This is a genomic window from Microseira sp. BLCC-F43 (assembly GCF_041929235.1).
GTDB lineage: Bacteria > Cyanobacteriota > Cyanobacteriia > Cyanobacteriales > Aerosakkonemataceae > Microseira.
Map to the genome: position 1 here is coordinate 1 of NZ_JBHFNP010000306.1, position 113,354 is coordinate 113,354.

The window sequence follows — 113,354 nt, forward strand, 5'->3', positions numbered from 1 at the left end:
TTTGCGTCCCCGCGTCCCCGCGTCTTTGCGTCCCCGCGTCCCCGCGTCTTTGCGTCCCCGCGTCCCCGCGTCTTTGCGTCCCCGCGTCCCCGCGTCTTTGCGTCCCCGCGTCCCCGCGTCTTTGCGTCCCCGCGTCTTTGCGTCCCCGCGTCCCCGCGTCTTTGCGTCCCCGCGTCCCCGCGTCTTTGCGTCCCCGCGTCCGGTGCCTATGGCGCGTCTCGCTTAATTTGCCTGAATGGGAATCTCAATCCAGAATTGGGTTCCCTGTCCCGGTTGGGAAGTGCATTTGAAGACACCGCGATGTTTATCTACCACAATTTGGTAACTAATTGATAGACCCAATCCAGTGCCTTTTCCTACAGGTTTAGTGGTGAAAAACGGGTCAAAAATTCTAGCTTTGACTGCTTCTGGCATACCGGAACCGTTGTCGGAAATACAAATAACTGCGCTTTGTTTAAAAACAAAAGTTTGTATCCGAATTGTTGGTGTGTCAGTTATTTTTTGATTGACGGCTGATTGTTCTAACGCATCAATCGCATTACTTAAAACATTCATAAATACCTGATTCAATTGTCCGGCATAGCACTCTACTTGGGGAAGTTCGCCATATTCTTTAACGATCTCAATGTTGGGACTATCCGGTTTGGCTTTTAGCCGAGGTTGCAAAATTAACAAGGTACTTTCTAAACCCTCGTGAATATTCACCGGTTTCATGTCGGATTCATCCAACCGCGAGAAATTTCTTAAAGACAGAACTAGCTGACGGATGCGATCCGTACCAATTTTCATGGAAGACACTAACTTGGGCAAATCTTCAGCGATAAATTTTACGTCGATCGAATCGGCTAAATCTTGGATTTCTTCGACGGGATTGGGGTAGTGCTGCTGATAAAGTTCTAACAGATTCAGTAAGCTTTCTGCGTATTCTCTGACATAAGCGATGTTGCCATAAATAAAGTTAACTGGGTTATTAATTTCGTGAGCAATACCGGCTACCAGTTGACCTAAACTGGACATTTTCTCGGTTTGAATCAGCTGGGTTTGAGTATCTTGTAAATCCCGTAGCGTCTGGGATATTTGTTCTGCTTGCTGTTGGGAGAGGGCGAGTAATTCCGCTTGCTGGAGTGCGACGCCGAGTTGGGCGGCGACTTGCTTGACAAATTGAATTTCTTCGGTTTCCCAGTTGCGGGGAAAAGCGCATTGATGGATGCACAATAAGCCCCAAAGTTCGCCACCTTTCATCAAGGGTACGACTAAATTAGCTCTAATCTGAAATTGAGCTAAAACATCACGGTGACAATCTTGCAATCCCGCTGTGTAGGTGTCAGATACTGCTTGAACGCGCCCTTGGTGGTAGTGGACGGTATATTGTTCGCCGAAGCAGTGGTCGTAAACGGGGGCTTCTAAGGCGGAGGGAAACCCAGGTAAGACATCTTCTGAAACAAATACACCGCGATCGTAATTAGAATTTGGGTCAAACTGAAACATAGCAACTCGATCGGCATTGAGAGATCGCCGCACTTCTTTTGCTGTGGCTTTAAAAATGGCATCGAGATCGAGGGTTTCGCGAATTTTAGCTACGACTTCAAATAAAACGCGCTGTCGTTCGGCGGCGCGGCGGAGATCGGTGGTTTGCTGGCGCGTTTGGGCGAGTAATTCCGATTGCTTAATCGCGACTCCCAATTGAGAACCCATTTGAGTGATAAATTTAATTTGTTCGGGTTCCCAGTGACGGGGGGCCCAGTTTTGATATGCTGCCAATAAACCCCACAATTTCTCCCCAACTTTGATCGGCGCGATCGCATAAGCCTTGGCTTGAAATTGCTCTAATATGGCGATGTGACACTCAGAAAGATGCGCCTGATAAATATCATCCACCCAGTGGGTTTCGTTGTGGCGATACCGCCCGCCAGCGGTTTGCTGCAAATAAGTATCTTCTACAATTGTTTTAATATTTTCTCCTACCAACTTGACCCAACCTGGGGCGACATACTCGGCGATAAATTCTCCGCCCCAGTTAGAATGGAAGCGATAAACTGCTACGCGGTCTGCTTGTAGGGATTTGCAGACTTCTTGGGTACTAATCTCAAAAACCGTCTCTAAATCGAGGCTTTCCCGAATTTTAGCCACGACTTCCAACAACACCCATTGCTGTTCTGCGACTTGTTGCAACGCGAGCGCGTGCTGCTGCCAAACTTCAGCTTGCCCGACGGCGACGCCCAACGCTAGCGCTATTTGAGCGGCAAATTGGACTTCATTTGGTTGCCATTCGCGGGTGGAACCACACTGGTGAATGCACAGCAAGCCCCACAGTTCATAGCCGATCAACGGTACGATTATTTGGGCGGCAATTTGGTATTTTGCCGGGTACTCGCTTACCCCCTTGTTTACCTGAATTTGTCCTGTTTGATAGCCAATCGCTTGTTCGCCTAAGAAGCGATCGTGTATTCTTTCCCCCAAAATACCAGGCCATGTGGGTAAGACGCTTTCGGCAATAAACTCACCCCGACTAAAATTTGCACCCCTGTCAAACCGAAATATCCCCACTCTGTCAGCATTTAAACAGCAGCGGAGTTCTCGCACCGTTGTGGTAAAAATTGTATCCAGGTCGAGGGATTCGCGAATTTTAGCGACGACTCCATAGAATATCTGCTGCTGTTCTACCGCCAGTTGCAGTTTTGCCGCACTTGCCTGGACTTTTTCCTCCAGATTGGCATTTAACGCCTTTAACTGCTGGTGTTCTATATACTGTTGGATCGCTTTTGTCAAGCACCTAGCCAGAGAAACTGCGAGTTCAATTTCTGCTTCTGTCCACTCGCGCGCCTGTCCTTTTTGAGATTCTCGCCATACTTCAAACGATAGGCGGGGTTGCACTTGCCGTCCATCGGGGTCGAATTGCCCTGCCCACAGGGTTTCTGTCTCTATTTCGTCCCGAAAAACGCTGAGGTAACCCAGCAACTGCTGGCTATGCCAAAGCGGTACGATTAAAATCCCCCGAATTTGGGTCGCCCGGAATGCGGGTTGTAGGGTTCGCATCGCAGGAACGCGGTATAAATCTGAAATAGCCCAAGCTTGCTCTCCACCGGGTTTGAAATGTTCTTGCCAGACGCTATATTGTTCCATCAGGTTAAATTTTGCCTGTTCTGGCATTACCGGCTGCGGGCCGCAGGTATAAATTTCAACATCTTGTCGATTGGTAATGGGTAATTGGGAATTGGTAATTGGGAATTCTCCTGTGTTCCCTAAACTGTTGATGTATAACCTGCCGCCAGAGCCTGCCAAAGATGGGACAATTTCTTCTAAGGCTGCCTGGAGAGCGAGGCCCGATAGGGAATCGATGCGCGCGGCGACGCGGTTAATGGTAATTTCCCGTTGAGCTTGTTCCCGTGCAGAGGCAAGTAAGGTTGATTGAGCGATCGCTACTGATAGCTGATCCACTACCATCTGAACAACTTGGAGTTCTGGTTCTAAAAAAGACCTCGGTTCTGCGTGGTGAGATACCAACAGCCCCCAAAGTTGGTCGCAATCAAAAATCGGCAAAGCTAAAGAAGACTTAACTCCCATTGCGGTTAAGTATTCCACGTGACAGGGGTCTACCGGGCGGTAACGGATATCGTCGCCCACCAGCTTTCCGGTTTCCGGATCTCGCAATAAACTCTGACCCAACTGACGGGTATTTACATCGACAATTGAACGCACCCGCGCCTCGATAAACAATTGACGGGAAGAGGGCGGAATATCATCTGCGGGGAAATTTAATCCTAGTAGGGATGGTAAAGTGCGATCGCGAATTGATTCAGCAATGACCTGACCGCTTCCGTCCGGATGAAATTTATAAATCTTAACGCGATCTGTTGCCAGAAACCGACGAACTTCTGCTACCGTGGCGCTAAGAATTTCTGCTAGTTCTACCGAGGGACGGATAATATTGGCGATACGGCGCAGCAAATTTTTTGGTTCAAGACTTAGCTGTGGGTCTTGTAGGCTGCTCAGGTTCATTGCTTATCCTTAACTTAGATTAAAAAATTTTACTAGCTGACAATATTGTGTATTTTTATTTATCTGTTTGCCCAGAGTGGAAAGACCGGCAAATCCAATCTAGCCGACGGTTTGCCGGAGCTGGTAGCCCTTGCAGCACCCTACAAATAGCTCAAGAGAGCCTCTTTTGGCACCCGCGCGGCTAGGGAGCAATAACTGTCAAGATTTGGTTTTGACAGTTACAGGCCAATTATTTTTAGTTATCAGTCATTTTAAATTGTTTATGGCTGAGATTCCCAACTCGGTTTAAAAGAGATATCCCTTCATAAATTCTCAGTTAATTAGCCGGACGCTAAAAGCGAGGAATAATACTCGCTAGTCCATCCTTTCCGCCATTTTATCAGTATAAATTTGTAGAATTAGAGTATTTTTTTTTACCTGTAATCTCTGTCTGCCCAGCTGGGAAGCCCGTAATCGTGCACCAAACTGGGACATGAGGGGTTTTTTGTCTGCCCGCGTCGCGGCGATGGGGCAATGCCTTGACGCTCACCAACTCGGCGGTCGGATTTATCTACCCCAGGGGGCAGATGAGAAATAAGTAAAGAAATGTAAAAAAATATTATGATTCAATTATCCTTTTATTAATAAAGCGATCTGATAAAGTTCGCGGTTCAGATTGTGGTAAAACAGGCAATGGATTATTATCAAACGCTCAAACGATTTCTGGTATCGGTTTTTGCGATCGCGATCGGTGTGTGGATGTGGGCGATCGCGCCCGCCGCAATAGCATACGATAATCCCGACTTACTGCCCAAGGAGCCGACTCCAATTATCGACTTGGCAAAATCCCTCAGCGAATTTCAGGAAGAGGCACTGGCGAAGGATATCGAGCAATTTGAGACAGAAACAGGCTTCAAACTGCGAGTTTTGACCCAATACGACCGCACGCCCGGTCGCGCTGTGAAAGGCTTTTGGGGATTAGATGACAAAAGCGTCCTGGTGGTTGCGGATTCGCGGGGTGGGAATATCCTCAACTTCAGCGTGGGGGATGATGTCTACAAGCTGCTACCGAGAACGTTTTGGATCGAGCTACAAACTCGCTACGGTAATATGTACTTCGTGCGGGACAACGGGGAAGACCAATCGATCCTGCAATCGTTGGCATCGATTAAAACCTGCCTGCGCCAAGGCGGTTGCAACGTAGTACCGGGACTGCCCCGCGAGCAATGGATATTCACCTTAATTACATCGATTGTCGGCGGCGTAGTGTTTGGACTAGCTGCCGTACCCCGCAAACCGGGACAAGTCATCGCATGGCAATGGGCGTTGATTTTATCGCCGTTGTGGGGGATATTATTTATTTCTTTCGGTATTGGGCCAGTGGTGACCCGCACGTCAGAGTGGTTGCCCTTAGTGCGGAACGTGGCAGGGTTTATGATTGGCGCTTTGGTGGCGTACTTATCGCCAGCGATCGCATCGGCGTCTGAAAGCTCTAGTCGCTAATTCTGCCAAAGTAAAGCGATCGCTAACCTGACTGCCGATCCAACGCTGGAAAAGCGAGCAGCTTCTGGGGCAGTTTTTTCCCAGCGCAACAGCTGCTCGGTAAAGGTCGGATCTCGCTTGGCGCGTTTGGCGATCGCCGTACTAATTACCTTTTGTTGGATTTCTTCGGTAGAAAAGCCCTGGCGATGCAGGTAAATCAACAGCCGCTGCACCGACTCGACAAACCTTTCCGGCGCTTGGGACATCAAAATAACTTCGATTTGATAAACCACCTCTTTATAAATCTGCTGGCGTTGATTTTCTTGTTGCTGCTGCTTTTGCTTCTGGTCAGAGTTCTGTTTTGCTGGCTGTTTTTGGGCTTGGCGCTGTGGAATATCAAGCAGTTTAAAGATTTCACCCCGTTTCGCCTGACAGCGCTGGAGCATTTCTGGGTAAAGGCTTAACAAGCGATCGCGCAATTTTTGCACGTTGACCAACTGACTCGACATTAGTTGCAGGCGATAGCACTCTGGGAAGGAATCAAAAGACTTGATGCTCAAACTCAGGTGGGTTTCTTCCTGCTCGATCTGGGTAAGCGTATAGGTCAAAGCCTCCCAGTTAGGAGCCTCTTTCCAGTCAATTGCGATCGTCGAGCTGTCATCCTCATGCCTTCCTGCTAGCTCTCCTGGCTTTAAATCGCCATTGGCAGGATAGCGCTCGGTTGGGCTTTTGGTGGCGTAATCAAACCCCGTAAAGGCGTAACGACATTCAACTCTGGACAAATCCACATCTTCAACGTGCCAGCGCTCGATGCAACAGCCAGTCATTTGCGCCCGATCCAAATTCGTGCGGATTAAATGGCTTTCCAATAAATAAGCGCCGCCCAGATCGGCTTCGCTCAATATTGTTTCGCTCAGGTAAGCGCCGCTGAGATCGGCTCGCTGCAAGTCTGCCCCGCGTAAATTTGCCTCGCTCAAGTCAGCCCGCAGTAACAATACATCTTGGAGATTAGTTCGCAATAAATAAGCTTTCCGCAAGCTGGCTTTGAGTAAATAGGCACCGGCGAGGTTAGCGCGGCTCATGTCCGCACCGTTGAGAATAGCTTCGCTGAGGTCAGCGCCGGTTAAAATAATGCGATGCAAGTCTGCCTCGCTCAAATTTGCCGAACGCAGGCACACTCCACTCAGGTTGGCTTCGGTGAGATTGGTACGGATTAAAATAGCGCCGCGCAAATTCGCCGAATCTAAATTTGCTTCCCGCAGACTGGCGGCGGTGAGGTTGGCACTAATCAGGCTAGCCCGTTGCAGATTTGCCTCCATCAATTCGGCTCCCATCAGCTGGGAGTTATTTAGCTTAGCCCGTTCCAAATTGCTTTGATCTAGCTTAGCGCCCTGGAGGTTGGCAGTGCTGAGATCGGCTTCCTGCAGCACGGCCCAGTTCAAGTCTGCCTCTTGTAGGTCGGCGAGGCGCAGATCTGCTTTGGTGAGATTGGCACCGCTTAAAATCGCCTGATTCAGGTTTGCACTTGCCAACGTCACGTGACGCAGGTCGGCTTGACGCAGCACGGCACCGCTAAGCTGAGCGCGATTTAAAAAAGACCAACTGAGATTTGCACCCGTGAGATTAGCGCCTGTCAGGTCGATATCTTGCAAATTGACCCCTGTGAGACTGGCTCCACTCAGGTCAACGTGGGCAAAATACCGTTCTCCTTGTCTGTATCTGGCTAGAAGATCTTGGATTTGCATTCAAGCCCTTGGGGCAGGATGATTACCGCATTGCTTTTGTTTTAGCAGATTGCTTCCCCGTAGCGGCGACCTATAAGAATCGTACTGTGAGCTGCTGGAGCTGCTTGAGCGGGGGCTAGCAGCCCATTTTTATGGCAGCCAGTCCGGATGAAAGCCCGAGAGGGGCAACTGTTCAGGTTCTACCGAGACGGATGTGGATTCCCCCGATCCAGTGGGCAGGGGTACCAGCCAAAGGCGACTTGTGACGATCGCTTCCCCCGAATCCGTGCGGGGGGCATCGGACTGGGCGGCTGCTGGTTGGACGATCGTGACGGGTTGGTCAAACAGCAAGGCTATCCCGTCGGGTGACAAGCTGATTTCTGCTTGCCGCTGATTTTTTAACACCACCAGCGTCCGCAGTTCGGATGTTTCCAGGTTGATGGCGGCGATGTAGGGTTCTTCGATAAACTGATCTCCCGGTATCAATTGAGTCAGCAAACAATAAAGCGTTTTTCCTCCCGGAGCGAATTGAGCATCGATAATTGAGCCGGTGGTGCGGAAAAGTTCTTTTTCCACTCCGACGTTGTTTACCAGATACAGGGAGCGCGTCCTATCGGTGTTAAATTTTACCATCGCGGCGGCAGATCCATCGTCGGAAAAGCCGACAATGGTGCCAAATTTGGGCAGAAAATCGAGGGGTTTATCTCCAGGGTTGTCTAAAGGTACGATCGCTAATCCCTCACCTTGGGCGATCGCGATCGCTTTACTATCTGGGGCGATCTTAAAATCTCCCCCCGGTTGTCCTTTTAGGGGTTTAGCCTTACCATCCGGCTTAATTATCCACAGGCCAAAATCTGCGGAGTTACGCCGGGAAACCCTCTGGACGACAATTGTTTGACCATCGGCGGATAAATCGAATTTCAGGTTTTGGTAATATTTATGATCCAAAACCAACTTGATTTTGCCTGGGGGTTCAAGACGACCTGAAGACGAGTCGTCAGATTGGGGAGCAATGCCGGTGGTGACAGCGTACAGCTGTTGTTCTAGAATGCTTTGGCGCTGGAACGAACGCGGATTCGCCGAGAACAAAATGCGATCGCCTAACGGATATGGCTCAAAGTCTGTCACGACCAAATCTGGTGGCGTGAGGGCGATTGGTTTTGGCTGTTTGGCGCTCAAGTTTACCAACATTAACCGTCCCGCGTTGTTGCCTTCAATTCCCAGGTAAGCAAACGCGCGATCGCGGGTTTTAAACTTAGCAGTAAAAGGTTGTATTTGCCTTTTCGGTTGGTTATCCTTGGCGAATTTATCCTGAGCGCGGAGCAATTTTAATTGATATTCGCTGCCGTAGGGTGCGGGGGAAATCAACGTATAAGCCATCCGCCGTCCTGCCCAACTGAATTTTCCCGGCAGGGGTGGATCGATCCGCAAATTTTGTTCGACGCTGGTATGGTTCATCGGGCGACTAAAAGTGAGGATAAATCCCCGATCTTCCGCCCCTATTTGTTTATCTTGCCAGCTAAAATCTCGCACCCGCGAACTCGAGCGATCGCCACTCCACAACAAAAGCCCGATCGTGACGCTCAGTATTAGTATTAATGCGATTGCCGCGCGGTCAAGCGGTTGGAGAAATGATTTTTTCATTGCTAATTGCTAATTGCTAATTGCTAATTGCTAATTGCTAATTGCTAATTGCCAGCTTGACGATAAAAGCTGTTTACTATTAGCCATTAGCCATTAGCCCTTTTAATAATCGTATGGGTTTTTAGGTTCGGGAATAGGTTTGAGCGAACTTGCTTGAATTGTTAGTTGGCGCTTTCCTGCCAAAGTTTCGGTAATCATTTCTCCTTCTATTTCTAGCCAGGTATCCGGCGCATAGGCGGTACGGTTCCCGGTTAATTTTACTGGCAATCCGACTGGATAGGCATCGGCGGCGCAGCAGGTAATTACGAAGCGAGCCAGCATTAAGTATTGATCCGGCATGTTTTTCGGATGGATAACAAAGCCCTGCACCTTGACTTTTTGCCCGGTATATGTATCGGGTTCGGGATAAACATTTAAAGTGCGTATCCAGTCGATCAGGGATCGCTCTTGGGGCGGTTTGGCGCTGCGGAAGGCGACGGGATGACTGCGGGTCATCGATAAGGTATCGGCAACTCCCCGTTCAATTGCGGTAGAACTGGTAAATACGCGGGGGGTAATAATAAAACCGAGCATCGCGGTTACTAACAGCAAAGTGCTGCTCCAACCGGGGGGAAATAAAGTGATGTGTTGAACTGTCTGGGGCAAAATTATCCGGGACGATCTAGAGCGCAGCAGCGTTGGTAGGAGACTTTGCGCCCTCAAACTACCAAGCACCAGCAAACCGAATCCTCCCGCGATGACTAACCAAAAGTAATCGGGGTGAATCAACAATCTTAACTTACCAGTCAGCCAATATTTCAGCATCAAAATGCCCCAGGCGAGAATCGCCACTACATCTAGCCAGGGCATTAATATATTTTGAATTTGGGATTTGGGATTTGGGATTGTCATTGGTAATTGGTAATTGCTAATTGCTAATTGCTAATTGCCAGCTTGATGCTCAACGCTGTTTACTATTAGCCATTAGCCATTAGCCAAAAGATATCTGATAAATCAAAGTGAATAGAAAAGTCAATTGTGCTGCTAAAGCCAATAAATAGAATACAGCGCGGGATTTGAAGATAGATAGCATTAAACCAATCGCTTTGAGGTCGATCATCGGACCAAATACCAGGAAAGCGAGCAAAGAAGCGCTGGTAAATGCAGAAGCAAACGAGAGGGCGAAAAATGAATCTACCGTCGAACAAATCGACACTACCGCCGCCAACACCATCATGGCGACAATTGAAGTAATTGGGTCTTGACCGAGACTGAGGATAATTTCGCGGGGAACTGCGACTTGTAGGGTAGCAGCGATCGCGCTTCCCAGCACCAACACCGCTCCTAATTCCCGCAACTCTTGTACTGTATTTTCTAGGAACAAACGCAGGCGGTCTTTTAGGGGTTTACTGGTAATCGACCCAGCGGCGGCGATAAATTCTGGCGTATCCATGCGAATCGACGTACCCTTACCGCCCAACATAAAAGTCCCCGACTGCAATAAACTTGGCGTTGAATCCTTTTTTCCCAACTTGGGTGCGGGTATCGAGCAAGCGACGAGTGGGTGTAGCATGGGTCGCAGGTCAGCTTGAGCGCTGAAAACCCAACCAATAATGGTAGCGATCGCTAAAGAACACAATACCCGCAACAATACTATTTCCGGCTGATCGCGAAACGCGGTCCATGTCGCCCAAATCACAATCGGATTGATTGTCGGCGCCGCCAATAAAAATCCGATCGCTACAGGGGCGGGTACTCCCTGCATCAGCAGTCGCCGCGCTACCGGCACGTTACCGCACTCGCACACGGGAAACAAAAATCCAATCAAACTCCCGGTAAACGCGCCCAGCAAGGGATTTTTAGGCATCGCTGCAATTAATTTACCTTCGTCTATAAACAACAGCAGCAATCCTGAAAACAAAACCCCCAGCAACAAGAAAGGTATCGCCTCTACTAGCAAGCTCAGGAATAGGGTAAAGCCAGTGTTGAATTGAGTCATCGGGTGAGGGGCAATTTCGCTAAAATTCCACAGCTTAATGCGGATCGGTTCAACCGTCGCGGGTAATAGGTAGTAGGAAACAGTTTACCCACTACTGTACGGGCGATCGCATTGACGCAGAAAAATTTTGACCGACAGGTTATCTCCGCGAATGCTTTACCCCCTTATGTGGCGTTTTGTCAAGTCATTGTGATTAATCGTTACATTTCTTTGATGATTCGGGGTTTCCGATCGCGCGGCTCACCCACAAGGGTGAAGCAATCTTAAGGAAGGAACAGCCATGTTGTTAACAGGGGATCTGGATCGCTAAAAAGTTCGATCCCGATCACATGAAATTTATAACTTCCTGTGTGTATCTATCAATAGGTTCGTCAGCGAGCAAGTCGTCTATGTTACAAACAGCCCCAAGGATAGCAACCTGTGTAAAAACGATCCGGCTTAATTTTCAGGCTCTGACTGCTTTTGAGCCCGTGACCGAGCAGTATTGTCACTTGGGGGTTCGGTTTAGCGATGCGATCGCGCTGGAACCTTCTAACCCAGCCTTTTTGCCCAAAACCGGCTGTTTCGTCCTCATGCCTTTAGGGCAGGAAATGATTCTGACTGCCAGTTTTGACTCGCCCACGTCCTGGGTGGGTGGTGAAGTCTGCGGTGCTGGATCTGTTATTTTAACGGCTTTTGACCAAACGGGAAAAATCCTTGCCCAGGTTACCACGGCAGCTACCCCTGGCGTTGCACCGAGCCAAGGAAAAGGCAGTTGCTTCTGGCAACAGCTAGAATTGAATAGCTGCGGTATTGCTAAGGTGATGTTCCACTCTAGCGAGCCGTTTATTATCAAGGATTTTTATTTCAAGGGGGCTATAACCGCTAACGCTCCGAGCTATTGACATCTCCCTCTCAAGATAGTCGTTTATGCTTTTATCAGCTCGAAAATAGGTTATATAAAGAGCGTTTAATTGCCCGTTAGAAAAACTCCACCGCCTCGCCCCGGTTGGGGGATATGCTGTATTTGTAATCACAATGGGGATTTAACCAAACACGATATTATGGGTTCGTTGGGTTTTAAGGCGATCGAGTCACAACCGAGTTTATTGGATGCACATGTGTCTGACATTATTCACCCACATCTCGGTTTACATAGCACGCTCGAAGAACTATTCCTTTACGATTTTCACCTGGAATTATCTCAACCGGGGCGGAAAGTAACGCAGGCATTTGAAGCAAATCCGATGCTGCCTGGGGTAATTTTAACCAAACGAGGAAAGTTTGCGGGCATGATTTCCCGGCGTCGATTTTTGGAGTATATGAGCCGCCCTTTCGGGTTAGAAGTATTTTCTAAGCGCCCAGTGGAGGATTTGTATCAGTTTGCCAAAACCGATCTTTTGATTCTCCCCGGCAATACTTCAATTTTGGCAGCCGCGCAGCGGTTATTACAGCGCAGCTACGCGATGGAAGCTGTTGTTGTAATGGGCGAGCGCTCAAGGGCGCCACAAGGGATGGATTACAACCTTGAGGCAAGAGGGAAAGTGACAACCCCCGATTTACTTTACGAGCCAATTGTGGTAGAAATTTCGCCTCAAGTTTACCGCTTGCTGGATGTGCATCAATTATTGGTGGCTCAGTCGCGCATTCACCAAATGGCGCTTGAGCTGATCGAGCAACTCAATCAAAAACTGGCAACAGCTAACCAGGAATTGCAATTACTCGCGGCAGTTGATAGCTTGACTAAAGTGGCAAATCGGCGTAAATTTGATGAATATTTGCATATAAAGTGGCGCGAGATGGCAAGGGAAAAAGCGCCCCTGTCTTTAATTTTGTGCGATATTGATTTTTTCAAACGATACAACGATACCTACGGTCATCAAGCCGGAGATGTCTGCTTGCAGCAAGTTGCTAGTGCGCTGAGCCGTGCAGCAAAGCGACCTGAAGATTTGGTTGCTCGATATGGGGGCGAAGAGTTTGCCGCCATCTTACCCCATACTGATAGCGCTGGCGCCATCCACGTGGCAGAAAAAATGCGAGTCGGGGTTCTAGCGCTAGAGATTCCCCACGCTGATTCTGCTGTTAACCAATATGTTACTATTAGTGTGGGCGTGGCTAGCGCGATTCCCCACTTAGAATCTTCCCCAGAAGAGTTGATTGCGGCAGCAGACCAAGCACTGTATCATGCTAAAGAAAGCGGACGCGATCGCTATACTTTTTATCCAACCGAAATTGCCTAACCTTACCTTGACTGAGTTCAAGTTTTCAGGTTAATTCAAAGTTAACTGAAGTTTGAGAATAGGTTAAAATTGATTTAAAACAGAATATTAATGATTTTTTTTTATTTAAGCAGAGGATTAGTGGGTGTTGAGCTAGCCAAAAAATAGGGTGATATAGTTTAAATGACGCCGAAAGACGGACTATAATATCGAGCGAGAATTACTGCTATGATTGCTTTGCCAAAAGTCTATAACCAAATGTCAGTTTTACCGGCATGGGAAACGCTAAATTTGGAGTCTAAGCTCCAAGACCTGTCGCTTTACGAGTTTCAAATTGAAGCCGAACGGACGGGGATAGAAGTGGGGAGGGCTTTTGATAGCAATCCTCTACTGCCAGGAGCAATTTTAACAGAGAAAGAAAAGTTGCTGGGGATGATTTCGCGGCGGCGGTTTTTAGAATACATGAGCCGCCCTTATGGACTAGAACTGTTTTTGAAGCGACCGATCAAATGTTTGTACTTATTAGCGCGGGCAGAAACTTTAGTGTTGCCGAGAAATACATTAATTGTGAAAGCAGCTAAGCAGTCTTTGCAGCGACCGGCTCATTTGCTATACGAACCATTGGTAGTAGAAATTGAACCGCAAGTTTATAAATTATTAGATGTGCATCAGTTAATGGTGGCTCAATCCCACATCCACGAGCTAGCCACCCATCTGTTAAACGAGCAAACTCAGGCTCACCTAATCCAAACAGAAAAGATGGCTAGCTTAGGCCAAATGATGGCGGGGATAGCCCACGAAATTTTAAATCCAGTTAACTTTATTTCGGGAAATATAGATTACCTGTCAAAGTATAGCGACGATCTGATTAATTTAATAACGGCTTACGAAGAGGGGGTTACCGAACCGCCACCCAGAGTGGTTGAAATTAAAGAAGAAATTGAACTTGATTATTTACAAGAAGATCTGCTGGTAATTGTTAATAGCATAAAGCAGGGAACAGAACGATTAATCAAGATTATCAACAGTATGCGTAACTTCTCCCATATGGGGGAAGGGAGTCGCCAGCCAGCAGACATACACGAGTGCATCGATAGTACGCTGTTGATTTTACATAACCGCATTAAATATACCATTGAATTAGTGAAAAACTATGGGGAACTGCCGCTAGTGCCGTGCTATTCTGGGCAGTTGAGTCAGGTGTTTACGAATATTATCAGCAATGGCATTGATGCGCTGATGGAGAAAGCAGCAGCGCTCAAAGAAGCGGCTAAATCTGCCCCTAAATGGCAGGCGAGAATAGAAATTAGCACCTGTGTTGTAGAAGCTGAAAATAGCCGTTGGGCTGCGATTCGTATTACCGATAATGGCCCCGGTATTCCAGAGGAAATTCAACAGCGAATTTTTGAAACATTTTTTACCACGAAGCCAGTGGGTAAAGGAACGGGACTGGGGTTAGCAATTAGCCGTCAAATTGTGACAGAAAAGCACAAAGGGAGATTAAACTTGCGAAGTCAGGCTGAAGTCGGCACGGAATTTGAGATCCTGCTGCCTTTGGAGTGAAGAAGTTCAGATCTTGCAGCAATGGAGTAGGCGGGCGAGACGCCCACCCCACAAGAGTTTTTTTCTTGTGGCAGAGGCATCCTGCCTGTCGCCCACGCGACAAGAGTTGTGTTCTGGTGGGATAGGCATCCTGCCTGTAGCCCACCCCACAAGAGTTGTGTTCTGGTGGCAGAGGCATCCTGCCTGTCGGATAGGCCAGGGATGGGGAAGATGATACGCTAGGTAAATAATAAATCCAGATCTATAACGGGATAGATACAAGTTGGGTGCATGGTGCCAAAACGAGTTCTGTCAGTGCCACACTTGTCTGAGGGGAGCAATCAAGACCTTTGTTTAGAGTCAACCCTAGATGAACTACCGCTATACGATTTTAGCGTTGAGAGTAGCAGTCTGGGCGTAGAAGTCGCGCGCACGTTTGAGAAGTATCCCCGGCTACCAGGAGCGATTTTACTGGATAGGGGCGAATTTGTCGGCATGATTTCGCGACAGCGGCTATTGGAGTACTTGCTGCGTCCCCACGGGATGGAGATATTTTTGCACGAACCGCTGGATGTTCTTTACAGTTATGCTCGCACAGAGGTTTTAGTGCTGCCTGGTAGCAAGCCAATTTTAACAGGGGCGCAGCTGGCACTGAGGCGATCGGGCGAACTTTTAGCCGAACCCGTCGTCGTCGAAACGGCAACGAAAACTTATAAATTATTAGATATCCACGAATTGAATATCGCCTACTGGCAAATTCGAGGCATAGAAACCCAAGTGCGTTACGAACGCGCTCAAGCGCAAATGATTCAAAGCGAAAAAATGGCTAACTTGGGGCGTTTGGTGGATGGATTGGCGCACGAAATTTTAGACCCGGTTAACTTTATTTGGGGCAATTTAACCCACCTGACCAATTACAGCGAGGGTTTGCTACAGTTAATGGCGGCTTATGAAGCCAAGCTAACCGATGGGTCAGAGGAAATCAGCGCCCTCAAGCAAGAGATGGAATTTGATTTTTTACAACAAGACATGTCCCAAGCGATTGGGAGTATTAAAACGGGCGCAGAACGGTTAAAAAAACTGGCGACGAGTCTGCAAAATTTTTGCCATATAGATGAAATTTATCCCAAACCGGCTGACTTGAATGCCTGCTTAGATAGTATCGTGCTGTTGCTGAAAAGCCGTTTAAGCAGCGAGATTGAAATTGTGAAAAACTACGGGTTATTGCCGCCCGTGACTTGCTATATCGGACAATTAAACCAAGTGTTTATGAATATCCTCACCAATGCTGTTGATGCATTGCTCAATGAGGCAGTTCACCAAAAGTTGGTAAGGTCGTTTAACGAGGAAGGGCAACAAAGTTCAACGGGCAAACCTCGAATTGAGATTACAACTAAAGTTTGTTCTCTCGATTCGGATGCTCGCTGGGTTTCGATTAGTATTGCAGATAATGGCCCCGGTTTATCCCCCAAGGCGCAAAAGCAGATTTTGGAATCTTTTTCCATCGCAAAAAGGTCTGAAAAAGAGACGAGTTTGGCGTTGAGTTATCGGATTGTGACCGCTAAGCATGGGGGTAAATTTTTGATGCGTTCTTGTAGCGGCGAACTGGGAGAATCGCTCCTCGGTAGCGGTACTGAATTTGAAATTTTGTTACCTTTAGTTTAAATTTAAGCAATTTTTTGGCTGCCAGTAGCACCTACTTACGCGCGACTGTTCCAGGGATAGTTGGTAGCCTTTGGCGCGGGAAGGTTTCGCGTTTTCCGTGTAATTACCGAAAAATCAGGCGAATTTTTGCGAATTTATGCAGGATATTACCGAATTTTTGGCTCGCTTGGATGCTAACTGAAAGTAGGTTTTGAGGATTTAGACGATCGCGCTATAGCTGGATGCGATCGCAATCATCGTATTATGGCGATTTCCACTTAGTTGACACTCCCCGGCGTACAGCCTTGGGGATTCTTGGTTCAACGAGTCCACTTACCACAATCTAGTTGCCCAAATTATGCCAGAGATGGTTCTCTCCGCAAGCTTTCACTCCATTACAGAAGTCTGTTTCGGTATGCCCTACCGTACAGTTCAAAACTTAAATTCTAGTTTTTCTGGTACTTGTTGCATGAACATTTTACCTGTTGGTGCTTTTCCCAACAGAACGCCATATGTTCAGTTTTCAAGGTGCGCTACTCCTTCGAGTACTGGGTGTTTAATGTGGTTGATTACCCTGACCACAAAGAAATTTTAGCACAAAATAAAGCCGTCCTAGAAGGACGGGGCTAACAACCCAATTTTTTGGTAAACCGGCTACCAAGCGAGTAAAATCTATACATCTCAAAAAATAAATGTTATAATATCAAACTTTTAAAGGTATAGGATGACGGGTGCGACGGGGTTAGAGCTGCTGGGTGTAACAATAATTAACGCTTGTTGCTAGTTATCTTTTTAGGGCTGCTAATAGCTAATGGCTAATAGCTAATGGCTAATGCTATAACCGAAAAATATTATTATGAGCAATTAGCAATTAGCGATTAGCAATGGGAGCAAACCATAATAGTTATAACTAGCAACTTGGGTTAATTAGATAAATACAGAGTATAGCTTGGATTCGGCTCGGGTTTAGACTAGGGTGTCCCTTGACTGTTGGTAACTACATAACAATTGCAAATAAAACTATGATTTTTGAAACTAGCGTCACCGATTGCCAACAGATAGAGTCAGGATGGAGGGAGAGCGAACAGAGGTTTAAAAATCTGAATCCTTACATCCCAGGGGTAATTTATAGCTGCGCCTGGGACGCCGATCGGAGGATAGAATTGATTGGAGATGCGATCGCAGAAATTACCGGCTACCCTGCATCCGATTTTATGCAAAATAAAGTCAGGACATTTGCCAGTATAATCCATCCGGCAGACTCCGAGCGGGTCAAGACAATAGTTGGTGAAAGTGTAAGCGCACGCCGCCCTTACGTTCTCGAATATCGGCTGCTCCATGCAGATGGTAGCATCAGGTGGGTGTATGAAAAAGGACAAGGAATTTTCTCCAAGTCAGGTAAGGTATTGTTCCTAGAGGGAATTATATTTGACATTAGCGAAGAAACCGAGCGCTGGAATAGGGAAGGCAAACAAACCGAGTTAGCGCTGCAAGAAAGTGAGTATCGGTATTACACCTTAACCACAATATCTCCAGTTGGTATATTCCGCACCGATATCGAGGGAAACTGTTTATACGCTAACCCAAAATGGTGCGAAATATCGGGACTCAAACTTGAGAAAATTATCGGAAAAACTTGGTACGAAACCATACACCCCCAGGAGCGAGAGCGAATTACCAAAGAATGGAAGCAATGGGTAACTGTAGAGACGTTGAGTCCAAAGTCTTTACAGGTCTTTAAAACCGAGTATCGGTTTGAGCATCCAGATGGAAAAAATACTTGGGTACTGGGTCAAATAGTGGCGGAAAAAGATAGTCGGAAAAAAGTTATTGGCTATGTAGGAACGCTGACTGAAATTACCGATTACAAGCAGATAGAAGCACAGTTGCGGCAAAGCGAAGCCAAAAATAGACCAGTTATAGAATCGATTCCAGAATTGCTCGTTGTTTTTAATCGAGATGGCGCTATTTTAGAATGCAACGCCTCAGGAAAATTATGGCAAAAAGGCATGTTTGATTTAGAAAAGGCGCTGATCTCCGGCGAAGTTCAAAACTGGGAGTATCGCTTACCGATTAATGAAAATTTGCGTCACCGGGAAGCGAGAATTGTGGTTTGCCGTTCCCATGGGAATGACGAGGTTTTGGGTATTATCCGCGATCTAAGGGATGCCGTAGGTGCAGAACAGGTAAAAACAAGGGTTATTGCCTCTTTCAAGCAGCAAGCTCAAATTCTCGACCAGATACACGATGCAGTCATTTCTACAGATATGCGTGGATACGTGACAAGTTGGAATCAGGGTGCAGAAAGATTGTATGGATATTTGGCATCCGAGGTTTTAGGCAAACATATCTCATTAATTTACCCAAACGATCGCCACGAGTTTATGCAACAGCAAGTCATTGAACCTCTGCTAGAAAAAGGAACTCACGAAATCGAGCATCCGATGCTAAACAAGGCAGGGGAAGAAGTATACATTCACCTTAAGCTTTCGCTGCTAAAAGACAGCCAAGGTCGCACAACTGGGATGATTGGCTACGGGATGGACATCACTGATCGCAAGCGAAACGAAGAAAAATTACGCCTAAGCGAAGCGAGAAATCGCGCTTTCCTGGAGGCGTTACCAGATATGATCTTTCGCATCAGCCAAGATGGAATTTTTCTCGATTTTCACGCAGATAAGACAAGCAAAATGTTGATGCCTGATAGTTCATTTATTGGTAAAATAATTTGGGATATCCTGCCGCCAGAACTATCACAGCCAACTAGGCGCTGTGTCGATCAAGCATTAAAAACTGGTCAAATTCAATTGTTTGAATATTGGTTGCCCAAAAATGGCAAAAGGCATGATTACGAGGCGAGAATTGTTAAAAGTGGAGCAGATGAAGTTTTAGCGATCGTGCGCGATATCACCGAGCGCAAGCAAGCTGAAGCAGCGCTTAAACAAAGCGAGGCAAGTTACAAGGAACTGGCGGAAAGCATCAGCGATGTTTTTTTCGCAATGGATAAAGATTTTAGATATACCTATTGGAACAAAGCTTCTGAAATTTTAACTGGAATTGCAGCCAAAGATGCTATTGGGAAATCGCTGTACGATCTGTTTCCGGATGTGAGAGGAACAAAAGCAGAACAGGTATATATCGAAGCTTTAAGAACGCAGTCATCCCAAAGTTGTATTGTCGAGTATCAACTGGGAGATAGCAACTACTTTTTTGAAATTAGCGCTTATCCTTCAAGTAGAGGAGGACTCTCTGTTTTTGTTAAAGATATTACGGAACGCAAGCAAGCCGAAGAAGCACTGAGGAAATCGGAACAAAAACTTTCGCTCCACGTGCAGCAAACTCCCTTGGCGGTAATAGAAGTGAACAACAAGTGCGAAATTGTGGAATGGAATGCGGCAGCTCGTGCAATTTTCGGCTATAGCAAAAGTGAAATTATCGGACAAAGTGCCTTTGTGCTGGTACCAGAATATGTGAAAGAGCAAGTGAGCCAAATTTGGCAAGATTTGATGGCGCAAAAGGGAGGGACTCGCAGCACGGCAGAAAATATTACCAAAGATGGTAGAATTATTATTTGCGAGTGGTACAATACGCCTTTAGTTGATGGAGATGGCAATTTTATCGGTGTTGCCAGCTTGGCACAAGATGTGACCGAGCGGGTGCGAACGGAACAAGCTTTACGGCATCAGGCTGAACAAGAACGCCTAGTGGCAACGATTACGCAACGAATTCGCCAGTCTTTGAAGTTGGAGGAGATTCTCAACACCGCCGCGCGCGAAGTGCAGCAATTGCTGGGATGCGATCGCGTGTTAGTGTATCGGGTATGGCCCGAAGGAACTGGCAGCGTAATTACAGAAGCAGTCTTGCCTGGTGGGCAGGCTATTTTAGGACAAGCTTTCTCAGAAGAAGTGTTTCCACAAGACTGCTACGAACAGTACAAAAGCGGACGAATTCGCGCCGTTTCCGATGTGAAAAAAGAAGCATCGCCTTGTTTAGCCCAAATGTTGCAACAATTTGCCGTAAAATCGAAACTGATCGCACCGCTGATTCAGGGAGACGTACTTTGGGGATTGCTGATTGCTCATCAATGCAGTGCAGTACGACAGTGGCAACAGTTTGAAATTAATTTGTTGCAACCTTTGGTAGAGCAACTAGCGATCGCAATTCAACAAGCTTCCCTATTTGAACAGCTGGAAGTTGCCAACACTGAGCTAAAACGTTTAGCTTGTTTAGATGGATTAACTGGTGTGGCAAATCGCCGCTACTTTAACGAATATTTCAACCGCGAGTGGCAGCGCTTGGCAAGGGAGCAAGCACCCCTAGCTTTAATTTTGTGCGATATCGATTATTTCAAACAATATAACGACACTTACGGTCATGTGGCAGGGGATTTGTGTTTGAAGCAAATTGCCGGTGCAATCCAGGAGGCGGCGAAGCGTCCGGCGGATTTAGTGGCTCGTTACGGCGGTGAGGAATTTGCGATTATTTTGCCGAATACAAAAGCTGAAGGCGCTTTGGCTGTGGCGGAAGAAATTCAAAGCTATGTAAAAGCGTTGCAAATTCCCCATGCTAAATCCCAAGTTAGCGAGTACGTTACGTTGAGTTTAGGGATTTCGGTTACGGTTCCGACGCCGAAATCTGCTTTTGAACAACTAATTTCTACCGCTGACCAAGCACTTTACGAGGCGAAATTTCAGGGACGCGATCGCGCAGTTTTGAAAACCTTCCGCTAACCCATTAGCAATTACCCATTACCAATTACCCATTACCAATTACCCATTACCAATTACCCATTACCAAAATCAAATATATTCCCCGCATTCATCTGCCAAATAACATAAAGCACGAAAGCGCAATCCTACAAATTGCTCGTAGAAAGGATTCAGCTTACATAGAGGCGGAATGTGAAATAGCCTATGCCCAAACACCTGAATATCTCGCTCAAAAGGACAACTTGCTGGTATAATTTTGCAAAGCAACCGCGCCACTTTGGGATTGTGAAATTCTACTGCATCAACCACCTGGCGCAGCGGTTGAAAACAATTAGATATCGCTTGGAAACAAGTAGTTAGAAATAAATTAAAGCGACAAGAGATGCTCATGAAAATAACCTTTGCAGATAATCTATCTCCTTAATTACAAAGTATTTAATTTGAAAATTTTAATTAGTATATTTTGATACATAAGTTTGAGTATGATGCTAATTAAGGATGATAGCCATCCGATATTGGCATAAAATCGCTGCATTCCTGTAGAATCAAAGTTTTGGCACCGATCGCTTGCACTAACTGACCTTTCGTGAGATCTTTGAGAGCGGTAACAAGGGGGTGAGAACAGTTGACTATAGCTTCCTGGGTCGAAAATAGGAGCAAATGCCTAAAGCGGGCTATGGAAACCCACGCAAGTCAACAAGCGACCTCAACAGTAATATAATATTAAGATTTGAAAACCCAAGGTTTTATATATGCCCAAAGGTAGAAAAACAGCAAATCCCGATGAAGTGTTCGGAGACGATACAAGTGAAGCCAACGAAATTGTTTTAGAGCTGGAAGAGGCATTTCTGGTCATTTTACTGTTAGCAAATGACGCCGATGGCGAAGTGGCTCCAGAAGAAAGGCAAGCACTCGCGGTGACGCTGGAACGGATGAATTTATTTAAATATTTGACACCAGAAGAAATAGAAGAAATGTTCGATCGAAGCAGCAATATTTTTGAGCAATATAGCGTAGATACTATTTTTGATGCCGCTAAAAAGGCGCTGCCAATGGAACTGCGGGAAACGGCTTTTGCTGCGGCTACTTATCTAGTTTTTGCCGATGGAATTGTGACAGAAGAAGAAGGGAATTTTTTAGGTCAGCTTTGGGGAGATTTGGAAATTTCAGATGAAACGGCTCAAAAAATTATAGAGGTGATGGAAATTATGAATCGGGCGTAAAAGAGGATGGGATCGCTCAGTTCGTAGTAGGCGCTTCAGCGCTAAGCAAAGAAACCGGGTTGCTCGGAAAAATCGTGGATATAAATGAGATATCGCAGCAAGAAACCCGGTTTCTAGCAAAGTCCTGATATACTGGACTCAGAGGCACAAAATAACAATAGAAACTTTATACCTACCTATAAATTATATGGCTACTTATAACGAAGTACTGATTCAAGTTCAAAGCCTCACCCCTGATGAACAACTGCGACTGTTAGAAGAATTAGCAGGGTTAATTCGTCAGCGGGTAATTAGCCAGGATCGGGATGCAAATTTGAGCAACTCGCTGCGTCGGCAAAAAATAGTTGAGATCTTGGAAAAAATTGCAGCGAGTAATGTCTTTGCAAACGTGAGCGATCCAGTTGAATGGCAGCGAGAGTTACGTCAAGATCCTAAATTGCTATAATGACAACAATCGTAAAAATATCGCTAAAGAGTTTATGTATACTTACAACCAGGTATTGAGTGGGGCTAAAACTCTAAAGCCAGATGAGCAACTGCGGCTGTTAGAAGAATTAGCAGGGTTAATTCGTCAGCAGGTAAGTAGCCAGAATCAGAGTACAAGCAAAGAAATGCCAAAGCGAAATTTAAACAAATGGTACGGATTTTTACCCAAGCGCGTGGATGCTTTAGAGTTTCAGTTAAAGCTGAGACAAGAATGGGATGACTAAATATCTGCTGGATACTAACATCTAGATTTACTATTTCAATGCGTAAGCATCTGTTCAGTCTATTTTTGATGAAATTAATCGGGGAGATTAGGAAGGAGATTCAAATATGGAGAAATTAGACCGCATCACTATAAATCCCAACGTTTGCCTGGGACAACCGACAATTAGGAATATGCGAATTACCGTTAGCTTCGTTATCAAAATGCTGGCAAGCACTCGGTCAATCCAAGCAGTCCTAGAAGCTTACCCAGAACTAGAAGCAGAAGATATACAACAAGCACTCGAATATGCAGCCTGGGCAGTGGCGGATCGCGTTTACCCCATTCCAACAGCTTAAGGAGAAATTGTGACGGCGATCAAACTGATTGGAGACATGAATATTTCTCCACAAACTGTTACGGCGTTACAACAGCAAGGGTGGGATATCATTAGAGTTCTAGATGTTTTACCTGCCAGCGCATCTGATGTAGAAATCCTTAATTTTGCCCGGCAGGAAAATCGAGTAATTGTTACTCACGATTTAGATTTTTCCATGCTAGTAGCTTTAAGCGGCTACAATCAGCCAAGTTTAATAACTCTGCGATTATCCTCTACCGACCTCAACACGGTAAACCAAAAATTGTTAGAAATACTGCCACAGATAGAGCAACAACTTCAAGCAGGAAGTGCTATTACTATAGAAGATACAGCAGTGAGGATTCGTCAGTTACCAATTTGATGAAAAAGCGATATGCCTCCCTGCGCTACGCGATCGCACGCTGGGGAATGGGGATGCGATACGCGCGTAGCTTGTGCTACGCGATCGCTACTAGCTTAATCCGGAATCGCTCTATACTAGACTTTAGTACAAAAATATTAGTAATAAGTGTATGTCCACTTATAACCAGATACTAGACGAGGTTAAAAGCCTCAGCTTGACTGACCAACGACGGCTATTAGAAGAATTGAAAAAGATAGTCGATCGAGGCGTAGAAGTCGAAAGTAAAGATGAGGTGATTCCGGCAGAAGAAATTGCCCAAAGCGATCGCGGCATATCCTCAAAAGAACTCAAATCAAAACTATACGCGCTCGAAATTCAAGGAGAAACGATCGTATTACGTCCAGCAACTTTGCAAATTGTATCGGAGAAACAGCAAACGCCAGAAATCGCAGTCGATCCATTAATAGGTTTATTTGCTGTATCTCCCGCTCTCGCTACAAAATCGGAAGAGATTTTGCAACAGGAAATTACTGAAAAATCAGGTTGGACATGGAAACCAACCAATGATTATAATCAATAAAGATTAGAGGATAAATTGCATGGCAAAACCGATCTATTTTTCCACCCATGCCAGAGAGCAGATGCTACTGCGGGGTGCTGAAGAGGATGAGGTGATTGCGGCAATTCGTTCGGGAAACTGGCAAGCAGCTAAAAACGGTAAATTTCACGCCCGCACTGAATTTGAGTACAACAAAGAATCTCCTGTTAATCAACAGTTTTACAGTTATAAAGCCGTTGACCCTATTTTTGACGATCGGCCTGAAAAAATTGTAGTGATAACAGTTAAAGTGTATTATTTCAACTAGAAGGAACGAACCTATGAAGATCCATTATGATGCTGAAGTTGACGCGCTTTATATAGAGTTGCTGTCATTAGCGCCTGGGACAGCCGAAAATCGAGAACTGACTGAAGACATTATTGCTAATTACAGTCCTGATGGCAAACTAGCTGGATTAGAAATCCTCGATGCTTCGTTAGTTCTGGGAGAACAACTACAAGAAATAATTGTCGAGGATTCTTCAATGGGTGTAGTTCATCGATTTGCTCTTTTATGATTAGTCTATTCGATTAGTTTAACGGTTGCGGCTTGGGGAGCGAAGCGAAGATAGCGCCGCTTCGCTAACGCATGGTGGGAAATGGGGATGCGAAGCGAAGATAGCGCCGCTTCGCTAATGCACGGTGGGGAATGGAGATGCGAAGCGCTAGCGCGCCGCTTCGCTAACGCGCGCTGGGGAATGGAGATGCGATACGCGCTACGCGCACGCTACGCGATCGCTACTCCCTTAATCCCAAATCGCTCTATACTAGACTTTAGTACAAAAATATTAGTAATAAGTGTATGTCCACTTATAACCAGATACTAGACGAGGTTAAAAGCCTCACCTTGACTGACCAACAACGGCTATTAGAAGAATTGAAAAAGATAGTCGATCGAGGTGTAGAAGTTGAAGGTGACGATGAGGTGATTCCGGCAGAAGAAATAGCCCAAAGCGAAGCAGCTTGGGAAGATTATTTGGCTCTACGCGATCGCGGCATCTCCTCAAAAGAACTCAAATCAAAACTATACGCGATTGAAATTCAAGGAGAAGCGATCGTTTTGCGTCCAGTAACTTCGGTTCCCCTGTGGCAAAAAACAACTCCAGCAGAGCGAGTAAATCAATGGCAAACTTGGGCAACAAAGCATCAGGTAAACCCAAAAGCATTACCCGATGAAGCGCTGCACCGGGACAGTATTTACGACTAAATGACACGCTATCTTTTAGATACTAATATTCTTTTGCGTGCTAGCGATCCAGCTTCTTCCAGCTACACTGTGGCGCTGCAAGCAGTATCCCAGTTGCTTTCTCAAAATAACGAATGTGTGATCGCAGCACAGGTATTAATTGAATTTTGGGTTGTGGCAACTCGTCCGGTTGATGTTAATGGTTTAGGTTGGAGTCCAGAGCAAGCAAACAACGAAATAGATCAACTTTTGGCTCAGTTTCCCTTGTTAGAAGAGACTCCACAAGTTTTCAGGAATTGGTTGCAGCTGGTAACGACTTATGGAATTAGGGGAAAGCGGACTCACGATATGAGGTTGATTGCAGTTATGCAGGCACATCAAGTCACTCATCTGCTAACGTTTAACCCAGATGATTTTATTAAAATCGCAGATATCGTTATTGTCCATCCCCAAGAATTGTTGTCATCTTAGTGCGAATGCCGTAGGCAGGCTTTGCTAACGCATGGTAGGGAATGGGGAGGCGATCGCACGCTGGGGAATGGGGGATGCGATCGCTCAGTATATACTAGACTTAGATTTAAAAATTACTAGACTAAGGTCTATGGCTACTTATAGCGAGGTATTGGTTCAAGTTGAAAGCCTTACCCCTGACGAACAACTGCGACTGTTGGAATATTTGGCAGCACTGATTCGTCAGCAGATTGTATCCGAAAAGCAAGGCTTGCTAGAAGTTGGTTTTGATCCATTAATAGGTTTATTTGCCGGATCTCCCGATCTCGCTACTAAATCAGAAGAGATTTTACAACAGGAAATTACTGAAAAATCTGGTTGGACATGGAAAGAACCCCAGCCGTAGCGGATACGGGTTTTATTGTGGCTTTAGTCAACAGTGCAGACACAATGCACCCAGTTGTTGCAAGGGTATATTCGCAACAAAAGCGGATTTTATTACCCCAAACAGTTTGAACAGAAGTCGCTTATTTAGTGGGACGTGAGGCGGGTGTAGCGACGGTAATAGCTTTTTTAAGAGGACTGTCTGCAAGTAAGTTTGATTTAGTAGCTTTGACAGAGCAAGATTTATTACGGACGGCAGAAATCTTAGACGAGTATAAGGATAGTAGAGTTGACTTTGTAGATGGAACTGTTATGGCTGTAGCTCAACGTTATGGTAGTAAGAAAATATTGACTTTAGACCAGCGCGATTTTAGATTGTTTCGACCGCGACATTGCGATAGTTTTGAGATTTTGCCGTGAACAAAGGGGCGCGCCGCTTCGCTAACGCAAGCTGGGGAATGGGGATGCGATCGCATTTTTGGATGGGCGATCGCATGGTGGGGAATGGGGATGCGCGAAGCGCCCGTTTGATCTAAGTTGGCACTTGTACCAGTTGAGCGATATCCTCTCCCAATCGACTAAAATCATTAGGGTTGAGAGTCAAAAGTAAAGCAACCTGTGCTTTGATTGCAGCTTGAGCAATTAGCGCATCGTAGATACCGCCTCCTGGTAAATTTAGGCTCACCATTCTGCTCAAAACTGCTTGATAATCCTCAAAATTCAGGACAACTTTGGTAAATGGAGTCAAGTTTCCTGCGATTAATTGTTGTGCCGTAATAGGACTAATTCGAGGATTGCGAGGCAGACGAGTCAGAACTGAATATAGTTCAGCAATTGTATGGGTTGAAATAAAGCCTTCGACTTCATTATTATGAACGCGCTGTAGCCACTGTAAAGCCTGAGTGTAGTTGGGATGTTCTGGCAAAGCGGCTGCTACAAGTATGGAAGTATCGAATCATGCCTTTACCATGACATCAATTGGCTGATTCTGGCTTCCCTGGCATCTTGCAAAGCAGTATTTAGTATTTGTTGATTTATAGGTTCTATTGCCGCTTTAAGAACTAAAATGCCCCCAACTGACTCAAGTTGAGAATCTACAATATCTTCTTTTGCAGGTTGAGAGTCAATTTGTGTTGTGGCTTCTATCTGAACGCGATCAACTATGCGCCATGCGAGGTAGTCTACAAAACTTAGAACTGTCTGAAGTTCACTTTCTGGTAGCAGTTCTAGTTTGGCGGCGATTTTTGTTTTAAGCGACTCCGTAGTCATGGGTCTAACACATGCAATATTAGTTTATTATATTAGTTTAGCGGTTGTTGCAAAGGATGCGATCGCAATAGGCGCTACGCGATCGCATTCTGAAGAAAATAGGGATGCGATCGCATGGTGGGGAATGGGGACGCGATCGCCAATATCAAACACCTAATCAATTCGTTATTTGGTTTTGTTTATTTTGTTTGTTTTGTGACGAGAAACCCTTGAATTTTTCACTAACCTTCTCCCTGTAGAGTCCAGGGAATGTCGGCGAAAAAATTTCTCAGTACCTCCAGTCTTTTAATAATTTCCTCAATACGCTCTCTTGACTGAGTTTCAGGAGAAACGAGTTCACGCAGATGTTTAAGATTGTCTTTCCAGGCAGCTTCTACTGCTTCAGCACCTTTATCAAAAGCTGTAGCTGTATCTTGCCAATACTGTTTGTTTCCTCTTAGTAACTTTCCACAAATATCCTGTTCTTCAAAGTATTTAACAATTTGTTTTGCTAAACGACTCTGCCAAGCTTCGCCAAATAAGCCAAATATTAAGGAAGCCAGTCCAGCAGCTAAAGCGATTCCTAGAACGATCGGGCCGCCGATGGCAGCAATAAAGGAAATTACTGCTGCTGTCCCGCCACCGATACTAATGCCAAGTGCTGACAAAAGACTGACCAATTTTGCTACCAAGATATAGCCACCAAGATTGCCAAGACTTGCTGCCCAAGTAGCTAAAGCACCATAAGCACCTAATCCTGCTATCCCACCTAGAAAAGCTCCTTTTGTATCGAAGGGAATAGACACATCTATTCCATCTTTTTTGGGAAGTTTAAGCTGAGGGTATCCTTCTAAAAAAGTGTCGATTTCAGCCCTGAATTTTTCAGAATTGGTACCGATCAAACTTTCCAATTTACTTTGTAGGAGATCCACCAGATAACCGGCAACATATTCTTGAGCTTCCTTCTTGTTGTTATATCTCTTGCGGATAGTTTGCTCTATAGAATCCACATTGATTACTGATTCTGCATACCTCTGAAATGTTTTTTCGGTATCTTGTCCTAACTCCTTGATGCGTTTCCTAACATAATTGCGCCTTTGCTGCATCTCTTGTTGACGGGCAGGTTCATTAGCCTCGGCTTCTTTAAGGAGGTTTCGAGACTCTTCTATATTGGCAAGTGTTTGCTGATATTGCTCAATTTGTTCAGCGCATAGGTTTTTATTATCATTTTTGATTGCATTAATTTCTCGATCGACACGACACTGGATTGATTCAGGAAAATACTCAGCAAGTGTTTTGGTTAACTCATCAAATAAGCGTTGACAGCGATCGGGTCTTTCTGTCCAAAACGTAAAAAATTGCTTTCGCACATCATCCAGGGTAATATCCCGATTTGTTGCCTCCCTACGCTTCTCTATTGCAGTTTCATTGAGTTCTTTATAAAGTCTGGCTGATGCCTTATTCAGGATATTGGGAAGCTCAAGATCAGGAATGCTTGGATCGGCGTGTGTCGCTACAATAAATAGATTACCTAGAGTCGGAAAGTTTTGAGATTCATTTTCTGGAGTAGGTAATAAACGCAGCAAATTGGTAAGTCGGGTCATATCTTGACCATTGATGTGACCTTTCACAGGTGAGGTGTAGAGCAGCACATCTGCGATCTGAGTCGCGCTATTAGCTTTCTCAACATCCTTTGAGATTTCATCACGTTGATCTGAGTAGCCTGGGAGATCGATCAGGTTGCAAGCTCTTAGCAATGGGGAGTCTAGATAAACTATTGCAGTATGCCCTCCTATCTCGGTTTTACTATTGTCATATTTGTGTACACCATATTCTTGGAGAATATCATAGGATCCAGAATACAAACGATGCTTTTCGCAATGTTTTCGATTGTCTAAAAGTTTTAAGTCAATTGTATGCTTATTATGTTCATCTAGCCAAAAGTCCTCATCAATAATCCAAACATCATCAGTAAACCAATGGGGACGATTACCAAGATGACGAATAATTGTAATAAGCTTTGTAGCAGGCTGATAGCTTTCAGGTAAAATTTTGCTTCCTAAAATACTATTTGATAGATGGGATTTTCCTGTGTCAAATCCTCCTGTTATAACAACATTAGGTTTTTGGTAATAGTCCCGAATTTGTGTTTGGACATCGTTAGGTAGAGGTGGCTTCGTTGGAAAATCAAATTCATCCAAAGGCGGAGTTTCATTGATGTACTGATTCAGTAAATTTAGCCTCCGATAAAGTTCAGCGTAAGGAAAACCAGGTTCAATTCCTTGAAGTGGAGGCGTTTCTTCTGACATCGCAGTTGTGATATCAACCCCTAAGACTTGTAACCATTTTATTGCCAGCCCCATTGGAACTTTCGCAGGAAAATCCTCGCCATGCCTAACCTGATCCACAGAAATTTTGAGCCGACTAGCAACTTCTTGTTGGCTCATACCCTGTTGTTCGCGATATCGACGGAAATTAATGTTCATAGTATTCTTCTCAAGGACATTGATCTATTCCAAAGCATCTGCAATTCGCCTAAGCTAAAGCAAACCTTGACAACCTATTTCATTCCGTATAATAAGTTTTAATTCACGAGAAATCGGCAGATTTTTTATTTCATTACACAGCTTTCCTAATGATTCACCGTTGCTTCTTCGCTGCTGGTAAATTCCTATTAGCAATGCTTGTAATCCATATTTTGACAGCATATCGGCTGCTAATCCCACTATGCCTAATAGAATAACACCACCAACCATGCCCCCCGGCCCTAACATGGCAAGTGCTGCTGTAATTGCTGCTGCTCCAGCTAAACCTGTTGATGCCATAGTAATGAGCAGGATGATAGCGGGTAATCCAATAGCAGCAGCTTTTCTGAAAAATTCATCCATGATTTTTGTTTCTGTAGCAGAAAGAAATCTTCAATAAATATGCTCGACGAAAATCTAAGGCTCTGTCAGCCGGAAATGTCGGGTATTTTACGACTCCAGCTTTGTCGGAAATGTCGGAAAGATCGGATAGAATACGGGAAGCTGTGGCATATCGCCGATCTATGGACATTGCAGAAATCATGAAGTTCGCAGACGAGCTAGTTTTTGCTCATACGGGAAAACACTTAGATTATCTGCAAGACGCCATACTGCGCGGTACTTTACAAGGTGAGAAATACGGAAAAATTGCAGAAGAAGCTCATGTAAGTGAAGGTCATGTTAGAGATATTGCTTATGAATTATGGAAAATACTTTCAGAGGTTTTGGGAGAAGATATAACCAAAGCAAATTTTAGAGCCATATTGAAGCGAGGTAATTTTTATTATGTTTCATCAGCTAGCGGCAAAAGTTTTGTAGGAATTAATAACGTCAATATCTGTCCAGAAACTTCCCAATCTACACAAGTCAAGCAACAACCCCAAGAAACTTCAAATCAATCACGGATAGACTTAGGCGACGCACCCGAAATCTTTAGTTTCTACGGGCGCAAGGACGAACTAGCCAATCTGGAAAACTGGATATTACAAGATCGCTGTCGCATCATCGCACTTCTAGGAATTAACGGAATTGGCAAAACTACCCTTTCATTGCGACTGATAGAACAAATCAAAACCCATTTTGATTACGTCATTTATCCCAGTCTCCGCTTTTCTCCAAGTTTGAATGGAACTCTAACCAACTTGCTGCAAATCTTCTCCCCAGAAGCAGATATTCCCGACAGCATTGAAACGCAACTTTCCCAACTGATGGATTACCTACGCAAGTATCGCTGTCTAATTGTCCTCGATGACGTACAGATGCTTTTTAGTGAGGGACAACTGGCAGGTCAATATAAATCTGGTTATGAAGATTACCGTCTCTTTTTCAAACGCATTTCAGAAGCTTGTCATCAGAGTTGCTTGGTATTGAATTGTTGGGAAAAACCTAGAGAAGTTGCCGAAATAGAAACAAAAAATAATTGCGTGCGTTCTTTTGTATTGGGAAGTTTAGGTATTGCAGCTAAAGAAATTTTGAGATATCAAAAGTTATCCGATGAAGATTGTTGGGAAACTTTGAGCGATACCTATCAAGGAAATCCTCTGTGGTTAGAGTTGACTGCAATCTTGATTCAAGAGTTATTTGGGGGTAGGGTTGAGGAGTTTTTGCAATGCGATGCGCTGATTTTAGACGATTCTTTGAAAGCACAATTAGACCAACAATTTCAGCGGTTAACGCAGCCAGAACAGGCGGTGATGACTCAGCTGGCGAATGAAAGCGAACCCGTTGCTTTACCTCAGCTTTTCCAGACTGTTCAGTTATCGGCTTCTGATTTATTAAATGCCATGCGATCTTTGGGAAGGCGGTTATTATTGGAAACGAAAGAACAGGGGAAGACAACCTTTTTTAGTCTGAATCCTGTTTTGAAACCGTATGTGAAAAACATTGGAATAGCCTTGAAATAAATTTCAAGCTGAAAGCTAAAACCCGTTAAAACGGGTTGAAATTCTTTTAGTCCGTTTCAACGGACTTAAGCTATGAGCCACGTAATTTATTTCAGGGCGGGTTGACAACGTAGCGATTACTCCCGATCGGCTCTATTTCAGGGCGGGTTGACAACGTGGCGATTAATCCCGATCGTATAGGTTGGCGCGATCGCGGCGAAAAAATGTAGGTTGGGTTGAGCGATAGCGAAACCCAACACTCATAGCTTGTTGGGTTTCGTCACCTCAACCCAACCTACTCTATTAATGCGATCGCGTTTTCTATTCTGACCTAATTGATTCAAGATCTAGAACAAATCCAGGTAAAACATCTTCTCCCGATAAAGTAGCAGGAGATTCAAGCAATTCAATATCTCGATGAGGTCGATAAATTTCTACTTGCCAAGTTTCTAAGTTAATTAACCAGCCTAATCTTGCACCGTTATCGCGGTACTCTCGCATTTTATTTTGTAGTCTTTTCAAACAGTCCGTTTCAGATCGCAATTCGGCTACGAGATCGGGACATACTGGAGGAAATGCTTCTTTTTGCTCCTCAGTCAGCGCATCCCATCTGTCACGTTTTAGCCAAGATGCGTCAGGCGATCGCATGGCACCATTTGGTAAAATAAAGCCAGTACAAGAACCGAAAGCAACTCCTAGATTATCATCGCGATTCCAGGTTGCAAGTTGATAGGTTAAATTAGCATTGCGGTGACTGGTTAAACCTCCCACAAGCGGCATTAACACCAATGTGCCATCAGCATTCCGCTCAAATCTGACAAGTTCATTGATTTGACATAGCTCAAAAAATTGCTCTTCTGTCAGTTCAATGATGGGTTTGAGGTTGAGGGTTATAGCATCCATAATCGACAACAATAGTGCATCAAAGTTTATCAGGCTCCTCTCCTAATTCTTCACAAAAAGCTAGATAATCATCAATAGACTTGTGGAATTCTTGGCAAGCTTCTTCAACAGTCTTGGCCTTGAATGTGACCACATCTTTGATATCAATCACCCGACCAAAAAGAATTTCTGCTTCTGCATCTACTTGAATATCCGCTGTGTATCCCTTGTAAGTAATCATATTTACGACACTTTATTTTGCAAACATATTATATTTATTTTGATAGCGAATAGGTGTAATTTTAAAAGCCATTTTTCCTCAACCAATGGCAACCAATTCTGATGATATAGGTTGGCGGGGTAGCCAGTTGCCATCTTTTTGTATAAAGCCTGCTTCTTGTAAAACTTCTGAGAGAGTTCCTATTACCTCGCATTCCTCGAAAAATGCTTCTAAAGCTTCTTGTACAGATTGTTTAGCGTTTTCTGGAGTTTCCCCGAAACTGGAAACATCCAGATCTGGGCAAAGTCCTACGTACAACTCTCCCTCTTGGAAGATTTCAATTCGCACTTCGATGCGCTGTGCCACAACTTTTCAAACCTCCTGGGACTAGATATTTCTAGCCTTTTGTCAACTACGGTAGCACAGAAACCAAGCGAACTGTGGTGAATATAAACCCGATTTCTCCAACAATACTTTTGCCAAAATACGACACCCTGAAGGGTGTCGCTATACAAACTTTGGCTGCCAAAGCAGCCTGTAAGAATTCAGCCCGCGAAGGCGGGCTTTGTTTGTGTAGCCCCACCCTTCAGGGTGCGGGCGCTACACATTATTCTATCCCTTCAATCCGATCCTCAACCTCTTGATACAATTCGCGCAACATTTGCAAGTTGCTTTCGCTGGTTTCCCAATAACCGCGACCATTGACTTCAAGTAAGGTTGCAACCACTTTGCGGAATGAATGAGGATTCAAATTCATCAACCGCTGCCGCATGTTTTCATCCTGAATAAACGTCGTATTAGTATCTTCGTAAATCCAGTTATCGACAGCGCCAGCAGTTGCACTCCAACCCATTGTATTCACCAACCGCTTGGAAAGTTCGCGCACTCCTTCGTAACCGTGACTTAACATGCCTTCGTACCACTTGGGATTTAATAGTTTGGTACGCGCATCTAAACGCACGGTTTCTGATAAGGTGCGAATTTGAGCGTTAGCAGTTGTAGTGTCGGCAATGTACGAGGCGGGGGTTTTGCCATCACCGCGCAAACTGGCGACTAGCTTAGTGGGATCTGAGTCGAAATAGTGGGATACGTCTGTTAAGGAAATTTCCGAAGAATCCAAGTTTTGGAATGTCACATCGGCGGTTTTGAGTGTGGTTTCAAAAATCTGCCGCGATTCTTCCATCATGCCGGGATTATCGGAAGAGAAGGCAAAAGATTTGCGCTTCAAATACATTTCCTGCAACTCGGATTCGTTTTCCCAGGTGCTATTTTCCACCGCCAGGTTGATGTTAGAAGAATAGGAACCGGAGGCGTTAGAAAATACCCGCGTTGCTGCTTGGCGCAGGTTGATTCCCATTTCTTCTGCTTGTTGCAAAGCGTGTTTGCGGACGTAGTTCATTTCCAATGGTTCATCTGCTTCTGCTGCCATTTTTACGGCTTTATCTAACAGACTCATTTGGTTGATGAACAAGTCGCGGAATACGCCAGAACAATTAATTACAACATCAATCCGAGGACGACCTAATTCTTCTAACGGAATTAGTTCTAATTTATTGACTCGTCCTAATGCATCGGGGACGGGTTTTACACCCACCATCCACATAATTTGGGCGAGAGATTCGCCGTAGGTTTTGATGTTGTCGGTTCCCCACAAAACGCTGGCAATGGTTTCTGGATAATTGCCTGTATCGGCTTTCTGACGCGCTAGAAGGCGGTCTACAACAATTTTTGCCGATTTTACCGCTGCGGCGGTGGGAATCGATTGCGGGTCGAGGGCGTGGATGTTTTTACCTGTGGGTAATACATCGGGGTTGCGGATGGGGTCGCCGCCGGGGCCGGGAAGGATGTATTCTCCTTCTAAGGCGCGCAATAATGCACCGAGTTCGTTATCTGCACAGACTTGTTTGAGGCAGAATTCTAAGTATTCAAACAGCGGTTTTATTGCGTCTGGGTCTACTTTTTGATAACCCAGAGAATGCAATGCTTCGATCCAAGGTTCTTTTTTGCCCATGTTAAAGAAGTTGAGCTTAGAAACCAAGGAAACGCGCCCATCGGCGTCGGTTTGTTCTTTGACTAATGCAGTAACAGCAGCGCGGGTGGCGAGGGTGATTTCTTGCAGCAATTGCACATCTTCTAAGATGCCGCGATCGCTATTCGCATAAACCTCGTCAATATCCCGCCCAATGCTGTTAGCAATTATCCGAGGCAGACTGAGGATTTCTTCTTCGGTACGATCGAGACTGGCAATATTTACCAGCGTTGCGATCGCTTCTTCTGCACTCGGCGGTTTCCCAATCACGTGCAGTCCGCAAGGTAACAACCGCGATTCGATTTCCATCAACTTGCGATAAACCGACCCGACCAAAGTATCCCGTTCTTCGGCAGTTAAATCTTTCGCATCTTTTTCTGGCAAATTGATATCTTTGTCAAGATTCACCATCCGGCATTTATCCATGATGGTGTTGACAATTGGAATGCCCCGTCCGGTGTCTTTTAAGGTTTGGTAAGAACCAATTAATTCGCTCAGTTCTTGCAACCCTTTGTACAATCCCGCATTTTCCGCCGGAGGCGTTAAGTAAGAAATCGTTTCGGCATAGCTGCGACGCTTGGCAATTGTCGCTTCGCTGGGATTATTTGCCGCGTAGTAATACAAATTGGGAATCGTCCCAATCAAACTATCTGGATAGCATTCCCCAGACATTCCGATCTGCTTTCCAGGCATGAATTCTAAAGAACCATGCGTGCCAAAGTGCAAAACTGCATCGGCTTTCCAGATTTTTTCCAGATAAGTATAGTACGCCGCAAAGCCGTGGTGGGGACTCGCAGAACGAGAGAATAACAACCGCATCGGATCGCCTTCGTAGCCAAACGTAGGCTGAACCCCGATAAATACATTGCCGAATTGTTTGCCGTAAATCAGCAAGTTCTGACCATCGCTGTTGAGATTTCCTGGAGGTGTTCCCCAGTTTTCTTCTAAACGTTCGGAATATGGAGTCAGTTCTTCATATTCCGGCACGGACATGCGATAGGCAATGTTCAATTCGGGAGTAGCATACTGGGCAGTTGCGTCGTGAATTACTTCTTGCATTAACGCTTCAGCTGAATCTGGCAATTCTGGCAAATCGTAGCCGTTATTTTTGAGGGCTTTCATCACCTCATAAATCGAGCCAAATACGTCCAAATATGCCGCAGTTCCCACGTTGCCTTTATCAGGTGGGAAGCTGAAAACAGTGATGGCAACTTTCTTTTCTAATTTGGGACGACGGCGCAGATTTGCCCATTTTAAGGCGCGTTGGGCGACGGCTTCGATCCGATCTTGGAGAGCGATCGCGCGTCCCGTCGTTCCATCCCGCCCGGATAATATAATCGGTTCAATTGCCCCATCTAATTCGGGAATTGCTATCTGCAATGCTACCTGAATCGGGTGCAATCCTAATTCGCTATCTTGCCATTCTTCCGTCGTCTGGAATACCAAAGGCAGCGCTACCATGTAGGGACGATTCAGCCGTTTTAACGAATCAATCGCTTTAGGATGGTCTTGCCGTGCGGGACCTCCAACTAATGCAAATCCCGTCAAAGATACAACAGTATCAACTATTGGTGTTTTCGTCACCGGATCGTAGAAATAAACATCCACGGGTTTAGAAAAGTCTAAACCACCCGCAAATACCGGCACAATCCGCGCGCCCATCGCTTCTATTTCCTGTACCATTGCCACATAATGGGCGTCATCCCCCGTGACTAAGTGAGTGCGTTGTAATACCAAACCAACGCAAGGTGCTAAGGGATCTTTTAAATCGGAGGAAATATCCTTGCGGCTGTTGTACCAATTGAAATACTCTTTAACATCCTCAAACATTTGTGGGGCTAAAGGATGCCAAATCCCCATATCCGGGTAAGTACGGGGTTCTAGGTATTCTGCTTTACCTAGCTTGCCTTTGTAGACGTATTTATCTGCCAGCATCAGCAGAAAGTTTTCCAGGTTTTCGCTCGAACCGCCCAGCCAATACTGGAAGCTGAGCATAAAGTTGCGGGCGTCCTGAGCTTTGTCCATTGGCAGGTATTTCAGGACTTTGGGTAAAGTTTGTAACAACTTTAACATCCCATCTTGGAACGAACCGCCGCCGGATTTTTCCTTGCGCTTCCGCATGAATTGGGCGATCGCTCCCTTAGATTGTCCCAGTTGCGCCATCGAGAAGCTGCCCATTTTATTCAGGCGCATCACTTGGGGCATGGATGGGAATACGACGGCAACATCGAGGGTGTCGCGGTGGGGTTCCACTGCGGCGACGACCTTTTCCGCCAAATCTTCGATAAAAATCAGCGAGGCAATGAACACATTCGCTTCGCTGACATCGCGCTTGAATTCGGCATAATTTTCCGGATCGCGCAGTTCTTCGATTAAATAACCGCTAATTTCAATCGCTAAGTTCGGGTTATTGTCGTTAATCGAACGCACCGCCGCCGAAAGTGCGCTTTGATACTGAGGCTCTAACACGACATAGACCACCTTCAGTAACGATCTGCCCTGGAGGCTGGCGGGCGCAATATGTCTAATGGTGGACTTGACGTGAGTGAACATGCTTGTTTGGCTCCTTGTTGACGCGCGTTCAAGGTATTGGCTGAGAGCGATCGCTCTCAGGTTGGAATATGAGGCACCTATGTGGTTTTACCAGAAAATGCCCGCTCTGTGCGAGTTTTGACCACCAACTGACACAATTTGATATAAAAAATGAGATATTTTTTTACATTACTTGACAAAAATCGCGAGTAATGATTTAATATCTGTAGAAAATTATTGTTAATTATTAACAGTTTGGGGCAGTTAAGACTGTCTCGCGAGTTGGGTTTGAGCAAATCATGCCTATATCGTTAAACTAGAATTTACTGGGAAAGCTAAATAGAATAAAAGATTTGATCTGGAAAATTGAGTAGAAGATTAATATAAATAATTTTGATATAAAATATACTAAATTTTTATCTTATTTCGCGTCTTTAGGTGAATTTGATCGCAATCGAGGGTGAGGGTGCGATCGCGCGCGCCAGCGTGCGGTCGGCATATCGCTTTAACGGTTGCATTGAGCGGCTGCTATTGAGCTTGGTACCTTACTCATAATGCGTCCACATCCGCAAAATTTTCACCGTATTTTCAGATTCAATCACCTCGTATACCAGACGATGTTGAATGTTGATTCGCCTCGAATATGCACCCTCCAAATCTCCCACCAATTTCTCGTAAGGTGGGGGATTCTGAAATGGATTAACTGTAAGGATGTCTAATAAGGTTTGGGCTTTATCTCGTAAATTACTAGCAGCCAGCTTCTTAGCATCTTTCTGTGCTTGTTTGGTGTAAACCAGATCCCAGCTCACCATTCCAACTCCCGCTCGCACTCATCGATCGGCGTTGCTAGTCCTTCCCGAATCGATTCTCGCATCCCTGGAATTGAGAGAAGATAGAGTGTTTCCTGTATCGATGTCCAATCAGCTTCAGACAATAGCACTGCATTGTTACCTTGTCCTGTAATCACAATGGGTTGATGTGACTGGCTTACCGAATCGATCAAATCCTGCAACTTTTGTTGAGCTTCACTGACTGGGATCATAATAACTGTGTTTTGCTAGATCTTGTCTGCTGATTATAGCCACTCCCTCATTATGAACGATTGTCTCAATTTCGGCTGCCAAATTCGGGAATAATCGCTCGAATAAGTAAATTATGCCTATATCGTTGACTAAAGCGTAATGTCATCGAGTAGCATTAGCCCTTCATCCACATCAGAAAAGTTTTCTGTAATTTCTTCTAATGTGGCAAGTAGTGAAAGCAGAGAACCGGGGCGAATGGGTTCGAGGATTAATCGATGTCCTTCTTTGCGTAACAAAACTTCTGTTGTCTGCTCTTCTGCTTCTAACCGGATTACGCCTACTAAACTCCCAGTCCAGGGATCGAGATCGCTCAAAGATTCTCTAGTTGGATTTGCAGGAATAGAAGACAGCGTTTCTTGTTGAATTGATGCCAGTAGAGACTGAACTAGATGAGTGCGATCGCTAATCGGTAATTGCAGTACTTGCTTTTCCAATTCTTGCCACGTCATAATTTTTCTGCTGACCAAACCAAGACCATCCTAACAAAACATCGCTGTTTCAGCTTTCCTTGATGATGGCGATTAAGGATTAGAGAGAGTGGGGGTGCGATCGCCCGCTTGAGCGCGATCGCCCGCTTGAGTGCGATCGCTTTAACGGCTCAAATCAGCGGCGGCTAGTAACCTTGAACTCAGCACCAGCGGCTTTCGACCCTCCGCTGACCAATTTAAAGAGCTACCTCTTGACTACAAGAGTACCAGCCATGATGTCATGCAATGCTTGATTTTTATCAGTAAAAGCTGCCATTAGATAGCCGATAAACAAGGTTATGGTTGAGAGATATTTACCAAAATATCTTCCCGTCGCTTTGCCAAAGGATATGCGCTTTCCATTTAAATCTGTTACTACTATTCCTAATGCTTGCTTACCCAATGTTGCTTGTTTCGGAGAGCTTTCCGAAAGCGCATAGTATAACCAGCTAACTACTATATCAACAAGAAAACCCAATGCTTCAACTCCTGTTGTTGAGCCAGTACTTGCACCAAAAAGAAAGCCTACTACAGCACCTGCTATAAAACTAAGAATATACAGTATTATCCCGTCAAGTAGTGAAGCTTAAAATCTTGACCAGAAACTTGCATAATTCATCGATTGTCTCCTGACTCTAAATGACTATGGAATCTAAACTATTTCTGATACCAAATCCAGTTTTATAACCCCTTTTAAGCCAAAACTACTGAAAGTCATGGCTATACGCACAAATGCCGCCTACACGGTGTAACTGATAAAGGGAGTATTAGACCCCTATTTGGTATTAAGTCAATTTGTTCAGATATTGCTTTCTACACATCTTAAACAAGGATTCCGGATCTGACTGTGCTTATGTCAAAATTTGATTGCATAACTTTCTTCAATCTTAAAGCCTGCCAAGCAAAGACGGCTTCACCCTGATTACCACAACCCAAAACAGGAAGTGCCATTTCTTAAACCTCAAGTCCATCATGGTTACTTGGCGATCGCACGCTGCATAAAACTTCCACTTGCTTTTGCCACAAGGGTTTTGCAGATTAATTGTTCGCTTTGTAGTAGATACGAGGTTTTTTTATAACCAACCGGAAGAATTACCCTAAAACTTTTCTCTGGGCGATTGCACCCCACCATCAACTTGCCGGTTGCGCCTCCACAAATAGCTTAGCGGTGTAACCGTTTAGCTAACCCGCCAAGGCTAGACCATCGGCTGATTCCATGAATTTGGGTTGATATCTGTTAATTTCATTATATTGAAAATAAAAATTTTGTCCAGGAAGACTTGGAATGGAGGCTGAACAGACAAATTTCAATGATCCAACCGCCTTTTGAGCGATCGCTCCCAAGAGCGCGATCGCGCACCCATGTAGATAGGACTAGACGCGCGATCGCGCACCCACCATCCCATGTAGATAGCGCCCAGCACCGATCGCCATGCTAGTATTGATCCCATCAGGATTAAAGGCGGTTTGAGGTCATGAGTTTCACCGATCTAGTCGAAGCAATCAAAAGTCTTTCCTTTGACGAAAAACAAGAGATTCAACTGCTATTAAGTCAATATTTGAGAGAAGAACGTCGGGAGGAGATATATAACAATTTCAAGCTGAGTCAAGCCGAAGAGCAAAACGGTGAACTGAATTTTTCCTCTGATATTAACAAACTCAAACAACTGGTAGAAGAGTGATGGTAGAGGTCAGTTTTAGCTCTTCATTCCGACGTGCTTTCAAAAAACGAATCCAGGGAAATGAAGATTTAGAAGCCAAGTTTTGGCAAAAAGTAGAGCTATTTGTCAATGACCCTTTTGAAAGGTGTGCGTGCGATCGCTCTGACGCACCCTACTAACTCACCAAGCTACCGTTCGTAAATCCTCAATCTCCTGGAAGTGCGCGTCGCGTGTCACCAACGTCAAATCATATTGCAATGCAAGTGCTGCTATCCAAATATCATTTTCAGGTAAGCGACGACCTTTAAGCCTTAGCTTGTTCTTCACCTCACCATATCGACGAGCAGTTTCAGCATCACATTCAAGCACTGTACTATTGACAATTAACTGATTAATTCTTTCTAAATTCTCTTGAGGTCGTCCCGATTTTCTCGCACCATAACACAACTCCCCAATCGCAATACTGGGAATAAAAACTTCATCGGCTTGGGCAAGACTATTTTTGATTGCTTCTTCATCAGCAAACAGAGCAATAATGATGTTGGTGTCTAGCAAGTATCTACCACTCATTAAAATCGACCTGCTCGCACCCAGTTTCAATTGCTTCCCGCATCAATTGCAGGTCATCTGGTGGAATCGAACCTGCAAAACGTAGTAATTCTCGCCCCGGAGTGCCTCTAATTTGGGAACTCACCAAGGTTCTGGTAAATTCCAGCACCCGCTGTTGCAAGTGCTGCGGCATAGCTCTTAGTTGCTCAATTACCTCGTCGATGATAGATATGTTCATTTTTCCCTCCTACCCATCATCCTACAATCGCTCCAAGAATCGCAACTACCGCACATTCAGTTTGCGGAAAATGTTGCGAAACCCATTCCTGGCTAATGTTTCTAGTTCCTGGCGTTCTCTGGCAGAGAATTCACTTTGGATCTGGGAACCGCCATCGAAATATACTTCTGTAAGTTTGCCTTGGTTAAAAAAGATCGTGCTGCCATCATGGAATCTCTGAATTGCCACTACCTTACCATTCTCAAACCAATAGCCCATACCATCACCTAATTCCGTCAGAGATTCGGAAGCTTTTACAGGTCTGCCGTTGAGTCTGCAAACAGTGTAGGTCATATTTCCTTCAACTCTGCGAGTTTCTCTGCAACCTTGGGTACTTTGTTCAAGTTGATACACCCGATGAGCGTAAAAACACTCCCCAGAAGAATTATCGCAAGTGGGCGCATCGTTCAATTCATTGGCTTGAAGCTGGGTAGCCCCAGTAAACAGAAGACCGAGAGAGAACGCAACAGCAGCGAATCGTTTGATCACAGATTGGTTTATTTGAAAAACACCTATCTCAAATATACCAACGCTTAAACAGCCGTCTTTGGGACAATATACTATACCGCACTGTCATCCCCACCGGGCAAGTAGTCAGAATTGAGGACTGCTTCAGCATTGAAGGGATTTTCAACTGGAAACTCATCAATTCCTAGTCCCGTTTCAGCCGCAGCTAATTCCCTTGCATCTTGGTAGCACTCGTTAAATATCTCAGTAAAATAGGGTTGCAAGCTTGGGCTTTCTTTGAATGCTTTTTTGATTCTTTGCCGATGTTCAACAATGCTGGCTAACCAACTGTTTGAGCGTTTCTCTGCCTGATACCTATACTTGAGGAGATGGAGCAATAGAATTTTAAGATTGCTGTAAATTGCCCGCTTCTCGAGCTTACCGATATCTTCAATTTCTTCAATCACGTTTTCCCAGTCTACATTGGCGTAGTCTTGAGTCCGTAATTGTTCGACTGTAGTTTCAACCCAACCCACGAAATCAGTATCGTAGATACTTTTTTGGCTGGCTTGGAGTTCGGTTGTCACGAGGGTATCTCCTGCAAGCGATCGCTTATTCTATTGTGACACAATCTCACTTAATGAAAGCCAAAATTTCAAACTCTGTACGAATCTCTAAAAGCGACCTATCTAAAAGCGGTTCAAAGTTCAAAAATGGCACGTAACGCTGCCGCTTGCGAGTTTTAAACCAGATTGAAATCAATTCTGGCAACAATTGTGGTATTACAACCAAAATTGAACTATATAGCCACAGCACCCCATGATGTTTGATTAAATCCTCATACATTACATCTACGGCTGGATTTTTACGTTCTCTCAAATAATCTCGGAACTTAAAATCACTCGTCCAAAATGTCAGGGGCAGGATTTTCAGTTCATCATACATATCAGTATCGCAGCCATAAATTACATGACTCGCATCATGGGCAAACAAAATTTTAGCAAAATCTGGTGGTTGAGTACTGGGATGGGTAAAGTCAGAATTGACTGCGTAGTATTCTTCCAACCCTTCCCGGAGGGTTTGAGTGCTGTTTTTGTCGGTGTAGCGGGGACGCGGGCGATCGCTCATAACTCAACCTCAATTACTTTCGATACGTAACCGTTTCGTAAACTATAATAACACTCATGAGCGAGACTGACAAAAAACAAATGGGACGCCCCCGCAGCGTCCAATCCCATCAAGCGATTTTGCAAGCAACCCTGGAAATGCTGGCAGAAGTGGGATACGATCGCATGAGTATCGATGCGATCGCATCCCGTGCCGGAGTTGGCAAAACCACCATCTACCGCCGCTACAAATCTAAGGAAGAACTCGTTGCAGATGCGATTGAAAGCTTAAGGGAAGAAATTGTCATCCCTGACACGGGTACTTTTTGGGGCGATATTGATGTGCTGATCGAAAATGCGGCAAAAATTACCCTGAATCCTTTGGGAAAACAAACAGTTGCAATGATTATTAGCAGCGCATCCAGCAATTCTCAGTTTGCTCAAGTTTACTGGACAAAATATCTACAACCTAGACGGGAAGCTTTTACCATTGTAATCGAACGGGCAAAAGCAAGAAATGAAGTTCAAGCAAATTTAGCTCCGGGTTTAGTCTTCGATATGATGAGTGGAATCATGCTTTATGCGCTGATTTTTCCACCCACAACAGAAACTTGGGAAGCATACATTCGCCGCGCTTTAAATCTTTTTCTCAGAGATGTTGCAGTCTGAATAATCGCTAATTGCTAATTGCTCATGGGAATATTTTCCATAGCTAATATTAGCCATTAGCTATTATCCACCTACTTAAATAGGTAAAAACAGCTCTGACAAGGGGATTTCAATCTCTGGGAAAGCAAGTGGTGCAATAACGGCATTATCTGGAAGAATCATTTCAGATTGATAGCCTTCTGGTGTAGGATTTCGCAAGATATAAGCTTGGCGTTCAGCTACATCTAAAACCCAGTATTCCGCAATATTTGCTCTAGCATAAATGAGCGCTTTTTCTTCAATGTCGATTTGTAAGGTACTGTAGGAAACTTCAATTAAGAGAAAGATTTCGCTACCATTGGGGTGATGCTCGCCATAAGCACCCGCATCGATACTAACTACAGCAATATCTGGTTCTGGTTCCGAGGTGGCTAAAGTAATTGGCAATTGAACGCGAATTTCTCCTATATTCCTGAGCAGGTTTTGCAGATATCGATCAATTCGCTGGGTTGTACCCGCATGGGGTGGAGTTTGATCGCTCATTTGGATAATTCGACCGTTCAGCAATTCAACTTTATCATCTTCATTCAAAATGCCCGCATCAATCATCCGGTGATATTCTTCTACTGTCCAAAGTTTATCTCTTGTTGCTGTCATACAATTAACTCCTTCTTTTGAGAATATAGCTAGGGCGCGGCGGGTTTAAACATGCCAGAAACCTGATTTCTTAGCGCGGATTGATTGGTAAAACCCGCCCCTACAATAATCAATAATTAAGGTTTGGGAACCAAAACCGTTAAACCTCCAGGAATGCATTCAATATCTATCGGCGTTGTGCCGATAATTTCCCCATCTAATACTACTTTTTGCGGCGGATTTGTTGTCACTTTCATCCGCTTAGCGCAAAGGTGGACAAGGTTCTGATGTTCGATGCCGGTTTTAATTAAAGCTGCTCCCAACATTCTCAGCATTCCTGTAATTGCTTGCAGCTTGGTTTCTGCTGCGGCAATTGTTACATCTAAAAGTCCATCATCGGAAATAACTTGCCCTCCACCTTGTGCTAAAATTGAGGTGATGGGTGCGGTATTGGCAATGGTAATTGCGCTTGCTTGCAACTGATGGACTTCCCCTTCAATATCAATTTCAGTTTCAAATAATTCTTGAGTATCTAATTGCTGCCATCCTGCCATTAAATAAGCTAACGCACCCCACTGATCTTTTAACTCGCGACTCGCTTTTTCTACTGTTTCGGCTTCGTAACCAATTCCTGCTAGTAAAATCATAGGCATTCCGTTGCAACGTGCGGCATCCACAACGCGAGTGTATCCGCCTAAAATGACTTGACAGGCGCTTCTAATCGGTGCTATCGCCGCTGAAATTCCCAACGCCACCGAAAACGCATTCGCCGTCCCTCTGGGGATAATTCCTAAAGGTATTCCCGTCCCTATTAATGCACCCGCAACTGCTGAAACAGTCCCATCGCCGCCAGATGCGATAATAATATCGGCTTTCGCTGCGATCGCATCTTTCACCAACTGCACCGGATCTGAATCTTTTGTCGTTAAATGAACGTGCAAGTGCATCTGCGGGTAAAGCAGTTGTTGAATTAAAGAAAGGTCTTGTTCCGCATTTCCCTGTCCCGATACGGGATTAAATATTAAATGAGCAACTTGTGTTTTTTCTAAACTAGCAACTATTGCCTCTGCCGTCCCTAAATTAGTAGCAAGCGGCACGTTGTGGACATTGCAAATACGTAGAAGCGCCTGAATATCCGGTTCGTGGGGTTGGGCATATAAAGCATCTACCAGAAAAATTACCGCGACAACGTTACCTGTGGCAACTTGTGCCGCAATTTGCGCGTCTCCTCCCATTGGACCGGATAACATTTGCTCGACTGGTAATCTCGTAGCATTTTGAATCCGCCCTCCCGTCGTACTGGTGGCAATTAATTTGTAACGACCCAGGACAAGTGCGTGTTGCTTTGCGAAGTTGACTATATCGTCTTTCTTGCGATCGTGGGCAATGAGTGCGATCGTTGCAGGCATAGTGAGATGGAAGTATGTTGCTGTTTGTCATCATATCCAAAGCCGGTGAATTCCACCCAATCACCACACCCAGACTCGCGAGGCAAATGCTTGGGCAATCCTATCCTTGTCAGTGCCCCAGGGAAACTCAGCTGCTACGGATAGGTGGACTGCTTTGTAATATTTATATACAAACATTGAATGTTTGGGATTACCCGACTAAAATTTAATTTAAATTATACCAGAATAAATTCAGTAAACCATGAAAACAGCTTTGAGAAAAATTATCCGTAACTTTGGAATAGATATAGTTAGATACTCCCCCGTCCCCCCTGAACCGCACATATCTAAAAATTCCAGCTTTCTCAAGCTACTGAATTTTTATGAAATCGATTTAGTTTTAGATGTAGGGGCTAACAACGGACAATTTGCCAGTAAACTCTTTAACAGCGGCTATGTCGGCAAAATAGTATCTTTTGAACCGCTATCTTCTGCCTATGAGAAACTCCTAGAAGCAAGTCGATTGCATCCAAACTGGGAAATAGCACCCCGATGTGCAATTGGAGATAAAAATACCGAAATTGAAATTAATATTTCAAACAATTCCGAAAGCAGTTCGGTATTGCCAATGTTATCAGCTCACGTTGACGCTGCACCCAGCTCGGTCTATATCGGCTCTGAAAAGGTCAAAATGTTAAAATTATCTGAGGCAGCTGATAGTTATATGAAAAAATCTCAAGCAACTTTCCTCAAAATAGATGTACAAGGCTTTGAAGATAAAGTTTTAGAGGGAGCTGCCGAAATCCTAACCAATATTAAGGGTATGCAATTATAATTGTCTTTTATTCCCCTTTATGAAGGCGGAATATTGTTTGAAGAAATGCGGACAAACCTAAAAAAAATGGGATTTGAAATCTACTATATCTCTCCCGGATTTTCCGATCCTCGAACGGGCAGGATGTTGCAAGCTGATGGAATATTTTTTAGAGGCTAATACCTATAGCAAATAAATGCGATCGCATTTATTTGCCGCCATCAAATTCAATAACAAATCGTGAAATTTGAACTGGTCAATGAAGATTACTATATAACTCAAGTTGCTAGTTACATCTAAGGACAAAGAAACCCGGTTTCTTTGTCAAAGGATGTAACTAGCAACTTAGCCCGTTATATAGTAAAATACTCGGATATCAAAGCGGCAAAGAATGCCGGGTTGATTCCATCAGGGCAAGCGCGCTTTCAACAGTTTAGTCGAAGACAAGGTCGGAGATTAGTCTCACCCTACTTCAACGAAGCTTTCTATGGCGCTACTTATTCAGATCTAAATCCAGTTTGCCTTAAAATAACAGTCTGATGACAGTCGATATTTTAATTCTTTCCAATGGACCTGGAGAAGTAACCACCTGGGTGCGTCCCGTCGTACAATCCTTGCGGCAACAGTTGGGGGAAGAGCGGGATAAAGTACGCATTTCGGTGGTATTATCTCCTTGTCCCAATGCGACTGGCAAAGAAGATGCGATCGCTCTTTCCTACCCACAAGTAGACCGCGTTCAAGCAGCAGAACATTTTTTCCCATTTCTACTATCCGGCAAAACTGCTCAAAATTGGGACTGGCGCCACAAGGGAGTTGTTCTCTTCCTCGGCGGCGACCAATTTTATACCGTCATCATCGGCAAGCGTTTAGGATATCGTACCGTCGTTTATGCCGAATGGGACGCCCGCTGGCATAATTGGATCGACAGCTTCGGCGTCATGAAACCAGAAATTGCTGTCAAAGCATCGCCAAAATATGCCCATAAATTTACAGTTGTCGGCGACTTAATGGCAGAAGCGCAACAACGGGGGGAGATAGAGAACGACTCTAAATCCGACTTTGAATTAATTGGACTGCTACCCGGATCGAAACCAGCAAAATTAGCCCAGGGTGTACCTCTGTGTTTAGCCATCGCACAACGCATCCACTCTGTGCGTCCTCAAACTCGGTTTGTGATTCCCGTCGCCCCTACTTTAGACCTCAAAACTTTAGCTCGTTTTGCCCTTCCAAATCAAAATCCTTTAATTCAACAATTTGGATGGGGAAGTTCTGAATTAGTTATCCCTTCTAACTCAGACTCTCCCTTCCTCAAAACTCCCTCTGGTTTGCGCGTGGAATTGTTTACCCAGTTTCCCGCCTACGATTTATTATCTCAATGTCGCCTTTGCCTTACTACAGTTGGCGCCAATACCGCCGAGTTGGGTTCCTTAGCAGTCCCCATGATAGTTCTATTACCAACTCAGCAATTAGATGCCATGCGTTCTTGGGATGGTTTGCCTGGTTTATTGGCTAATTTGCCCGGAGTTGGTTCTGTTTTTGCTAAAGCTATTAACTCGTTAGTATTGCGACAAGGTCGGTTATTTGCATGGCCTAATAAATGGGCAAATTCCGAAATTGTCCCCGAATTAGTCGGAAATCTCCAACCTGAAGATGTGGCAGATTTAGTTATCGATTATTTAGACCATCCCCACAAGTTGGAAGCAATGCGATCCAACCTCCGCCATGTCCGAGGTAACCCCGGTGCATCTCAAAAACTCGCTCGATTGGTACGCGATGAACTTTCCCTTTTTGATACTCAATCCCCAAGCATTACACCCTATATCTCTCACCCTTAAGCCCTTGTCTTTATCCACATTTTTTCATCAGTTTGTTTAACGCTTTCGGCCTTAGCCTGCCTGCGATTCAAATCCCAGGCTAATAGCAAAAGTCCCTTCCAACAAACTAATATTTTCCAGCAGTCCATCACCTGGACTTTCCCTATTAGCCTGGGACTTTAGTCCCCGGCTGGTTTTATGGGTAAAAATTTTTTCTGTAACTCTAGACTTGGCTAATTTTTTTTGATATAATAGATTCGATGAGGAAGAACTATCTTAAAATATTTATTTGGCACATATTTCCATTATGATAATAATACCCTAAAAACTGCTTTGGCGCAATCGTATTTTTCTCTATTTAACTCAACTTGCTAGTTACATCCAACGGCGCTGGTAATAGGTAATCGCGTTACTAGGCTCTGGGGTGTCAGGGTAATTGTCAAGAGTAGACTGAGCCATCAATCCAATTACCAATTACCAATTTGAATCACTAGCAACTTGCGTTATTATCCCAGATGTAGCTATACTTTCTGTTTTTTATATGATATAATAGATTCGATGAGGAAGAACTATCTTCAAATATTTAATTTGCACAGATTTCGATTATGATAATAATAGCCTAAAGCAGGCGCTCGCGCAATCCTACCACACCCACTTCCTTATCTAAAATCTAAAATCTGAAATCTAAAATCTAAAATTTTCTACACTTGTCCATCGCGGCGTCCCAACTCGTAGATGCCGCAAGCGACGCAAGCTAACAGACCCATAGTGATGCCCCAACTATCACCTAAACCTAGTTCGACGCCCCAGTTGCACAAAGCGCCTGCGATTAAAAACGGGAAGATGCTGAATAAAGAGGCAAAAAAGGCATTTTGGGATTCTCTACCTTTCTTGGTGCGGTCAAATTCTGCTTGGGAGGTGTAGAGAGATCGCTCGGCAAAATTAAACCAACGATTCAGTTGCTGGGTAACCCACTCACCCACGGGGGAAAAGCCGAGATACAAAGCCAGCGACCACAAAAGCGCGCCGGCGATCGCCGTGGTATCGAGTGTAATTTTAAACGGAAACGGAAACAGATCGCTGATCTCCATTTTAGATGCTCGGAAAACAAAATATTATAAAAATCTTAACAGACTTCATTGCACATATAACCATGCAAATAAAACTAAATTGCCGCTCCCATAGAGTTGACCACTTGAATATCAACAAATCAAGTCAGGAATTAGGCGCACCCATCCGGGTTTCTATGAATCGTCGCTTTGTAACTAGAGATCTCAGCCAGAAACCCGGTTTCTAAAATCGTCGTGCGTCAGTCTTAAAAGTAAAACCTGGAAATTAACTCTAAACCTCATTTTCACCGAGAATTTAGAGTTAATTTCCAGGGGGTAAACATGCTTTAGCAAACGGCAAAATAGATTAGAGTTGATCCATTTGGCGACGCAATTCTTCCAAATCCTTATCAACCTGTGTTGATGTTTTATTTGGTGTATTGGATGGCGGGGCAGAAGATTGACTAGCAGAAGGTAGAGCAGCTTGATTGGGGGAAGCACCTGCCAGCAAATTAGCTTTCATCGCCATCAATTCATCATCGACATCGCTACCAGATTCGAGCAGGGCAAATTGGCTTTCCAGATCGTTACCAGCTAACTCGCCTGCTGCTTGGGCGCGAGCTTCCATCTGCAAAACCTTTTCTTCCATGCGCTCAAAGGCAGCCATCGCCGTACCTGTACCCATGCGACCGACGGTATTTTGCAGCTGCTCTTGCGCCTTTGCGGCAGCCACGCGGGCTTTGAGCATATCTTTCTTAGTCTTCGCCTCAGAAATTTTGCTTTCCAGGGCGATGAGATTGCGCTTGAGCTGGTCTACCTGAGTGGTTTGAAGATCCAGGGTTTGTTTGAGGGCACCCGCCGTGTCAGCGTGGGTTTTTTTCCTTACCAGCGCTTCCCTAGCCAGATTTTCATCGCCCTTTTGCAGAGCCAGTTGAGCGCGGCTTTGCCAGTTATTTACTTCGGATTGGGCTTGGTTGTACTGTTGTTGGGTACGTTTTTGAGTGGCGATCGCCTGAGCAACAGCTTGACGCAGCTGCACCAGGTCTTCCTGCATATCAATAATAGACTGTTCCAGAATCTTTTCCGGGTCTTCAGCCTTGCTAACCACGTCGTTCAGGTTGGCTCGGACTACTCGGCTAATGCGGTCAAACAATCCCATAACTTTTTCCTTTTGGGGCGTATTATCAAAGCGACAAAGCAGCTATTTAAACCATAGCCAATAATCTTAGGGTTTTTGCGGATCGGTGTTGCGCGCACTGGGTAACTGGGCAGGGTTGTTTCCTGCAACGATCTTAGCCTTCATGGCTTCGAGTTCGGTATCGATATCGCCGCCTGCTTCGAGGGCGGCAAATTTCTGTTCCAGTTCGTTGCTACTTAATTCTGCTATAGCACCGGCGCGAGCTTCGATTTGCAGGATTTTTTCTTCCATCCGATCGAAAGCACCCAAAGCGCCGCTAGGATTGTAGCGACTCGTCATTTGGTGGAGTTTTTCAGTAGCCGCCGCACTGCGAGCGCGGGCAATATACATATCTTTTTTAGTCTTAGCCTCAGCTAGTTTACTTTCTAGCGTCCGCATGTTCTGCTTCAGGTTAGCGACGATAGTATTTTGCTGCTCTAACTGGGTAGCGAAGGCTTTGGCAGTTTCTTGATAAGTTTTGCGCCTCGAGAGAGCTTCCCGCGCCAGGTTTTCATCGCCCTTAGAGAGAGCCAGTTGGGCGCGGCGATACCATTCATCTGCGGAAGACTGAGCTTGTGAGAGTTGTCGTTCGGTACGTTTGAGAGTAGCGATCGCACTTGCAGCCGCCTGACGCAGTTGGATCAGGTCATCCTGCATTTCCAGCACAGTTTGTTCCAGAATCTTTTCCGGATCTTCCGCTTGACCGACTAAATGGTTGATATTAGCGCGGATCGCGCGCCCGATGCGATCGAGAAGTCCCATAGTGGCGTTCCCCTTACTGAGTCCGCAGCCCCATTGCCATACCAATTAGTTTCATGTTATCTCGCTATCGCACCCTTGAAGATAGGAAAGATCGGGAAGATAAAGAAGGTAGCGTCGATATCACTTCCCCATCTCTCCCATCTCCCTTGTCTCGATCAGAATTAGGGGCGTCGATAAAGCTGAGCCGATACGCCTTGTTTTTGCAGCTGTTGCACCTTAGTTCTAGCCTCGCTAGCCGTTGGGAAGGAAGCCAATTGGATGCGAGTGCCGTCGGGTAAGCGACGAACAAAAGCATTTGCTGCCACTTTACGCGCTTGAGTTAGGGAGCGCGAGCCATTATAATCCATCACGACTAAGTAGCGATTTTCTCCAGCTCTTGCGGGTTTAGCCCCAGTTTGCCGAGTTGCGGGAGTGGGTGCGCTTGTGGGTAGGGGTAAGCTTCCCGACTCAACTGGCTGTGGTAAAAGACTGCGGGACAAATCCAAAGGAACGTTACCGGGTGCCGGACTGGGTATGGTAGCTGGGGTATTGACGGGAATCTGAGGACGAGGCGCCGGTGTTGGGATGGCGGCGACTCTAGGTTCTACGGTACTGAGCGATCGCAAAGTCAATTCGCCAAATTCCTCAGCAGCTAAGTTGGGCGAAGTGGGAATCCCTCTAACTACAGATGCATTCCCACCAGCAGCGGCAGTTTTTGGCGTATTTTCAGCGACCTTGGGCTTTTGGGGTTCAAACAATCGGTTGAGGTGGCTGACGCTAGCTGGAGTCATCACCACATAGCCCAAAGTTGCACTTGCCAGCAATAACAATAGCATCGAGCCAATACCCAAGGGGCTGAGCAGTCGATCAGATTCGCGTTCTCTTTGTTCGGGGGTGAAAGGGTTTTCTGGTTCTGCTGTCAGATTTTTGAGCAGCGCTGCCGATGATTGGAGATAATCATCTGGCTGGATCAAGGTAGCACCCGGTGTTGCTGCTTGAGTGTAGTTCGTTTCCACCGCTGCGCTGACATTCGTCTCCACATCAGAAGCGATCGCTGCTGCTGGGATATTCCGTCGCTCCCCCATTTCTTCCACCCCACCCGGAGTCGGGTTGTTGCTAGCCGCAGATGCCCCATTTTCAGCGCCAAGATTTCTGCCCCCCGTTGCTTTCACCGAGATCAGATCCAAAGATTTATCGACCTTGGGACGGCTTGACCCATTGGTATAGAGCATCTTTTTGCCGCGGCGCTGACGGCGGAAGCGGGTTAATTCTTCCTCCAGATTTACGTCCAAGTTGCCGAGAACCGCTTGTAAAGTCGGGTCTAGCCCTGGAGTTGGGGACGATTGAGGCGAAGATTCAACAGAAGAAAGTTGGCTCATAGCGAATGCTGTCTCCTACCAATTGCTTGTTGCGTCAGATCGGTGCAGGTACTAGGGACAATTATCCACTGGCATTTTAGATTTTAGATTTTAGATTTTACAGGACTTACACTTGGGCGTTCCTATCACCTTTTTTCATAGAAACCCGGATGGGTGCGCGTAAGTCCTGTTTTACCTAAATCGCCACAAGCCTCCTGCACCGACCAATCAACCGATCGGCTCCCTTTTTATTTTGCTTCCTCCTGTAGTTGACATTCGATTTTGTTTGTGCATTCAAACCAGGTGAGGATCGGTTTGGTCTGGTAGTGACGGCGAGCGCTTGCAGCGTCACCCTTGACTCATGCTGTCTCTTACTTTAGATAGATTCAGCATTGACCCGCCCCATCTCTGTCTTCAGCTAGATTTAAGTTTTATATTTAGTGTTTTTTTATATAATCCCGTATCTGCTGCTACGCCCTTGTTTCCTGTTTACCTTGATCCCGGACAGGTTTTAGTTGAAATCAATAGGGTTCTTCCCATAAATTGTATCGGTTTCTTAACACAAAACTGAAGAAATCATAAAGTTTATATTTTATTCGGGATCGCTATAACCCAGTCTGGGTAAGGATTTCTCAGGATTGAGGGGGGCTGAGCCATTTGAGATAAATGAAGGTGAGGAGAAACAGTTATTGACCAAAAGTAACTCCCAAAAAGGTAGAGAGCTTTTATGAACCTGCATCCCATCGCTTCAGCTTGTCGGTCTTGCCGGTACTACACGCCGGAAGGAAGACGCGGCGGTAATTGCCAGCAGCTGGGCGTACCAGTTAGAGGCGGCTGGCAAGCGTGTTCCCTGGCGATCCCAGCGTTTGCCCCTTCAGGGGAAAATCTCGAAAAGATGCTGATCTGGCAAAAAGAGGTATTCATGTTACGGGAGGTGCTGCCATTAGAGGATTCATCAGAAACGGCTATAATGGACGCGCAAGAGCCGAAGAGTGCTGCGATAGAAGAAAAGCAGCAAGAGCCGCTACCAGTGTAGCCGCACTGGCCTAAAATGCGCTCTCGTGAGGGTTTGGTATTGATTAAACGTGTTTTGACAAACGAAGCTTGAGAGTAATTACTAGAGGGTTAAAAACTGTGACATTTCCCGAAGCAGCCCGACATATATCGGATACTGAGACATAGTTTGCCCTTGTGGGAAAATGTCGAAATATGTACCACCAAGAGTGGCTGCCCAAAGATTGGGAGTTTGCACCAGAACCCTCGAACGTTGGGAGGCGGAAGGCAAAATTAAAACGTACAGAACCAAAGGCGGACAGAGAAGATACGACATCGATTCAGTTGTCTCTGTTCGACTTTCCTCCAAACCAACCATCCTTTACGCGCTTAGTTTCCAGCCATAGTCAAAAATCTGACCTTGAGCGACAAATTGAGTTTCTTGTCTCTAGCTACCCCGGTTGCGAAGTCATTAAAGACATCGGCAGTGGACTCAACTTCAAGCGAAAAGGCTTGCTTGCCTTATTGGAACGAATTTTGTCAGGCGATGTCGGAATGGTTGTCGTTGCAAACAAAGACAGACTTTGTAGGTTTGGGTTCGACCTTGTCTCATGGCTTGCAGAGCGGTCAGAGTGTAAAGTTTTGGTTCTCAACAACCACGTACTTAGCCCAGAAAGAGAAATGTTGGAAGATGTTCTTGCCATCATCGATGTCTTCTCCTGTAAGCTCTACGGACTCAGAAAATACAAACAAAAAATTAAAGAAGACCCTGACCTACAGAGTTTATCCAAAGGGAGAAACCAAAAAGGTTTGGATGCTTAGGATACATGCTTGCCGCAAGGTTTACAACAATGCGATCGCTTACCTGAACAAGCATCAATAATTTGAATACTTCAACAAGGAGGGCAGGAAAACATCTGGTAAGCAAGCCTTCAGATCTTTCTGCAAGAAGTTGGGTGATGAGATTATCCCCACTTGGTGTCGAGAATTAGGAATTGCTCACGCTTTAGACAACGCATTGTTTGAGGCGTATACCGCCTGGTCAAAAACTAAGCGCGAGCCAAAGTTTATCGGTAAAGGCGAAGGAAAAGTCCTCAATCCAAATGCCGGTAAGAAGATTGCCAAGTTCCGTAGTGTTAGATCGAGAAATCAAACAATTCAATTTGAACCCAAGGATTATAGCGATGGACACTGGAAAGTAAACGCCTCTAAAGGGCTACCAAAAGCAGAGTACTGGGGTCAGGATTATTGTCTCATTAACTATGATGGTGCGTCTCTTGTTGACTTACAACAAGGGAAGGTGGTTTGCTAATTTCCCGGTTGATGTTGAAGTTGGAAAGGCAAACGGGGGACAAAAAGTTATTGCACTTGACCCCGGACTGAGATGCTTTATGACTGGCTTCGATGGTAATAACTTTGTAGAGTTGGGTAATGGAGATTTTGCCAGGATAGCCAAGCTGTGCAAGCATCAAGATAACTTGAAGTCAAAACACGACAAAGCTAAGGGAGGTAAGTTTAAGAGGTTAAAGTACAGATTAAGGCAAGCAATGGAACGGGTAAGGACGCGGATTAAAAATTTACGCGGTGAAATGCATAAACAGGTCGCGTCCTATTTAGCCCGCAGTTACGATACTATTTACTTGCCAAAGTTTGAAACTTCGCAGATAATGGCAAAGAAAAAGCGCTTCCTTAGAAGTAAGTCGGCGCGTGCGATGATGAATTGGGCTTTTTATGAATTCAGCCAGATGCTTCAACATCTCTGTAATCGTTATGGTTCGAGATTGGTGCGAGTGACTGAAGAATATACGTCCAAGACTTGTACTCGCTGCGGTCATATCCACCGTAAATTAGGCGGCAATAAAAAGTTTAAATGTCCTAATTGCGGTTATGAAATCAAGCGAGATTTTAATCGATCCTTGGGAATTTTTCTCAAGGCCATGTGGGATACCACCTTTATTCTCAGCGTGTCCGAGAATGATGTTGTATTCGGACTGTCGGAAGATGTCTTAGATGTCGGAAGTTGTCCGGATTAAAAGTATCAGAAATTGATGAATTGCAGAATTTAAATCAAAGATTTATCGCAAACTGGAGCGGGACTTAGCCAAAGAAACCGGGTTTCTATGAAAAATCGTCGCTTTGGAACTAAAGATCGTAGCTTGAAACAAAGGTGATAGGTTTGTCGTGGGTAAGTCCTGTGGATGATGGGTTGTTAGTAGCGCTAAGAAAACGGCAAAGCTATAGCTTTAGGCAGGCGCTGGCGAAGGTATAGAGCGAAGACAGCGCTACTACAAACCCCTGAAGACTCCCCAAGGCTTAATTTGACGGCAAAAGAAATGCCTGCACCTTACCATCCTTAGATAAAACCAAGATAATCGTGGTATTGCGCCCGCCCTCAATGGGAGAAACAAAAGGTTCTCCGACCAAAGGCATCTCGGTGCGATCCAGATAGATTTCTGCGGTTTGTCCTCGGGGAGTGACGGTTTTAATCGACCCGTCGGGATTGAGCGACAAAGTGTACTCGATATCTTGGGTCAAAGTTGAGGGGGGTTGCCACCGTTGCTGGAAATACCGTCTCACCTCAGCGACTTGGGGGATCGGGTCAAAGACGGCGCTGGTGTTGTCTCTGTCTGTTGCCGGACTTGGGTTAGCCTCTGGCTTAGGAGTTGGACTCGATCTCAATGCAGCGACTGACGGGTCTGGAGTAGTCGCTCTGGGGGTGGGGGTAGGAATTATAGCCGGAGCCGCCGCCATCGGCGTCGGAATGGCAGTCGGAGATGGGAAGTCTGGCGTCGGAATGGCAGTGGGAGATGGGAAGTCTGGTGTCGGAATTGGGGGACGAGGGGGGATTGTTGGGGTGGGAATTGTCCTGGGAGTCTCGAACACAGGTGTGGGGAGCGCCGCCGGAGCCCGAACAATTGGTGCTGGAATTGCTCCCGGAACCCTAGCAGGAGAAGCAGTGGCTTTGGGAGTCACATCTGGTCTGGGGAAAAATGTCGGATTGGGAGTCGGCGTGGAACGAACAGCCGTGCGGTCTCTAGGAGTCGTCGGGCGATCGCGGCGCTCTGTAACTCGGTCGGTAGGAGTCGCAGCTGGGTCTGGGGGAATCGTCATTGCCGGACTAGGAGAGGGGCGCGATCGGGGTTGAGCCACCCTGCGCGATGCGGCTTTAGGGACGCTGCGCGATGCGCCTTGAGGCAGGCTGCCTTGTCCCTGGGTGGCATCGTTTTGCCGCAGCGGCGGCTGAGTCGGAAGGGGAGTTGGAGCAGTCGTTGGGCTAGGGGCATCAAACTGCAACCCAGGTACTTTGTATGACGAATTGGGCGAGCTTCCAGCAGCGGGCGATCGCGAAGACGGCAACGATGGCGCATTAGGACGCGGTGGTACTCCAGCCCTCAAGGGCGGCGATGGGGTGGCGGGACTAGGCGTCACCCCAATCCCCAAGGGAGGCGATGGGGTGGCGGGACTAGGCGTCGCCCCAGCCCTCAAGGGCGGCGATGGGGTGGCGGGATTAGGCGTCGCCCCACTCCCCAAGGGTGGCGATGGGGTGGCGGGACTAGGGGTCGCCCCAGTCCCCAAGGGCGGCGATGGGGTGGCGGGATTAGGCGTCACCCCAGTCCCCAAGGGCGGCGATGCATTGGGGCTAGGCGACGCCAGCGCCCCCAAGGTTGGAGTTGGCAAAATTGGCGCAGAAGACAGGGGTGGGGTTGGCACTACCAGCGTCGGACTGGGTGAGGGGATACCGGCAACAATTGGCTGCTCGGTCGGGGTAGGATTTGGGTTAGCCTGGGGTGCATCTGCGGTTTGAATCGACGTATTTCTGTTAAGCAATTGCACGCCCGCTGCGGTTGCTCCCGCTGCCAACACAAGCCCCGCCGCCGTTTTTGCCCAAACCGGGGGATTTTTTAGCTTGGTGGCAAAGCCTTTTTTCTTTCCGCTCTTGAGGTTAGGCAATACCACCAAATCATCTGCATATTGCTCAAAAGCCGTAGCGAGGTCAAATAATTGCAGCGTACTCAGGCGCACCACCGCCCCTGACTCAGGCGTCGCTAGAGAACCGAGATAAAGGTTATGCGCCAGTATTCCATCGGGTTGCAGGTAAATATTACCTGGAAGCCCAGGCAGCGGGGTAGGTGGTAACGCTGCCAGCGCTGCTTCGCCTGACTCAACTGCTGCGGTTTCCTCTGGACTTGTCGCGGGGACAACAGTAGTCTCGTCATTAGTTGTATCCAATACCAAATTTGCTGATGGGGCTTCTGGGTGCAACTGCAAAGCGGTGTCAGCAGCGGCGGGGGATTGACCGAGCAAGTCCTGCACGTAAGTTTCCACAGCTTCCCGCAGCGCTTCTAACTGGGTTTTGTCGCCCTTGAGCGTCAGCCGTTTTTCCTCAGGCAATCGCGGATCGTCAAGACTCAGCTGGAACTGTAGCTGTTTGATTGCTGGGCGACCAATCCACCGGGATAGGGGCGAGCCAGCAGCGGTAATTTCCAGGGTACAAGTGGGCGGCGTGTAGCGGCGCAAAACTGAGTTGGATGAGGACATAAGACTAGGTAATGGGTAATGGGTAATGGGTAATGGGTAATAGGTAATGGAGAACGGTTAAAGCAATTACCAATTACCAATTAGCGAGTGACAAAATTACTTTTTGCTTTTTCCCAAAAGTGCTAGCCAGAGACGCCGATGACCGCCAGCGCTGCTGTAGAACAATAAATCGATCATAAGTTTGAGCGCCAGGTGGGCTAGGGCGTCGGGGGATAGGTTTTCTCCTTGTTCCATGCGCTCAACGTACTTGTTGCTAAAGGCGTCGAGGTAATCTCCTAAAAGCGCGGCTTGATGGGGAGCGCGGTTTTGCTCGGTCATCTGTTCCAGCAGGGCAACGGCGCGACGGATCAGTTCTTGATGCTGTTTGGCTAGGTGGCAGATAATTAAAACCAGACTGCGCGCTTCTTCCACGTCCAGCTTTTTCCGCCCTCCCTCACCGCGTAAAGGACTCGACGAGCGCAAACGCCACAGGGTAACCCGGTCTTTGATCGCAGACTCCAGATTCAACTGAGCTGCGGCGCTGAGGATGGCGTCCGAGCCAATTCCCGTTAGTGTTTCTAAGGCAAGCAAAACTAAATCCAGCTGGGCTTTGATGTTGTCCAACTGCACTGGATCTGGTAAGGCAGTTAGGTTGAACTCCTCCCAGTTGATGCTTGGGGTGGGGGACTGAGCTTGTGAGCGCATATCTTCAGAATATAAACAAACGATTGATAGCGATCTTTCCGTTACAGTTTTGGCAACAAGATCGATCAACGGGCATTGGGGAAGGGTAAAGGGGAGAACTGGCGCTGTCCAATTGTAAATTGAGAATTAATGCATCTTTCTAAAGTTAGATTTCAAGGGAGTTGGGCAATCGCTGGCAGTCTCAATCTGCTAGGGTGTGTTTTCGCCTTAGAATCTTAAAATACTGCGAAGCCTTACCTCCTGCTGAGTCAGTTCTACAATACACCCTCGCTGAATAACTATGGCTACCGGCTATCTCGCTCTCGTACTGCACGCCCATCTCCCGTTTGTCCGGCACCCTGAAAGCGACTACGTTCTAGAAGAGGAGTGGCTTTATGAAGCCATTACTGAAACCTATATTCCCTTGCTATTAGTATTTGAAGGTTTAAGGCGGGATGGCATAGACTTCAAAATTACGATGAGCATGACGCCGCCGTTGGTGTCAATGCTACGGGACCCTTTACTACAAGAGCGTTACGAAAAACACTTAGCCAAACTGAGACAATTGGTTGAGTTAGAAATTCAGCGCAACCATTTCAACGGTCACCTGCACTACCTCGCCGAACATTACGCCAAAGAGTTTGACACGACTCGACAAACTTGGGACCGCTACAACGGCGACCTAGTTTCGGCCCTCAAGCAATTCTTAGATACGAATAACCTGGAAATCATCACCTGCGGCGCAACTCACGGCTACCTACCGCTGATGAAAATGTATCCGGAAGCCGTATGGGCGCAAATTCAAGTCGCCTGCGAACACTACGAGCAAAACTTTGGGCGTCCTCCCAAGGGCATTTGGCTACCGGAATGCGCTTATTATAATGGCCTGGAGCGGATGCTCGCCGATGCCGGATTGCGCTACATGCTAATTGACGGACATGGGCTGCTTTATGGGCGTCCCCGCCCTCGGTTTGGCACTTATACCCCCGTTTTTACCGAAACCGGCATTGCTGCTTACGGTCGCGACCACGAGTCGGCGCACCAAGTTTGGTCTACTCAACTCGGCTATCCGGGCGATCCGGTCTATCGAGAATTTTATAAGGATTTGGGCTGGGAAGCGGAATACGAATATATTAAGCCCTACATCATGCCGAACGGTCAGCGCAAAAATATCGGCATTAAGTACCACAAGATTACTGGGCGCGGCATCGGCTTGAGCGAGAAACAATTATACGACCCTTACTGGGCCAAGGAAAAGGCAGCAGAACACGCTGGCAATTTTATGTATAATCGGGAACGCCAAATCCAGCATCTTTACACTTCGATGCAGCAACCTCCGATTGTTGTCTCGCCTTACGATGCGGAATTGTTCGGTCACTGGTGGTATGAAGGGCCGATGTTTTTGGATTTTTTAATCCGCAAGTCTTGGCACGATCAAAAAACTTATGCTCTTACCCATTTAGCAGATTATTTGCGATATCACCCGAAGCAGCAAGTGTGCCGTCTGGCTCAATCTAGTTGGGGTTATAAAGGCTTCCACGAGTTTTGGCTCAATGAAACCAATTCTTGGATTTATCCCCACTTGCACAAAGGGGCAGAAAGAATGATTGAAGTGGCAAAGCGAGAACCAGCAGATGAACTCGAGTTTCGGGCGCTCAATCAAGCGGCGCGAGAATTGTTGCTGGCGCAATCTTCTGACTGGGCGTTTATTATGCGGACGGGAACGATGGTACCTTATGCCAAGAAGCGGACGCAATCGCATTTAATGCGCTTTACTAAAATCTACGACGACCTCAATGCTGGCAAAGTTGACAGCGGGTGGCTGCAAAAAGTCGAAGCTATCGATAATATCTTCCCCAAAATTAACTATCGCGTCTATCGACCGCTGTGAAAATCATACCGAGTCGGGGCACGGCAATCATAAAATCTTCACTTGTACAGAATATTTCGGATGCCGTGCCCCTACTGGTTTCCAAACTGAGGATTAGGGAGCGATCGCAGAGTGTGTTTCATTTTTTATTACCTAGAAACCGGGTTTGAAGCGTAGGGGCACGGGAATCATAAAATGTTCGCTTGTACAGAATATTTTCCATGTTCCCTACTCGTTTCCAAACCGATGATTTGGCATAGAAACCCGGTTTCTTTGCGGAGCAGGTGGAATTTTAATTGCACTTGATTCTTCGGGTTAATATGCTCATCACTTCCCCTGAACCGGGTGCAGGCAATAGGGGACTCCACTCGCTAATTTGAGCAAACCTGACTGCGTATAGGGTGTGAATTGTGGACGTGACTCCTCTGTGAGAGCTAATCACCAAAACTCTGACAATTTCGTATTCGTCTGTCGGAACTGGCAGAGTTTCTGCATCCGGGAGCAAGAAACTTCCCAACGCTCCTTGCTTGATCTCAGTTTTAGGACTTACGCTCATATTCCCGGTTTCTATGAAAAATCGTGGGTTTGACAGCGAGAAATCCACGCAGAAACCCGGTTCCTTACCCCGCGTGGGTAAGTCTTTAATTTGTAACATGGTTTATGTGCCTCCTGTAGCTATGGGTATAGGGGGTAAAGTCGCGCATTGGGTGTTGCAGACCCAATGCGCGGCGCTTTTTAGGTTGTTGATGGTATTATAGCACTATTAGCATCATTAGTGTTAATAGTGGTTTTAGCACTGAAAGCACGAAAAGAGAACTGAAGCACTTGCAGAGTAAGATCGATCGTAGAAACAGCGCAAAAATCGTGAATTAATGGCGAGGCCACGAATTACAGTCACCGTGTCGGAAGATGTTTATGAATTCCTATCCCAATGGGCAGATCGGGAACAGCGACCATTAGCAAACCTGGCTGCTTATCTGTTAACCAAGGCGACACAAGAATATCAAGAAGGTCAAAAACAAACCTCCTCACCCGCTAGGGATAAGGAGGATAAGTAAATCCTAGTCATCCATCGATGGCAGCAAAAAGGGCAATGAGGATGAATGAATACTGCCGAAGTTAACTTTCTCAGGTCTTACGCAAGGGCGTTCCTATCACCAAAGTTTCTACATATATCAATCGTTCCAAAGCGACGATTTTTCACAGAAACCCGGAATATGAGCGTAAGTTCTGTTTCTGACTCTGCCACCACCAAAGATAAAAACGGTTTCAAATTCTTTACTAACCGCGCCCTGGTTTGCAATCAGCAAAACCAAGTGCTTCACCATCGAGGAAGCTAGCGTTCGCGTAGCGGAAGGGAGGCATATCGCCATTTCCACAACAGCTTCAATTGGGTATTCAATGTCAGCAGCGCGGGCAATGAGGGCTGCACGAATTCTTTCTGGGAGGTGTTCTAGGATAACTTGAGCATCGGCAGCAGATAGTTGTTCCAGAGTTGTCGATTGCATGGGTCTAGCTTTCCGGTGGAATTTGAACTTTGTAGGCTGGCTAAGTTGCTCTGAGAACGATCGAATTTCAGACAGTATCTTTCAGACGTTTAGCAAGCAGACAATCCTCAAAGCTAAACGATTCTTCGTCTAGGAAGCTTGCGTTCGCGTAGCGGAAGGGAGGCATATCGCCATTTCAATCGTAGTTTCGAGGGAACATTCAAGTTGAGTGGACTTTTCCAATAGGGCAGCTTTTATGTAGTCAGGCAAATCAACTACAAGCTGATGAATAGCTTCTGGAGAAAGATGTTGGGTGGTGATAGTTTGAGTCATGCTTCTCTGGAAATTTTTCGTATTTGCCCGATTTTATATTGAGCGAGCGATCTTTACTCACCAAACCAACTAAAGCCGCTGAAGATACTGATAAGTTTCGTTTTCGACACATTTACGCAACTGTTGTAACTTCCTCAATTTATAGGTGATGGCTTGATATTCTTGTTTGGCAGCAGCGTTATTTAGTTGATTCAAGACAGCATCGCTTTCTTGAGCGATCGCTTCCAGTAAAAAATCTCTCAATCTCTTGCGGTTACTGTTATTGCCTTCACCCAATTTCACTAATTCTAATGTCACATTTTCCCCATCTATTTCAATTTCTGTGGGACGTTCTGCACCAATTTCCATAAAATCAGATTGAGCTAGCCAACGTAAAAAATCGCTGGCTAATTCTATGCTACAAGGTGTTTGATTGTTAAGCGGATAAAATATAATTTCTAACATTTTATCTTCTCCTATATTTGAGAATTTCCAGTTTCAGCGTCAGAACCTTTAAACATCTTTTACGGAATTTTTTCTACCCACAGTATCCCAGCTTCATCAAAAAGTACTTTTGCCTTCGCAGAAATTGTCCCCATTGTCAAAATTGCCTTAACTGTACCCTTAGCAATTATTTTCTTCGCTTGGTAAGGATAGATATTTTCTAGAGTTTTGATTTCAATATACTGACTCATTGATTTTGTCTTTAATTTTTTGGATAACTGCTAATGCTCGCGGAACGTCTTCTGGGTTAACAATTAATATATCCCCGTTTTCTTCATAAAAATCTTGCTCTTGACATTCAATTCCTTCGGCTTGCAACTGTTGAATTACCCACTCTTTGAGAGTTTCGTGGAGTTGAATTTTACGAATCAGGTCTTTAGCAGTAGCCATTGGGTAGCTGGCGTTTGGGGAGTTTTCAGTTTTTGGAGTAGAACTTATAGAGTTAATCCTAGCACTAGGCAGAGCGCGATCGGCTCGTGCAGATGGAAGGAGTGCGATCGCACTCTAGTGTTTGATGAAAAAGCTGCACCCCCACGATATCAAGTTAAGTTGATTGAGGTAGAAACAATTTTTCGGGACTTACGCTCATATTCCCGGTTTCTAAGAAAAATCGTTGGTTTGGAAACCAGAGATCAAGGTCCAAACCGGGTTTCTTTTCTCGTCGTGCGTAAGTCCTGTTTTTGATTGGAAGTGCGATCGCAGGTGTGTTGGAGTGATGGTTTGGATCAATCTGCCTCGCCAATCAGGGTAAATGCCGCCCAGTTTCTGGGGTTGGGATGTTGCTGCATGGTGGTTAACATCGCTTGGCGCAATGCAGCAGCTTTGTTGCCACGGTGGAGGAAATTTTGATAAAACTCTCTCATCAAATCTGCGGTGGGAGCATCTGGAACTGACCACAAAGACACGATGACGCTGGGAACTCCGGCAGAAATCAAAGAACGAGATAGTCCGATGACGCCATCACCTGTAATGCGTCCCATTCCGGTGTTACAGGCACTCAGGACAACTAATTCGGCGCTGAGGTGCAATTGGAAGATTTCTTCAGCGGTGAGCAATCCGTTACCCCCCTCCTGTCCCCCCTTGCCAAGGGGGGATGAAGGGGGGTCGGGGGCGAGAGCGATCGCGCTTCCCATGCCATACTGGTCATCGAGTAACCCGTGAGTTGCTAGATGAATGAGTCTGGCGTTGGTCATTTGTTGCACGATTGCGGCTTTATTTGCTTTGTTACCAGTTATGGCAGTTGTTTGCAATAGCCGAGCAATTTCCTGAGCTTCTTTTTCGGCATGGGGGAGAGGAGTTAACTGCTGCGGGGTGTCTCCAGGTACTAAGGAAACTCTGGGCATAGTGGGATTGCCCACAACTAATGAATTCCCTGTATCCCCGTTTAACATCTGCCTTGTGCGTTGTTGTTTACGGGTTAAATCTAGAACTTGAATCGCCGGGGCAGTGAGAATCGTGTGTTTTTCGATTAAGTATTTTCCATTAGCATCTTGCAAGGCGGGAAAGGGAACTAGAAATAGTTCGTTTTGGGGAATGAAGATAACGTGGGCTTCTGGGTCAGTTGGTAATAGGTCAGCGATTGGTTCAATTAACAGTTGATACAGTTGCTGCAAGCGGGGATTATTGGTGTGCTGAGTCTCCACTTTTGCGGCTACATCAGTTAGGGGGCGTGGAATAGTTAATCCTTCAGGAAAGGTCGATTGGGTGAGGGAGAGAGTATTGCTTTCGGCATCAATTGCTACTACTTTCCAAGGTTCCCAATCTGGGGCATCGTCGTTCAGCTTGACCAAATCGCCAGGGAGGAAAGCTAGCGCTTGCGTTTGATTGCCATCTCTGACACCGATAAGTTCGCGAGTGTCGGTAACAAGGTCTTTTAGAGAAGCCTTTGAGGAAGTAAGGTCAACAGAGCGAAATGCTATTTCGCTAGTTGGGTGGATGACCCAGATAAAGAGTTCTGATATCTGTGAGTCTATGAATGGTCGAATAATCGAATATTCAATGAGAGTAGCATTTTGGGCTTTAGCAATTTGTTGAATTTGGGGTATGCTGGGTTGAGCGATATCGAGTTCAGTATTTGGGGAAGCGGATAAGCGCCTTGCTAATAACTCTACAAATGCCCGTCCCCGTCCTCGTTCAGCAATCTCCAAAGCTTCATTGAGCTTATTCTGAGCTATAAAGAATTCTTGTAAAATGAAGTAAGCATTCAGCTGGGTTTCAAAAATTGACACTTTATTGGCATCACTTAGCCCTATCCGCAACGATTCTTGAACTTGAATAGAAGTGAGTAACATTCTCTCTGCTGCCGCGAGATCGCCAGATTCAAAGAAAGCAATTCCCAGATTCTCCAAAGCAACATCAGATCGAACACCGATACCTCGAAATGTATTGAGAGACTGCTGATAATAATCAATTGCTCGTTGGTATTGTCCAAGAAAACTGTAAGCATTACCCAGATTGTTCAGCGAACTAGCTTTCGTGTAGTAATCGCCAATTTGCTGTGAAATTAACAGGGACTGTTGATGGTACTTAATCGCCTCGTGGTATTGGCTTAAAGAACAGAAAGCATTGCCCAGGTTATTCAGGGATTTAGCTTCCTGAGAAGAATCCCCAATAGACTTTGCAATAGCTAGGGACTGGCGATAGTATTTAATAGCTTGTTGGTATTGCTCTAGGGAATAGTGGGCATTGCCCAGATTGTTTATGGAGGTTGCTTTCCCAATGATATCGCCTATTTTTTGTGTAAGAGCCAGGGAATTCTGATAGTACTCAATCGCCTTCTGATATTGCCCGACGAACCAGCAAAAATTCCCCATATTGTGTAAGTAATTGATTTTATTTAAGCGATTACTACTCTTGACCGACACAGAAACGGAACCCATTTTTCCAGTTCTCCAAGTATTACTAAACAATTGGCTCTGAAACTATCTCACCCAAACGAACGAGCGGATGCTGCAACAAAGCCGCCCAGTCAGCATCGACCGTCGCAACAGGCATTGTGTCACGAACTCCTGCCAACTCAATCACCGCCTCATACCACAGCCCATTTTCGGCATAAATCAGAGTGCGTTCCTGTAAAGTCGCATTCTCTAATTGACTCAATAACTGACAACGCAATTCCGCCAATTCGGTAAAACTCTCATACCACAAACCATTTTTTGCTAACAGATGAATGCGCTTTCGTGGCGTTGCATTCTTTAACTGACTTTCCAGATCAGGTGGCATTGCTACCCGCTCAATCCAACTATCGCGGGCAACTTTATCCCAGAAGAAAAACCAATGATACTTCTTACCAATTTCCAAAGGTGGCGCAGCTTCTGGAAGGCGAAAACTCACAATCCCCGCCTCTCGATTTAGCTCAAAAGTAGTTCGGTAAACTGCATTTTGCTGCTCATCTCGCAGCACCAATTCTAGGGGAATGGAAGACGGGGGTGGAGTCGGCACGTAAAGCCAGAAAGTCGGATATGCGGCAGCCGTCAAGCCAAAATTAGTTGCAGGAACGATCGCCAAAAAGTCATAAGGCACGCGGCTACTTGCGTCTCCCCGATTTCCCGGTGCGCCCAAATCTGGCAGAGTAAACAGCGGCTGACAGTTATTAGAACAATTTTGAACCAGCGATCGCCAAACCAATGATGCTAATATCTCTAACAATCTCGCCTTCAATGTCTCTGAATCAATCCGCTGTTGCAATCCATCGAGAGAAACAGGTTGTCCAACTTCCGCTATCTGGCAGATCAACTCTATTTCTAAATCGGATAGACGCTCAAATTGCTGCTTAAATGCTGTTTCGATTTGCCCCAAAAATCTCCCGTTTTGCTTGATAAACTCAGACGCCCTACCCCCAAACACATCTATAATTGTCGTTGCCACCGTTCTTAATGCTTCCGGATGACCGCCGTAGCGTTCGATTAGCAAATCCCATTCGGCTTCTTCAACTAATCCTTTCTGTTTCAAAATTTCCTGAGCGGCTGCTGGGTGTAAACCTGTCAGTTTTAAACAGCGAACGGGGGTTGTTTGTCCTTCCCCCGAAACAATTTCTCTCGGTTTTTCCCAACTGGTTAATAGTAAGCAACTGTGATGGGATGATTCTCCTACCTGTTGGAATAGCCGACCATAATCTTGATATCCCTCTCGATATTCTCTTCCTGCTAGCTGATTAGTACCCAGAAGCGTCTCTACGCCATCTAGTATTAATAGAGTGCGATGCGATCGCAAACACTCCATCAACCGAGAAATGCCACTAACAACCGTTATATCGCTTTCTTGCTTGCCAGGGAAAACCTGAATCAGATCGGCTAGGAGTTCTATCAGTGGCGGAGAATGGTTGAGATTTTGCCAGATAACATAGTCAAACTGATGCTGAATCTGATGCGCTAATTTTGCAGCCAAAAAGGTTTTGCCAATTCCGCTCAAACCTAGCAGCGCTAACAGTCGGCATTTTTCCCGTAAAATCCATTGTTCTAAGGTTGTCAATTCATTTGCACGTCCCCAGAAAACCGAAATATCTGGCGCACCGTCCCAATTTATACAGGTTTCACCTTCGATTACAGCGTTCGCGCAGCGTGCCGGATGGCATATCGCTTGCCAGTCTAGCTCCAATGCTTCGCTAATTTCGATAAAGTTCAGACGGTCAATTGCTTTGCCGTATAAAAAGCTTTGGACAGTGGTTCGAGAGATTCCTAACTTATCAGCCAGATCTTGCTGGGTAGGAAAACGACGCTTCAGAGCTTGGTTAACTGTGGGGATGCACCCAGTTGCGACTCTGATTCCCCGACGAGGCATAGCTTTTTAGTAGAAATTTTCTTCCATCATATTGGCTTTCTTTTCAACCAACGGCAAGTCAGGCTTAACTCAAGTATAAGTCAAGCAATTTCAGGTTTTTTCAAGTCTCATCTCAAGCAGCCATCGAGTTTAATGAAAAGTAAAGTTAGCGATCGCTCTGTTGTTTCACCAGGAATGCACAACGTGTCGTTACCACCATTCAAGCTGTCGTTACCAACGGTGAAGCTTTTGTTACCAACACTCAAACGATTATAAGCAACGTTTAAGCTGTCGTTACCAACACTTAAGCTGCTCTGATGATTGTTCCAGCTGTCGTTACTAACGCTGAAGCTGCTGTGACGATTGCTGAAGCTGTCGTTAGGCTTAACTTAAGAACAAGTCTGGCAATTTTAGGGTTTTTTTAAGTGACATCTATTACAGCGATCGCCTTTAATGGATTTTTAGATGCGATCGCCATCCACTTTACTCTTTTTTACGAGTCTAATTAACGCAAGTTGCTAGTTATGGAATATTAGTATTGGATCCCCCCCAGCCCCCCTTAATAAGGGGGGGGAAAACTTTAAAACCACCCCTGATTAAGGGGGTATAAAACTTTAAAATTTATCCTGATTAAGCGGGAGAAAACTTTAAAATTTACCCTAATTAAGCGGGAAAAAACTTTAAAAGCCCCCCTGGGGAAGGGGGGTTTGGGGGGAGCGGTTTTATAACTAGCAACTTGGGTTAATTGGACAATCTAGCCAACAGTTCATCATCAGATAATTGAGGTAACTGTTGCATCAATAACGTTAACTCTTCTAGAGAGAATGCGAGTAAATTTGTTACTAGAGTTGGGATGCGTTCCCCCAGGGTGACGTCAGCGGTATCGCCTAACTGTCCAAACCGCATTCTCAGAACATTTTCTGCTAGCAACCGTCTAGCTTGCTGCATTCCTTGTTCGTCAACAGCCAGTGTGGATAATTGCAGTAACAACAGGGTAAATTCAGTATCAGGTAAAGCCGATAACGGGGCTAAAAACGCCGCCAAAATCGCGTCTAATTCACCAAACCTTACCCGCAGAAAGCTTTCTAAAATCGATTGCTGTTTTTCTTGTCTGCCTTGCTGAATACCTGCCTCTATTCCTTCTCCCCTTCCTCGTTGTTCTGCTGCTTGTAATTGCTGTTGAAATAAAGGTGCAATCGCCATAACTAACTCCCGATCTTCTGCTTCTAATTGCTGTTCTTGATTTGCCGCCAAGTTAGATTGCAGCTTATAAAGCAATTCTAGCGCAATCGCGCGAATTGGATGATCGACTGGTAAGGCACTCAACTGAAATATTGCTCGTTCCTGTACCCTCCCTCTACCCAAAATTCTCAGCCACAAGGTTGCCGGAGTTTCTGGCAACTGATGGATCGCTACAATTGCCGTCCGCAAATATTCCCCTAGAAAATAGATGCCTTTGATCCAGTTTTGTTCGTCTGGGATGGCACGAAACCCATTTAGCAAGGTTTCCGAAGCTGTCGGAGTCAAAATCCATAGTTTTGGTACTTCTGCTTCAAGGAGACGAGTATTTTCTCGTCTGGATCTGCGTTCTAATTCGGCTGTTACATCCCACAATTTACTCAAGCAACTACCAACCTCGCTGACGCTAACCGGATTGCGAAATGGTTCAAATAGCGCTGTAGTCGTTGCCATTTTTCCTAAGATTCCCAGCATGTTCGCGTAATCCTGTGTAGCGTTCGATCGGGTGAAATAAACATCAATTTCTCTCACTTCTGAAGCTACGTCGCGGCTGGGGGTAACTGCTCCTATGGGTGATAGTAATTCCGATAAATAATCCTTGGCAAACTGGTCATAAATAAATCGGGTCATCCAGGGCGAGCATTCTTGATTTATTCTGCTATTATTTTACCATTTTTTCATCAAATTATTTGCTATTTAATCAAAGTAAAAATATTAAAAGACTCGGATTTAGCGGTGATAAATAACATTTTTTTTTGCAATATTGTTGGGAATTTTAAAATAAAATTTTCAGCAATAAAGCGGGTTTATATGTAACTAGAGTCGGCAGCAAGAAACCGGGTTTCTCTGTAACTAGAGTCGGCAGCAAGAAACACAGGTAATAATTCACCAAGGACTCCCGACAACTGTAAACGCTGCCCAATAATAAGGATGGGATAAGTTTTGGTTCTGATTTTTTGCTAAGGCAGGCGGTAATGATATCCTGCCATTATGACTTTGCAATTGACCGTTTTCTATGGGAAGTTGCCCAGTTATCATTTCTATTTGCGCTTTTTGCAGTGCTGCGGCTTTAATTGGCGCGGTTTGCAAATGACGATAAAATTCTGTCATTAATGCTAATGTTCCTTCGTCGGAAACGTACCACAAACTCGCTACTGCTGATTTAACTCCCGCTTGCACTGCTAACCCGGCAAATCCTAATTCTGCTTCTTCGTTGCCAATTGCTGTTTTACAGGCACTCAAAACTAAAAGCTCTACGGGTGGATTGTTTAAACCCAATTGCCCTATTTTATCTAAGGTTAGTTTATTATCCCAAAATTGGATATAGGAATCCCTGGGTTTTCCAGGTAAGAAGTCGGCGTGAGTGGCTAGATGGATAATTTTAAACGGTTGCTGCTGACGTTGAATTCGCAAATTATCCTCGGTAAATTCTTGGTTGAGGAAGAATCTTCCGTGCCAGATAGTTTGCGCGATCGCAGATAATTCCACCGGCACTGCAGGTAAGGGATTTTGTTCCTTAAATACCGACGCACCCATCGCCAAAACTGGGGAATTCTTCAGATCTGTATAAATTGTATCTGTGAGTTTAAAAGCGGGAATGCGTGTAATGCTATACTTTTCGATCAGAAATTTTTGCCCATCGTGCAACGCTGCTAAAGGTAGCGTTCGCAATCCCACACCCATGCAAAAGATTAACGTATCTATCCCTTGCGCTTGCAAATCCCGTTCCACAGGTGCGATCATCCATTGATAAAGTTGCTGTGCGGGTGGCAAATAGTTGCTGGCGTCCTCCAGGGTGGCGGCAGAGACTGTGAGGCTAAATTCTCTCGCTTGTGCGAGTAAAGCTTTACGATTTGCTGCTGCAACTCGCTTGTGAATGGGCGGGTTTCCAGGTGTAATTAATACGAGTTCTAGTTGTTGCTGAAGTGGAACTACATACAGAAGTGCAGGTTTTGTTTTAGTTTGAATCGCCAGTCTGTTCAAAGTATCCGCAATGTCCTTAACTGTGATTGAGCGTTCGGGGAAACTGCGCCTAAAATAATCTTCAAATTGCTTTTCCCAGGTTTGTTCGATTTGCGGCACCATCGAACTTAAATTCGGTTGCTCTTGCGGGGTTTCTAATGGGGCGGAGTGAACTGCTTCTGGTAAAACTACAGCTTGGTCTTTGGGCAATATCCCTACCGCTTTACCGCTGATACTTCCCGCCAGGTACAATGCTGCCAGCAACATGCTAACGCTACTCGCTACGGATTTCATAGCTGCCCCCGTTGCCATAATATAACCCTATGCTAATCGATGGGAAACGATCCGCGATCGCTCTGAGGTCATACTCTTGAGTCTGTTGTTATAATATGTGTTTAAAATCCCTTTGGGAGGCTATATTAATGAATGAATTTAACCAAGTAGAATGGCGTTCAGTTGCGCTTTTTCGTCTAGCCGGATACGGGCTGTTGTTGCTATCCTTATTTGATTATATTAATATTTTTACTCCGCCCCGCTTTACTAATTCGGTTTGGGAATTTCAGGTGATGGGAGAAATGGTAGAAAAAGTGCCCGTCCCTTTAATTGGATTGGCGTTTGTATTTTATGGAAAAGACGCTTACCGAAAAGATTTGGAAGAGATAGTATTAAAAGTTTTATCTTGGATGGCTTTAGGTTTGGGTATTTTATTTTTGTTGATAATTCCTTTAGGTATTAATAATACATTGCGCCTTAATAATTTGAATAACTTTCAACTGAACGCTCAACTGAACCAAGGTTTAAACCAACTACAACAAATTAACGATAGACTGAGCAGCGCTACATCAGATGCCGAAATCAATAATGCCTTAAGAAATTTTAAGTTTCAAGGACGCATACCAGAGGTAAAAAACTCTCAAGAACTGAGAAACAGAGTTTTATCAGACATATCGAATGCTAAAAATCAACTACAGACGCAAATAGAAACGACCCGCATGAATCAGAAAATTAGTCTTGTAAAAAATTCGGTTAAGTGGAACTTAGGCGCTTTAATTTCTGGGGTGTTGTTTATTTACGTGTGGAAGCTAACAAATTGGGCGCGTTGAAGAGGACGCGGTGACGGGGTGACGCGGTGACGGGGGGATTTCTAGGCAAACACCAAAGTTTGTGTCAAAAGATCGCAGCTTGCAACCCGGTTTCTGGGTTCGTTGTGCGTAATAACATGTCAGGCTTTTCACCCATCATTAAAACTCAGAGCGTCTCCCTGTCTGGTGCGTCCTTAGCGTCAGTCCTAACTATGGGTAATCAAACGGACAGGATCTAATAAGCTGCGGGAGCACCTAATTTGAGAGTCAAATTTTCCCTTCTTCTTGTGGGGTGGGACGTATTGCCCGCCTCTTTATTGGATTTAAATGCTCCCGCAGCTTATGATGTCCGCCTAATTACCCTGAATAAAAATCTCGACCCGTCACCGTGTCACAGTGTCCTTAGCGTGATTGCAAAATATGGGTGAAGAACCGGACATGATATAAGTCCTAACTGCATAAGTCGATAGACGGCAGAAATATATAAAGATAGGGGAGAAGACCGTCGCTTGCACAAGGGAGTCAAAAGGAGGTGACAAAATTGAGGATGTTGGCGTGGGATAGCACTTTAACGAGTATGTCTGCCAGTAGTGTAGATATAGCTAGGACTTACGCCAAGAAATCCGGTTTCTATGAAAAATCGTTGGTTTCGTCCCCAGAGATTGACTCTGAAACCGGGTTTCTGGCAACGCCCTGGCGTAAGTCCTGTATAGCGTTACAGCATGTCCCTACCAAGAGAGGTGAAACAGTCATGGGTGTAGCATCGAGATACTGGAGACTGGTGACAATTGATGCCACAGGCGGTTGCAAAGTCGAAGCGATTGACTCCCTGGCAGCTTTTTTCGGGCAGGAATTTGCCGAATTCGCAGGTGGGGGAGAAGTGCAGGATGCGTTTATCCAACGCCGACTGCTGGATTTGCTGCATAATGATACCCATCTTTGCGTTTTGGCTGAAGGTTGTTTGCGCTGCTTTATTTCTAACCAAATTGAGCAAGTTTGCATTCAATTGGAAGAGCAATTTGGCAGGGAACATGGGTTCACTCGCTACGATCTATTTTCTTTTGTCTTAGATGATGTGGATGTCGCTGTACTTCACCAGCGTGGTAGTTTGAGGCAGGGTGCTTATAAATCGCTTGCTACTGAAATTTTGCAGACGTTTAATCCGGAACGAGGTAATCTATCTACTTGGGCAACTCAGTTAACGAAGCACCATCCAGAACTGAATGCTTTTTTGTTGGAACGGGGTGTTTATTTGGTGAGCGATTGGGCTATCCTTAACGACACGACTCCGAAACAAGTGCAGCGCATTTTCTCTGAGTTTCATCACTCTACACCTCTCGAAATTCAACAAGCTTGCATCTTATTGGAAAGCTATCACTTGGTTTATCGACGGGACAGACTTAAATTGCGTCAAAGTGGTGGGGGTGGTAAATGTCAGCCTCCTACAGATAAACAACTAGAGCAAATTGCTCAATCTCTGGTTGCTAAACTGAGTCAAGAAAACCAGGCTATTCTCGATTTATCCACTGAAGATATCTTGACGCGACTGCAAGATATGGCGGGGAAATTGCGCCAATATCGCATTTCTGTCCGGCGAGGAACGCCGCAAACAGATTCTATCGACGATCCTGAAATTCGACGCCAAGCGGAGAACAATCCGTCGCCGAAGTCGGACAATGAGGAAAGCAACGAACAAGAAGAGTTTTTAGAATTTTATCAAGCTTCGTTTCTCGAATGTTTGGATTTGGCGTTGCATAAAGTAGTAAGGGATCGCATCGCTAATCTACAACGCAAAAAACCCCCAACAGACCGCCAATTCCTCCAAGCTTTGCACTTATTTCACTGTCAGGCCAAAGCAATGGGCGAAATTGCATTGGCGATCGGATTTCAAGCACAATATCAAGTCACCCGCCTGCTTAAACTCAAAGAGTTTCGCGCGGATGTCAGACAGAAAATGTTAGAATCCCTGCGCGATCGCATTCTCAATCAAGCTAAAATTTATGTCGATCCGGAACGCCTCCAATCTCTAGATTCTCAAGTTGAACTCGCCCTCGATGAAAGAATTTCTGAAGTTATCCAAGACGCAACAGATGAAGCCAGCAACCCCAACCGTTCTGCAAAAAGTCGATTTGCCCAGAGACTATGCAAACAACTCAAAGGAATTTTTGATTTTTGATTTTTGATTTTTGATTTTGAAACAGCCAGGAGCAAGGTCATGACGTATTACTCAAATTTAGCCGCCCTCGATTTCGACTTTGAAGCTTTTCCCGTTGAAGCGATCGCTCTCGAATCCGCTAACATTGAACGCGCGATCCAAATCAGCAGTGCAATTCCTAATGAATCCCAACAATGGCAAACTTATCTCAATGCTTTGGCTCTGTTTGGTTTTGAACAATGGTTAGATGAAAGAGCATCAGATATTCCTTTAGAATCAGCCAAATCTACGGTTTTGCAACCTCAATATGCCAATGTCTTTCCAGCCGTTGCTAATTTAAACGTAGGGTCGTTTAAACTTTGTTTAATTGCGACTGGCAGCTTTTACGATGAGGAAGTTATTATACCACAACCTGCGATCGATTTACCAGAATTTGCGGCGCATTTTTACGTATTAATCGAGATTCAGGAAGAATTTGAACAGGCAATCATTAGAGGATTTTTGCGACGCGATCGCTTAAATTCCCAGTGCGATTCCTTGAATTTACAACCCAACTCAGATTGGACATATAGCGTGCCTTTGGCTTGGTTTGACAGCGAGATAGATCGTTTATTGCTCTACTTGCGCTGCTTAGAACCTGGTGCCATTTTATTGCCGGAAATTGCCAGCGATCGCGTTACTGCATTATCGACAGTGCAAGCGGAACTGGAAACCCTTTTACCTTTATTGCAATCGAGGGAAACAGCATTGTGGCAAGTCTTAAATTGGCAACAAGGGGCAGCCGTATTAACCAATCCGGAATTACTCGAATGGGTGTATCAACTGCAAATAGAAGCAATCGGCGACGAGGCATCAGAAACCAAAAACGAACTGAGAAATTATTTGTCAGATTTGTTAAACTTGCTGACTCAAAGAACGGTCAATGTAGCGCGTTGGTTACAAGATCAAATCGATGAATTGGCGCAAGGAATTTCATGGGTGCTAATGCCTCCTACCTTTGTTCCTGCTACCGTATCCATGCGATCGACGCAAAGTCTTGAAGCTGTATTACCCACAGCAGAATTCGAGGAAATTATCAGGCAACTTGCCCAAACCGGCATGGAAATTCCCACTACGGCAAGGGGCGCTTATCAAGATATCGGACTCGCGGATATTCAAGCGCGACTTTATGCCCTGACATGGCCTTTCTTATCTCCAGAAGATACTCCAGAGTGGACGCTATTGCTAGTATTAGGTCCAACACCCGATAGTGCATTACCCCACGGGATCAGACTGCGCGTTAGCGATCAGTCAGGGGTTTTAGTACAACGAATTTTAAATAGAAATAGCATGGATACTTATCTTTATGTTCTCATAGCAGGTCGGTGGGATGAGAAGTTTTTAGCAACTATTACCTTACCCAATGGTACGACACTAACATTGCCGCCTTTTGCGTTTCGTCCATAATTTGGTAATTGCTAATTGCTGGCTAATTGCTAATGGGAGAGGTGGGAGAATGTAAAAGATAATCGATTGCCACTGCATCCGTAACGTAATGTAGGGGCGGGTTTATTTATACCAGGCGCTGAATTTCAAATATTGCTCGTAAAACCCTCCCCTACAGTACGCTCAATTATTAACCACCCGATAAAATATGACCAATTAGCCATTAGCCATTAGCCATTAGCCATTAGCCATTAGCCATTAGCAATTACCCACTATGTTCCATCTAAAAGTTGAACTAATCGATCAAACTTGCAGATTTGAGTTGTCCTGGGGAGTTGGACAGCAACTGGTGGAGAAGTTGAACTATCCAGAAATACTGACGAAACTGTACCAAGATTGGCAGCAAATCTATCTCAGTTTCTATACAACCGCATTGCGGGGGCGCGTACAAGCGAGTGGCAGTTTGAACGCACCCCCACCGCCGGTAGACTGGCACGCCAAACTGGTGCAAGCTGAAGCGAAGCTGCTGTACGAGTTTCATCGTTGGTTGCGGAGTGGAGATTTGTTTGAAGTTCGTCGTGGGATTGCATCCGCAGCTGCTAATAAAATAGATGCTTCATCCCCGCCAGTAAATGTTTTCCTCACTTGCAGTCCTTTAGAATTAGAACGCTTTCCTTGGGAAGCATGGGAAATTAGCGACTTTGCCAATGCTGGCAATATCCGCATTATTCGCACGCCGCAGAATATTCGGGTAGAAGCGGATGAAGAACAGCAGCTGCGTCGCCGCAAAGCTAGAGTTTTAGCCATTTTGGGAGACGAAACGGGGTTGAATTTTCAGGCAGATCGGCAGGCGGTGCGATCGCTTTCTCCCATTGCCGAAGTTGAATTTGTCGGATGGCAAAGCGAACAAGATATTGGCAAATTAAAACAGCGAATTTGCGATGCGATCGCCGACGAAAAAGGCTGGGATATCTTATTTTTTGCCGGACACAGCAACGAAACATCTATAACGGGGGGACAGTTAGCGATTGCACCCAATACATCGATGTTAATTAGCGAAATTTCCCCCTATATTACCAAAGCCAAAGAACGCGGACTTCAATTTGCCATCTTCAATTCCTGTAGCGGACTCACCATCGCCAACGCATTAATTGACTTGGGGTTAAGTTCTGTCGCAATTATGCGCGAACCCGTTCACAACAAAGTCGCCGCAGAATTTCTCGTGCGGTTCTTACAAAGCTTAACTGAATACAAAGACGTACAGGAATCGATGCTGGCAGCTTGTCAGTATCTCAAATTAGAAAAAAAACTCACCTATCCTTCTGCTTATCTAATTCCCTCGTTATATTGTCACCCAGGCGCTAAATTATTTTGCCTGCAACCCTTTGGTTTTAAACAACAACTGCAACAGTTGCTGCCGACGAGACAGGAATTGCTGCTGCTGGTGATGTTTCTATTAATTAGCTGGCAGTTGCCGGTGCAGGACTTTTTATTAGAACGGCGCGTCTTAATGCAAGCAATCTACCGCAATATCACAGGTCAAACGGGCAAAAACGGCCCACCTCCCGTCCTATTAGTCCCCATCGATCAAGAATCGCTCGAAAAAGATAATATCGGCAACCCCAGACCGATGCCCCGCACTTATATAGCCCGGTTAATCGAGCGGCTTTCTGCGTTAAATGCCAGAGTCATTGGGATAGATTTTCTGCTGGCGCGCCCCCAAAAAAATAACGACAAGCAGCTAGCAAAGTCGCTCCGAAATGCCGTGCAAAAGCAACATTTCGGCACTTGGTTTGTGTTTGTAGAACTAGAAGACGACTCCGGACAATGGCTGCGAGTTAGACCTGAAATTGCTAGTCCAAATTGGAGCTTGTACGGCGATATGCGCTTCGTTATGGGATATATGAAACTAGGACCAGGCGAGCATTACGACGTAGAAAGCTTGCCATTTTCTTATGCGATCGCACTCGCTTATAAAGAGAACTTTGAATCGCCCCATGCCCCGCTGCACCCGCAATTGAAAAGCCAAAAAGATTTCTTATCTCAAGTAAAAACCCATATCCAAAATAAGCAGAAACAAAGCTATACGAGTTTATTTTCACCCGCCTCGCAACTTCAGCCAATTACCGCCTTTTCTTATCAAATCGGGCAAACTTGGTTGCACCCGATAATGGATTTTTCCATTCCCCCCGACCAAGTTTACCACCGCCTCCCCGCGTGGCAACTGTTGCGGGCTAAAGGCGATGCACCCCAACTGCGCCACGTGGGAAAGCAAGCTGTAATGCTCGTACCGGGAGGATATTTAGAGGCAGGAGTATCTAAAGAAGGCGAGGACAATTTTCCCCCACCGGGTGCGATCGCTTATTGGCGCAATCAACCCGGATCTTTTGACAATAGTCGCATCTTTACAGGGGGAGAAGCCCATGCATATATGGTGCATCATTTCGTCACCGGGCGGCTGGTCATACCCATCCCCGATGTTTGGATCGTCCCCTTGGCAGCATTCTTGGGAAAAGTAGCGGTTTTGGCACTTTTGCCGCCAAATCGTCGTCGCCATATGCGGAAAAGTTTTTCTCCTTTTAGGGGAGAAAGCGGGAGGATAATTGTGCTGGGCATCGCTACTGCCGGATATGGACTGGTGAGTTTGCAAGTTTATATTTCTAGCGCCATCTTATTCCCTTGCCTTTTACCTTCAGCAATAGTTTGGAGTTATGCGCTACCGGCGCTAATTAGGAGAAAGAATTATGGATAGATTCGATTGGTTGCGGTTTAAGTTACTACGCAATCACCGGGTTTCTATTACCAGAAGGGTGAGAAACCCGATTTTTTTGGTTTTGCTTGTTACGGTGGCAGAGATCGCCTCTGGGGTGCATTTACTATTTCCAACTGCCAACGCCCAAAACCAACCCCTGGCGCAGCAATCCTTGACCAAACAACGCTCAGAGTCCAGCGACATTCCTGAAGGGGGACAAGCGCGTCCGCCTCGCGACCCAAGAGGTCCCGGCACTCCTGGCGGGGGAGCGCGTCCGCCTCGGAATCCCAGGGGTCCCGGCGTTCCTGGCGGCGGCAACTTGTACGAAGATATTTTGGACCAGTTAAGGGAAGAGACGCCCAACACCACAAGAAGAGCAAGTAGTTTTTGCCTGGTCGCACCCTCTGGGACTAACCAAGGCATCTGGCACGATCGTCCTCTCTTTATCTGGCAAGGTGCCGCAATCCGAATTGAGTTGCTTGGCAGCGAGGAAGTGTTGTGGAGTAAAAACCTGACACCTAACGATACAAAGGCGGTTTATGACGGAGAACCGCTGCAAGCGGGACAGCGATACGAATGGCGGTTATATGGGTCGGATGGAAGTGCAAAGGACACCTTCTTTAGGATCTTGCCCAAAGAAGAACGCGATCGCATCACCGCCGAATTAAATCAACTGCAAACCCAAGGCGCTACTGCCGAAGAAATAGCTTTACAACGGGCTAATTACTTTGCCAAAAAACGCATGTGGGCTGATGCTTTGCAAGAGATTTATTCCGTGCCAAATCCTTCGGATCAACTCAATAAACTGGGGCAAGAAATTACCACTTACCTTTGTCGGTAATTGCTAATTGCTAATTGCTAATTGCTAATTGCTAATTGCTAATTGGGGAAACGGGGTAGGGGCACGGCAGCAATTAACTTGGCTTTCAGATCAAAGTTTTTTGCTGCCGTGCCCCTACTATCAAATTCAGGACTGATATGATGTCCGTTGAATTGCCCATAATAAAAAAACCTCACCTCGTCGTTGCGTAGGGACTAAGGCTAAAGAGATATCGCGGACAAACAGATAACTTTGATCTTGCCGTGTCCCGGCTGCTAATTATGGGTAATCGACCGGACATGATATAACCTATTGCAACCCGCTTTATTATTGTGTTTTTTACCGATCGCTGCTATGATTATTAGCGGGATTTTTCAGCATTTTTTCGATTTGTTTAGCCAAAGTAACGTCATGCTCCCATACAGGTTTAATCAAAGAAGATATAGATGTTTTTTCTAGGGTTGTATCTGTTGGAATTTCTCCTTTCACTTCGGCTTGGTAAATCGGCATCGAAACGGCGGTGAGAAGGGTGATAACTGCACTAAGACCAAGTTTTTGAAGTTGCATAGTAGTAACCCAATTAGCTGCGAGCAAGATCTTGTCCCGCTCAAAAATACATATTTCTGGATTTGGCGGACTTATGCAGTTTTTTAGGGGCTAGGGGAAGAAAGGAGTTGCGATCATCGCGGCTGCGTTATTCTTAGATTCTGGTGTGGAGTTAGGGGTTTTGGGATGGTGGCATCGAATTTTTGGGCTGGGCGGATAGGGGTATTTTTAGCGATGGGAAGTGCGATCGCATGGCATAAAATAGCGCTCGCTCAAATCGTCCCCGATGGCACGCTAGGGACAGAAAGTACCGTTGTCACGCCAATTAACCAATTGCGCGACCAAATCGAAGGCGGTGCCATCCGCGGCGCTAACCTCTTCCACAGTTTCCGTGAATTTAATATCGGCGAAGGACGCCAAGTTTATTTCGCCAATCCAACTGGAATTGAAAATATATTAACTCGCGTTACGGGTAGCACTCGCTCCGAAATTTCCGGGACTTTGGGAGTATTGGGAAATGCCAATCTATTTCTGATTAATCCTAACGGTATTGTTTTCGGTTCAAATGCGCGTTTAGATGTGCGAGGTTCATTTTTAGCCAGTACTGCCAGCAGCTTTCAATTTGCCAATGGCATAGAATTTAGCGCTATCAATCCTCAAGCGCCACCTTTGCTGACGATTAACGTACCGATTGGGTTGCAATTTGGGGTGGGTGCGGGAGCGATCGCCACCAATGTAAATTTAAATCCAAATCCCGTTAGTTTAAATGTCGATCCTCGTAGAACTTTAGCCCTAGTCGGCGGCGATTTGCGATTGGAAGGCGGCAGTATATTACAAGCGCCTGAAGGACGTATTGAATTAGGCAGCGTGGGCGATAACAGTTTCGTTAGCTTCACCCCAACACCTGGTGGTTTTGTTTTGGGATATGAAGGCGTTACCAACTTCCGAGATATCCAACTATTAGGACGAGAAAGAGCAACTACAGTCAGTACCGCAGGCAACAGCGGGGGTAATATTCAGGTACAAAGCCGAAAACTCACCCTTGACGGGAGTGCAGTCATCGAAGCTGACACCCAAGGAGCAGGAGCGGGGGGAGGCGTGACTGTGAGAGCTACCGAATCAATCGATCTCAACGGTATTTCACCTAATGGTGCTATTTCTAACCGCATCAGCACTGTAACTTCCGGTACTGGAAATGCAGGCAATGTCAGGATCGAAACGGGGCGCTTGACCATCCGCAACGGAGCTGCTGTAGGAACTGCCACGCAGAGCGCAGGTAGGGCGGGCGATGTCAGCATCAATGCCACTCAATCGGTAGAGATGAGCGGCAATACTGGTATATCAGCTGGGTCTGTTGGTGGTGGAACGGGAGATGCGGGCAATGTCACAATTGACACCGGACAGTTAATTCTCGGAGATGGAGGCGTTGTCACAACTTTTAGCGGCGGGGCAGGTAACGCGGGAGATGTCAGCATCAATGCCACGCAATCGGTAGAGGTGAGCGGCGCTTACAGAGGGATCGCGGCTGGGTCTTCTGGAACTGGAGATGCAGGCAACGTGACGATTAATACCGGCAGGTTAATTGTCCGCAATGGAGCGAGAGTAGGTGCTTTTACTGATAGGGATGGTAATGCCGGAAATATTACAGTCAATGCAGGCGAGTCAGTAGAACTGATTGGCACTTCAACCGATGGGGGAAGTCAAAGTAGTTTGGTGGTTATCACCAGTGGTGCTGGAAATGCAGGCAACGTCAGGATTAACACAAGGCGGTTGATTGTCCGAGATGGGGGAGGAGTGTTCGCTGGCACTTTCGGCAACGGCAATGCCGGAAATATTACGATCGACGCGGCAGAGTCGGTGGAACTGATTGGCACTTCAACCAATCGGCAAAACGTCAGTTTCTTGCTTGCTGCCAGCGCTGGCGTGGGAAATGCAGGCAACGTCACGATTCAAACTGGGCGTTTGATTGCCAGAGATGGGGGACTGATTAGTGCTAGTACTATCAGCAATGGGGATGCGGGAAATATTACCATCGATGCGGCAGAGTCGGTGGAACTGATTAACACTAGCTTGGTTGCTATTACCACGAGGGGTAATGGAGATGCAGGCAACATCAGGATTAACACGGGGCAATTAATTGTCCGAGATGGGACAGAGATGAGTGCTGGCACTGCCTTTGGTAGAGGCAATGGCGGAACGATCGCCATTAACGCTCAACAGTTGATTGTTCAAAATGGATCTTCGGTAGCTGCTGGTAGCATCGCGAGTGAAGGAAATGCCGGAACGATCGCCATCAACGCTTCAGAGTTGGTAGAGTTGAGCGGCAGCCAACAACCCAGTAGTATAGGGGCTGGAAGTGAAAATGGTGGAAAAGCTGGAGACGTGACGATTCAAACCGGACAGTTAATCGTCCGCGATCGCTCCCGCATTAATGTTAGTAGTATTCGCGTTGATGTTCGACAACTCACCCCCATACAGCTAGCACAGTTGCAACAGGCAGGTTTGGGCGATTTACTAAATCGAGATCCAGGAGATCCTGGCAGCATCAATATTACAGCCCGCTCTTTGCGTTTGGATAACCAAAGCGACCTTAACGCTTCATCGGAAACGGGGAATGGGGGGAATATTACCGTGCGATCGCAAGATATCCAACTGCGCCGTCAAAGTCTATTTTCCGCCGCCGGTAGTCCGACGGGCGTGACAAAAGAAGGCAGTATCAATATCAATACCCAAAGCTTAGTTTTATTAGAAGCAAGCAGCATCATCACCAGCGCCAACGATCCGCAAGGGGGAAGTAATATCGATATCAAACCTCGAAACGATTTAGGTTTAGCAGTTTTCCAATCCGCCGATAGTCTCATCAACGCCAGCGGACAATTAAACATCGAAGGCGATATTCAACCTTCTAATCCCAACATTCCCCAAATCGAAGTAGTAGATGCTACCAATTTAATCGCCGATCCCTGCGCCGCAGCGCGACAAGGCAGCAGCTTTGTAGTTACCGGACGCGGAGGCATTCCAGCAAGTCCCGACCAACCCTTGGGTGGAGAAAACGTACTGGTAGATTTGGTTACCGTCGATAGCAATAGCGCATCTGTAGGGGCGGGTTTGACCAGCAATCTGACACCAGAAACAAATAACCTCAATCAACCCGCCCTGGCGAGCGATCCCAATGAAATAGTAGAAGCAACAGGGTGGATAATTAACGAACAAGGCCAAGTTGTTCTAGTTGCGGCACATACCGCTGCGGCGTACAATCCTGAAATAATACCTATTAATTGCCATGTTCGCTAAACGTGATTTTGCTAAGCGGATACTTGCATTAATGTTATTTGCCCTGTTGGGATTGATAACCCCCATCGGCGTCCGCGCCATTGGGCAAGAACATTCCTTACCGATTGCCAATTCCCAATCCCTCATTCCCAGGGCAACAAACTTATACCAAACGGGAAGGTTTTCTGAAGCTGCAACTGTTTGGAAACAGGCGGCGGATGCATTTGCAGCTTCTGGGGATAAATTGGGACAAGCAATGGCATTGAGCAATTTATCTTTAACTTACCAGCAACTGGGAGAATGGCAGAAAGCGTCGGATGCGATCGCTTCCAGTCTCACCTTACTCAAAAACGCACCATCGGGCACCCAACATAGAAAAATCCTAGCTCAAACCCTCAACATTCAAGGTCGCCTGCAATTCACTTTAGGACAAACAGAACAAGCTTTAACTACCTGGAAAACTGCCGCAGATACATATAAACAAGCAGGCGATGAAACTGGCGCCATCCGGATTATAGTTAACCAAGCACAAGCATTACAAAGTTTAGGAAATTACAATCAAGCTTGGCGGACATTAATCGAAAATGGCAAAATTTTATTAGCAGAAAAAGAATCAATTGTCAAAGTCTCGTTATTGCGAAAATTGGGGGATATCTTGCGCGTAGTTGGGGAACCAAGCGAGGTAGATAGATACTGGATTTCATTGTGGCAAGATTGGCAGAAGAGTTTAGAAATAGATGAAAAAATAGATAGCTTAGAAAAATCAAAACAAATTTTACAGCAAAGTTTAGAAATAGCCCAAAGATTGCAAATTAACCAAGAAATAGCAGAAAACCAGTTGAGTTTGGGAAACACAAACCGCGCCTTAGCAGCAAATAAGAAAAATGCTGCCCAGTATTACGAACAAATCAAAGCTGCTAGGGAAAATTACGATCGAGTTATCAGCATTGGCGCACCAACAACCAAACTACAAGCACAACTAAATCAACTGAGCTTATTATTAGAAGCAGAACAGTGGTTACTAGAAAGCAGAGAGGGAAATATAGTCAGGGAAGTTATATCAGAAATCCAGTCAGAACTGCGAGATAAAATTACTAACTGGCGCAACATCGAAGCAGAGATTGAACAACTACCCGCCAGTCGCCGGTCGATTTACGATCGAATTAACCTAGCACAAAGTTTGAGGAAAGCAAAGGGTAATTTATCAATCGCCAACGACCAAGAAATTGCTCAATTATTAGAGAGTGCTGTCCAGCAAGCAGAAAATATCAAAGATGCGCGGGCAGAATCTTATGCATTGGGAACATTAGGAACAGTTTACGAACAAAACCGACAATATAATAAAGCAACAGACTTGAGTCGCGCTGCACTAAACTTATCTCAGGCGATAAAAGCAGCAGATATTTCCTATCGGTGGGAATGGCAAATCGGCAGACTGCTGAAAGCACAGGAAAATAAAAAAGATGCGCTAGAGTATTACGCAGAATCCTTCAAAACCCTACAATCTCTCCGCAGCGACTTAGTAGCAAGTAACCCAGAAGTCCAGTTTACCTTTAGAGATAGCGTCGAACCGATTTATCGGCAGTACGTAGATTTATTGTTGCAGAAAAACGCAACAGAACAAGGAGAAATAGCCCAAAAAAATTTAGAACAAGCGAGAAAAGTAATCGAAGCTTTACAACTAGCAGAACTGGATAACTTTTTCCGAGACGCTTGTTTAACAACTCAGGAAGTACAAATTGATAAAGTAGATGCAACAGCAGCCGTCCTGTATCCGATTATATTAGAAAATCGCATCGAAATAATTTTGAGCTTACCGGGAAAACCCTTGCGCCAATACACGACAGCAAAGAATATACCGCAAAAAGAAGTAGAAACAACCTTAAACATTTTACAGAAATTGCTCGCCGACTCCAGAAACAGTCAAGATCCAGATATTCTGACTTATTCTCGACAATTGTACGATTGGTTGATCCGTCCTGCCGAAACAGAACTGAAAAATAGTCGGGTTAAAACCCTAGTATTCGTCTTAGATGGATTGCTGCGGAATATTCCAATGGCAGTTCTCAACGACGGGAACCAATATTTAATCGAACAGTATAGTATCGCCCTCACCCCTGGATTGCAGTTACTCAAACCCCAACCATTAACAGAAGTAAGATTAACAGCTTTAGCAGCAGGTTTATCCGAAGCAAGGGAAAACTTTAAACCCTTACCGAATGTGGAATCTGAACTAAGGCTAATTCAGGCAAAAATTCCCAGTCAAGAACTGCTTAATACTACATTTACCAGCCAAGCCATCCAAACCAATATAGAAGCATCTCCTTTCCCCGTCGTACATATCGCCACTCACGGTAATTTTAGTTCAAAAGCAGAAGAAACATTTATTTTGACTTGGGATGGAAGAGTCAACGTCAAACAAATAGATCGAGTTTTGCGGACGGGTGAATTAGGCAGGCGTCAACCGATAGAATTACTCGTCCTCAGTGCTTGCGAAACCGCCCAAGGAGACAACCAAGCAGCATTAGGACTCGCGGGGGTAGCAGTAAGGGCAGGGGCGCGCAGTACCCTGGCGACGCTGTGGCAAGTAAGCGATAAGTCTACCTCTATACTCATAGGTCAATTTTACAAAGAACTAACCGAGAATAAAGATATAGCAAAAGCCGAAGCATTGCGTCGCGCTCAAGTGTATCTTTTAAAGAATAGCGAATATCAACTTCCCTATTATTGGTCACCCTTTGTTTTAGTCGGAAATTGGCAATAGATAAAACCATCATGAACCCCAATCCTAACGACTTCTCTTGGCGTTTTTGGCATGCAGTCCCCATTTACCCATATAGTAAGCGGCGCACGATTCGCAAAGAAGTCATTAAAGATACAGTCTGGACATTCGACCAACTTCAGGGCATCTTCTACGTAGTCGTCCCAATTCGCATGACCGTTGTCAAACTCTCCCAAGGTGGACTCCTGATCTACGCACCCGTCGCACCCACCCCAGAATGTATCCGCCTCGTGAAAGAATTGGTAGCACAACACGGGGATGTAAAATACATTATCCTGCCAACCATTTCCGGACTCGAACACAAAGTTTTTGTCGGACCATTTGCCAGATATTTTCCTAACGCACAGGTATTTGTAGCGCCTTCCCAGTGGAGTTTTCCCCTAAACTTACCCTTGAATTGGCTAGGTTTTCCTAGCAAACGCACATTTATACTGCCAGAAAATTGCACAAAAACCCCCTTCGCCGATGAATTTGATTATGCCATTTTAGGACCAATCTATCTGGGACCGGGAAAGTTTGCAGAAGTAGCATTTTTCCACAAAACTACAAGCACCTTGTTAGTAACAGACTCGGTTGTTGTGATACCAGAAGAACCGCCAGAAATTGTTCAAATTGACCCTTATCCCTTGCTCTTCCACGCCAGAGATAATAGCTGGGAGAGAGTTTTCGACAGTGCAGCAAACCGTCGCAAAGGATGGCAGCGAGTTTCCTTATTTGCATTTTATTTTCGTCCCAGCGTATTGGAGACAACTAAACTGGGACAAGCATTTCGCGATTCGTTTAAAGCACCAGATCGGTCTAGGAAGGCTTATTTCGGCTTGTACCCTTTCAAATGGCAAAAAAACTGGAAACAGTCGTTTGATGCCCTGCGCGGGGGCGGTAGGTTGCTTGTAGCGCCGATTTTACAAACGCTGATTCTCAATCGCGCGCCGCAAGAAACTATCGACTGGGCAGATAAAATAGCTAGTTGGGATTTTCAGCGCATTGTTCCCTGTCATTTTGATTGTCCGATTGAAGCAAGTCCTAGTCAATTTCGGCAGGCGTTTGCGTTTCTGGAAAAGGGGTATTCTGGGTTTGAGGAGGATTTTGAATTGTTGCGGGAGATTGATGAAGGTTTGAATCGGTTGGGTATTGTACCGCCACGGAAAGAGAAGATCTAATTGAACCGCCAAGACGCCAAGAACGCCAAGAAGAGAAGAGGAGAAAGAGAAGAAAAGAAGGAGGGAAGGAAACCCAAGTTGCTATCGAGATCTGGTTTTTTTTGCACCGCCAAGACGCCAAGAACGCCAAGAAGAGAAGAGGAGGAAGAGAAGGGAGGATTAACTGAGGTCGTATAAATAAACGAAGGCGCCTGGACGTTCAAAGAAATCGGTTTGTTTACCTATGGTGTCTAAGTAGGATTTAATTTTTTTGTTTTCACTGGCGACGGTTGCGTGAGAAAAGAGTAACCAGACTCTTTTCTTGCCGCGCAGTTTATCTAGGTCGGTTTTATATCGCTGCCATTCTGCTTCTGATAGTTTTTTTCCATCGTATTTATCTAAGTCGTCTACGCCAATGATGTAATCTCCTTTTTGATAGCCAAATTTTTCGGCATAATAGATGAATTGATATTTGCCTCGTTGATAGATGTAGAGGATATCTCCGGGTTTTTGATTGGTTTTGATGTAAGTAATGACGGGTTTGATTTCGCCTCGTAGGTAAGGTTTGACTAAGAGTTGACTGGCACTCGCTATGGGGGGTGCGAGTAACAAGAATAATATTAAGATACTGGCTATAGGAGCAAACTTATATTTGGTTTTGCGTCGAATGTAATCGACTCCTTCGGCAATTAGTAAAATAACAAATGGAGTGAGGAATAATACCAGACGACTGCGAAACGGGTATTTCTGTATAGCTGAGGCTAAAAATGTCATTAATACAGGGGAAAGTATAATTAATAGTGCTTGTTTGTTGCGACGATAGCAGGAGATACAGCCTAACATAAAAATAATTATAGCCAATCCATCGAATGGGCTATTAAAACCTAATGGTCTATAAAAGAATTTACCGAAAGCATCGAGATACCAAATAATATCTAAAGGAAATGATGGAAAAGCTGCCCGCCACGAGGTGAGTAAATCTTCGTCACCGCTCAAATTTTTAATCGAGCTAAAATAAAAAGCGACAAAGCTGATTATCCAACTTGAATAAATGACTAAATAATTGGCTAATTTTATCTCTTCTTTTTTAACTAATTTAAGTAAAAAACAACTCCCACCGACCCCTGCCAAAACAAAAATCGCTGGATGGGAAAACCAGATAGCGATCGCACCCCCGAGACTCAAAATTATAACATCATAAATCCCCAACTTTGAACTCAATAACCGCAGAGATAGTAGAGAACAGAATAAAGCAATCGCTACATCGCTAGAATACTGTTTAACCTCAGAACTATAGTAAACCAAATAATGCAAACTAGCAAAAAGCCCCAGCGCAATAGCAATCCCCCATCCCTGAATAAACCTTTTAGCCAACCGATAAAACAAAACCAAAGAAACCACACCACATATTAAAGGAAACAACCGCAACGCATACTCATTATTCCCAAACACTTCAACCGCCAACTTCTCAACCATCAAAAATCCTAAAGGCGCACCTTGGTCATAATCCAAAGGCTGTAACAACCCCCAAAAAGATCGATTAACAATATTCAAAGCCAAAACCGCCTCATCAGCCCAAAGCGAACGATTCCAAACATATTGAACCACCCTAACAACAACCCCAAACCCAATTGCAAACCAAACCACATTCTCCGCCAAACTAAACTTACTAAATCCCTTTAAAATCCCCATAAAAAACCCAACCCCTCTACCTACACTCTTCTCTCTGCGTCCTCTGCGTCCTCTGCGGTTCAATAAAAAATCTCCATCCCTCAAAGCGACTCCCTCCTAAAATTCTGCACCGCTACCAGATATTGTCCCAGAAAAGGCAGACCAGCGATCGCCGGCAACAAATACCTCGAAGTACAAAGCACACCCAACGCCGCCGCAGTAGGCGCAGCAAAATAAGGTTGATAAAACAAAATCAAAGCAGCATCCCGCGTCCCCACCCCCGCAAACGTCAGCGGCAGTAACCCCGCCAAAATCGCCAACGGAGACAAAGCCAAATTTGCCAACATTGGCGTCCAAGCTTTCAGCGCCAGGATAAAAAACCAGATTTGCAAAAGGTGCAGAAACCAAATAAACACCGAAGTTAAACTTATTTTCAGCAACTGCAACTTATCCCGCCAAAAATAATCGTGCATTTCACCCCAAGATAGACGCAACTTTTCCACTTTAGGGCGCATTTTCTTCGGTACAACTGCCTTCCCAATAATAAAAAACACCGCCGCAAACTTCCGCGACCCTAACAGCAAAACCCCCGTCACCAGTCCAAAAATTACGCTCCCCGTCATCACCCAAAATAACCAATCCTTATTCTCATAAACAATCAACCCAAACCCACACCACAACAGCAGCGACAACATATCGCAAGCTTTCTCAAACACTACCAAAGAAAGCGACAGCGAACCATCCAAATGTCCCCGCTGCTTCATAAAATAAGCCTTAGCAATATCTCCCATCTTCGACGGCAAAACCATATTTAACACACTCGCCGCCAAAATCAACTTATTCGCCTCAAAAAACCCCAAACTAGACCCATTTGGCATCAATTGTTGCAACCGCCAAGCAGTAATACATGTCAGCGGTACAACCATACCCAAACTAATCGCCATCCACATGCGATCGCAATTCCGAAAAACCCCAATCAACCCAGCAAAATCTATCTGACAATAGATTACACCCAAAATAACCAAACTCACAATAATAGAAACAACTCTCTTCATCTCTTCTTTCTCTTCTCTGCGTCCTCTGCGTCTTTTGCGGTTCAAAATAAATTAATTCGGTTCAGCGAGATAAACTTCAGTTTGATAAACTAAACCCACAAACCCATCCTCATCGCAACTCCCCTCAAACAACTGCTGCAAATCAGACAACAATTCCTCATATGCTTCCCCTGACTTTGGCATATATGAAGTACTCATAGCACGACCAACCAATCCTGCTAAATCTAACTTCTGCTTATAAGGAAACACAGACTGACAACGATTCCCAAACAGCGAACTTTCTAGAAAAGGTTTAATTGCATCAGAACGCTTTTCGCCTGGATGATTGTTTGACGCTTTGCGGACTATGCTGCTATATTCAGCAGTGAATTCATCATTGCGATCGCGCGTATTCCAGACTATAGCTAATCTCCCAGATGGCTTTAAAATTCGGTGAAACTCCGGCAGCGTTAATATAGGATTAAACCAGTGAAAAGATTGAAAGCAAGTTACTAAATCAACCTGATTATCGGCTAAATTAGTAGCCTCTGCGGTTCCATCTCGAAATTCTACCAAAGGATGGGTTCCAGCAGCTTGTCTCATTTCAGCATTTGGTTCAATTGCAATTACCCGTATGCTGTGTAAATCAGCTAGCAGACGTGAAGATATACCCGTACCAGCACCCACATCTGCTACTACTTCGGCAGTTTCTAATGAGGATATGATCGATGCGATCGCCTCCCTTGGATAACTCGGTCTATATTTAACATAATCCTCCACTCGGTCAGAAAATCTATTCAGTGGATTCATCTCGTATAGCATTTTCTTTCTCCTACTGTTTTTAGTCAGGACTTCAGTCCTCACTACTAAATTCAAAAATTGCGATCTAATTTAAACGTCTCACCCGCAGAAAGTTTCTTCACATCCTCAGTTAAATCCATCCAAGGTTGCAATTGACCTAACTGAAAAGTGCGACTCATCACGACATAAATCGAAGTTTGATCGCAACCAATCCCCGCACTCACAACATTCTTCCACGACATCGCTACCAATTCATCTGTCACCAACCATCCATCATTTTCCCATTTCAAAACCCGCGTAAACTTAAAAGGTGCATTTTTTTTACCCGTAATTAGCATTTTTTGCAGTAACTTGCGAATCAAATTCGGGAAGAATCGCCCAAAAAAAAGCATTACCACGCGCAAAATTAACAAATTTAGCGGCGTCATTTGTTTTTGTTTCGCCCACCCCAACTGACCTTGAATTGTAATCGTGTCATCCTCTAATTTTACTTGATATTTGTCAACCAGATGCCCCACGGCATTTTTCACTTTTTTCCCGTCGCGGACTTGCAAGGAAAACTGCGTATCCGAAACCACTAATTTTTTCCCGCGAAACAGCTTAAAAACACCGCCTTTATTCAACGCCAAATAAAGTTCTGTATCCCCGCGTCGTTCAATTAGAATTTGGGCTTCTTTTAACCAAAGACTATCAGTAGTACGCGGTGCGGGTGCGGGTCGATCTGAAACAAAGTCTCGCCAAGCAAGTAGATAATTCCAAGTATGGTGACCGATAATATGGTCGTCAGCATAACAAGGTGCAAGCCCATTAGCAAGTGCCACTAAAAAGCGGTCATTTATCCTCAGTGCATCTGGCATCCACCGCCCGACTAATTCAAACCCGTGGGGAAAAAAGTTATAAGTGTTTCTACTAGCATATTCTCCTCCATAAGAGCCATCTGGATGCACGAAATGCGCCGCTAAATCAACCGCTTTAATCAGCGCTTCTTTCAATCTTATATCGGGTCTAATTTGATAAATTCTCGCCAAACAAGTAATCGTCAGCGTATGATACCCCGGATCGCAACCTTCGTATTCTTGAAACCAACCTTCAGCATTTTGCCAATCTAAAACCCGTTCCAAACGTAGCGCTTTCGCTTTATCCCACTGGGTAGTTGATAAGAGTTTAGAAAGCAATTCTAACCCCAAGACAATTAAAGCTTGGTGATTGGTCAATCTGCCGCTTTCATTGTGATGAGCTAACCAATTTGCCCGCTTCTCAAAAAACTTGAGAATCTCGTCATTTTTTAATTTTAATTCTGTGTAACTTTCAATACAAGCCAGTAGGGAGAAAGCCGCAGCGCCCCCCGCTCTTTCGTAGGGGAAATAATCATCGCAGGAGCCGTCGCGATGGGCGCTGCGTGCGGCGTAGAGTATTCCGGCTTCCACCCAATCTCGAATCACCCGCCTTCTATAAAAGGGATTATTCGGCACAGCGGTATGATAAACCAGCGCCAAAGGCCAGACAAATTCCTGTGCCATACCGCTGGGAAAATCGATGATTTTGTATTGCCAGAAGTTGCGGTCAAAACAGCCATAAGTGGGGCTGTGGGGATTGCGGTCTAGCAATGTTAATATTTTGGGAATTTGGGCGAGTGCTTCGCGGGCGAATAAGTCTTTGGTCATTGCTAATTGCTAATTGCTAATTGCTAATTGTTTAGGCTTTATTGCTAATCTTTTTCCTTGGTTCTTTCTGCGTCCATTCTTCTCATCCGTAATTGAATTTCTTCCATGAGTTTGCGATTGACTGATAGTAAATCTGCTACTAAACCAAACATCCATAGTTGAAAACCGATTAAAATTAGAATTGTCGCCAATATTAAGCTGGGAATTCTCGTGCGAGCCGTACCTTGAAAGAAATAAATTAACCAGCGCAATCCTAATAAAAATCCGGCACTAAACGGCACGGTTCCTAAGATTAAGAAAAAGCGGAGCGGTCTGTAAACCATGAAGATTCGCAAGATGGTAAAAATCGACCGCTTGATATAAGTGGGAATGCTTTTAACTAGGCGCGAAGGACGCAAATATCCGTTGGTTCTAATCGGGACTGATGTCATTACAATCCCTTTTTGTCCGGCTTGAATAATCGTTTCTAATGTATAGGTATATTCGTTAAATACGTTCATCCTCATTGCCGCTTCCCGACTGAAGGCACGAAAGCCACTGGGCGCATCGGGAATATCTGTGCTGCTGGCGAGGCGAACTACCCAACTGCCGAATTTTTGCAGGAGTTTTTTGATGGGTGAAAAGTGTTTGATTTTGAAAATCGGTCTGGCACCGATCACTATTTCGGCTCGACCTAATAAAATTGGCTCAATTAATTTGGGAATATCTTCTGCACAGTATTGGTTATCGGCATCGGTGTTGACAATAATATCTGCACCAGCTTTGATACTCGCTTCTAATCCTGCCATAAATGCTTTGGCTAAACCTCGATTGGTGGTCAAGCGCACAATATGATCGACTCCGTAGGCTTTGGCAACCTCTACCGTGTTGTCAATACTGCCATCGTCAACGATCAGCCATTCGATGATATCAATGCCTTCAAGCTGGCGAGGTAGTGCCTCTAGGGTTGTTCCCAGGGTGCTTTCCTCGTTGTAACAGGGAATTTGGATAATTAGCTTGGTCATGGGTGAAAACCCAAAATCGCCGGGAAAGCATGATATTACCAGAGTTGGATGGGGGCGCGATCGCTTCCCCTCCCCAAACCACCATCCACACCCGCTAGGGGCACGGCACGAAAAACACATTATTCGCCAGCCAATATGTTGTTGATGCCTTGCCCCTACAGCAATTTATCGGTACAGGTTCGACATGGTGGTTTGGGCTGTGCTTACGCTTCCCCTCCCCAAACCACCATCCACACCCGCTAGGGGCACGGCACGATTAACATGATTCGCCAGCCAATATGTTGTTGATGCCGTGCCCCTACAGCGTTCTACCCTGGTCATCATTGCGGGAATTACGTTCAAGATACAGATCGATAAAGTCTTCCGCAGCAGCTTCATCTATTTGCCGCAAGGCTTTGATGATTTCCGTAACAGCTTCCGCCAATGGATCGCTAACTTCATTCACCCATTGGTAAACAGTAGAACGGTTGATGCCCATTTTCACGGCTAGCCGATTTTGGGCAATGCCATAGGTTTCTAGTACGTGCCTGAGTGCCTTTCCTGCTTTTCCCATGCACCCAATCATGTCAGAGGTTTTTAACCAAGTAAATGATTGTAACTACAAACATCCGATACGATAGTTATGTTTGTAGTTACAATCAAAAACCTAGTAAGAAGTCAGGTAAGCCATGTCTGAAAACTTATCAACCGATGTGGGTGAAACACCTGCTACGTCTATCGCTGATGCTTTACCCGTTTCGGATCGACCAGCCAATCGTATGATTCTGATTGGTACGCCAGACTGGATTAAGCAAAAGATTCACAGTTGCCAAGTTGCGGGTATCGCGCCAATTTGGGCGTGGAGTCAACCTGTGCCAACGCGTAATCAAGGTGAGATGATTAGCGTGCTGAAATCGCCGCGATCGCACAATTGAGATTGACATAGGGTGCGCGTCGCATCTCCATCCCAAACAACCATTCACACCCGGTAGGGACACGGCACGATTAACTTTGTTCGCGATGCGAATATATTTTTGATGCCGTGCCCCGACAGCAATTTATGGGTGCGATCGCTTCTCCACCCCACGCCAACCCGGTTTTTGGGAAATGCGATCGCGTGAAGCGAAGCTATCCCGAAGGGAATCGCGCTAAAATTCTCCCATGAAGCACAAATGGGTAATTTGGTGTTGGCAGTGGAAAGTTGCCCAGATCGCGCTAGTTGTAGGTTGTGCGATCGCAAGCATTTGCCCTTTCGCGAAATCTCAAATTGTCCCAGATCGCACTCTGCCAATCAATTCCACCGTCGAATTGCAAGGTAACGCTAACTTAATTCAAGGCGGAACAACAGCGGGTGGGAATCTTTTCCACAGTTTTGAGCAATTTTCCCTTCCTGCGGGGATGGCAGCTTACTTTAACAACGCCCAGAATATCCAAAACATTATCGCCCGCGTGACGGGTGGTTCTATTTCTAATATTGATGGTTTAATTAAAGCTAATGGGACGGCGAATTTGTTTTTAATCAATCCCAACGGGATTATTTTTGGTGCTAATGCAAGGCTAAATATTGGTGGTTCTTTTATTGGTACGACAGCGAATAGTATCAAGTTTGCTGATGGGACGGAATTTAGTGCTGTTAATCCGCAAATTGCGCCTTTGTTAACGATTAACGTTCCGATTGGGTTACAAATGGGTGCAAATCCAGGAAGGATTTTATTGCAGGGAGCGGGTCATAATTATACGCTTGGTAACATTGCACAAGTTCAAAGAGAAAATAGTCCCCAAGGTTTAGCAGTACAACCAGGAAGAACCTTAGCTTTTGTCGGAGGTGAAATAAGATTAGAAGGTGGAACATTACAAGATCCAGCAGGTCAAATTGAGTTAGGAGGATATTCGCAAACTGGAATCATCACGCTCAATAGCAATGGTAGCTTGAGTTTTGCTGATTCTGCGGAACGAGCTGATGTTGCGATCGCTAATCGCTCTAGAATTAATGTGAGAACGGATGGTGGCGGCAGTATTAATATTAATGCCCGCAATTTAGCAATTACTTCTGGAAGTATTTTAGAAGCTGGAATCGCCGAAAATTTAGGTTCGCCAGGAGCAATAGCTGGAAATATTGAGATAAATGCAACGGGTAAAGTTGCGATCGCGGGTGCAAGTCTTAGTCCACAAGAATTCTTTACAGCTATTATTAACGATGTCGGTATGCAAGGTATTGGTAACAGTGGCGAAATTAACATCACAACCAATTTTTTTGAAGTAAGAGATGGAGCAGTTTTAATTACCAGTACTAGAGGAGTAGGCAACCCAGGCAGTATTAATATCAATGTCAGTGATGTAGTTGATTTTACGGGACAGCGGCCTTTCCTCAATAAAAATACTGATATTTACTCGAGTGGAGCCTTCAGCCGAGTAGAAAGTACAGGCACAGGGCAGGGAGGAAATATTAACATCAATACTGGGTCGCTATTTGTTACTGACGGTGCGGTTTTGACGGCTAGTACTTTGGGAAAAGGAAGTGCAGGAAATATCAATATTAATGTTCGCGATCGGGTTTTATTCGATGGAGAAGGAGCTAATCAATTCTCCAGCGGTGCGTTCAGTCGGGTGAGACAGTTAGCGGTTGGTCAAGGCGGTAATATTAATATCGCAGCTAGGTTGCTTGAGGTGAGAAATGGTGCTTTGGTTACTACCAGCACCAACGGAGAGGGAAACGGAGGAAATATTTGGATTAACACAGTTGATGGAGTAACTTTATCTGGGTTTGGCGTTTATGATGGCTTTTCTAGTGGATTATTTAGCCAAACGGAGCGGCTGGCATCTGGTCGCGGTGGAAATATTATAGTCAATACAAATGTGTTGCGATTGCAAAATGGTTCGGTGATTAACGCTGCAACAATTAGGGATACAAATGGCGGCAACGTTACTATTAACGTTAATACTTTTGAAGCTATTAACGGCGGACAAGTATTTACTACAACGGGCAGTGGTGGCAAAGCTGGCGACATTAGAATTAATGCGATCGCACGCATAATTATATCTGGAAGCGACCCCACATTTACGAATCGACTGACTCAATTTGGTGCTGAAAACGTCGCGGGCGTTGATGCAAATAGCGGACTGTTTGCAAATACAGCAATTGATTCAAAAGGTGCCGGAGGAAATTTAACCATTGAAACTGGACAGTTGCAACTTCAAGCAGAAGCTAAAATTTCTGTTAGTGCAGATGGAGAAGGGGCAGCAGGCGACCTTAATATTACAGCTAATTCTATCGAGTTAGATAACAGTAGCCTGAATGCCGAAACTCAAGCGGGTAATTTTGGTAATATTCAACTGCGATCGCATAACCTAATATTGCGCGATGGCAGTGCGATCGCAACCGATGGCAGAACAAGTGCTACGGGTGGCAATATTATCATCAATACGGGAGTTTTAGCCGCATTAGAAAATAGCGATATTACTGCCAATGCGGAAAGAGGTGATGGAGGTAGAGTGCAAATTAATTCTCAAGCAATTTTTGGCACTCAATATCGTTTGCAAGCAACCCGACAAAGCGATATTACTGCTAGTTCGACATTTGGACGAGAAGGAGAAGTTAACCTCAACACTCCAGAGGTTAATCCTAGTCAGGGATTATTAGATTTATCTCCGCAATTTGTGGATACTTCGAGGCAAATTGTCTTGGGTTGTTCTCCGGATGAAGATAATAGATTAAGCGTTACTGGGCGCGGTGTCCCGCCTCAACCAGCAGAAGCACTTCGCAGCGAGGCTGTGATATTTAATCAAGTGGAAATCGATCCCCCCAACCCCCCTTACCAAGGGGGGCAAAGCAGTATTTCAGTTGCGGAAATCGATCCCCCCAACCCCCCTTACCAAGGGGGGCAAAGCAGTATTTCAGTTACTCCACAGAATTCATCTAACCAGTTAGTAGAAGCAACTGGATGGATCAGAAACGATCGAGGTGAGATTGTTTTAGTAGCTTCTCCTCCTACTAATAGTTTGTTGCGGATTTCAGGAAATTGTCATGTACGTTAAATGGTTAAGAGAATTTTGCATCTTCCTCTCCACCCGCCAGGGATTAAAAGATGCTGTTGGCAAAGCGATCCCAGATCTGACCCCTCCCCAACCCCTCCCCGAAGCGGGGAGGGGCTTAAAGGCCCCCCCTTCCCTTGCAGGGAAGGGGGTTGGGGGGTTAGGTTTTCCGACTTTACCAACAGTGCGTTACGTTTCACTAACGCACCATTTATTAGATATCGGTGCGTTAGGCTATCGCTAACGCACCCTACAAAATAGAAAATATTTTGTGTTATGAAAAGCGGAAGTTTATTTAAGAGGGGCTATGCGATCGCTAAGAAATCTGAGTATATTTATTCTGTTCTTAATGACGCTGGTTTTAACTTTGATTATACCAAGTGAAGCGGGGGAGCGATCGCCCGCTTCCCCAGCTTTACAACTAACAATTCAAGCCCAACAACTTCATCAAGCTGGAGAGTTTGAAGCCGCTGCCCGAATTTGGCAGCAAGCGGCAGATATTTCGGCTCAAATTGGGGATAAAGAGGGAATGGCTTCCAGTCTAATTAATAAAGCCGAAGCATGGCAAAGTTTGGGGCGCTATCCTTTAGCTTGCAACACTTTATTACAAGCCTTTGAAGTCGGCGAATCTAGCTGCGAAAAATTAATTGAACAGCATCAAACTTTGCTCGATCGATCTGATAACCCAAATCTTGATTTTTTGTTTCATCCTCTTGACAAAATACCCGATTCTATCTCCAAAACAATCGGATTGCGCGGGTTAGGCGATGTTTTGCATAAATTAGGCGATTTAGAATTATCTAGACAAGTTTTAGCGCTGAGTTTAAAAGTTGCCCAAAGATTGCCTTCTCCGGAAGCAGAAAGTGCGGCTTTGCTAAGTTTGGGAAATGTAGAACGAAGTAAAGGTTATAGAGAAGAGCAAAATTTTACTAGCGTCGAAGCGTTAAATTGTCCTCATGCTAGTTACTCTAATACTAAAGCATACTATCAACGCGCTGCTGAATATTACGGACAGGCAGCGACAAAATCTGCGTTTAGCACGACAAAAATTCAGGCGCAAATCAATTATGTAAGTTTAGCGATCGCACTCAACCAAGCATCAACAATACAAAGTTTATTACCTCAAATCATAGCTGAAATTGATCGCTTACCAAGGGATAGAATAACTATTGCATCTCGCATCAACTTGGCGCATAATTTAATTTGCTTAAGACAAGTTAATGCCGCTGTTGCTCCTAGTTGGAAAGAAATCGGTCAATTATTAGCCACATCTGTGAAACAAGCAGGGGAAATAGGCGATTTACGAGCAAAATCTTATGGTTTAGGATATTTAGGCAGATTGTACGAAGTGACTCAAAATTTTACCGATGCTCAAAGTTTGACTTTGCAAGCTTTAAGATTGGCGCAGGAAGCGACAGCAGCGGATATTGCTTACCAATGGGAATGGCAATTAGGAAGAGTGGGGGAAAAACAGGGGAGAGTGGGGAATGCGATCGCATCTTACACCCAAGCATTTTACACCATCCAATCTTTGCGCGGCGATTTAGTGGGAATTGAAAATCCAGACATCCAGTTTTCTTTTCGAGACAGCATCGAACCTGTCTATCGTCAATTAGTTAGATTGATCTTACAATCTCAACCAGCAACTCAAAACAATTTAGAATTTGCTCGAAATATTATCCAATCTCTCGAGCTTGCCGAATTGGAAAAGTTTTTCCGGTGCAGTTTGGTAGAAAACAACCCAAAGCAACTCGACGAAATAATTAACCAACAAAGTCAAACAGCAGCAATTTATCCAATTATTTTAGATAACCGCTTAGAAATTATCCTCAAATTACCCAACCAACCGTTAATTCATCGCTGGACTGATTTACCATCGCCAGAAGAAGTTGAAAATACGCTAAATAATTTATTTGTTGCCTTGAGTAAATTGGCAGACTTGGAAACGACAGTTTTACCCTTGTCTCAAACAGTTTACGATTGGTTAATCAAACCCATCAAACCAGATTTGAAACAGATCAAAACCTTGATATTTGTTCTAGATAGCGATTTGCGAAAAATTCCTCTAGCATCTCTCTACGACAGCGAACACAAACAATATCTTGTGCAACAGTACGCTACAGCAATTGTTCCCAGTTCCCAAGTTTTAGTATCCAAATCTAAACAATTTAACCGGGTTTTAATGGCTGGATTAAGCGGAAGCCGAGATTTAATTAGAAGACAGCAAGAATTTAGATTTGCAGGCTTAAATCATATCAAAAGCGAATTGCAGCAAATTCAGACGACTTTGCAGCAGTTAAAGATAGATTCGACAATTCTAATAGATGACAAATTTAAAACCGAAAATTTTCTCACCCAAATCAATTCAGCCGACTATAATGCGATCCATTTAGCCACTCACGGGAATTTTAGTTTCGACCCCAAGTTAACTTTTATTTTAACCGCTTCACCAGAGCCAATTGATGTGCTTCAATTGCCGGAAATATTGCGGATTAGAAGCCAAAGTAGATCTGAAGAGATTTCTTTATTAGTTTTAAGTGCTTGTCAAACTGCCCAAGGAGATAAACGTGCTACTTTAGGATTAGCTGGAGTAGCTGTAAAGTCGGGTGCGCGCAGTACTTTAGGAACTTTATGGCAGGTGGATGATGCTTCTACTAGCACTTTAATGAGTCGGTTTTATCAAGGATTAGCTTTAAATAAATTGACGAAAGCTGAGGCACTTCAGCAGGCGCAACTGTCTATGTTAAAAGATAGCGGAAATCAACAGCATCCCTATTATTGGTCGCCTTATATTTTGGTGGGTAATTGGTTGTAATTACAGCGGCAGGATTAATCCTGCCGCTACACAAACAAAGTCTGCCTACGCAGACTATTTATCAGCAGGCAGCAGCCCACCTTACCTCGTTCCCAGGCTCAAATTGGTTGTAATTACAGCGGCAGGATTAATCCTGCCGCTACACAAACAAAGTCTGCCTACGCAGACTATTTATCAGCAGGCAGCAGCCCACCTTACCTCGTTCCCAGGCTGAGCCTGGGAACGAGATCTTAGAGGCGGAGCCTCTGTTTCTTAGAGGCTCCGCCTCCCCCAGGTTATTGATTTTTTAATTTCTGTAATTGTTGCTCGATTTCGTTAATTTGTTGTTGATATCCTAAAGTTTCATATTCGGTTTTGGCTTGAGTTAACCAATTGATAGCTTCTTTAAAATTACCCATCGTATTGTAAACTGCGGCTAAATGGGTTTTTGCTTGTGCTTGTGCTTCGATATCGTTGGCAGTTTTCGCGAGTTCAATTGCCTGCAAGTAGTTATTTAGGGCTAAATCAATCAGTCCTATCTGTCCGTATAATTCACCCAAAGTGTAATAAACTGCTGCTGTTTTGGTTTCCCGTTTAACTAAATATTCTAACTTGTCTGTAGCTTCGGAAATCAGTTTATTTTTGAGGTAAATATCCGCAACAATTAAAGTTTTTCCTTCCTCTGGTAAATCTTGACGATTCACAGCTTCTATTTCTGTTAAAACGCGCTGTGCATCTTCTAGTTTGAGCAAGGTAAATACTTCTTGCGCGACAACTGGACTGTTATTTGCTTTCACAGAGACGGAATAAATTCCACCGGGTTGCAACGGGCGATCGCTTGCATATACAATCTCAGTCGTGCTAACTTCTTGCTCCCAGTTTACCCCCGTACCGCTGACTCGCACGATATAGCTGGTTGCGCCTGCTACCGGATACCAACGGAATGTTGGTTTGTCATTTAATATTGCGGTTCGGCGCGGGCTGATAATATCAGGAATAGGAGAATTTGTACTGCGAGTTGGGCCAATTGGGCCGCTTGGTGTAAAGATAGCTTGCGATGTGGGAGGACAACCATTTCCCGCACCAGAAATGCCTTCGGGGACGCGCCAAGATTGGCGATTTTCGTAACAAAAAACAATCGCGCGAATGCCTCTATTTAATTTGAGTAAATCTCCAGAATATAAGTTTGTCCCGACGCTGGTGCGATGAAATTGCGTTGTGCCTCGACGTTGCAACAAAACTTCGCCGCTTGCTTCGACAATTTTGCCAATTGGCGAATCATTGGGATTAGATTGTGCAATTGCTAACTGCGAATTTACAGCGGATAGAATTGTGGTTATGATGAATGCGATCGCTACTCGGTTTTTCATCTACATTACACCTCCGTTTAACAGTTGACAGTTGACAGTTGACAGTTGACAGTTGACAGTTGACAGTTACCTCTCCCTCAAGCTTATAGGATTGTGAGCGAAGCAATTTAATGTTTTCTTTCCTCTTAAAACGGGGAGGCTAACAACCGATTTTTTCTGGTAAAATTAACTACCCTCGAAGGGTAGGGCTAGACAAACAAAGCCTGCCAGAGCAGGCTAATCAACTTTTTCAACACCTACCCTCGAAGGGTAGGGCTACACAAACAAAGCCTGCCAGAGCAGGCTAATCAACTTCTTCAACACCTACCCTCGAAGGGTAGGGCTAGACAAACAAAGCCTGCCAGAGCAGGCTAATCAACTTCTTGAGTCCGCGAAGGCGGACGCAAGTTTGTATAGCCGCACCCTTCAGGGTGACGGCGGCTGGCGATCAAAACATTAATTTCTAACATTATTCATCCGTTGTCGTGCCATCCCGATCCAAATTGCTTCATCTTTGTTATACATCGAAGCATAGCCGAGACATTTTTGCCATAGCACCAACGCAGCTTTTTTATCTTTTCTATGGTCTAAAATTTGAGCCAGAAGACAATAAGCAGGCGCGCGATCGCTCTTTAATTCTACCGCAGTTCGCAAATGTGTTTCTGCTTCTTCATAGCGACTCTGTTTTAGTAACGCCCAACCCATATTTTTATGAATATCATATCGCACCATCTTATCTTTAGCCAGGGGTAAAGCTTTTTGCAATAAATCTACGGCAGCAGCGGGTTTGTTATCTTGAATAATCAATAAACGAGCTTTGTTGTTATAAGCCGAAGCCGCCACAAAATCATCTTGCATCGCTTTTGAATAATGTTCCCTAGCTGCTTGATAATTTTGTTGGTCTTCGTAAAGGTTTCCCAAATTATAATGACCCGATGGCGAACCAGGATTTAACTTTAGCGCCCAATCGTAGCCTGTTTGCGCTTTGGGCAATTCACCTGCTAAATGATTTGTGACGCCGTACCAATTTGCTAACCAAGATAGACCAAATCCAGAGCCAATTAATGCCGATGAAAGCAACAGCGGTAATCCCGGTTTGAGCGAGTTTATGAAATTGTGCCAGGTGGATGTATTGGGTGGGGTTTGATGATTTTCAGATGCGGATGATGCGAGCAATTCGTCAATGCGAGCGCTCTCTACTATCGGGTGTGTGACATTGCGATCGCACTCTTTTTGTGTTTCTGGATTCTGTTGCGATCGCACCTCTGGATTTGTTTGCTCTTCCAAGCGATCTTTCTGTAGTTTTTGCAAGACTGCGATCGCCGTTGTTTTCGTAACTCTTTCCCCGGTTACTTCAGACAACTTCTGCCATAAAGCCGGAGCCACAATCTGTTTTATGTAGCTATTTCTAAGGTTATCGCACTTGAAATGCTTATAACCCTTGCCTTCCAGTGTTTGTTTGAGTATGTCTTTTTCTCTAGATTCCAGGTGTTTTCCTGTCTTTTCGTAGACTAATTTGTCCGCAAACGCCAATAACTGCGAGATCTCTTCCGCATTCATTTTTCATTCTGATTTCAGATTTTTTTTGATTATACCGCGAAACCAGCAAGATCAACTGAATTTTTTATTAATTTTATAATTATGAATTTTATGAACTTTATGAACTTTTTGATGCCACCAAAAAAAGTTCATATTCTATTGCTTTTTTGGAATATGCGAGCTTAATATCGACACTAAGTTAAATATTGAGGAGATTTAGTGTCTGTTATGAAAAAGTTATCAATAGCTGCGATGGGAGCAATGCTTGTCGCAATGGGAACAGGGGGTACGGCTCAAGCTCAGAATATAAAGCAGCCCATTCATTACAATCCTGCAAATACACATAAATACTTCATAGCTCCCACATTATTTTATGGCCCTTTTTCGAGTAACTGGCATCGCAATCAATATGCGGCTAACCAAGCCAGCGGAAATCTTGTCACAATCAATAATGAGGCTGAGAAAAATTGGCTTATAAAAAACTTCGGAGGCCAAGAACTTTTTTGGATTGGATTGAGCGATTTTGCTAAAGAAGGTGATTTCAGATGGGTGAATAATGGTCAGCGCCCTGGATATACAAATTGGTGGCCTGGAGAGCCAAATAATGCTTACTCTAATGAAGATTTTGTTGTCATGAATTGGGCAGCACCTGGTAGATGGAACGATGTATTAGGCATTGGTACTAACCCCGGTGGCTTTAATTCCGACTCCATACGCGGCATTGTTGAATTTGAAGGTCTTACTGTTCCGACAAATGCTTCAAAAGCTTCTCTGTTATTCCAAGAAGTTGTTGGAAGTGTGCCACTACCGGGTTGGGATCATGTCGGACTGCATTTCAATGGCTACGTTTATGAATCAAACATGCCAGCTGCTGAAGGACTATACTGGAATCCAGAAAACGGAAAATATGAGCCTGTTGATAATGTTAATGGTGTTCAGAAAGAACGCAGTCGGGGCGTGTTTCGAGCATTTCCATCATCAACTACACGGGAAATACCGATTTCTTATGACCTCGCCAATAAGATGGCTGATAAGATAAACTCCAAAGTTCGCATTGCAGGGTATCAATACCTCACTGGGTGGGGAATGCTTAAGGGTAATTTCTTACCATTTAAGCAAAAAGGGTGGTTGGATAACAACTTTACTTGTGTCGGACTGATAGAGTGGGCTGCCGAATCAGTTGGTCATCGGGGAGGTCAAGGATTCATTCCCTGGTATCAGGAAATTATTAACATTCCCAGTCTAAGTGTTAGTATCCCGACTCTCACGCCTCAAATTATGTACTGGGCGGTTATTTCGCCAAACTCCTTTTACAATCCTGGGAATTATCTGCATGGTCTATTCGATCCAGTAGATTTCATTTTGACTGATTCACTCGGACGCAGGTTTGGCTACACAGCAGAACAAGGACTCGTTAATGAAATCCCTGATGCGTTTTACAGTGGAGATGGTTGGGCAGAGCAGTTTTACATACCTAATCTGCCATCAGGTGACTATAAACTCGATCTATTTGGCCTCGATGATGAAGCGAATGTTGCCATAGGTAACTCAAAAATTGGAACTTTATTTTCAGGATTTCTTGCCAAAGGCGAAACTCGCACTCTCACTTTTCACCTACCGGAACTTGAACAAGAACCGAATCCGGAATCAGTACCAGAGCCTTCTTCTGTATTAGGTTTATTGGTAGTTGGTGCTTTGAGCATTAGTTGGCGCCAGAAACGCTTCCAAAAAATAATCTGAAAATTTACCAGCATTGTTCCAGCACAATTTTTTAGCGACAAAAGAGTAAAAAATTAGCTATTTTTGCCGCTAATTAAGAAAAATTGGCAAAACAGCTACGGCACACGCATATTACCCGAAACCTCATTCCAATAATCTTGCAGAAGCAAGTTAAACCTTGAAGAAAAATAGAGGGAGAAAATCATGTTAGAGACTTTTGGCTCGGATCCCAACTACTCTTTGAATCCATTTGTCAATCCTTCCCAGACTGGTATACTTGGGAACGTAGAAACAACTGCTGGAATGATTTCCCCAGCAGCGTTTAAAAACTTGGCAACGGGTGGTACAAGTCATGAACTGACTAACGCTGCCCTAGCAGTACCGAAAATAGAAGACAGTTTGATGGTGGGTAAAAACTCATTTGGAGCGCAGATAAAAGACACTAATAAGAATGTTGACAAATCTGTAGATTCTCTCACCGGAATAGTGTTGTCTCAGGGAACAGACAGCAGCGAAGTTACTCCTATATTACAACAAGCTCTGCAATCGGCTCGCGATTCTCTTACTGGTTTGGCAACCGATCCAAATTACAATTCCAAGATGAATTTGGCTTTTGGTGAAAACTTTGACCCCAAAGTAGCTAACGATCTAGTTCAAAAGTTGGCAAAAGGCGATTTTACCGAACTCCCAGCCATAAAGATTCTTCCATCTGCGGCAATTAATGGAGCAAATGGTGCTTTTGCTAAGGCTACCAATACAATTTACTTATCTAGTGAGTTTGTCAGTAAAAATGCTGTAAATCCACAGACAATTGCCAGTGTAATACTCGAAGAAACCGGACACTACATCGACTCGCAGATAAATACAAAAGATGCTGCTGGAGATGAGGGGGATATCTTTGCCAGAGTTGTTCAAGGAAAAACCATAAGTGCTGGCGAGCTTCTAGAGTTAAAGGCTGAAGATGATACGGCACTGATTAGTTTAGACGGACAAGCTTTTTGGATAGAGCAGGCATCCAGCATTCCTGTAACTTTCAAAACTTTTGAAAAAAGCAAGTATGTTGTTGCCGAAGGTGGAGGTGGGTCTGTAGTAAATGCTAACCGTGACGTTGCTAGTTTCTGGGAAACTTTCACACTTATTGACTTGAATGGCGGCTCGCTTAACAGCGGTGATGTTATCAATATTGTCGCTCAAAACAGACAGTATATGGTTGCTGAAGGCGGTGGTGGTGGAGTTGTGAATGCCAACAGAATAGACCCTGGCCCTTGGGAAGAATTTAAAATTATTAAAGTCAATGGAGGCGGTCGGATTGGCAGTGGAGACTCGGTGGCACTTCGCGCCAAGAATGGACAGTATGTAGTTGCTGAAGGAGGAGGCGGTGGAAGTGTTAACGCCAATCGCAATACCATTGGTTCTTGGGAAAAATTTATCATTAACTTCTCAGCCGCACAACCTCAAATCCCTGCTAACCGCTGGAAGGCTGAATATTTCAACAACATCAACTTAACAGGTAATCCAACTTTTGTTGAGGACTTAGGAGACGGCAAGCAAGCTTTCTCTCGCAACTGGGGAAATAGCTCTCCTACTAATACCCCTTCAGACAATTTCTCAGCGCGGATGACGACTCAGCGTTATCTAGCTCCAGGTCTGTACAAAATTACAACTCAAGCTGATGATGGCATAAAAGTACGTATCGGTAATCAAACAGTAGTCGATAAATGGGTAGATCAGCCATTTGTAACCAATTCTGGCTATTTCTACTCCAATGGTGGCAACTTCCCAATTGCGGTTGAATACTACGAGCGGGGTGGCAGTGCAGCGATAAACTTTAACCTGCAACAAGCTAGCAAATTCCAAGATTCAGTTAATGAATACCAGCAGTGGAAAGCTACTGTCTTCAATTGGAATGGCAGCCAAGGTAATCAACCCCCTATCAATTTCTGGAACGGGGAGATGAACAATCCGAATGCTATTGGTGTGATTAATTTGGGATCTAACACCCGCAGCGATGGCAAAAAGGGCATCAATGTTGACTGGGGAGATGGCGCACCTAATGGAGATGGCAATCGTCTACCCCATAACAATTTTGCGATTGGCGCATACACCTGGGCTGATTTTGATGGTAGTGCTTACAAGTTCCGTGTAAGGGGTGATGACGGGTTCCAAATTCGTGCCAAAAATCACAGCACAGGGGAGTGGTTTGACATCACAGCTCCGAATCAGTGGACACAAGCTTACGGTTTTACAGAAATAACCAAAACGCTACCTGCTGGTCGGTATGACCTCGCCTTCAACTACTATGAACATGGTGTTGCGGCAAATTTCGACCTTTCTTGGGAAAAGGCTGGTAATCCAGATATTGATATCCAACTCTTCTATCCTAATGGAGGATTCACCGATACGCAAAAGGCAATTTTTGAGCAAGCTGCTACTAACTGGGAAAGCATTATAACCAGAGATAAAGTATCAAGTGGAATCCTGAAAATAGCAATTACTCAAGGTTCAAAGGGAATATTAGGCAGTAATTGGATGTCAGGTATCGCTGCTGAATCTTGGATGGATAATTCCCAAAATTATCGTCAAGATAATACTACTAACTCGTTCAGTGGGAATAACTTTGATGGGGATGGTAGAACTCATTTCAATAGTGCCTTTATTAATTCATTATCAAGGAATAATTTGCTTCGCCTAACAATGCACGAAATAGGTCATACATTAGGTCTGGATGAAGCACAATTTGATTCGAGTTTATATGATACCGCAGGAGATAGTTTGATGGACTATAGAACTCCGGATCAGGGTGGACAAGATATGAAGATAACTGAGGGAATGTACAAGAAACTGGAATGGCTTGGTTATGGTGTTAACCGTAACCAAAATATCAACTGTAGTTGATATATTTCTTGCTTGGTTATTAAGGCGATCGCGTTTCCAATTTACGCAGAATGCGCTCGCTCGCTCAAATACAGTAAGATTTGGTTTGAGCGAGCACCTCTTATCAATTTCTCAAGAGCAATCGCCTTTTGTGTCATTCACAAATTCAGCCGTAACGCACCAATTTTGTCTGGAAAAAACCAATCAGATCCAAAAGACTTCGCTTGTTCTGCCACAAATGCGATCGCCCTTTATTTTTCCTCAAATCAGGGCGATCGCTCTCGTCCAAGTAAACGGTTAAGTGGTAGGGTGCGTTAGGCGGCAGCAATGTTTTGGGTCAACAAGTTAATTCACAAATTCAGCCGTAACGCACCAATTTTGTCTGGAAAAAACCAATCAGATCCAAAAGACTTCGCTTGTTCTGCCACTAATGCGATCGCCTTTTATTTTTTCCTCAACTCAGAGCGAGAGCGATCGCCCAAGAGAGACAGATCGCTCTTTTGAGCTCGGGGTGCGATCGCGCTGTACGATGGAAAAACTGCGATCGCTGCCCATTTTAATGACCAACTCGATTCAGGAAGAAGCCCGCCAAATTCTCGATACTCTTGCATCCATTCCCTTTGAAGATTGTATTCCCCTTGACAAATAATTTCGCCAACTCCCGATGAGTGCTGGTATCTACGCAGTCAAGCATCGCACTCTTGGTATTCTTTACATTGGCAAAGCTAGAACTCTGCGCGATACGCCTACGGCACGCTGCGCGAACGCTTTCGTGGAGGTCACAAAGCTTTACTTTGGGCATTCATTGAAGAATTGAAAGCCACAGACATCCGAATCGCCTTTTACCAATTAGATTTCCTGAGCGTGGATACAGCTATCATCAGAGTTAGAAAGCCTAATCATCCAAGCTATTAACCCACCCTATAACGTGAGAATTCCAACGAGGGACTAATTCTATGCAAAATGTGCCTGCTATCACCGAACATCTCTCCCCTGAATTAGCACAAATCTTTCTGGAAGGATTACCCGAAACCATTCGTAATGGACTGGAAATGCGAGCTAAAACAATGAACTATCCAGTTTGGGCAGTAATTGAAATGGCGATATGCCTCCCTTCCGCAGTCGCGTTCGCAGGCTATCTCGATGAAGAGGCTCTATCCTTTGCCGATTGTAAGCCCAAACTCGAAAGCGCGATCCTACAGTGCGATCGCGCTTTTTGGGGATGTGAGTGCTGGTGGGATGAGAGTGCGATTCTTGGAGCGATAGCTTCGCTTCACGCGAAGCTAGCCCTTGGCATATCACTCTTTCCTATCTCTCATAGTCAACAGCGATCGCATGAAAGGGATAGTAAAATAAGGCAGAGCCATTTGAGCTTCCAAAGCCAACTCACCATGCAAACCTCAACATTTGATAGCATTTTAGACGCGATCGAAACCTTGTCTCTAGATGAACAAACTGCCCTGCTTGGTATTATGCAGCGAAGGCTTAGCGATCGCCGTCGTACCGAAATTGCCGCTAACATTGCACAAGGAAAACAAGACTACAAGAAAGGAAACGTCTTTCGAGGCACAGTTGATGAAGCGATCGCGGAGCTAAACAGTTGAAAATTATCACTTTTGCTCGCTCGTTTAAACGTGCATACAAAGCCCTCATCCGCAAACACCCAGAGCTACAACCCAAAGTTGAAGCTGTCTTGAGACTTTTGGCAGAAAACTCTTTCGATCCATCACTCCAAACACACAAACTCAAAGGTCAGCTAGCTGGATCTTGGGCTTGTACTGTGGAGTATGACTGTCGAATTGTATTTGACTTTGTTGCGAATCCAGATTCAGGAGATGAGGAAATTCTCTTACTCGACATTGGCAGTCATGATGAGGTGTATTGAAAATACTGGCAAATGCGAGCCAAAACAATGAACTATCCCGTCTGGGCAGTAATTGAAATGGCGAAATGCCAAAGGCACGCAGTCGCGTTCGCAGGCTATCTCGATGAAGAAGCTCTATCCTTTGCCGATTGTAAGCCCAAACTCGAAAGCGCGATTGTGGAGTGCGATCGCGAAGCGTGCGCGTTAGCGCAATCGCGCCACTTTGAAGCAAGCGATCGCATTATCCCGCGCTCTGGAAATAGTAGAATGCGATCGCTATTACCACGCAGTATTTACACTTGCCATCCGAATCCTAGCGTCACGGGTAATTAGGGGCAAGTTAAGGGATAAAGCCGTCGCCACAATTATCCTATCCGGCATATCTGGAACCAAATTACGAGGGACTTGCTCAACTGCTTCAACCACCTCTCGTGTTAGATCTGCCAAAACTAAGCCACTATTACCTGCCTGTAACTCAGCATTAAATCGCTCTTTTAGCTCCAAGGGAATGCGATTTCTTTCTGGCAAATAGATAATTTCTACCAACCAAATTGTTAGCACCCAGATGATGAGTTCCCCTTGTTTGCAAGCTGTAAAAATCTGACTGGCGTTTGTTCCCAAGCGGGGGCTATCTTCCAAGTACCAAATCAGGGCATGAGTATCAGTTACACAATCTGGCATTAGAAATCCTCGCGAGGGAAGTTAGCCCACATTTCACTTCGAGCTTGGTTAATATCATCTTCTGTGATGTCTAACCCTCGCCAAATCCCACGCAACGACTTTCTGGGTGCAACCAGCCCAGCAATCCTCAACTCTCGCTTAATCTGTGGAGTCACTTGCTCAATTAACCTAACTTTATCCGCCAGCGAAAGCTGTTTTACTTGGTCAATAATTTCTTGTAACGTCATTGTTTTAACTGGTTATTTACTTGATTTTGTTATATACCATTTTACTATAGATCGTGCTAGTGGTGTAAGAGCGCGATCGCGTTGGCTATCTCCTGTCGCTCAACGGGCGTACCCCGTTTAAGGTTTATACCTGGAGCCATTCTTCTAAACCCGCTTATGCCAGTTCTTGTAACTCTGGATCGCCTGCGTAAATTTCAGCATAGAGAGCAGATTCTTGTAACTTATCTGCTTCCAACGCTAACTGCAACTTTTGCAACGCGGCTCTGACGACTTCGCTATCAGTCATCGTTGCCTCAAAATCTTCAGCAATTATTATTGGTAAATCTCTCAGAGGATAATGCTTCTGCGATGCTGAATTAGCAGCCTGCGACGCATCAATCGATGTAGATAAATTCATCTGATTCAATCGCAAAATGCTCAACAAAACTTGCAGTACTTCATCGGTTGCGCGTTCAATTTCACGCATCAATTCTTCACGAACAGCCATGTTCTAGAACCTCTTAAATCAAACAACGGCAGCATCCATCAACTATAGCGAATATTCATTGACTGGGCAGCGGCGAAGTTTTCGCCCAGCCTAATGTAGGTATATCACTTCCTATACTACCAACTACCGAAGACTTCGCAACAGCAGCAACCAGTTCAGCAGTGCGATCGCTTAAACCTAAATCAAGCGATATGCCTCCCTTCCGCTGCGCGAACGCCTAAAAAACACTATCAGCTTTCAACCAAATCGAAGACAATCTCAAAAATGGCATTTGGCACATACCGCCGCAAAGCTCTTAAACGATCTTCCGCATCTTGGCGATTGACAAAACGAGCAATAATGTGAGTTTTTGCCCCTGGTAAAATACGCACAATTATCCAAGGACGTTGAATTGTTGCCCGATTTCTGATGATTAAAAGGTTGTTAGCAAGCACAGCACCTTTGAGGTTGGCACTTAGCTGCTCGATTAGCAACGTGGCAATGTCTTCAACTTCTTGTTGTTGCAAACTCATCCGGGCAGCATCAAAATCGCGATCCCAGTAATTGCTGATGCGCCATAGTAGCTGCGTAATGTTTTGCTCCAAAGCTTGCGATACCATTGAAAAAATCCTTGTTTACAGGGTTTGACTGAGAAGGCGGTTCACCGACCAAAGTTCACCGCCTTCTCTCTTACTCATAGTAGTACTATAAATAGTATAAATCAATGGATAATAGTATTACCCTTTGTGATACTATTATCCTATGGTTATAAACTACTATTATTAATAGTAGTAGCAATTAAAGTAATACTACATGTTATAATAAAAATATAGTTTGGATTATGCCCGTAGAAATCAGGCTTAAGCAAGTCAGGGAATCTCGCGAGTTGAGTCAGTATGAACTGGCTAAACTCATTGATATGTCTCCTCAAAATATTCAAAAGCTGGAGCAAGGTAGAGCCAAAGGTATTCAGCTTGATACCCTCGATGCGCTTTGTGAAGCTTTAAATTGCGAGATTCAGGACTTATTGGTGAGGGTAAAAGGATGATCGATCCTCTCACCAGCCAAAGTTCACCGCCTTCTCTTGCGCTCTTACTTAAACTATCAATTTATAGTTTTTAAGTCTGATGTTAGAGTTTATAGTAAATATCACCTAAAAACCTCCGGGAGTGTGGAAGCCCTGCCTCTTCAGAGCAGGGAGGAAACACAGGCATCCGAGCAGTTTTAACTGCCGTGTCATATCTTCAAAATGCATACGAGTAACCATCCTTTTTGTGGATTGGTGAGCAAAATTTGTAACTAACACCAGCGACCCGACCCGTCTTAGTTGAGATATCAAAGTTGCCAGTTTTGCGGCACAATACACGACCAACATACTGACCCACTTTCTTGCCAGAGGTGACAGCAACCTTGGCAATGTCGCCAGTTCTAAAACCAAAGTGAACTTGCTTTCGCTCTCTATGCCGGATTGGAAACCCGTATTTATTAGTTCCGCACATTTGACGAGTTCCCCATCCAGTACATTTAATCCGCAATGGTTGTTGAGTTAGCAGATTCAATTTTTCGACTTCGCCAACACAAGCAGCGTCAACCCAATGAGTTTTCTGCAACTCAAGTCTGGTGCGGTTGTATTTAGTTTGTCCACCAGTTCCCGTTGTTGTGGGCAAGATATTCTTCAATGCGTGGAATAATACCCAACGAGTTGAATTAACTGCGCCTGCATCTTTGAGCGGAGATTTAGCTTGACGCTTTATTCTCTCCAACCTAGAACCATCTCTTTTGAGGAACTCATCTATCGACTTAGTTCCTTTTTTGGTATTGCATCGCTCACACGACAGAGCTAAATTGCTAACTCGGTTGCTGCCTCCTTTTGCTTTGGGATGAATATGTTCGACTTGGAGCGGCACACCTTCTTTGTCGCAGTAAGCGCACTTGCGCCCCCATTTTTCAAGCAGGTATTGCCGCACCTCATACCCAGCTAGTTCGCCTTGTTGATACTCAACACCGTTGACTTCTGGGTTTTGCAATTTCTGTGTGTCGAATTTAACCAATTCCATCGCGATTGATGCGATTGGGGCGTAACGACAAAGTCGTTTTACCCAAGTCTCAATTGTCAAAATGCGGTGCATCAATGATGGGGCAAGCCATCCTTCCTTGCGCTTACGGTTATTGAACCTAGCTTGGCGATATCGGGTTTTGCGGTTACGACGACTACGGCGCAAAGAGCGTCTTGATTCCAAAGAGTCTTTGATTTGCCAACCTCGATGCTCTAACTCAGCAACCCAGATAACATCTTCTCCATCCAAAACCGCAATTCCAGTAAATCTAGAACCAGGATCTAATTTGACGTTGAGCGATCTTGGTACTGGATTAGGAACTGCATGTTTAAGGATAATTGTAAACGGATACATCCTGAGTACAGCCGCTTTTTGCTTGGTCAATAACTCCCTGGCTCGTTTAGGAGTGACAGGGCTGAGAGGTTGTTTATTGGTGTCTAAAACGAATACGTAGTTTTGCATTTCTGCTCAATTAAGTAATGTTTGCTTCGACAAGGTTAGAGGTCGGTAACTATCCAAATGACACTGACTTAACCCATAAATCTGTTTAATCATCTGGTTCTAGAGTTCAGGACTAGCAAGCATCCTGAAGTAGGTCTTTAACTCTTGCCTCTA

Annotated in this window: 108 protein-coding genes and 3 pseudogenes; 55 read left to right on the forward strand and 56 right to left on the reverse strand. The window is 45.0% G+C overall.

Features of this window, described 5'->3' with window-relative positions; translation table 11 throughout:
- Positions 1 to 226 (forward strand): hypothetical protein (locus ACE1CM_RS40420; protein WP_374884739.1); only part of this gene is annotated, 226 nt, incomplete at its 5' end.
- On the opposite strand, the gene ACE1CM_RS40425 is transcribed toward ACE1CM_RS40420, so the two are convergent.
- Entirely contained in the window at positions 223 to 3,999 is a 3,777-nt protein-coding gene (locus ACE1CM_RS40425) for a GAF domain-containing protein (protein ID WP_374884740.1), read from the reverse strand. The two genes, ACE1CM_RS40420 and ACE1CM_RS40425, sit on opposite strands and share 4 nt — an antisense overlap.
- A gap of 672 nt (positions 4,000 to 4,671) precedes the next feature.
- On the opposite strand from ACE1CM_RS40425, the gene ACE1CM_RS40430 reads away from it, so the two are divergent.
- The gene (locus ACE1CM_RS40430; protein ID WP_374884742.1) at positions 4,672 to 5,481 is read left to right on the forward strand and encodes a TPM domain-containing protein; all 810 of its coding nucleotides are present in this window, start codon (positions 4,672 to 4,674) and stop codon (positions 5,479 to 5,481) included.
- On the opposite strand, the gene ACE1CM_RS40435 is transcribed toward ACE1CM_RS40430, so the two are convergent.
- The 4 genes from ACE1CM_RS40435 to ACE1CM_RS40450 form a co-directional block, all read right to left on the reverse strand.
- Positions 5,478 to 7,205 carry a pentapeptide repeat-containing protein gene (locus ACE1CM_RS40435; protein ID WP_374884744.1) on the reverse strand — a complete coding sequence of 576 codons (1,728 nt, stop codon included), beginning with the start codon at positions 7,203 to 7,205 and terminating at the stop codon, positions 5,478 to 5,480. The two genes, ACE1CM_RS40430 and ACE1CM_RS40435, sit on opposite strands and share 4 nt — an antisense overlap.
- Positions 7,206 to 7,334: 129 nt before the next feature.
- Positions 7,335 to 8,828: a hypothetical protein gene (locus ACE1CM_RS40440; RefSeq protein WP_374884746.1), complete on the reverse strand. Its 1,494-nt coding sequence runs from the start codon at positions 8,826 to 8,828 to the stop codon at positions 7,335 to 7,337.
- Positions 8,829 to 8,930: 102 nt separating this feature from the next.
- A complete protein-coding gene (locus ACE1CM_RS40445) occupies positions 8,931 to 9,719 on the reverse strand; it encodes a TIGR03943 family putative permease subunit (protein ID WP_226577517.1) in 789 nt (262 codons plus the stop codon).
- Between the two features lie 79 nt (positions 9,720 to 9,798).
- Positions 9,799 to 10,806, reverse strand: coding sequence for a permease (locus ACE1CM_RS40450; protein WP_374884747.1), 1,008 nt, complete (start codon positions 10,804 to 10,806; stop codon positions 9,799 to 9,801).
- 470 nt (positions 10,807 to 11,276) lie between these two features.
- Here ACE1CM_RS40450 and ACE1CM_RS40455 point away from each other — a divergent pair, with 470 nt between their 5' ends.
- The 5 genes from ACE1CM_RS40455 to ACE1CM_RS40475 all read left to right on the forward strand — a co-directional run bounded on the left by ACE1CM_RS40455 (position 11,277) and on the right by ACE1CM_RS40475 (position 20,920).
- Positions 11,277 to 11,690, forward strand: coding sequence for a hypothetical protein (locus tag ACE1CM_RS40455; protein WP_374884749.1), 414 nt, complete (start codon positions 11,277 to 11,279; stop codon positions 11,688 to 11,690).
- A gap of 69 nt (positions 11,691 to 11,759) precedes the next feature.
- Positions 11,760 to 13,025, forward strand: a complete 1,266-nt coding sequence (locus ACE1CM_RS40460; RefSeq protein WP_374884751.1) for a GGDEF domain-containing protein — start codon at positions 11,760 to 11,762, stop codon at positions 13,023 to 13,025.
- 207 nt (positions 13,026 to 13,232) lie between these two features.
- On the forward strand, positions 13,233 to 14,567 hold the full coding sequence (locus tag ACE1CM_RS40465; RefSeq protein WP_374884752.1) for a sensor histidine kinase: 1,335 nt from the start codon (positions 13,233 to 13,235) through the stop codon (positions 14,565 to 14,567).
- A gap of 270 nt (positions 14,568 to 14,837) precedes the next feature.
- The gene (locus ACE1CM_RS40470; RefSeq protein WP_374884754.1) at positions 14,838 to 16,211 is read left to right on the forward strand and encodes a sensor histidine kinase; all 1,374 of its coding nucleotides are present in this window, start codon (positions 14,838 to 14,840) and stop codon (positions 16,209 to 16,211) included.
- A 1,001-nt stretch (positions 16,212 to 17,212) separates the two neighbouring features.
- Positions 17,213 to 20,920, forward strand: coding sequence for a PAS domain S-box protein (locus ACE1CM_RS40475; protein WP_374884755.1), 3,708 nt, complete (start codon positions 17,213 to 17,215; stop codon positions 20,918 to 20,920).
- Between the two features lie 69 nt (positions 20,921 to 20,989).
- On the opposite strand, the gene ACE1CM_RS40480 is transcribed toward ACE1CM_RS40475, so the two are convergent.
- A complete protein-coding gene (locus ACE1CM_RS40480; RefSeq protein ID WP_374884757.1) occupies positions 20,990 to 21,289 on the reverse strand; it encodes a Mo-dependent nitrogenase C-terminal domain-containing protein in 300 nt (99 codons plus the stop codon).
- 362 nt (positions 21,290 to 21,651) lie between these two features.
- Between ACE1CM_RS40480 and ACE1CM_RS40485 the strand changes: the two genes are divergently transcribed.
- The 12 genes and pseudogenes from ACE1CM_RS40485 to ACE1CM_RS40540 all read left to right on the forward strand — a co-directional run.
- Positions 21,652 to 22,122: a tellurite resistance TerB family protein gene (locus tag ACE1CM_RS40485; RefSeq protein ID WP_374884759.1), complete on the forward strand. Its 471-nt coding sequence runs from the start codon at positions 21,652 to 21,654 to the stop codon at positions 22,120 to 22,122.
- Positions 22,123 to 22,309: 187 nt separating this feature from the next.
- A complete protein-coding gene (locus ACE1CM_RS40490) occupies positions 22,310 to 22,567 on the forward strand; it encodes a hypothetical protein (protein WP_374884760.1) in 258 nt (85 codons plus the stop codon).
- 34 nt (positions 22,568 to 22,601) lie between these two features.
- The gene (locus ACE1CM_RS40495; protein ID WP_374884761.1) at positions 22,602 to 22,832 is read left to right on the forward strand and encodes a hypothetical protein; all 231 of its coding nucleotides are present in this window, start codon (positions 22,602 to 22,604) and stop codon (positions 22,830 to 22,832) included.
- Between the two features lie 106 nt (positions 22,833 to 22,938).
- Positions 22,939 to 23,169, forward strand: coding sequence for a DUF433 domain-containing protein (locus ACE1CM_RS40500; protein ID WP_374884763.1), 231 nt, complete (start codon positions 22,939 to 22,941; stop codon positions 23,167 to 23,169).
- A 9-nt stretch (positions 23,170 to 23,178) separates the two neighbouring features.
- Entirely contained in the window at positions 23,179 to 23,550 is a 372-nt protein-coding gene (locus ACE1CM_RS40505; protein WP_374884764.1) for a DUF5615 family PIN-like protein, read from the forward strand.
- 151 nt (positions 23,551 to 23,701) lie between these two features.
- Positions 23,702 to 24,112, forward strand: coding sequence for a hypothetical protein (locus ACE1CM_RS40510; protein ID WP_374884765.1), 411 nt, complete (start codon positions 23,702 to 23,704; stop codon positions 24,110 to 24,112).
- A gap of 19 nt (positions 24,113 to 24,131) precedes the next feature.
- Positions 24,132 to 24,398, forward strand: coding sequence for a DUF4258 domain-containing protein (locus ACE1CM_RS40515; protein ID WP_374884766.1), 267 nt, complete (start codon positions 24,132 to 24,134; stop codon positions 24,396 to 24,398).
- 13 nt (positions 24,399 to 24,411) lie between these two features.
- Complete coding sequence (locus ACE1CM_RS40520) at positions 24,412 to 24,648, forward strand: DUF2283 domain-containing protein (RefSeq protein WP_374884767.1); 237 nt, start codon at positions 24,412 to 24,414, stop codon at positions 24,646 to 24,648.
- A gap of 284 nt (positions 24,649 to 24,932) precedes the next feature.
- Positions 24,933 to 25,337 (forward strand): hypothetical protein, encoded by a 405-nt coding sequence (locus ACE1CM_RS40525; RefSeq protein ID WP_374884768.1) that lies wholly within the window; start codon positions 24,933 to 24,935, stop codon positions 25,335 to 25,337.
- The gene (locus ACE1CM_RS40530; protein ID WP_374884770.1) at positions 25,338 to 25,787 is read left to right on the forward strand and encodes a type II toxin-antitoxin system VapC family toxin; all 450 of its coding nucleotides are present in this window, start codon (positions 25,338 to 25,340) and stop codon (positions 25,785 to 25,787) included.
- Positions 25,788 to 25,818: 31 nt separating this feature from the next.
- Positions 25,819 to 26,172 (forward strand): hypothetical protein, encoded by a 354-nt coding sequence (locus ACE1CM_RS40535; protein ID WP_374884772.1) that lies wholly within the window; start codon positions 25,819 to 25,821, stop codon positions 26,170 to 26,172.
- 125 nt (positions 26,173 to 26,297) lie between these two features.
- Positions 26,298 to 26,570: pseudogene (locus ACE1CM_RS40540) on the forward strand (PIN domain-containing protein); the annotation flags it as partial.
- 112 nt (positions 26,571 to 26,682) lie between these two features.
- Here ACE1CM_RS40540 and ACE1CM_RS40545 read toward each other — a convergent pair.
- Positions 26,683 to 27,093 carry a type II toxin-antitoxin system VapC family toxin gene (locus ACE1CM_RS40545; protein WP_374884904.1) on the reverse strand — a complete coding sequence of 137 codons (411 nt, stop codon included), beginning with the start codon at positions 27,091 to 27,093 and terminating at the stop codon, positions 26,683 to 26,685.
- 20 nt (positions 27,094 to 27,113) lie between these two features.
- Positions 27,114 to 27,419 (reverse strand): hypothetical protein, encoded by a 306-nt coding sequence (locus tag ACE1CM_RS40550; protein WP_374884774.1) that lies wholly within the window; start codon positions 27,417 to 27,419, stop codon positions 27,114 to 27,116.
- On the opposite strand from ACE1CM_RS40550, the gene ACE1CM_RS40555 reads away from it, so the two are divergent.
- Positions 27,418 to 27,576: a hypothetical protein gene (locus ACE1CM_RS40555; protein WP_374884776.1), complete on the forward strand. Its 159-nt coding sequence runs from the start codon at positions 27,418 to 27,420 to the stop codon at positions 27,574 to 27,576. The two genes, ACE1CM_RS40550 and ACE1CM_RS40555, sit on opposite strands and share 2 nt — an antisense overlap.
- Positions 27,577 to 27,640: 64 nt before the next feature.
- Here ACE1CM_RS40555 and ACE1CM_RS40560 read toward each other — a convergent pair whose 3' ends face one another.
- Both ACE1CM_RS40560 and ACE1CM_RS40565 read right to left on the reverse strand, forming a co-directional pair.
- Positions 27,641 to 29,884, reverse strand: a complete 2,244-nt coding sequence (locus tag ACE1CM_RS40560) for a dynamin family protein (RefSeq protein ID WP_374884778.1) — start codon at positions 29,882 to 29,884, stop codon at positions 27,641 to 27,643.
- Positions 29,885 to 29,938: 54 nt separating this feature from the next.
- Complete coding sequence (locus ACE1CM_RS40565; protein WP_374884780.1) at positions 29,939 to 30,286, reverse strand: hypothetical protein; 348 nt, start codon at positions 30,284 to 30,286, stop codon at positions 29,939 to 29,941.
- A gap of 179 nt (positions 30,287 to 30,465) precedes the next feature.
- Here ACE1CM_RS40565 and ACE1CM_RS40570 point away from each other — a divergent pair, with 179 nt between their 5' ends.
- On the forward strand, positions 30,466 to 31,827 hold the full coding sequence (locus ACE1CM_RS40570) for an AAA family ATPase (RefSeq protein ID WP_374884782.1): 1,362 nt from the start codon (positions 30,466 to 30,468) through the stop codon (positions 31,825 to 31,827).
- A 300-nt stretch (positions 31,828 to 32,127) separates the two neighbouring features.
- On the opposite strand, the gene ACE1CM_RS40575 is transcribed toward ACE1CM_RS40570, so the two are convergent.
- From ACE1CM_RS40575 to ACE1CM_RS40615, 9 genes and pseudogenes are all read right to left on the reverse strand, one after another.
- The gene (locus tag ACE1CM_RS40575) at positions 32,128 to 32,709 is read right to left on the reverse strand and encodes a Uma2 family endonuclease (protein ID WP_374884784.1); all 582 of its coding nucleotides are present in this window, start codon (positions 32,707 to 32,709) and stop codon (positions 32,128 to 32,130) included.
- 19 nt (positions 32,710 to 32,728) lie between these two features.
- Positions 32,729 to 32,929 carry a type II toxin-antitoxin system HicB family antitoxin gene (locus ACE1CM_RS40580; protein ID WP_374884786.1) on the reverse strand — a complete coding sequence of 67 codons (201 nt, stop codon included), beginning with the start codon at positions 32,927 to 32,929 and terminating at the stop codon, positions 32,729 to 32,731.
- Between the two features lie 78 nt (positions 32,930 to 33,007).
- Positions 33,008 to 33,274, reverse strand: coding sequence for a type II toxin-antitoxin system HicB family antitoxin (locus tag ACE1CM_RS40585; RefSeq protein ID WP_374884788.1), 267 nt, complete (start codon positions 33,272 to 33,274; stop codon positions 33,008 to 33,010).
- Between the two features lie 241 nt (positions 33,275 to 33,515).
- Positions 33,516 to 37,490, reverse strand: coding sequence for a magnesium chelatase subunit H (locus ACE1CM_RS40590; RefSeq protein WP_374884790.1), 3,975 nt, complete (start codon positions 37,488 to 37,490; stop codon positions 33,516 to 33,518).
- Between the two features lie 524 nt (positions 37,491 to 38,014).
- Positions 38,015 to 38,281: a Txe/YoeB family addiction module toxin gene (locus ACE1CM_RS40595; RefSeq protein WP_374884792.1), complete on the reverse strand. Its 267-nt coding sequence runs from the start codon at positions 38,279 to 38,281 to the stop codon at positions 38,015 to 38,017.
- Positions 38,275 to 38,511, reverse strand: a complete 237-nt coding sequence (locus ACE1CM_RS40600) for a type II toxin-antitoxin system Phd/YefM family antitoxin (RefSeq protein ID WP_374884794.1) — start codon at positions 38,509 to 38,511, stop codon at positions 38,275 to 38,277. The genes ACE1CM_RS40595 and ACE1CM_RS40600 overlap by 7 nt, the downstream gene beginning before the upstream one ends.
- Positions 38,512 to 38,640: 129 nt before the next feature.
- A complete protein-coding gene (locus tag ACE1CM_RS40605; protein ID WP_374884796.1) occupies positions 38,641 to 39,000 on the reverse strand; it encodes an antitoxin in 360 nt (119 codons plus the stop codon).
- 223 nt (positions 39,001 to 39,223) lie between these two features.
- Positions 39,224 to 39,592: pseudogene (locus tag ACE1CM_RS40610) on the reverse strand (RDD family protein); the annotation flags it as partial.
- A 733-nt stretch (positions 39,593 to 40,325) separates the two neighbouring features.
- Complete coding sequence (locus ACE1CM_RS40615) at positions 40,326 to 40,469, reverse strand: hypothetical protein (protein WP_374884798.1); 144 nt, start codon at positions 40,467 to 40,469, stop codon at positions 40,326 to 40,328.
- 24 nt (positions 40,470 to 40,493) lie between these two features.
- On the opposite strand from ACE1CM_RS40615, the gene ACE1CM_RS40620 reads away from it, so the two are divergent.
- Together ACE1CM_RS40620 and ACE1CM_RS40625 are read left to right on the forward strand one after the other, a co-directional pair.
- On the forward strand, positions 40,494 to 40,700 hold the full coding sequence (locus tag ACE1CM_RS40620; RefSeq protein WP_374884800.1) for a hypothetical protein: 207 nt from the start codon (positions 40,494 to 40,496) through the stop codon (positions 40,698 to 40,700).
- The gene (locus ACE1CM_RS40625) at positions 40,700 to 40,858 is read left to right on the forward strand and encodes a hypothetical protein (RefSeq protein ID WP_374884801.1); all 159 of its coding nucleotides are present in this window, start codon (positions 40,700 to 40,702) and stop codon (positions 40,856 to 40,858) included. Before ACE1CM_RS40620 ends, ACE1CM_RS40625 begins: the two co-directional genes overlap by 1 nt.
- A 1-nt stretch (position 40,859) precedes the next feature.
- Here the strand turns inward: ACE1CM_RS40625 and ACE1CM_RS40630 are convergent, their stop codons facing one another.
- The 5 genes from ACE1CM_RS40630 to ACE1CM_RS40650 all read right to left on the reverse strand — a co-directional run bounded on the left by ACE1CM_RS40630 (position 40,860) and on the right by ACE1CM_RS40650 (position 43,080).
- A complete protein-coding gene (locus ACE1CM_RS40630) occupies positions 40,860 to 41,249 on the reverse strand; it encodes a type II toxin-antitoxin system VapC family toxin (RefSeq protein WP_374884802.1) in 390 nt (129 codons plus the stop codon).
- The gene (locus ACE1CM_RS40635; protein ID WP_374884803.1) at positions 41,239 to 41,466 is read right to left on the reverse strand and encodes a hypothetical protein; all 228 of its coding nucleotides are present in this window, start codon (positions 41,464 to 41,466) and stop codon (positions 41,239 to 41,241) included. Before ACE1CM_RS40635 ends, ACE1CM_RS40630 begins: the two co-directional genes overlap by 11 nt.
- Before the next feature lie 45 nt (positions 41,467 to 41,511).
- Positions 41,512 to 41,994: a hypothetical protein gene (locus ACE1CM_RS40640; RefSeq protein WP_374884804.1), complete on the reverse strand. Its 483-nt coding sequence runs from the start codon at positions 41,992 to 41,994 to the stop codon at positions 41,512 to 41,514.
- A 71-nt stretch (positions 41,995 to 42,065) separates the two neighbouring features.
- Positions 42,066 to 42,539 carry a DUF29 domain-containing protein gene (locus ACE1CM_RS40645; RefSeq protein ID WP_374884806.1) on the reverse strand — a complete coding sequence of 158 codons (474 nt, stop codon included), beginning with the start codon at positions 42,537 to 42,539 and terminating at the stop codon, positions 42,066 to 42,068.
- Positions 42,540 to 42,585: 46 nt separating this feature from the next.
- Positions 42,586 to 43,080 (reverse strand): hypothetical protein, encoded by a 495-nt coding sequence (locus ACE1CM_RS40650; RefSeq protein WP_374884808.1) that lies wholly within the window; start codon positions 43,078 to 43,080, stop codon positions 42,586 to 42,588.
- A 56-nt stretch (positions 43,081 to 43,136) separates the two neighbouring features.
- Here ACE1CM_RS40650 and ACE1CM_RS40655 point away from each other — a divergent pair, with 56 nt between their 5' ends.
- On the forward strand, positions 43,137 to 43,727 hold the full coding sequence (locus ACE1CM_RS40655; RefSeq protein WP_374884810.1) for a TetR/AcrR family transcriptional regulator: 591 nt from the start codon (positions 43,137 to 43,139) through the stop codon (positions 43,725 to 43,727).
- A 75-nt stretch (positions 43,728 to 43,802) separates the two neighbouring features.
- Here the strand turns inward: ACE1CM_RS40655 and ACE1CM_RS40660 are convergent, their stop codons facing one another.
- Both ACE1CM_RS40660 and mgsA read right to left on the reverse strand, forming a co-directional pair.
- Positions 43,803 to 44,363, reverse strand: a complete 561-nt coding sequence (locus ACE1CM_RS40660; protein WP_374884811.1) for a Uma2 family endonuclease — start codon at positions 44,361 to 44,363, stop codon at positions 43,803 to 43,805.
- 116 nt (positions 44,364 to 44,479) lie between these two features.
- Complete coding sequence (gene mgsA / locus ACE1CM_RS40665; RefSeq protein WP_374884812.1) at positions 44,480 to 45,751, reverse strand: methylglyoxal synthase; 1,272 nt, start codon at positions 45,749 to 45,751, stop codon at positions 44,480 to 44,482.
- Between the two features lie 241 nt (positions 45,752 to 45,992).
- Between mgsA and ACE1CM_RS40670 the strand changes: the two genes are divergently transcribed.
- On the forward strand, positions 45,993 to 46,565 hold the full coding sequence (locus ACE1CM_RS40670) for an FkbM family methyltransferase (RefSeq protein ID WP_374884813.1): 573 nt from the start codon (positions 45,993 to 45,995) through the stop codon (positions 46,563 to 46,565).
- A 518-nt stretch (positions 46,566 to 47,083) separates the two neighbouring features.
- Positions 47,084 to 48,379, forward strand: coding sequence for a lipid-A-disaccharide synthase (locus tag ACE1CM_RS40675; protein ID WP_374884814.1), 1,296 nt, complete (start codon positions 47,084 to 47,086; stop codon positions 48,377 to 48,379).
- A 680-nt stretch (positions 48,380 to 49,059) separates the two neighbouring features.
- Here the strand turns inward: ACE1CM_RS40675 and ACE1CM_RS40680 are convergent.
- From ACE1CM_RS40680 to ACE1CM_RS40695, 4 genes are all read right to left on the reverse strand, one after another.
- The gene (locus ACE1CM_RS40680) at positions 49,060 to 49,449 is read right to left on the reverse strand and encodes a hypothetical protein (RefSeq protein ID WP_374884816.1); all 390 of its coding nucleotides are present in this window, start codon (positions 49,447 to 49,449) and stop codon (positions 49,060 to 49,062) included.
- A 325-nt stretch (positions 49,450 to 49,774) separates the two neighbouring features.
- On the reverse strand, positions 49,775 to 50,566 hold the full coding sequence (locus ACE1CM_RS40685) for a PspA/IM30 family protein (RefSeq protein ID WP_374884818.1): 792 nt from the start codon (positions 50,564 to 50,566) through the stop codon (positions 49,775 to 49,777).
- Positions 50,567 to 50,632: 66 nt separating this feature from the next.
- Entirely contained in the window at positions 50,633 to 51,346 is a 714-nt protein-coding gene (locus ACE1CM_RS40690; RefSeq protein WP_374884820.1) for a PspA/IM30 family protein, read from the reverse strand.
- A gap of 161 nt (positions 51,347 to 51,507) precedes the next feature.
- Complete coding sequence (locus ACE1CM_RS40695; RefSeq protein ID WP_374884822.1) at positions 51,508 to 52,704, reverse strand: hypothetical protein; 1,197 nt, start codon at positions 52,702 to 52,704, stop codon at positions 51,508 to 51,510.
- A gap of 706 nt (positions 52,705 to 53,410) precedes the next feature.
- Here ACE1CM_RS40695 and ACE1CM_RS40700 point away from each other — a divergent pair.
- The 4 genes and pseudogenes from ACE1CM_RS40700 to ACE1CM_RS40715 all read left to right on the forward strand — a co-directional run bounded on the left by ACE1CM_RS40700 (position 53,411) and on the right by ACE1CM_RS40715 (position 55,709).
- A complete protein-coding gene (locus ACE1CM_RS40700) occupies positions 53,411 to 53,719 on the forward strand; it encodes a hypothetical protein (RefSeq protein WP_374884824.1) in 309 nt (102 codons plus the stop codon).
- Between the two features lie 163 nt (positions 53,720 to 53,882).
- Positions 53,883 to 54,498: pseudogene (locus tag ACE1CM_RS40705) on the forward strand (IS607 family transposase).
- A gap of 130 nt (positions 54,499 to 54,628) precedes the next feature.
- Entirely contained in the window at positions 54,629 to 54,988 is a 360-nt protein-coding gene (locus ACE1CM_RS40710) for a hypothetical protein (RefSeq protein WP_374884826.1), read from the forward strand.
- The gene (locus tag ACE1CM_RS40715; protein ID WP_374884828.1) at positions 54,939 to 55,709 is read left to right on the forward strand and encodes an RNA-guided endonuclease InsQ/TnpB family protein; all 771 of its coding nucleotides are present in this window, start codon (positions 54,939 to 54,941) and stop codon (positions 55,707 to 55,709) included. The genes ACE1CM_RS40710 and ACE1CM_RS40715 overlap by 50 nt, the downstream gene beginning before the upstream one ends.
- 280 nt (positions 55,710 to 55,989) lie before the next feature.
- Here ACE1CM_RS40715 and ACE1CM_RS40720 read toward each other — a convergent pair whose 3' ends face one another.
- Entirely contained in the window at positions 55,990 to 58,215 is a 2,226-nt protein-coding gene (locus ACE1CM_RS40720) for a DUF4335 domain-containing protein (RefSeq protein ID WP_374884829.1), read from the reverse strand.
- Between the two features lie 96 nt (positions 58,216 to 58,311).
- Positions 58,312 to 58,899, reverse strand: a complete 588-nt coding sequence (locus ACE1CM_RS40725) for a DUF3038 domain-containing protein (protein ID WP_374884831.1) — start codon at positions 58,897 to 58,899, stop codon at positions 58,312 to 58,314.
- A 280-nt stretch (positions 58,900 to 59,179) separates the two neighbouring features.
- Between ACE1CM_RS40725 and ACE1CM_RS40730 the strand changes: the two genes are divergently transcribed.
- A complete protein-coding gene (locus ACE1CM_RS40730) occupies positions 59,180 to 60,769 on the forward strand; it encodes a glycoside hydrolase family 57 protein (RefSeq protein ID WP_374884833.1) in 1,590 nt (529 codons plus the stop codon).
- A gap of 271 nt (positions 60,770 to 61,040) precedes the next feature.
- Here the strand turns inward: ACE1CM_RS40730 and ACE1CM_RS40735 are convergent, their stop codons facing one another.
- Positions 61,041 to 61,403 (reverse strand): hypothetical protein, encoded by a 363-nt coding sequence (locus tag ACE1CM_RS40735; RefSeq protein ID WP_374884834.1) that lies wholly within the window; start codon positions 61,401 to 61,403, stop codon positions 61,041 to 61,043.
- Between the two features lie 217 nt (positions 61,404 to 61,620).
- On the opposite strand from ACE1CM_RS40735, the gene ACE1CM_RS40740 reads away from it, so the two are divergent.
- Entirely contained in the window at positions 61,621 to 61,806 is a 186-nt protein-coding gene (locus ACE1CM_RS40740) for a hypothetical protein (RefSeq protein WP_374884835.1), read from the forward strand.
- A gap of 117 nt (positions 61,807 to 61,923) precedes the next feature.
- On the opposite strand, the gene ACE1CM_RS40745 is transcribed toward ACE1CM_RS40740, so the two are convergent.
- From ACE1CM_RS40745 to ACE1CM_RS40775, 7 genes are all read right to left on the reverse strand, one after another.
- A complete protein-coding gene (locus ACE1CM_RS40745) occupies positions 61,924 to 62,256 on the reverse strand; it encodes a hypothetical protein (RefSeq protein ID WP_374884836.1) in 333 nt (110 codons plus the stop codon).
- 129 nt (positions 62,257 to 62,385) lie between these two features.
- Positions 62,386 to 62,568, reverse strand: coding sequence for a hypothetical protein (locus ACE1CM_RS40750; RefSeq protein ID WP_374884838.1), 183 nt, complete (start codon positions 62,566 to 62,568; stop codon positions 62,386 to 62,388).
- A gap of 69 nt (positions 62,569 to 62,637) precedes the next feature.
- Positions 62,638 to 63,012 (reverse strand): hypothetical protein, encoded by a 375-nt coding sequence (locus tag ACE1CM_RS40755; protein WP_374884839.1) that lies wholly within the window; start codon positions 63,010 to 63,012, stop codon positions 62,638 to 62,640.
- A gap of 59 nt (positions 63,013 to 63,071) precedes the next feature.
- Complete coding sequence (locus tag ACE1CM_RS40760; protein ID WP_374884841.1) at positions 63,072 to 63,242, reverse strand: hypothetical protein; 171 nt, start codon at positions 63,240 to 63,242, stop codon at positions 63,072 to 63,074.
- Positions 63,226 to 63,441, reverse strand: coding sequence for a hypothetical protein (locus ACE1CM_RS40765; RefSeq protein WP_374884842.1), 216 nt, complete (start codon positions 63,439 to 63,441; stop codon positions 63,226 to 63,228). Before ACE1CM_RS40765 ends, ACE1CM_RS40760 begins: the two co-directional genes overlap by 17 nt.
- A gap of 335 nt (positions 63,442 to 63,776) precedes the next feature.
- Positions 63,777 to 65,930 carry a CHAT domain-containing protein gene (locus ACE1CM_RS40770; RefSeq protein ID WP_374884844.1) on the reverse strand — a complete coding sequence of 718 codons (2,154 nt, stop codon included), beginning with the start codon at positions 65,928 to 65,930 and terminating at the stop codon, positions 63,777 to 63,779.
- Positions 65,931 to 65,952: 22 nt separating this feature from the next.
- On the reverse strand, positions 65,953 to 67,830 hold the full coding sequence (locus ACE1CM_RS40775; RefSeq protein WP_374884845.1) for a DUF928 domain-containing protein: 1,878 nt from the start codon (positions 67,828 to 67,830) through the stop codon (positions 65,953 to 65,955).
- 132 nt (positions 67,831 to 67,962) lie between these two features.
- Between ACE1CM_RS40775 and ACE1CM_RS40780 the strand changes: the two genes are divergently transcribed.
- Positions 67,963 to 68,085 carry a hypothetical protein gene (locus tag ACE1CM_RS40780; protein WP_374884846.1) on the forward strand — a complete coding sequence of 41 codons (123 nt, stop codon included), beginning with the start codon at positions 67,963 to 67,965 and terminating at the stop codon, positions 68,083 to 68,085.
- 465 nt (positions 68,086 to 68,550) lie between these two features.
- On the opposite strand, the gene ACE1CM_RS40785 is transcribed toward ACE1CM_RS40780, so the two are convergent.
- Both ACE1CM_RS40785 and ACE1CM_RS40790 read right to left on the reverse strand, forming a co-directional pair.
- The gene (locus ACE1CM_RS40785) at positions 68,551 to 69,678 is read right to left on the reverse strand and encodes a flagellar assembly protein H (protein WP_374884847.1); all 1,128 of its coding nucleotides are present in this window, start codon (positions 69,676 to 69,678) and stop codon (positions 68,551 to 68,553) included.
- A 255-nt stretch (positions 69,679 to 69,933) separates the two neighbouring features.
- The gene (locus tag ACE1CM_RS40790; RefSeq protein ID WP_374884848.1) at positions 69,934 to 71,322 is read right to left on the reverse strand and encodes a CHAT domain-containing protein; all 1,389 of its coding nucleotides are present in this window, start codon (positions 71,320 to 71,322) and stop codon (positions 69,934 to 69,936) included.
- 110 nt (positions 71,323 to 71,432) lie between these two features.
- On the opposite strand from ACE1CM_RS40790, the gene ACE1CM_RS40795 reads away from it, so the two are divergent.
- From ACE1CM_RS40795 to ACE1CM_RS40815, 5 genes are all read left to right on the forward strand, one after another.
- Positions 71,433 to 72,113 carry an HpsJ family protein gene (locus ACE1CM_RS40795; RefSeq protein ID WP_374884849.1) on the forward strand — a complete coding sequence of 227 codons (681 nt, stop codon included), beginning with the start codon at positions 71,433 to 71,435 and terminating at the stop codon, positions 72,111 to 72,113.
- Positions 72,114 to 72,624: 511 nt separating this feature from the next.
- Complete coding sequence (locus tag ACE1CM_RS40800) at positions 72,625 to 74,268, forward strand: hypothetical protein (RefSeq protein ID WP_374884850.1); 1,644 nt, start codon at positions 72,625 to 72,627, stop codon at positions 74,266 to 74,268.
- A 39-nt stretch (positions 74,269 to 74,307) separates the two neighbouring features.
- A complete protein-coding gene (locus ACE1CM_RS40805; protein ID WP_374884851.1) occupies positions 74,308 to 75,693 on the forward strand; it encodes a DUF1822 family protein in 1,386 nt (461 codons plus the stop codon).
- A 253-nt stretch (positions 75,694 to 75,946) separates the two neighbouring features.
- Positions 75,947 to 78,424, forward strand: a complete 2,478-nt coding sequence (locus ACE1CM_RS40810) for a CHASE2 domain-containing protein (RefSeq protein ID WP_374884853.1) — start codon at positions 75,947 to 75,949, stop codon at positions 78,422 to 78,424.
- The gene (locus tag ACE1CM_RS40815) at positions 78,417 to 79,265 is read left to right on the forward strand and encodes a hypothetical protein (protein ID WP_374884855.1); all 849 of its coding nucleotides are present in this window, start codon (positions 78,417 to 78,419) and stop codon (positions 79,263 to 79,265) included. The genes ACE1CM_RS40810 and ACE1CM_RS40815 overlap by 8 nt, the downstream gene beginning before the upstream one ends.
- 318 nt (positions 79,266 to 79,583) lie before the next feature.
- On the opposite strand, the gene ACE1CM_RS40820 is transcribed toward ACE1CM_RS40815, so the two are convergent.
- Positions 79,584 to 79,811, reverse strand: a complete 228-nt coding sequence (locus ACE1CM_RS40820; RefSeq protein WP_374884857.1) for a hypothetical protein — start codon at positions 79,809 to 79,811, stop codon at positions 79,584 to 79,586.
- A 165-nt stretch (positions 79,812 to 79,976) separates the two neighbouring features.
- On the opposite strand from ACE1CM_RS40820, the gene ACE1CM_RS40825 reads away from it, so the two are divergent.
- From ACE1CM_RS40825 to ACE1CM_RS40835, 3 genes are read left to right on the forward strand one after another with little or no spacing between them, the layout of a single operon-like run.
- Positions 79,977 to 83,084, forward strand: coding sequence for a filamentous hemagglutinin N-terminal domain-containing protein (locus ACE1CM_RS40825; protein ID WP_374884858.1), 3,108 nt, complete (start codon positions 79,977 to 79,979; stop codon positions 83,082 to 83,084).
- Positions 83,074 to 85,827 (forward strand): CHAT domain-containing protein, encoded by a 2,754-nt coding sequence (locus ACE1CM_RS40830; protein ID WP_374884859.1) that lies wholly within the window; start codon positions 83,074 to 83,076, stop codon positions 85,825 to 85,827. The genes ACE1CM_RS40825 and ACE1CM_RS40830 overlap by 11 nt, the downstream gene beginning before the upstream one ends.
- 11 nt (positions 85,828 to 85,838) lie before the next feature.
- Positions 85,839 to 87,005 (forward strand): DUF4336 domain-containing protein, encoded by a 1,167-nt coding sequence (locus ACE1CM_RS40835; RefSeq protein ID WP_374884861.1) that lies wholly within the window; start codon positions 85,839 to 85,841, stop codon positions 87,003 to 87,005.
- 159 nt (positions 87,006 to 87,164) lie between these two features.
- Here the strand turns inward: ACE1CM_RS40835 and ACE1CM_RS40840 are convergent, their stop codons facing one another.
- The 6 genes from ACE1CM_RS40840 to ACE1CM_RS40865 form a co-directional block, all read right to left on the reverse strand.
- Entirely contained in the window at positions 87,165 to 88,676 is a 1,512-nt protein-coding gene (locus ACE1CM_RS40840; RefSeq protein WP_374884862.1) for a glycosyltransferase family 39 protein, read from the reverse strand.
- An 80-nt stretch (positions 88,677 to 88,756) separates the two neighbouring features.
- Positions 88,757 to 89,710: a lysylphosphatidylglycerol synthase transmembrane domain-containing protein gene (locus ACE1CM_RS40845; protein ID WP_374884863.1), complete on the reverse strand. Its 954-nt coding sequence runs from the start codon at positions 89,708 to 89,710 to the stop codon at positions 88,757 to 88,759.
- Between the two features lie 51 nt (positions 89,711 to 89,761).
- On the reverse strand, positions 89,762 to 90,511 hold the full coding sequence (locus tag ACE1CM_RS40850) for a class I SAM-dependent methyltransferase (RefSeq protein WP_374884864.1): 750 nt from the start codon (positions 90,509 to 90,511) through the stop codon (positions 89,762 to 89,764).
- Between the two features lie 50 nt (positions 90,512 to 90,561).
- On the reverse strand, positions 90,562 to 92,154 hold the full coding sequence (locus ACE1CM_RS40855) for a hypothetical protein (RefSeq protein WP_374884865.1): 1,593 nt from the start codon (positions 92,152 to 92,154) through the stop codon (positions 90,562 to 90,564).
- Positions 92,155 to 92,198: 44 nt separating this feature from the next.
- Positions 92,199 to 93,158, reverse strand: a complete 960-nt coding sequence (locus ACE1CM_RS40860; protein WP_374884866.1) for a glycosyltransferase family 2 protein — start codon at positions 93,156 to 93,158, stop codon at positions 92,199 to 92,201.
- A 298-nt stretch (positions 93,159 to 93,456) separates the two neighbouring features.
- Positions 93,457 to 93,711, reverse strand: a complete 255-nt coding sequence (locus ACE1CM_RS40865; RefSeq protein ID WP_374884869.1) for a helix-turn-helix domain-containing protein — start codon at positions 93,709 to 93,711, stop codon at positions 93,457 to 93,459.
- A 115-nt stretch (positions 93,712 to 93,826) separates the two neighbouring features.
- Between ACE1CM_RS40865 and ACE1CM_RS40870 the strand changes: the two genes are divergently transcribed.
- The 5 genes from ACE1CM_RS40870 (at position 93,827) to ACE1CM_RS40890 (ending at position 99,984) form a co-directional block, all read left to right on the forward strand.
- Positions 93,827 to 94,072 carry a hypothetical protein gene (locus ACE1CM_RS40870; protein ID WP_374884871.1) on the forward strand — a complete coding sequence of 82 codons (246 nt, stop codon included), beginning with the start codon at positions 93,827 to 93,829 and terminating at the stop codon, positions 94,070 to 94,072.
- 107 nt (positions 94,073 to 94,179) lie between these two features.
- Positions 94,180 to 94,302 carry a hypothetical protein gene (locus ACE1CM_RS40875; protein ID WP_374884872.1) on the forward strand — a complete coding sequence of 41 codons (123 nt, stop codon included), beginning with the start codon at positions 94,180 to 94,182 and terminating at the stop codon, positions 94,300 to 94,302.
- On the forward strand, positions 94,299 to 97,172 hold the full coding sequence (locus ACE1CM_RS40880; RefSeq protein ID WP_374884874.1) for a filamentous hemagglutinin N-terminal domain-containing protein: 2,874 nt from the start codon (positions 94,299 to 94,301) through the stop codon (positions 97,170 to 97,172). The genes ACE1CM_RS40875 and ACE1CM_RS40880 overlap by 4 nt, the downstream gene beginning before the upstream one ends.
- A complete protein-coding gene (locus ACE1CM_RS40885) occupies positions 97,162 to 97,413 on the forward strand; it encodes a hypothetical protein (protein ID WP_374884876.1) in 252 nt (83 codons plus the stop codon). Before ACE1CM_RS40880 ends, ACE1CM_RS40885 begins: the two co-directional genes overlap by 11 nt.
- 63 nt (positions 97,414 to 97,476) lie before the next feature.
- The gene (locus ACE1CM_RS40890; protein ID WP_374884877.1) at positions 97,477 to 99,984 is read left to right on the forward strand and encodes a CHAT domain-containing protein; all 2,508 of its coding nucleotides are present in this window, start codon (positions 97,477 to 97,479) and stop codon (positions 99,982 to 99,984) included.
- 275 nt (positions 99,985 to 100,259) lie between these two features.
- On the opposite strand, the gene ACE1CM_RS40895 is transcribed toward ACE1CM_RS40890, so the two are convergent.
- Together ACE1CM_RS40895 and ACE1CM_RS40900 are read right to left on the reverse strand one after the other, a co-directional pair.
- Complete coding sequence (locus ACE1CM_RS40895; protein ID WP_374884878.1) at positions 100,260 to 101,333, reverse strand: tetratricopeptide repeat protein; 1,074 nt, start codon at positions 101,331 to 101,333, stop codon at positions 100,260 to 100,262.
- 435 nt (positions 101,334 to 101,768) lie between these two features.
- A complete protein-coding gene (locus tag ACE1CM_RS40900; RefSeq protein ID WP_374884880.1) occupies positions 101,769 to 102,872 on the reverse strand; it encodes a tetratricopeptide repeat protein in 1,104 nt (367 codons plus the stop codon).
- A gap of 207 nt (positions 102,873 to 103,079) precedes the next feature.
- On the opposite strand from ACE1CM_RS40900, the gene ACE1CM_RS40905 reads away from it, so the two are divergent.
- The 8 genes from ACE1CM_RS40905 to ACE1CM_RS40940 all read left to right on the forward strand — a co-directional run bounded on the left by ACE1CM_RS40905 (position 103,080) and on the right by ACE1CM_RS40940 (position 109,641).
- Positions 103,080 to 104,591, forward strand: a complete 1,512-nt coding sequence (locus ACE1CM_RS40905; protein WP_374884881.1) for a C-type lectin domain-containing protein — start codon at positions 103,080 to 103,082, stop codon at positions 104,589 to 104,591.
- Between the two features lie 183 nt (positions 104,592 to 104,774).
- Positions 104,775 to 107,465, forward strand: a complete 2,691-nt coding sequence (locus tag ACE1CM_RS40910) for a PA14 domain-containing protein (RefSeq protein WP_374884883.1) — start codon at positions 104,775 to 104,777, stop codon at positions 107,463 to 107,465.
- A gap of 130 nt (positions 107,466 to 107,595) precedes the next feature.
- Positions 107,596 to 107,745 (forward strand): hypothetical protein, encoded by a 150-nt coding sequence (locus tag ACE1CM_RS40915; protein ID WP_374884884.1) that lies wholly within the window; start codon positions 107,596 to 107,598, stop codon positions 107,743 to 107,745.
- Between the two features lie 26 nt (positions 107,746 to 107,771).
- Positions 107,772 to 107,948 carry a hypothetical protein gene (locus ACE1CM_RS40920; protein WP_374884885.1) on the forward strand — a complete coding sequence of 59 codons (177 nt, stop codon included), beginning with the start codon at positions 107,772 to 107,774 and terminating at the stop codon, positions 107,946 to 107,948.
- Positions 107,949 to 107,955: 7 nt separating this feature from the next.
- Complete coding sequence (locus ACE1CM_RS40925) at positions 107,956 to 108,093, forward strand: hypothetical protein (protein ID WP_374884887.1); 138 nt, start codon at positions 107,956 to 107,958, stop codon at positions 108,091 to 108,093.
- A 307-nt stretch (positions 108,094 to 108,400) separates the two neighbouring features.
- The gene (locus ACE1CM_RS40930; protein ID WP_374884889.1) at positions 108,401 to 109,048 is read left to right on the forward strand and encodes a hypothetical protein; all 648 of its coding nucleotides are present in this window, start codon (positions 108,401 to 108,403) and stop codon (positions 109,046 to 109,048) included.
- Positions 109,045 to 109,329 (forward strand): type II toxin-antitoxin system YafQ family toxin, encoded by a 285-nt coding sequence (locus ACE1CM_RS40935; RefSeq protein WP_374884891.1) that lies wholly within the window; start codon positions 109,045 to 109,047, stop codon positions 109,327 to 109,329. Before ACE1CM_RS40930 ends, ACE1CM_RS40935 begins: the two co-directional genes overlap by 4 nt.
- 27 nt (positions 109,330 to 109,356) lie before the next feature.
- Entirely contained in the window at positions 109,357 to 109,641 is a 285-nt protein-coding gene (locus ACE1CM_RS40940; protein WP_374884893.1) for a hypothetical protein, read from the forward strand.
- Here ACE1CM_RS40940 and ACE1CM_RS40945 read toward each other — a convergent pair.
- From ACE1CM_RS40945 to ACE1CM_RS40960, 4 genes are all read right to left on the reverse strand, one after another.
- Positions 109,588 to 109,989: a type II toxin-antitoxin system VapC family toxin gene (locus tag ACE1CM_RS40945; protein WP_374884895.1), complete on the reverse strand. Its 402-nt coding sequence runs from the start codon at positions 109,987 to 109,989 to the stop codon at positions 109,588 to 109,590. The two genes, ACE1CM_RS40940 and ACE1CM_RS40945, sit on opposite strands and share 54 nt — an antisense overlap.
- The gene (locus ACE1CM_RS40950; protein ID WP_374884896.1) at positions 109,989 to 110,216 is read right to left on the reverse strand and encodes a hypothetical protein; all 228 of its coding nucleotides are present in this window, start codon (positions 110,214 to 110,216) and stop codon (positions 109,989 to 109,991) included. The genes ACE1CM_RS40945 and ACE1CM_RS40950 overlap by 1 nt, the downstream gene beginning before the upstream one ends.
- 154 nt (positions 110,217 to 110,370) lie before the next feature.
- Positions 110,371 to 110,703 carry a hypothetical protein gene (locus tag ACE1CM_RS40955; RefSeq protein ID WP_374884898.1) on the reverse strand — a complete coding sequence of 111 codons (333 nt, stop codon included), beginning with the start codon at positions 110,701 to 110,703 and terminating at the stop codon, positions 110,371 to 110,373.
- Between the two features lie 230 nt (positions 110,704 to 110,933).
- Positions 110,934 to 111,302 (reverse strand): hypothetical protein, encoded by a 369-nt coding sequence (locus ACE1CM_RS40960; protein ID WP_374884899.1) that lies wholly within the window; start codon positions 111,300 to 111,302, stop codon positions 110,934 to 110,936.
- Between the two features lie 221 nt (positions 111,303 to 111,523).
- Between ACE1CM_RS40960 and ACE1CM_RS40965 the strand changes: the two genes are divergently transcribed.
- Positions 111,524 to 111,730 (forward strand): helix-turn-helix domain-containing protein, encoded by a 207-nt coding sequence (locus ACE1CM_RS40965; RefSeq protein ID WP_374884901.1) that lies wholly within the window; start codon positions 111,524 to 111,526, stop codon positions 111,728 to 111,730.
- Between the two features lie 196 nt (positions 111,731 to 111,926).
- Here the strand turns inward: ACE1CM_RS40965 and iscB are convergent, their stop codons facing one another.
- Positions 111,927 to 113,201 (reverse strand): RNA-guided endonuclease IscB, encoded by a 1,275-nt coding sequence (iscB, locus tag ACE1CM_RS40970; protein ID WP_374884903.1) that lies wholly within the window; start codon positions 113,199 to 113,201, stop codon positions 111,927 to 111,929.
- Positions 113,202 to 113,354 lie beyond the last annotated feature (153 nt).

Excerpts from the sequence above, each read along its gene's own strand:
- ACE1CM_RS40690 (WP_374884820.1), bottom strand. The coding sequence starts at position 51,346 with ATGGGACTTCTCGATCGCATCGGGCGCGCGATCCGCGCTAATATCAAC.
- ACE1CM_RS40435 (WP_374884744.1), bottom strand. The coding sequence starts at position 7,205 with ATGCAAATCCAAGATCTTCTAGCCAGATACAGACAAGGAGAACGGTAT.
- ACE1CM_RS40885 (WP_374884876.1), top strand. The coding sequence starts at position 97,162 with ATGTACGTTAAATGGTTAAGAGAATTTTGCATCTTCCTCTCCACCCGC.
- ACE1CM_RS40530 (WP_374884770.1), top strand. The coding sequence starts at position 25,338 with ATGACACGCTATCTTTTAGATACTAATATTCTTTTGCGTGCTAGCGAT.
- ACE1CM_RS40715 (WP_374884828.1), top strand. The coding sequence starts at position 54,939 with ATGATGGTGCGTCTCTTGTTGACTTACAACAAGGGAAGGTGGTTTGCT.
- ACE1CM_RS40900 (WP_374884880.1), bottom strand. The coding sequence starts at position 102,872 with ATGAATGCGGAAGAGATCTCGCAGTTATTGGCGTTTGCGGACAAATTA.
- ACE1CM_RS40695 (WP_374884822.1), bottom strand. The coding sequence starts at position 52,704 with ATGAGCCAACTTTCTTCTGTTGAATCTTCGCCTCAATCGTCCCCAACT.
- ACE1CM_RS40940 (WP_374884893.1), top strand. The coding sequence starts at position 109,357 with ATGAACTATCCCGTCTGGGCAGTAATTGAAATGGCGAAATGCCAAAGG.
- ACE1CM_RS40450 (WP_374884747.1), bottom strand. The coding sequence starts at position 10,806 with ATGACTCAATTCAACACTGGCTTTACCCTATTCCTGAGCTTGCTAGTA.
- ACE1CM_RS40510 (WP_374884765.1), top strand. The coding sequence starts at position 23,702 with ATGTCCACTTATAACCAGATACTAGACGAGGTTAAAAGCCTCAGCTTG.
- ACE1CM_RS40870 (WP_374884871.1), top strand. The coding sequence starts at position 93,827 with ATGTCTGAAAACTTATCAACCGATGTGGGTGAAACACCTGCTACGTCT.
- ACE1CM_RS40735 (WP_374884834.1), bottom strand. The coding sequence starts at position 61,403 with ATGTTACAAATTAAAGACTTACCCACGCGGGGTAAGGAACCGGGTTTC.
- ACE1CM_RS40950 (WP_374884896.1), bottom strand. The coding sequence starts at position 110,216 with ATGACGTTACAAGAAATTATTGACCAAGTAAAACAGCTTTCGCTGGCG.
- ACE1CM_RS40855 (WP_374884865.1), bottom strand. The coding sequence starts at position 92,154 with ATGACCAAAGACTTATTCGCCCGCGAAGCACTCGCCCAAATTCCCAAA.
- ACE1CM_RS40765 (WP_374884842.1), bottom strand. The coding sequence starts at position 63,441 with ATGGCTACTGCTAAAGACCTGATTCGTAAAATTCAACTCCACGAAACT.
- ACE1CM_RS40550 (WP_374884774.1), bottom strand. The coding sequence starts at position 27,419 with ATGACTACGGAGTCGCTTAAAACAAAAATCGCCGCCAAACTAGAACTG.
- ACE1CM_RS40660 (WP_374884811.1), bottom strand. The coding sequence starts at position 44,363 with ATGACAGCAACAAGAGATAAACTTTGGACAGTAGAAGAATATCACCGG.
- ACE1CM_RS40655 (WP_374884810.1), top strand. The coding sequence starts at position 43,137 with ATGAGCGAGACTGACAAAAAACAAATGGGACGCCCCCGCAGCGTCCAA.
- ACE1CM_RS40615 (WP_374884798.1), bottom strand. The coding sequence starts at position 40,469 with ATGGGATCAATACTAGCATGGCGATCGGTGCTGGGCGCTATCTACATG.
- ACE1CM_RS40475 (WP_374884755.1), top strand. The coding sequence starts at position 17,213 with ATGATTTTTGAAACTAGCGTCACCGATTGCCAACAGATAGAGTCAGGA.
- ACE1CM_RS40590 (WP_374884790.1), bottom strand. The coding sequence starts at position 37,490 with ATGTTCACTCACGTCAAGTCCACCATTAGACATATTGCGCCCGCCAGC.
- ACE1CM_RS40495 (WP_374884761.1), top strand. The coding sequence starts at position 22,602 with ATGTATACTTACAACCAGGTATTGAGTGGGGCTAAAACTCTAAAGCCA.
- ACE1CM_RS40570 (WP_374884782.1), top strand. The coding sequence starts at position 30,466 with ATGAAGTTCGCAGACGAGCTAGTTTTTGCTCATACGGGAAAACACTTA.
- ACE1CM_RS40815 (WP_374884855.1), top strand. The coding sequence starts at position 78,417 with ATGGATAGATTCGATTGGTTGCGGTTTAAGTTACTACGCAATCACCGG.
- ACE1CM_RS40850 (WP_374884864.1), bottom strand. The coding sequence starts at position 90,511 with ATGCTATACGAGATGAATCCACTGAATAGATTTTCTGACCGAGTGGAG.
- ACE1CM_RS40625 (WP_374884801.1), top strand. The coding sequence starts at position 40,700 with ATGGTAGAGGTCAGTTTTAGCTCTTCATTCCGACGTGCTTTCAAAAAA.
- ACE1CM_RS40745 (WP_374884836.1), bottom strand. The coding sequence starts at position 62,256 with ATGCAATCGACAACTCTGGAACAACTATCTGCTGCCGATGCTCAAGTT.
- ACE1CM_RS40535 (WP_374884772.1), top strand. The coding sequence starts at position 25,819 with ATGGTAGGGAATGGGGAGGCGATCGCACGCTGGGGAATGGGGGATGCG.
- ACE1CM_RS40860 (WP_374884866.1), bottom strand. The coding sequence starts at position 93,158 with ATGACCAAGCTAATTATCCAAATTCCCTGTTACAACGAGGAAAGCACC.
- ACE1CM_RS40500 (WP_374884763.1), top strand. The coding sequence starts at position 22,939 with ATGGAGAAATTAGACCGCATCACTATAAATCCCAACGTTTGCCTGGGA.
- ACE1CM_RS40770 (WP_374884844.1), bottom strand. The coding sequence starts at position 65,930 with ATGGGTTCCGTTTCTGTGTCGGTCAAGAGTAGTAATCGCTTAAATAAA.
- ACE1CM_RS40580 (WP_374884786.1), bottom strand. The coding sequence starts at position 32,929 with ATGATTACTTACAAGGGATACACAGCGGATATTCAAGTAGATGCAGAA.
- ACE1CM_RS40650 (WP_374884808.1), bottom strand. The coding sequence starts at position 43,080 with ATGAGCGATCGCCCGCGTCCCCGCTACACCGACAAAAACAGCACTCAA.
- ACE1CM_RS40575 (WP_374884784.1), bottom strand. The coding sequence starts at position 32,709 with ATGGATGCTATAACCCTCAACCTCAAACCCATCATTGAACTGACAGAA.
- ACE1CM_RS40520 (WP_374884767.1), top strand. The coding sequence starts at position 24,412 with ATGAAGATCCATTATGATGCTGAAGTTGACGCGCTTTATATAGAGTTG.
- ACE1CM_RS40430 (WP_374884742.1), top strand. The coding sequence starts at position 4,672 with ATGGATTATTATCAAACGCTCAAACGATTTCTGGTATCGGTTTTTGCG.
- ACE1CM_RS40845 (WP_374884863.1), bottom strand. The coding sequence starts at position 89,710 with ATGAAGAGAGTTGTTTCTATTATTGTGAGTTTGGTTATTTTGGGTGTA.
- ACE1CM_RS40760 (WP_374884841.1), bottom strand. The coding sequence starts at position 63,242 with ATGAGTCAGTATATTGAAATCAAAACTCTAGAAAATATCTATCCTTAC.
- ACE1CM_RS40740 (WP_374884835.1), top strand. The coding sequence starts at position 61,621 with ATGGCGAGGCCACGAATTACAGTCACCGTGTCGGAAGATGTTTATGAA.
- ACE1CM_RS40565 (WP_374884780.1), bottom strand. The coding sequence starts at position 30,286 with ATGGATGAATTTTTCAGAAAAGCTGCTGCTATTGGATTACCCGCTATC.
- ACE1CM_RS40785 (WP_374884847.1), bottom strand. The coding sequence starts at position 69,678 with ATGACCCGATTTATTTATGACCAGTTTGCCAAGGATTATTTATCGGAA.
- ACE1CM_RS40930 (WP_374884889.1), top strand. The coding sequence starts at position 108,401 with ATGCAAAATGTGCCTGCTATCACCGAACATCTCTCCCCTGAATTAGCA.
- ACE1CM_RS40620 (WP_374884800.1), top strand. The coding sequence starts at position 40,494 with ATGAGTTTCACCGATCTAGTCGAAGCAATCAAAAGTCTTTCCTTTGAC.
- ACE1CM_RS40825 (WP_374884858.1), top strand. The coding sequence starts at position 79,977 with ATGGTGGCATCGAATTTTTGGGCTGGGCGGATAGGGGTATTTTTAGCG.
- ACE1CM_RS40780 (WP_374884846.1), top strand. The coding sequence starts at position 67,963 with ATGAAAAGTAAAGTTAGCGATCGCTCTGTTGTTTCACCAGGAATGCAC.
- ACE1CM_RS40905 (WP_374884881.1), top strand. The coding sequence starts at position 103,080 with ATGAAAAAGTTATCAATAGCTGCGATGGGAGCAATGCTTGTCGCAATG.
- ACE1CM_RS40525 (WP_374884768.1), top strand. The coding sequence starts at position 24,933 with ATGTCCACTTATAACCAGATACTAGACGAGGTTAAAAGCCTCACCTTG.
- ACE1CM_RS40955 (WP_374884898.1), bottom strand. The coding sequence starts at position 110,703 with ATGGCTGTTCGTGAAGAATTGATGCGTGAAATTGAACGCGCAACCGAT.
- ACE1CM_RS40555 (WP_374884776.1), top strand. The coding sequence starts at position 27,418 with ATGGGTCTAACACATGCAATATTAGTTTATTATATTAGTTTAGCGGTT.
- ACE1CM_RS40945 (WP_374884895.1), bottom strand. The coding sequence starts at position 109,989 with ATGCCAGATTGTGTAACTGATACTCATGCCCTGATTTGGTACTTGGAA.
- ACE1CM_RS40440 (WP_374884746.1), bottom strand. The coding sequence starts at position 8,828 with ATGAAAAAATCATTTCTCCAACCGCTTGACCGCGCGGCAATCGCATTA.
- ACE1CM_RS40485 (WP_374884759.1), top strand. The coding sequence starts at position 21,652 with ATGCCCAAAGGTAGAAAAACAGCAAATCCCGATGAAGTGTTCGGAGAC.
- ACE1CM_RS40755 (WP_374884839.1), bottom strand. The coding sequence starts at position 63,012 with ATGTTAGAAATTATATTTTATCCGCTTAACAATCAAACACCTTGTAGC.
- ACE1CM_RS40490 (WP_374884760.1), top strand. The coding sequence starts at position 22,310 with ATGGCTACTTATAACGAAGTACTGATTCAAGTTCAAAGCCTCACCCCT.
- ACE1CM_RS40480 (WP_374884757.1), bottom strand. The coding sequence starts at position 21,289 with ATGAGCATCTCTTGTCGCTTTAATTTATTTCTAACTACTTGTTTCCAA.
- ACE1CM_RS40445 (WP_226577517.1), bottom strand. The coding sequence starts at position 9,719 with ATGACAATCCCAAATCCCAAATCCCAAATTCAAAATATATTAATGCCC.
- ACE1CM_RS40810 (WP_374884853.1), top strand. The coding sequence starts at position 75,947 with ATGTTCCATCTAAAAGTTGAACTAATCGATCAAACTTGCAGATTTGAG.
- ACE1CM_RS40720 (WP_374884829.1), bottom strand. The coding sequence starts at position 58,215 with ATGTCCTCATCCAACTCAGTTTTGCGCCGCTACACGCCGCCCACTTGT.
- ACE1CM_RS40425 (WP_374884740.1), bottom strand. The coding sequence starts at position 3,999 with ATGAACCTGAGCAGCCTACAAGACCCACAGCTAAGTCTTGAACCAAAA.
- ACE1CM_RS40470 (WP_374884754.1), top strand. The coding sequence starts at position 14,838 with ATGGTGCCAAAACGAGTTCTGTCAGTGCCACACTTGTCTGAGGGGAGC.
- ACE1CM_RS40465 (WP_374884752.1), top strand. The coding sequence starts at position 13,233 with ATGATTGCTTTGCCAAAAGTCTATAACCAAATGTCAGTTTTACCGGCA.
- ACE1CM_RS40775 (WP_374884845.1), bottom strand. The coding sequence starts at position 67,830 with ATGCCTCGTCGGGGAATCAGAGTCGCAACTGGGTGCATCCCCACAGTT.
- ACE1CM_RS40865 (WP_374884869.1), bottom strand. The coding sequence starts at position 93,711 with ATGGGAAAAGCAGGAAAGGCACTCAGGCACGTACTAGAAACCTATGGC.
- ACE1CM_RS40685 (WP_374884818.1), bottom strand. The coding sequence starts at position 50,566 with ATGGGATTGTTTGACCGCATTAGCCGAGTAGTCCGAGCCAACCTGAAC.
- ACE1CM_RS40700 (WP_374884824.1), top strand. The coding sequence starts at position 53,411 with ATGAACCTGCATCCCATCGCTTCAGCTTGTCGGTCTTGCCGGTACTAC.
- ACE1CM_RS40635 (WP_374884803.1), bottom strand. The coding sequence starts at position 41,466 with ATGAACATATCTATCATCGACGAGGTAATTGAGCAACTAAGAGCTATG.
- ACE1CM_RS40890 (WP_374884877.1), top strand. The coding sequence starts at position 97,477 with ATGCGATCGCTAAGAAATCTGAGTATATTTATTCTGTTCTTAATGACG.
- ACE1CM_RS40960 (WP_374884899.1), bottom strand. The coding sequence starts at position 111,302 with ATGGTATCGCAAGCTTTGGAGCAAAACATTACGCAGCTACTATGGCGC.
- ACE1CM_RS40725 (WP_374884831.1), bottom strand. The coding sequence starts at position 58,899 with ATGCGCTCACAAGCTCAGTCCCCCACCCCAAGCATCAACTGGGAGGAG.
- ACE1CM_RS40840 (WP_374884862.1), bottom strand. The coding sequence starts at position 88,676 with ATGGGGATTTTAAAGGGATTTAGTAAGTTTAGTTTGGCGGAGAATGTG.
- ACE1CM_RS40750 (WP_374884838.1), bottom strand. The coding sequence starts at position 62,568 with ATGACTCAAACTATCACCACCCAACATCTTTCTCCAGAAGCTATTCAT.
- iscB (WP_374884903.1), bottom strand. The coding sequence starts at position 113,201 with ATGCAAAACTACGTATTCGTTTTAGACACCAATAAACAACCTCTCAGC.
- ACE1CM_RS40820 (WP_374884857.1), bottom strand. The coding sequence starts at position 79,811 with ATGCAACTTCAAAAACTTGGTCTTAGTGCAGTTATCACCCTTCTCACC.
- ACE1CM_RS40920 (WP_374884885.1), top strand. The coding sequence starts at position 107,772 with ATGTTTTGGGTCAACAAGTTAATTCACAAATTCAGCCGTAACGCACCA.
- ACE1CM_RS40730 (WP_374884833.1), top strand. The coding sequence starts at position 59,180 with ATGGCTACCGGCTATCTCGCTCTCGTACTGCACGCCCATCTCCCGTTT.
- ACE1CM_RS40830 (WP_374884859.1), top strand. The coding sequence starts at position 83,074 with ATGTTCGCTAAACGTGATTTTGCTAAGCGGATACTTGCATTAATGTTA.
- ACE1CM_RS40605 (WP_374884796.1), bottom strand. The coding sequence starts at position 39,000 with ATGACGTGGCAAGAATTGGAAAAGCAAGTACTGCAATTACCGATTAGC.
- ACE1CM_RS40910 (WP_374884883.1), top strand. The coding sequence starts at position 104,775 with ATGTTAGAGACTTTTGGCTCGGATCCCAACTACTCTTTGAATCCATTT.
- ACE1CM_RS40560 (WP_374884778.1), bottom strand. The coding sequence starts at position 29,884 with ATGAACATTAATTTCCGTCGATATCGCGAACAACAGGGTATGAGCCAA.
- ACE1CM_RS40515 (WP_374884766.1), top strand. The coding sequence starts at position 24,132 with ATGGCAAAACCGATCTATTTTTCCACCCATGCCAGAGAGCAGATGCTA.
- ACE1CM_RS40835 (WP_374884861.1), top strand. The coding sequence starts at position 85,839 with ATGAACCCCAATCCTAACGACTTCTCTTGGCGTTTTTGGCATGCAGTC.
- ACE1CM_RS40680 (WP_374884816.1), bottom strand. The coding sequence starts at position 49,449 with ATGGAGATCAGCGATCTGTTTCCGTTTCCGTTTAAAATTACACTCGAT.
- ACE1CM_RS40670 (WP_374884813.1), top strand. The coding sequence starts at position 45,993 with ATGAAAACAGCTTTGAGAAAAATTATCCGTAACTTTGGAATAGATATA.
- ACE1CM_RS40895 (WP_374884878.1), bottom strand. The coding sequence starts at position 101,333 with ATGAAAAACCGAGTAGCGATCGCATTCATCATAACCACAATTCTATCC.
- mgsA (WP_374884812.1), bottom strand. The coding sequence starts at position 45,751 with ATGCCTGCAACGATCGCACTCATTGCCCACGATCGCAAGAAAGACGAT.
- ACE1CM_RS40790 (WP_374884848.1), bottom strand. The coding sequence starts at position 71,322 with ATGGCAACGGGGGCAGCTATGAAATCCGTAGCGAGTAGCGTTAGCATG.
- ACE1CM_RS40965 (WP_374884901.1), top strand. The coding sequence starts at position 111,524 with ATGCCCGTAGAAATCAGGCTTAAGCAAGTCAGGGAATCTCGCGAGTTG.
- ACE1CM_RS40795 (WP_374884849.1), top strand. The coding sequence starts at position 71,433 with ATGAATGAATTTAACCAAGTAGAATGGCGTTCAGTTGCGCTTTTTCGT.
- ACE1CM_RS40595 (WP_374884792.1), bottom strand. The coding sequence starts at position 38,281 with ATGGTGAGCTGGGATCTGGTTTACACCAAACAAGCACAGAAAGATGCT.
- ACE1CM_RS40630 (WP_374884802.1), bottom strand. The coding sequence starts at position 41,249 with ATGAGTGGTAGATACTTGCTAGACACCAACATCATTATTGCTCTGTTT.
- ACE1CM_RS40675 (WP_374884814.1), top strand. The coding sequence starts at position 47,084 with ATGACAGTCGATATTTTAATTCTTTCCAATGGACCTGGAGAAGTAACC.
- ACE1CM_RS40805 (WP_374884851.1), top strand. The coding sequence starts at position 74,308 with ATGACGTATTACTCAAATTTAGCCGCCCTCGATTTCGACTTTGAAGCT.
- ACE1CM_RS40600 (WP_374884794.1), bottom strand. The coding sequence starts at position 38,511 with ATGATCCCAGTCAGTGAAGCTCAACAAAAGTTGCAGGATTTGATCGAT.
- ACE1CM_RS40880 (WP_374884874.1), top strand. The coding sequence starts at position 94,299 with ATGAAGCACAAATGGGTAATTTGGTGTTGGCAGTGGAAAGTTGCCCAG.